Below are 115,343 nucleotides of genomic sequence, written 5' to 3'. Positions count from 1 at the left end.
ATCGGAGGTTACCTGCGGGAACTCGAGTTCCACGAGATGGCCCGCGTCGCGCACGCGCACCAGCTCGGCGCGCGGGAGCGCGGCGGCCAGCGCCTTCGAGCTCGTGAACGGGATGATCATGTCGGCATCGCCGCACAGCACCAGCGCCGGAACGTCGCCCAGCACGGGCAGCGCCTCCGACTCGTCGTGCAGTTCGAGCGATTCGAGGAAGTTGACGATCGTCACGACCGAGACGTCGCTGAGCATGCCGTCGGAGAACTCGACCAGTCGGGGGCTCACCTCGGTGCCGTACGACGCCGCCCGCAGGATCGGCGAAATGATCGCGCGGGCCGCGCCGCGCGCCTGCTGCACCACGCCGGGCGCGGTGCGCACCGCGAGGCGGAACGCGTCGATCACCGGGTTGTTCAGGTTCCGGCCGAGCCCCGACTTGTTCAGGCCGGCCGCCGTGGTCGCGAGGAATCCGACGCCGATCACCCTGTCGTCGAACAACTCCGGGAACTGGCGGGCCATCGCGAGGATGGTCATGCCGCCCATCGAATGCCCTACCAGCACCACCGGCCCCGACGGTGCCGTCGCCTCGACCACGGCCGCCAGATCGCGACCCAACTGCGCGATGGTGCAGCTCTCCGCGGTCGCCGACCCGGACTCGCCGTGCCCACGCTGGTCGTAGAACACCAGGCGGGCCGTATCGCTCCACCTCTCCGCGAGCTGGGTGCGCTGGAAGTGCCACGACTCCATCCGCAGGCAGTAGCCGTGCACGAAGATCACCGTCAGCGGCGCGTCGTCCGGGCCCACCTCGCGAACCAGCAGCGGCACGTCGTCCTCGGTCGTGACGACGCGACTGCGGTCGCGGGAGAGAACCGTGAAGTCCTCGGACGCGTAGATCTCCGGGCCCCGGCGGGTCGTCGCGGCCTTGACCGCGTTGAGCCCCGCGAGCGTGCCGATCGCCGCGACACCCGCCACTCCCCCGAACAGGCCCAGCCTGTTCAGGATGTTCATGGCCGGCCGCCCGGGCCTCCGACATAGGTGCGGACGGTCCGGCCCCGCACCGACGTCACCACCTCGTAGTGGATGGTGTCGAGGGCATCCGCCCAGTCCTGCGCGTGCGGTACGCCGCCCCGCTCACCGTCTCCGAAGAACACCGCGGTGTCGCCCTCCCGTACCCCGGCGCCGTCCGGACCGAGGTCGACCACGAGCTGGTCCATGCAGACCCGGCCGATGCCCGGGCGCCGATCGTCGCCGAGCCACACCTCGAGCCGTCCTCCCAGCGCGCGCGGAATGCCGTCGGCGTAACCGACCGGCAGCAACGCCACCGTCGTGTCGCGCGGTGCCACCCACGTGTGCCCGTAGGACACGCCTTCTCCTGCCGCCACCTTCTTCACCAGCGCCACCCTCGATCGGAACGTCATGACCGGCCGCAGGCCGAACGTCCCCAGATCCGGAACCGGGGACAGTCCGTATATCGCAATTCCCGGGCGAACCATGTCGAAGCGCAGGTCGGGACGGGTGAGGGTGGCCGCAGAGTTCGACAGGTGGGCTGCCTCCGGGGCCAGTCCGATGCGCTTGGCATCCGCGAGCGCGCTCGTGAAACGCTCACGCTGGTCGTCGATCACCGGGTGGTGCGGCTCGTCGGCGTGCGCGAGGTGCGAGAACACACCCTTGAACCGGACGGCGCCCTCCGCCTCGACGCGCGCGAGATCCTTCAGGAAGTCGGTCCACTCCTCGCGGGAGACACCGTTGCGGTTGAGACCGGTGTCGACCTTGACCGTCACGGTGGCGGCGGCCCCGACCTGACGGGCGGCCGCGGCGACCGCGGCCAGGTGCCGCGGCGACGACAGGCCCAGTTCCACCCCTGCGGCGACCGCCGGGGCGTAATCGGAATCCGCGGTGTGCAGCCAGGAGAGCACCGGCGCGGTGATGCCCGCCTTCTTGAGTTCGAGGCCCTCCGCGAGCGTCGTGACCCCGAGCTCGCCGGCGCCGGCCGCGAGCGCGGCGCGAGCGACCGGGACCGCACCGTGGTTGTAGGCGTCGGCCTTGACGACCGCCATGACCGTCGCGCTGCCCGCGTGCTCGCGCAGGATGCCGATGTTGTGGGCCACCGCATCGAGATCGATCACCGCTTCCGCCTGAGGCGCCGCCGCAGGTGGAGGCGTGTCCGCCGCCATGGGGGCGGACGTCGAGGTCGGGTCGGTGTCAGGCTCCTGCGCGGTAGTGGTCACGAACTTCGATCCTGCCACTCGTCGGGAGGAAACTCCTGCACGGGTACAACCCGACCAGTCACGATTCGGGCACGTGTGAGCTCGGAAACACCCGCAGGATCCGAATCGCCGACCGGAGATGCGCGAGCAACGTCGACGCCGAGATCGGTGCGAGACCGTCGTCACCCGTCTCGTCCGAGCCCTCGCGCGCCCCCAGGTTGGCCGCGAGCGAATGCGCTCGCGCGCCGGCGGCAGCGGCCGGAGCCGGTTCGAGCCCGGTCGCCAGCAGCGCACCGATGATCCCGGACAGGACATCGCCCGAACCCGCCGTGGCCGCCCACGAGCTTCCCGCGTCGTTGACGTACGCCCTGCCGGTCGGATCCGCGATCACGGTCGCTCGCCCCTTGAGCAGGACCGTCACCCCCCACTCCGCGGCCAGCGCGCGCGTCGCCGCGACCCGGTCGGGTGTCGGCGCGACACTGGTGATGCGTTCGAACTCGCCGGCGTGCGGGGTCAAGAGAGTGGGGGCGGCACGGTGCCTGACGAGGTCGGGGTGCTCGGCCAGCAGGTTCAGGCCGTCGGCGTCGACCAGCACGGGGACGTCCGAGGCGAGAACGGTCCGCAGTTCCTCCAATGCAGCATCGTCGGTGCCGATGCCCGGGCCCACGACCCATGCCTGCACCCGACCGGCTTCGGCGGGCGACGGCGCCGCCACCACCTCGGGCCAGTGGTTCAGTACCTCCGCCGCCCCGCGCCCCGCATACCGCACCATTCCGGCCGTCGCCGTGACTGCCGCGCCCGCCGACAGCACCGCCGCCCCCGGGTAGCGGCCGCTGCCCGCGACGACGCCGACGACGCCCTGCGAGTACTTGTCGTCCGCCGCGTGCGGCACCGGCCACAGCCGGCCCACCTCCCACGGGTCGAGCGCCTGCAGGTCGGCTTCGGGGAGGGTGAGACCGATGGGCACCAGTTCGACGCGGCCGCACCGCGCGGCGGCGAGCGCATGCACGGGCTTGAGCGCACCGAATGCGACCGTCACCGCCGCAGTCACCGCGGGACCGTCCACCGCACCAGTGTCGGGATCCACCCCACTCGGCAGATCCACCGCGACGATCGGGGCATCCAGTTCCGCGACGATCGCCGCGGCGGTCGGCCGCAGCGGCCCCTTCCCGGAGATGCCGACGATGCCGTCGAGCACCAGGTCGGCACTGCCCGGGTCGGCCGACACCCGCCCGCCCGCGGCACGCAGCGCCGCCAACCCTGCGGCGTGTGCACGCGCCGGATCGAGGAGCATCGCGGTGACCGCGACGCCGCGCCGCCGCAGGAGCGCTCCCGCCCACAGCGCGTCGCCGCCGTTGTCACCGGAGCCGACGAGCAACGTGACCCGACGTCCCGCGACGCCCCCGGTCCGCGCCCGCAACTCGTCCGCCGCGACGCGTGCCAGGCCGTAGGCCGCGCGGCCCATCAGCGTGCCGTCCGGCAGGCTCGCCAGCAACGGCGCTTCGGCGGCCTTGATCTGCTGTGCCGTGTAGTAGTGCCGCATCCGTCAGGCCGCCACCGGACCGGAGATCATGAACCGCGCACCGTTCGGATCGGCCACCTGCGCCATCCGGCCGTACTCGGTGTCCCACGGTGGGGTGAGGACCTCACCACCCAGGTCGACGACCCGGGCGATCGCGACGTCGGTGTCGTCGACCTGGACGAACATCTGCCAGTGCGAGGGCACCTCGGCCGGCAGCGCCTTGCTCGCGTCGTAGATCCCCGCCAGGTCCTCGCCGTCGAACCTGCCTGTGGAGTAACGGAATTCGTCGGTGTCGCTCAGGGTGGCGAGATCCCAGCCGAACGCGTCCCGATAGAAGGGCAGGGCCGCGTCGTAGTCCTTGCTGACCAGTTCGAACCACGCGGGCGTACCCGGCTCGCCGATCACCCCGAACCCCCGGTGCTCGGCCGGCTGCCATGCGCCCACCACCCCACCCGACGCGTCCAGGAACATCGCCATCCGACCCTGCTGCGGGACCGTCATCGGCTCCATCATCACCTGACCCCCGGCCTTCGCGACGGCCTGCGCGGTCGCGTCCACATCCGCGGTCGCCAGGTAGGTCGTCCACACGTTCGCATACGGATTCCCGAGCTCCCCCGGCATCGCGCCGGCCACCGGCTTGCCGCCCGCGAAGAACATCACGTAGCCGCCGTACTCGTCGGAGGAACCCTCGTGGGTCCACCCGAACAGCGCGTCGTAGAACGCGGTGGCGCGGTCGATGTCGGACGACTGCAGGTCGATCCAGCAAGGGGCGCCGAGCGGCGCGGTTTCACGGGCAGGCATGTCAACTCCTCGTGCGATTCGAGGTCACGGAGGTGTCGGAGGACACACTCGCCGTCAGACTACGCTGAATTGCATGAAAGCACGGGCAACCGCGATGGCCATCGGAATCGCTTTGGCTGCAACCCTTTCCGGGTGCAGCTCGGACTCGGGAGGCGGCGCTCCGACGGACCTTCCGGGTGACGCGGACAAAGCGCTCACCGTCGAGGTGAAGAACATGGCCTACTCGCCGTCGTCGATCACGATCCAGGCCGGGCAGACCGTGACGTGGGTGTTCGACGACCGCGGTGTCCCCCACGACGTCGTCGGACTGGGCGATGCCGAATCCGTGCTGCGCAGCCCACTGCTCAAGACCGGCACGTGGCAGTACACGTTCACCGAACCCGGCACCTACGACTACACGTGCTCACTGCACCCGGACATGCTCGGTGTGGTCGTGGTGGTCTGACGACCACGACCACACCGAGCAGGTCGTCGGGCTATTCGACGGTGACGGACTTCGCGAGGTTGCGCGGCTTGTCCACGTCCAGTCCACGCGCGACCGCGACCTCGGCGGCGAACACCTGCAGCGGTACCGTGGACAGCAGCGGTTGCAGCAGCGTCGGCGCGGCCGGGATCTCGATGAGGTGGTCGGCATGCGCCCGCACCGCCTCGTCGCCCTCCTCCGCGATGACGATCGTCGTCGCGCCACGCGCCTTGATCTCCTGGATGTTGGAGACCAGCTTCGAGTGCAGCACCGCGCGCCCCTTCGGCGACGGCATCACCACGATGACCGGCAGGCCCTCCTCGATCAGCGCGATCGGGCCGTGCTTGAGCTCACCGGCCGCGAAGCCCTCCGCATGCATGTACGCCAGCTCCTTGAGCTTGAGCGCACCCTCGAGCGCGACCGGGTACCCCACGTGGCGGCCGAGGAACAGCACCGCCGACGAATCGGCGAACTGGCGGGCCAGCGCACGCACGGGCTCGACGGTCTCGAGGACACGGGACACCAGGCCCGGCATCGCCGCGAGATCGGCGTACTCGCGGGCCACCTCGTCCGGGTACTTCGTGCCGCGCGCCTGCGCCAAGGCCAGCCCCACCAGGTAATTCGCCGTCACCTGGGCGAGGAAGGCCTTGGTGGAGGCCACGGCGATCTCCGGACCGGCGCGCGTGTAGAGGACGGCGTCGGCCTCGCGGGGAATCTGCGCGCCGTTGGTGTTGCAGACCGCCAGCACCCGGGCCTTCTGATCCTTCGCGTGCTTGACGGCCTCGAGGGTGTCCGCGGTCTCACCCGACTGCGAGATCGCCACGACGAGCGTGGAACGATCCAGCACCGGGTCGCGGTAGCGGAACTCGCTGGCCAGCTCGACCTCGACGGGCAGCCGGGTCCAGTGCTCGATCGCGTACTTCGCGAGCAGGCCCGAGTGGTACGCGCTGCCGCACGCCACGACGAAGACCTTGTCGACGTCGCGCAGTTCCTGATCGGACAGCCGCTGCTCGTCGAGCACGATCGTCCGGTCCACGAAGTGGCCGCGCAGGGTGTCGGCGACCGCCTGCGGCTGCTCCTGGATCTCCTTGAGCATGAAGTAGTCGTGGCCGCCCTTCTCGGCAGCCTGCAGGTCCCAGTCGATTCGGAAAGCGCGGGTATGCGCGGACGCATCGTTGCCGAAGAAATCGGTGACCGAGTAACCGTCCGCGGTGATCACCACCACCTGGTCCTGACCGAGCTCCACCGCATCCCGGGTGTGCTCGATGAACGCCGCGACGTCGGAGCCGACGAACGTCTCGCCCTCACCGACACCGATGACGAGCGGCGTGGACCGGCGCGCGGCGATGATCATGTCGGGATGGTCGGCGTGCGTGAACACCAGCGTGAACGCGCCCTCGAGACGGCGCAGCACCGCCAGGGCGCTCTGCAGGAAGTCGCCCGCGGTGGGACCGGACTCGTACGCCTTCGCGACGAGGTGAACCGTCACCTCGGAGTCGGTGTCGCTGAGCAGGTCCACTCCGGCGGCCTCGAGTTCGCCGCGCAGTGGCGCGAAGTTCTCGATGATGCCGTTGTGCACCACGGCGAACCTGCCGCTCGCATCCCGATGCGGGTGTGCGTTGCGGTCGGTGGGCTTGCCGTGCGTCGCCCACCGCGTGTGCCCCATGCCGGTGGTACCGGCGAAGTTGTCCCGCCCGATCTCGTCGAGTTCGGCCTTCAGATTCTCGAGACGTCCCGCCTTACGCTCGGTCGCCAAGCCACCCTTGCCGTCCAGGACCGCGACGCCGGCGGAGTCGTAGCCGCGGTATTCCATCCGCTGCAACGCCTTCTCCACGACATCCAGAGCCTGGCGGTGGCCTACGTACCCCACGATTCCGCACATGGTTCACCAGGGTACTTGGGTGACCGTGTGGAGCGAACTCGGTCCACGATCGGATAACGTCACACCCGTGGCGCAGACACCGAAGTCCCTGGTATCCAAGCTGTCCAAGCGCGGCCCGCACAAGGTGCTGCGCGGCGATCTCGCGCTCGCGGGACAGCCCGGCGTCGTCTACACGCCCGCCGAGGGCTTCAACCTGCCCGCAGTCGCCTTCGCCCACGACTGGATGGTCGGCGTCGACAACTACGCCGGCACCTTCGAACACCTCGCCTCGTGGGGCATCGTCGTCGCCGCGCCCGGCACCGAACGCGGCCCGGTTCCGTCACACCTCGGTCTGGCCGCCGATCTCGTCACAGCCCTCGACATCTGCTCCGGAGTCCGCCTGGGGCCCGGCCGGATCAGTGTGCAACCGGAACGCATCGCGGTCGCCGGCCACGGCATGGGGGCCGGCGCCGCCGTCCTCGCGGCCTCGCAGCACACGACGATCAAGGCCGTCGCGGCACTGTTCCCCTCGCCCACGTCCCCGTCCTCCGCGGTCGCGGCCGCCCGGGTCTCGGCGGCGGGACTGATCCTCGCGGGCGCGAAGGACGTCGACTCGCTGAACAGCGACGCCCTCGCCCTCGACGACGCATGGCGGGGTTCGTCCCTGCTGCGTGTCGTCGACAAGGCGTCCGACTCCGGGCTCGCCGAGGGACGACGGCGGCTCGGTTTCCTCGGTATCGGTGGATCGGAGCATCGGACCCAGCGCGTGACGCGCGCGATGACGACCGGCTTCCTGCTGCACCGCCTCACCGGCGACAAGGCGTACGCCGCCTTCGCCGACGTCGACGCACACTTCCCCGGCACGCATCCCGCCGTGCGGGAGGACGCCGAGCACGACGGTCACCCGCTCGACCCTCACGAGCTCGCCGCGCACCGCGCCGGCACCCGGGCCGGCCGACTGCTCGGCAGCTGATCCCGCCTCACATCCCGCCGGCCTCGGCGAGCGCGACCTCCCGATCGTCGGCGCCCGGTTCCTGAGGACCGGCCTCCGCAAGTGTGGGGTCGACGGTTCCCGCACCCACGGGCGACGCGGCGTCGGCCGGTGTCCGGGTACCGCGGACCGGATTGGACCCCGCCCCCGGTCCGATCGCACCCGGCGAGGCCGACGGGGTGTGCTCGGCGGGCGGTTGCGCTGCCGGCGCTTCCTCCGGCCGCGCGTCCTCTGGCGGCGCACAGTAGTCGGCGGGCGCGGGCGAGTCGGCGGGCGCGGGGGGCTCGGACACGGAAGCCTCCGGGGGCTCGACCGGGGCCGCGGGTTCGGGGAACTCGGGTGCGGGGCACTCGGGTTCCGCCTCCGGTTCCGGCTCCGGCTCCGGGACCACCGCCACGGGTTCGGGTTCGGGTTCGGGGTCGGGGTCCGGCTCGGTGTCCGGCGCCGCCGGTTGCGGTTCGGGCTGGGGTTCAGGTTCGGGTCGAGGCTCGGATGGCGCTGCAGCACAACTGCACTCGCAATCGCTTGCGCATCCCGTATCCGGTCCCGGCTCCATGTTGAGGCTACCGGTTTCGCGCACCGCCTCCGTCACCTCCACGACGATGTCACCGACGATTCCGAGCGCGACCTCGGCCGCCGCACCGACAATTGCACCCGCGGCACGCACCGCGCCCTCGATCGCGAGCGAGCCGCTCGTCCCTGCCGATGCGCCCGACCCGACCGACCCGACCGTGACGCCGGAAGTCGGCGCCGGCGGCAGTAGCGGCGCGGGCGGTGCGGTACCGCTCGCCTGAGCCGCACTCGTCCCCACGTTCGTACACGTCAGCCCGGCGAGGCTGCCGGTGGGTGGCGGTGCCGCGGCAGCTCCCGTGCAGGCCGGGGCAGTGGCGGGCGCCGACGGCGGTTGCGGGCACGGCGATGTCGGCATCGCTGCACGGCCGTCGGAACAGACCTCCACCGCCTCGATCCGCGCCGGGGGCCGGAAGTCGCTGTCGTCGACCGCGCAGAACGCGGCGTCGAGGTTCCGGAACACGTCGTCGACCGACGATTCCGCCCTGTCGCACAGCTCGGCGAACTGCGTGGTGGTTTCCCGGACCCGGGCGAGGAACACGTCGACCGCCCAGTTCGCGGCATCGTCGGCCGCGGAACCGAAGTTCACGGCGGTCGCGACGATCTCGTCGACCTCGGCCACGGTGCGGCCGCAGACACGAGCCGGATCCAGGCTCGCGACCCAGTCCGCCTTACGCGCAGCGACGTCCCGTAGGACCCGATCCGCCTCCACCAGTGCGCACCGCACGTCGCCGAGATCCTGCTTCGATCTGGCGGCTCGCTTCAGGTGCTCCGCGAAATGGGCGTCGGCAGAGTCGACAGCCGGACCCTGCCACGATCGCGCCACGGCCGACCGAATCCGCTCGTGGTCGCTGCACCGTCCGTCGATGTCCTCCACTGCGCGGGTGACGACGTCGATGTCGGCAGCGAGCGCGTCGAGTCGGATATCGCCCTGCTCGAAGTAGCGCGCCTCGATCTCGTCGTAGGTCGGAAACGTGTCGCCGGTACCCGCCCGCTCGGCCACGAACGCCGCGCGGGGAACGAACGTCGCGAAGAACCGCAGCCCGTCCGCGGCAGTCCTCAGCACGGCATCCATCACCGCGTCCCGAGCGACACGACGTCGTCGGCGTTGGCGGCGTCCCGCGCTTCGTAGGCATCGACCGTCTCGACCAGCCCGCGGGCAACAGCCGCCGACCCGGTCGCGAACGCTCCGATCGCCCGCGCGAGCCTCAGGTAACCCTCGCGGATCGCGCGTTCCCGACCCGGATCGTCGAGGCCGTTGCCGAACTGGCACTGCCCCACCCGCCAGGCGAGGCCGCCGGCCCCGTCCGCACTCTCCTGCAGCGACCGAGCCGCCGCCCGTACCCCCGCGACGTCGATCGAGACCACGTCTGCCATCGGTTCCGCCTTTCGCGCTGTCGATCCGGACTCTTATGCCCAGTTCGACGCAGCAGGCGTCCGTCCGGTTCCGTCAGGCCGACGCGACGTGCCCGGCGAGCGTTTCGGCGATCCTCTGCGCCACATCGAGATCGGCGGCCTCGACCATCACGCGCACCAACTGCTCGGTGCCGGACGGGCGCAGCAGCACCCGGCCCGTGTCGCCGAGTTCGGCCTCGGCGGCCTCGATCGCCGACTGCACCCGGGGCGCTCCGGCGACGGTGGCCTTGTCGGCGACCTCGACGTTGATCAGAACCTGCGGCAGCGAGGTCATCGCCCCCGCGAGGGTCGCCAGGGACGCTCCTGTCTGCGCCATCCGGCCCATCAGACGCAGACCCGTGAGCACGCCGTCGCCCGTCGTTCCGTGTCCCGGGAGCACGACGTGGCCGGACTGCTCGCCACCGAGGCTGAAGCCGCCGGCACGCAACTCCTCGAGCACGTAGCGGTCGCCGACCGCGGTGGTGCGTAGTTCGATGCCGGCCTCGCGCATCGCGATGTGCAGACCGAGGTTGCTCATGACGGTGGCGACCAGGGTGTCGTCGACGAGCTCACCGGCTTCGTGCATGCCGATCGCGAGGACGGTCATGATCGCGTCCCCGTCGACGACGGCGCCGGACGCGTCCACCGCGAGGCAGCGGTCGGCGTCGCCGTCGTGCGCCAGTCCGAGGTCGGCGCCGTGTTCGACAACCGCACGCTGCAGCCCTTCGAGGTGCGTCGAACCGCAACCGTCGTTGATGTTCAGGCCGTCGGGATCGCTGTTGATCGCGATCACCGTCGCGCCGGCGGCGCGGTACGCCTCGGGAGCGACCGTGGACGCGGCGCCGTGCGCGCAGTCGACCACGACGGTGAGTCCGTCGAGGCGGGAGTCGAGGGCGTTCGCGAGATGGGCGAGGTATCGACCGGTGGCGTCGAGAGCGACGTCGACACGGCCGATGCCGGCGCCGGTGGGCCGGCGACTGGGGCCGGCCGCGATGGCGGTCTCGATCCGGTCCTCGATCTCGTCGTCGAGTTTGTGGCCACCGGCCGCGAAGATCTTGATGCCGTTGTCGGGCATCGGGTTGTGCGACGCCGAGATCATCACTCCGAGCGCGGCGCCGTATTCGCCGGTCAGGTACGCGACGGCCGGCGTCGGGAGGATGCCGACCAGCACGACGTCGACACCCGCCGCCGTGAGTCCGGCGGTGACGGCGGCCTCGAGCATCTCACCGCTGGCCCGCGGGTCGCGGCCGACGACCGCGACAGGCCGCTCCGGCCCGGGCCCGGGGGGCGCGAGTACCTCCGCTGCCGCGGCGGCGACCTTCAGCGCCAGCTCGGCGGTCAACTCGGCGTTCGCCAAGCCCCGCACTCCGTCCGTGCCGAACATACGACCCATAGATTCCGACCCCTCCAGATCCGGGTGAGCAATCAGGTGAAACACGAAAGCAGGCGTCCGGAAGCGAATGAGCTCTTCGAACGCCTGCTCTCGTGGAAGAACAGGTGCCGGAGCCGGCACGAATGCCGACTCCGGCGACACATCAGCGCTTGGAGTACTGAGATGCCTTGCGGGCCTTCTTCAGGCCGTACTTCTTGCGCTCGACGGCGCGAGCGTCACGCGTCAGGAAGCCGGCGCGCTTGAGCGCGGGGCGATCCTCGGCAGTGACCTCGATGAGCGCACGGGAGATGGCGAGACGCAGCGCGCCGGCCTGTCCCGAGGGGCCGCCACCGGTCAGCAGAGCGGTGATGTCGAACGACTCGGTGCGCTCGACCAGGACCAGCGGAGCCTTGATCAGCTGCTGGTGCACCTTGTTCGGGAAGTAATCCTCGAGGGTGCGGCCGTTCAGCTTGAACTCACCGGTGCCGGGGGTCAGGCGGACGCGGACGATCGCCTCCTTGCGACGACCGACGGTCTGAACCGGGCGGTCGATCACGATGGGAGCCTGCGGAGCAGCCTCGTCGACCTCGACAGCCTCGGACTCCGAGGTGTACTCGGTGATCTCGTCGGCCGCGACCTCGACGGCCTCGTTGAAGTCTTCGTTGCTCACTGGGCGACCTGCTTGATCTCGAACGGAACCGGCTGCTGCGCGGCGTGGGGGTGGGTCGGGCCTGCGTAGACCTTCAGCTTGCCCGCGATGGCGCGGCCCAGCTTGTTCTTGGGGAGCATGCCGGTGACGGCCTTCTCCACGAGACGATCCGGGTTCTTCTCGAGAACCTCGCCGACCGAACGGGACTTGAGGCCACCCGGATGTCCGGAGTGGTGGTACAGGAACTTGTCCGTACGCTTGTTGCCGCTGATGGCAACCTTGTCAGCGTTGATGATGACGACGAAGTCGCCGCCGTCAACATGCGGTGCAAAGGTGGGCTTGTGCTTGCCGCGGAGCAGGTTGGCTGCCTGCACGGCAAGGCGGCCGAGCACCACGTCGGTGGCGTCGATGACGTGCCACGTACGGGTGACGTCACCGGCCTTCGGGGAATAGGTAGACACAGAACTTCCTCGTCTGTTCGTTTCCGCTGCTGGCCCGGCGTGCCTCGTGCAAATGCACCGCTGGTTCCCGGCGGCCAGTTGAGACCCGAGAACCATTTCCCTCCGCGCACGAATGCGCAGCGAGAGATGACACGCCGACGTAGAAGACTACCGGCTCGTGTCAGGCAGGGTCAAAGCGCCCTGGTTGCCCACGAGCGCTTCGGCCAACTGTTCCACCGCCCAGGCGAGATCCGCCCGCGAGATCACCAGCGGGGGCGCGATCCTGATCGTGCCCTCGTGCGCGTCCTTGGCGAGCACCCGCCGGGCCAGTAGACGCTCGCAGATCACCCGCGCGGCCGGCTGCCCCGGGGCCAACTGCACACCCGCCCACAGCCCCCGTCCACGCACCTCGGACACCCGGTCGGCGGGCAACGCCGACAGCAACCCGTGCAGGTACTCCCCCAGCTCACGGCTGCGCTGCTGATACTCCCCCGTCTCGAGCAGTCGCACCACCGCACTACCGACCGCACACGCGAGCGGATTGCCACCGAACGTGCTGCCGTGCTGCCCCGGGTGGAGGACCCCCATGACGTCCCAGTTCGCGACCACCGCCGACACCGGCACGATCCCTCCGCCGAGCGCCTTGCCGAGGACGTACACGTCGGGGACGACCGCCTCGTGATCGCACGCGAACGTGTCCCCGGTCCGCCCCAGACCGCTCTGGATCTCGTCGGCGATCATCAACAGTCCGTGCTCGTCGCACAACCTCCGCACCGCTGCGAGGTAGCCGTCGGGCGGCACCAGCACTCCGGCCTCGCCCTGGATCGGCTCGACGAGGACCGCGACGGTGTTCTCGGTGATCGCGTCCGCCAGTGCCACGCTGCTGCCGTAGTCGACCGAGGGGAACCCGGGCGGGAACGGCCCGAAACCGTCGCGTGCGTCGGGGTCGGTCGAGAAGCCGACGATCCCGATGGTGCGCCCGTGGAAGTTGCCCCCGAACGTGATGATCTCCGCGCGGTCGCGCTCGACACCCTTGACGTCGTAGCCCCACTTGCGCGCAAGTTTGAGGGCCGTCTCGACAGCCTCGGCACCCGTGTTCATCGGCAGGACGGCGTCCTTCTTGCACAGCCGCGCGAGGTCGGAACAGAAGTCGGCGAACCGGTCGTGCTGAAAGGCCCGGCTGGTGAGCGTGAGCCGGCCGAGTTGCTCCCGAGCCACCGAGACCAGCGCGGGGTGCGCGTGCCCGAAGTTCAACGCGGAGTAGCCCGCGAGCACGTCGAGGTACTCGACACCGTCGACGCCCCGGACCCAGGCACCCGAACCCGATTCGATCACCACCGGCAGCGGGCTGTAGTTGTGGGCGCTGTGTGCGTCGGCCCGCGCGAGCGCCGCGCGCGTCTCCTCCGTCACCGGCACGAGCCCTGCTTCGGGCTGTCGTCCTACCGTCATGATCCGCCTCCCGGTCCGGCACGAGGCACCACCGCATTCGGATCACGTCAGTATCCGCCGACCGGTGCACGGCGGCAATGGTTCTCGACCGGAAAATCACTGCGGACACACGTGTGCCCCGACGTCTCTCCATCGTCGGGGCACACGTTTCAGGCGTAGTGCGGAGGCTACGCCCAGCTGTTGGCAGCGGCGGTGTTCACCTGCTGCATGTCCGCGTTGCCCTGGCCGACGACACGGCCCACGGCGTCGAGGATCTGGTTCAGCTCGTCGGCGGCCGCATCCCACTTGGCCTGGTGCTCCTGGTACGCGGCGGACGCTGCGCCGTCCCACTCCGCGACCATCGGGGCGATCGAGCTCTTCAGATCACCCAGCTTCCCGTTCATCTCCTTCTGGAGGGCGTCGATGCGAAGCTGGAGTGCCTCGATCTGGCCGAACGAATAACGCATCATGTGCTGCTGCTCCTCTGTGTCTGTGGTCCGGGGATCGAAATCAGATGTTCAGGCTGCTTGCGACGTTGTTGAGCGACGACGTGTGGTCCTGCTGCGTGGTATCGAACGTCACGCTGTTGGACTTGATGTTCTCGCTGATCGACTGGAGCGCGTCGTTGAGCTTCTTGGCGCTGCCGTCCCAACGCTCCATGAGACTATGGAACGCGATCGCTGCCGATCCCTCCCACGACCCACGAATCCCGTCCACCTCGGACCGGAGGTTCCCGAGCAGTCCCGCGATCTCCTCGCGGACGTCGCTGACGCGACGCGACGTGTCCTCCATGGTCGAGACTGTGGTCTTCATCTGATCGCTCACTCTGACTCCTTCGGAATCGTTTTCGCGTTTCCGCGCCCCGGCCCGGGTCGGCCCCCCGTGAAACAACCACAGCCGGCCTCGGCCTCTACCAGTTCGCGCCTACATATGGTTCGACGCAGCGACAGGTGAATTCGGTTCCATTCGTCCCGAGACTTTTTCGGACGACTTCGTCGGACGCGGATTCACCGCGTCGGAGCGACCGCCACGGCGCGGACCGCCTGCTCGCAGTCGGCGGCGATCGCCTCCCATCCGACGTCGCGGTACTGGCAGCCGACACTCACCTGCACGCCGTCCTCCACGAGCACGAACCACCGCACCCGCGACCCGTCCGCGGGTGACTCGACGTACCCGACAGCGTGCCTCCCCCCGAACTCGACATCGGCGGTGAAGCCGGAGAACGGTCCCGCGGACCCCCGCTCACCGATCTTGCGTTCGAGCCCGCGCACCACCGCGTCCCGCCCGGAGCCTGCCGCGAGTTCGGTGGGCAGGAGCAGGATCCGTCCGCCACGTCCGTCGTCCGGAGCCAGGTCCAGCCGAACGGATCGGTCAGCACGCGCCTGCCACGCCTCGGGCAGTTCGGTGCTCACCCTGCCGATCTCGACACGATGCAGCGCTGCCACCGCGGCGGGTGATCGATCCGATTCGCGTGCGTACCGGACGGCGATCACCGACCCGACGGCGACGAGCAGCGCCACCACCGTGAGCGTCACCGCGAGCGCGACCGTGGGCCGCGCGGTCGTGCGCGACGGTTCCGGATCCGGAAGCCGATCGACCCACGACGTCCGGGCAGGCTCGGACAGGGCGGCAGCGGGGTCCGTTTCGGGAATCCTCGTGTCGCTGCCGACGAGTGCCGCTTCCGGCACCACGCGCACGTCCCGGGCGCCGCTCGCCGACAGGAGATCGGCGACCGCGTCGGCGGATGTGCCGACCACGGTGACGGCCGCAGCGGACTCTCCCGCGCTCACTTCCTCGATCAACCGCTCGATCACCGAGATTCGTCCGGAATCGGCTTCCAGATCGAGGGTTCCGATACGCGGCGCGAGTGTGCAGGCCGCGATCGTCGGCAGCCCCTGCGGGCCCCGGTGAACGGCCGCGACCGAGATCGACGTCTCGGCGCACTCGACGACGATCCAGCCGCCCGCCCCCGTCGGCGCCGGAACCGCGAGTGCGATCGGCACGGTCGCCACGTCGTTCGCGGAACGTCGTGCAGCCTTCTCGAGCACCGCACGTCGCGCACTCCCCCACAGCGTCGGATGCAGGACAGTCATCGAATCGACGAAACCACCCTGCCCCGACACGCTTCCGGCTGCACCCCCGATCACAGCGGCGAGCACCTCCGCAGTCGGCCGAACGTGCCGCCCCGAGTCGACGAGCTCGTCGTCGATCGCGTCCAGGCAGTCGCGCAGTTCCGCGGCCGGGGACGCGACGACCCCGGACGCCGACCCCACCCACACGGCGTCGACCGCGAGGTGGATCACGACGGACGTCGATGTCACAACGGGGGCAACCATGCGACCTGGACGAGCGCGGTACCGGCCCGCGTCACGAACGTCCCCCGACCGGGCGGCATCTCGGACGGGCGGATCGCACCGACGAGATTGCCCTCGTCGCGGCTTCCACTCATGACGATGCCCGCCGGCACCAGGTCCCGGATTCGGGCGATGACCGGTTCGTACAGTGCCCGGGATGCGCCACCGGACCGTCGCGCGACGATCACATGCAACCCGAGGTCCTTCGCATGAGCGAGGTAGTCGAGCAACGGCGTGAGGGGGTTTCCGCTCGACGTCGCGACGAGGTCGTAGTCGTCGACCACGACATAGATCTCCGGCCCCGACCACCACGACCGTTCACGCAACTGCTGCTGGGTGGTGTCCGGACCGGGCATCCGGCTCGCGAGAATTCCCGCCAGGTCGCTCATCATCGTGGCGAAAGTCGTTGCGGAAGCTGCATATCCCGCCAGGTGGTCGCCTTCCACGACACCGAGCAGGGTGCGGCGGTAGTCGCCGATGATCAGCTTCGCCTGCTGCGGGGTGTTCGACTCCATCAAACCGAGGCAGATACCCCGGAGCAGAGTCGTCTTGCCGCACGCAGTGTCACCGAATATCAGGAAGTGCGGCTGGTCCGCGAGGTCGAGACGGACCGGGGCCAGTTCGGCCTCGTCGATGCCGATCGGCACCGACAGACACGGCCCCTCCTCTGGCCACCGCCCGGCGAGCCCGGAGAGCAGGTCGGTACGCGGAACCCGCTCCGGCAGCATGCGGACCGGCGGCGCCGACTCGCCGGGGTGCGATTCCCGGATCCGTGCCACCGCCTCCGCCACACCCCCGCCGAGATCGTCGCTGCGGCCGACTCCGTCCAGTCGCGGCAGCGCCGACAGGAGATGCAGGCCGTCCCGCGTCATGCCACGGCCCGGTCGCCCGGCGGGAACCAGCATCGCCTTGGCTCTGCCGATGTCGGAGTCCGTCGGGTCACCCAGGCGCAGTTCGATTCTCGTTCCCAGCTGATCCTTGAGCGCGGGCCTGATGTCGGCCCACCGCGGGGTCGCCAGGACGACGTGGACGCCGAAGGAGAGTCCCTGCCCGGCGAGTGCGGCGATCTGCGCCTCGAGCGCCTCGAAGTCCTGGCGGATGCTCGGCCAACCGTCCACCACGAGGAAGACGTCCCCGAACGGGTCCTGCGACACCGCGTCCGTGCCGTCAGCCCCTTCCCGGCGCCGACGACGGAAGTCGGCCATCGACTCGATGCCCAGTTCACGGAACCGACGCTCGCGTCGGCGGACCACGGTCGCGATCTCGGCGACGGTCCGCCGCACCAGGTCGACATCGAGACGGTTCGCCACGGATCCCACGTGCGGCAGCCCGGACAGGCCGGCCAGGGTGCCACCACCGAAATCGAGGCAGTAGAACTGCACCTCGCGCGGCGAATGCGTCGCGGCCATCGACAGGATCAGCGTCCTCAGCACGGTGGACTTGCCCGATTGCGGACCACCGACGACGGCGACGTTGCCCGTCGATCCGGCCAGGTCGGCGATCAACACGTCCCGGCGCTGGTCGAAGGGACGGTCGATCACGCCGATCGGTGCGCGCAGCGGCTCCCGAGCGGGCGACGGATACCCCGACGCGGAGTACGGCAGTAATCGGTCCAGCGTGGGCGACGTGTCGAGCGGTGGCAGCCACACCTCGTGCGCGGCGGGCCCACAGTCCCGGATCCGATCGACGAGTACCTCGAGCAGCGATCGAGCGTCGACCTCCGCCTCGGGTAGCTCGTCCAGGACGCTCGGGACGATCGGCTCGTCGTGGACGGGCAGCGCGACCGGATCCGCGGTGAACAGTCGCGGCCGCAGATCGGCGGTCGGTGCCACCGCGCTCGTCGCGCCGCTCGCCCGCTCCTTCTCGTACGGCCCGGACACGTACGAGGCCTGGAACCGCACGATCTCCGCGGAGTCGCACTTGAGGTAGCCTGCGCCCGGTGACGCGGGTAGATGGTATGCGTCCGGCACGCCCAGCACGGTTCGGGACTCGTTGGCCGAGAACGTCTTCAGGCCGATGCGGTACGACAGGTGGCTGTCCAGACCGCGGAGCTTGCCCTCCTCCAGACGCTGACTCGCGAGCAGCAGATGCATCTGCAGGGACCGCCCGAGTCGACCGATGGCGACGAAGAGATCGGCGAACTCCGGTTGCTGGCTCAGCAACTCGGAGAACTCGTCGACGACGATGAAGAGCGCCGGCAGCGGCGCCAGGTCGGCACCGGCGGCGCGCGCCTTCTCGTAGTCGGTGACGTTCGCGAAATTGCCGGCGGCCCGCAACAGTTCCTGCCGCCGGTTCATCTCGCCGGCGAGGGCGTCCCTCATCCGGTCGACCATCGCGATCTCCTCGGAGAGATTCGTGATGACCGCCGCGACGTGCGGGGCCCGGTCCAGTCCCAGGAAGGTCGCACCGCCCTTGAAGTCGACGAGAACCAGGTTCAGTGCCTCCGGCGAGTGCGTCGCGAGCAGGCCCAGCACGAGGGTGCGCAGGAACTCGGACTTGCCCGACCCCGTCGCGCCGATGCACAGGCCGTGCGGACCCATCCCGTTCTGGGCGGCCTCCTTGAGATCGAGTTCGACGGCGCTGCCGTCGACTCCGACACCGATCGGCACCCGGAGACGGTCCCGCCCCTGACGGGGGACCCAGGCCCGCGCGGGATCGAACTGCCCCACGTCGCCGAGCCCGAGCAGTCGACTCCAGCCGGCAGCGACCGGGCCGTCGCCGCCCGTGCTCGTGTCCGCGGTGGCTGCGGCCGCGATCCGGTAGGGCGCGATCCGGCGCGCCGCGGACAGTGCCTCGCGCACGGTGAGTGCGTCTGCGACCGCGAACGTCTCCACGCCGGCGGCGCTGCGGGCGCCGAGCCCGCCGTCCTGCACGACCAACTGCAGTCCGCGCGTCGCGGTCAGTCGCGGGCAGTAACCGCTGAGGTCGAGGAGGGTCACCGAGTCGAGCCCGCCGTCGGCGACCATCGCGATGTCGCCGTCGAGGATGCCGCCGTCGACCACGACCACCACCTGTGGAACCCCCTGGACCGGGCCAGCCGTCCGGGAGAACCGTCCGCGCATCGCCAACTGGCCACCGAGCGCGGCGTCGAGTTCCAGGACCGAGCCGTAGATCATGCGGGTCTGCCCCAGCCCGTCGACGATGTCGGTGTGCTGCGCGTGCGGGAGCCATTTCACCCAGTCCCACTCGCTGCGGGTGTCGGGTCCGCACACGACTGCGACCTGGAGTAGGTCCGGACCGTGAAACGTGCACAGCTGCAACAGCATCGCGCGCGCCAGATCCCGCGCCGCAGCACGGTCGCCGTCGATCCCGATCGCCGCGAAGCCGCGCAGGGACACCGCGGTCGGCAACTCGGACACGACCGAGTGGGCCCGCACGAAACGCCGGAGGGCGACCGCGGACACCGGTTCGAGGTCCTCGACGGGCCCCGTCTCCGGAGGGATGAGACGCGTCGCCAACCGCTGGCTGCCACGCCCCACCCTCACGTGGCAGAAGTCCGTGTCGGCGATCCTGCGCTCCCACATCCGAGCGGCGCCCGGCAACGTCCAGAGTGTGTCGGGGTCGGGATGGCTCCATTCGAGCGCCGCACGCTGCTGCCTACCGGTGTCGAGCGCCTCGCGCCGCAGCTGGTCGAGATAGCGCAGATAGTCCTTGCGGTCCTCGTTCGTCTCACCGGCCTTGGCTCCCCCGCCCCGGCCGGATCCGGCGAGCATGCCGAGCGTCGACACCAGCATCATCACCGGGAACAGCAGCGACATAGGGCTCGCCGCCATGCCCGAGGTGAACATCAGGGCCACCATCCCGACCATCGCCGCGACCATCACGAGCGGAAGCAACTTGGTCATCAGGTTTCCGGGGGTCGCCCGGGGGATCTCGGGAGGCGTCTGCAGGCTCACCTCGCCGCCGGGTGCGCGCGGCGCCTCCCGTCGCGCCTTGCGCACGAAACGTGCAGTGCCCATGCTTCCACCCCTAGAAGACGGCGAATCCCCCGCCCGGTGCGGCGCCTCCACCGCACCGAGTCACCCCCCACGGGCTCCGGACTCGCGAACAGGAAACTACCGCACGCTCCCGACAGATGCCGCAGAGGTGTCGTCGAGCCGGGCCTGGATACCCGGTACAGTGCCGGTGTTTACGAAAAGAGCTGTTCGGATGGGGATCCGGACCGCAGATTCCGGGGGGAACGATCGTGACAGTGCTGCGCGCCGACCAGTCGACCGGCGGTACGACAGGCGCCCGACCACGCGGCGTGACCGACCTGTGCCGGCTGACGATCCTGACGCCGCACAGTCAGATCGACCTTGCACTACCGAGCTCGGTACCGGTCGAACTACTCATCCCGGGGATCGCCGATCTGGTCGAGAAGCACAGTGCCGCCAACGACTTCGACGTCACCGGCGATCGACTCCAGCCGACACGGTGGGCGCTGTCCCGGGTGGGCCGCCCGGCGCTGTCGCCGGCGTCGAGCCTGCAGGAGCACGGCGTCCTCGACGGCGAGCTCCTCGTCTTCGACAGCGTGGAGGCGAGCCCACCCCCTCCCCTGTTCGACGACGTCATGTACAACGTCGCGGTCGCCGACACCGGCCACGCGCACCCCTGGACGCCGCGGGTCGCGCGCGTGACGGGTTCCGCGATCGCGGTGGCCGCGGCCACGGCCGGCGCGGCAGTGCTGCTCCGCACCGAGGGCGCCACCGCATCTGTCGTCGGCGCCGTCGCGGCCTTCGCCGTGGTCGTGGCCCTCCTCGTCGCGGGGGCGGTGGCCAACCGGGTGTACGACGACGCAGGCGCGGCACTCACCCTGGGCGCCGCGGCGCTGCCGATCTCGTTCGCGTCGGGTGCGCTCCTCGTCCCCGGCGACAGCCTGCCCCCGGACACGTTGCTCGGCCTCGTCATGATCGGAGCCTGCGCGGTGCTGGCCCTCCGCGCGGGCGGAGTCGGGCACGCCGTCTTCACGGCGGCCGCGTCGGTCTCGGTCCTCGGATCGCTCGCCGCACTCGTCGCAGTCCTCACCGAGCAGTCGACGCGCTCGGTCGGAGCAATGCTCGTCGGCGGCGCCCTGGCCGGACTCGTCTTCGCACCCCGGCTCGCGATGATGCTCGCGAAGCTTCCGCTACCACCGGTGCCCGCGCCCGGCACGTCGCTCGATCCCACCGAGGACGATCCCGACGACGCCCGGACCATGCCGTCGTTCGCGACGGTCGAGTTGCGCGCGGAGCACGCGCGCCGCCATCTCACCGGACTCGTCGCCGGCTCCGCCCTGCTGACCACGACGGGCGCACTTCTCGCGGCTGCGCCCACATCGGCCAGCGGAATCTATTGGCCCGGTACGGCTCTGGCCATCGTCGCAGCGGCGGTACTGATGTTTCGCGGCCGGACGTACACGTCCGCCGAGCAGGCCGTGCCGCTCATCGTCGGGGGCAGCGCAGTACCGATTCTGCTGTCGATCGTGACAGCCGTGGTGGTTCCGGGCACTGCGCTCGCGCTGTTCGCGGTCACGGCACTGCTCGTCATCGCGGCCGTCGTCCTGGGGACCGTCGTCCCGCGACGAACATTCTCACCCGTGCAGCGCCGGACCGCCGAGATCGTCGACTACGCGGCCATCGCCGCCGTCGTGCCACTCGCGTGCTGGGTCTCCGGACTGTTCCTCGCCGTGCGCGGGCTGTGATGCGGGTGCGCCCCACCGTCCGGTCCGCAACGATCGCCTCGCTCCTCGCCGTCGCGACGACGCTGTCCCTCGGCGGTGTCGGTTCGGCCGTCGTCCCGGCGCCGATCGACCCCGGCCGGCTGCCGGGGCCCGCGCGCCCGGCCCCGCTCGCGCCCACCGAGCAGCGCAATGCGTGTGCGGTGGCGCTGCCCTCGACCGTCGAGCCGAATGGCCCTCTGCCACAGCGTGCGATGGACTTCGAGTCGGTGTGGCCGCTCACCCGCGGCGCCGGTCAGACCGTCGCCGTGATCGACACCGGCGTGGCACGTCACCCTCGCCTACCCGGCCTGATTCCGGGCGGGGACTACGTGTCGACGGGCGACGGTACCGGGGACTGCGATGCACACGGAACCATCGTCGCAGGCCTCGTCGCCGCGTCGACCGATCCCGCATCCGGGTTCGCCGGCGGCGCTCCCGACGCGCGGATCATGACGATTCGTCAGTCCAGTGCGAACTTCTCGGAGGCCCGTCGGCGGGACGATCCGAACGACGTCCAGAACACGTCCGGCTACGGCAACACCCAGACGATGGCGATGGCGATCCGCCAGGCCGTCGACAACGGCGCAACGATCGTCAACATCTCAGAGGTGGCGTGCCGGCCGGCTGCCGACGGTATCGCCGACCAGTCGCTCGGCGCCGCGGTGCACTACGCCGCCACAGTGAAGAACGCGGTGATCGTCGCCGCCGCAGGTAACTTCCGGTCCGGCGGTTGCATGGCCCAGAACCCCGGTATCGACCCCCTGCACCCCGCGGCGGATCCGTGGGACTCGGTGGCCACGATCGCAACTCCCGCGTGGTACGACGACTACGTGCTCACCGTCGGATCCGTCGATCCGGACGGGGCGGCTTCGGAGTTCAGTCTCGGAGGCCCGTGGGTGGACGTAGCAGCACCGGGCACCGGCATCGTCTCGCTCTCTCCCGACGGCACGGGCGAAACACGCAGCTGGCTCAGCGGGCAAGGACAGCAGATGCCGTTCGTCGGAACGAGTTTCGCAGCTCCGCTGGTGTCCGCGACGGTGGCGCTGGTGCGTGCCAGGTTCCCGCAACTGAGCGCGCAGCAGGTGATCGCCCGGATCGAGGCCACCGCGCACGCGCCGGCCGAGGGATGGAACCCGTTCGTCGGCCGCGGTGTCGTCGATCCCACGGCCGCCGTGACCGCGGATCTGCCCGACGGCGCTGTCGCGGAGCAGGTTTTCGCGTCGGCACAGCTCCCGAACCCGGAGCCGCCTCCGTCGCCGGACGGCAGGCCTCGCACGGTGGCGCTGGCCGCGACCGCGGGGATCGTCACGCTCGTGATCCTCGGCGTGCTGGCGTCGCTGCCGCTGCGCCGGCGATCGTCACGACGCGACTAGTTACCCGCAGCGACCGGTGCCGGATCCGCGTCGGGGGACACACCGTCGTGCGCGACCAACGCCTCCTCCTTGCCGAGAGTCGGCCCGGGGGCGAGTAGTTCGACGAACCGCCACGGCGCCGGCGCACCCGGCACCTCGAATCCCAGGGCTTTCGCCGCATCGGCGTTCTTGACCCCGTATCGGACACCGGTGTCGGCGACGAAGAACAGGCCGCCCTTGCGGACACTGCCCGATTCCAGACCCGTCGCCTGCACGAAACCCCCGGCGGCCGGACGCACGTAGGCGAGATCCGCGTGGTCACCGGAACCGTCGGCCTGCGCCAACCGGACCGCGCGAGCATCATCCGGGATCGGCAGCGAACGCCCCGCCGCAACCGTGAGCGCCGCGTCCACCCGTCCGGAATCGTCTCCGGGCACCACAGCCTGCGGAGTCCAGGTCAGACAGCCGACCGGCTCCTCCGAGGGATCCGCGAGCCGCGGCGGTACGGACGGGAACGCCGACACGTCGAGCGCGTCCGCCAACGGCGCCTCTGCGAGCGCATCGGGGCTGATCGTCGCTATCTCCGATTGCCCCTGCGAATCGGCGAACTGGATGAGAAGCGCCGTGGCGGCACTGATCTCCTGCACTCCGTCGCGGAGAACCACGTAGTACCGCGTGTCGTCGCCACGCAGCAGCTTGACGACCGAGCCGACGGTGCGCCCGGCGATCCGATACGACGGGGCGGAACCTCGGGACTCTATCCGCGGCGGCGTGATCGGGAGCGTCTCGGGGATCGCGTTGAGCAACCCGCGCCCGATCGGACGCGGCTGCGCACCTTCGAGTCCCAGCGCACGGGTCACCGCGCGGTCACCGAGATCGATCGACGCCCGGTGGCCGTCGTACACGAGATATGCGTCGTCACCGTGCGACACCAGCAGCGCACGATCGGTGTCGAGCGGTCGAACGCGATCACTCCACGACGGTGCACCGACCACCACCGCAGTTGTGACAGAGCCGGTTCCGTCGGCAGCGACCGTGTCACACACCGTCCACGGCTGCCCGTCCGGCGAACCGGCCGGAAGCGCCGACGGGGCGCCCGGGATGCCGACGAGCGCACCCCGTGGCCGCGACTCGATCTCGGACGTCGACACCGTCACCGGCTGCACCGACTCGCCGACGATGAGTCGCGCGGAGGCAAGGTTGAGCACGGGATGCAGCGCATCGTTCATCGCGACGAACATTGCGCCCGAGTCTTTTCCGACGACGATCGTCGCGTCGCCGATCTTGTCCTGCGGGCGGAACAGCGCCAGGGCGGCGCAACCGGCAAGCACCAGACACGCCGCGACGATCCCTACGCCGAGGGCGCGCGACTGCGACCGCATCGGATCGCTCAACATGCGCACGTCCTTACGGACGAGCGCATGTTCCATACGACGGACCAGGAATCTGTATCCGCTGACCTGCCATCGAGTAGTCGGCTGTGCAGCCATGTTCCCTCCCCCACGAGGCGCACGCTTCGGGTCCACACAGTACAGTTCGCTCGAAAGCACTCTTCGGCGGACGACTTCTCGCTCCGTCTGGTTCAGGTATCGGGGAGGAACCGTGGACCATTTCCGTGCCGGACGCCGTCCGAACACGACTGCCGCAGCACTGGTGACGACCGTCGTGGTCGCGCAGTCGGTCGGCGCTGTCGTGGGTCTGCTCGCACTGCTCGCCGGACTGCCGCTGTGGGCGGCGGTCGCCGTCGGTGCGGTGTCAGGCGGAGCGCTGTTCACCCGGGTCGGAGGTCGGTTCGCGGTGGAGTGGGCCGACACCGCTCTGCGCCGACTCGGCAACCGTCGACCGGGCATCGGGTACAGCTCCGACTTCCATGCCTCCGGCGACACCGTCGGCCTGCACTGGATCGACGGCCAGGTCATCGCGGTCGTCGAACTCCTTCCGGCGTCCGGCCTCTGGACCCGGGTGACCCGCGACGGTGTCGACACTCCCGACCACGTGCCCGTTGCGGCGCTCGCCGCGTGCCTGAACCAGCACGACGTCACCCTCGGCGGTATCGATGTCGTGGCCCACGGCAGTCGCGCCGTCACCGGCAGCCCCGCCGCCGACGTCTACGACAACCTGGTCGGGCCCCTGCCCGCCGTCGCCCGGCGCACCGTGTGGGTCGCGCTCCGCTTCGACGCCGCCGCGAACGGTGCGTCCGTCGCACGCCGTGGCGGCGGCGAAGAGGGCGCGGCTCGCACCGTCGCGGTCGCAGCGCGGCGAGTCGTCCGTGCCCTCTCCGACGCGGGCTGTCGCTCACGGATTCTGCAGGCGTCCGAAGTGGAGTCTGCGGCCGCCCTCGTCTGCCGCGGCATCCACCCCGACACGATGGACCAGAACTGGTCGCACGTCCCGCTCCAGAGCCTGCGCAACACCGGCAACGCGATCGATCCGCGACACCTGAGCCGCGAGCTCCTCTCCTCCGTGTGGGCCCTACCCAGCGTGGGGACCACCGTCTCGGTACGCCTACGCCCCAGCGCGGACAAGGACTCGGTACTCGTGGGTGCCGCGTACCGCACCACCACCCGAGCCGCGCCGTCCCAGGGCTTACGGAGCCGAGGCCTGATCTCGATGGACGGCCGGCACCGCGACGCTCTGGTCGCGCAGTTACCGGTCTCGTCGCCCGAGCTCGACGACCTCACGCCGCTGCGGGCGGCCGCTCCGGGTCTTCTCGATGCCCTGCGCCTCCCGGTTGCCGGTTGCGGGCAACTCGTCGGATCGGACGCCCAGGGCCACGCCGTCACGGCCCGGCTCTTCGGCCCGGGAGTGCGCGACGTGCTGGTCACCGGGGAGTTGTATGTCGCGCAACAGATTGTCTTCCGGTCCGTGGGGACCGGGGCGCGGGTACTGATCCACACCGACCGGCCGCATGCGTGGACGACGCTGGTGAAATCGGTCGGAGCGCCGTCGCGACTCCGAATCGCCCGCGAATCATCCTTGACCGAAACGGGATTCGACACTCTCGTCGTCGACGGTCCGCCGGCCCCGCCGGCTCGTCCAGGCATGACGACCGTCCACGTGCAGCCCACCACGACGCCCGCGACAGCGACGGTCGCCGTCGCGATCGTCCAGCCCGGGTCGTCGGGTGACCGCGTGATCCTGACGACGGAAGGGCACAGCATCGAACTGGCACTGGTGACGATCCCGTCCGAGACGGCCTTCGTCGGACGTCCGCGCCCGTCGAGGCTCGTCGGCGCGCATTGAGTCTCAACCCGGATACGGCACGTGCGCGCGCTGCGTCCGCAAGGCGTCGCCCCACCACGCCAACTGCGTGAGCATCCGCTCGGCGGCGTCGTTCGCAGCGCCGTCCGCCGGGTCGAAGTGCTTGCGGGCCTGGTGGAAACTGACGGCCTCACGGAGCGAGACCATGTGCAGCTCCGCCACCACCTGACGCAGTTGCTCGACCGACCGCAGGCCGCCCGACATCCCTCCGTACGCGACGAAACCGATGGGCTTGGCGCGCCACTCGTACTTGACGGTGTCGAGTGCCGTCTTCAGCGCCGCCGGATAGCCGTGGTTGTACTCGCTCGTCACGACGACGAAGGCATCCGCGCGCCCGATGCGTTCGGCGAAGGCGTCGGCCTCGGGGCCGGCAGAAAGATCCTGCGGCAGAGAGGTATCGGCGAGGTCGAGAACCGTGGTGTCGAACTCGTCACGGGCACCGGCGCGTTCGACGAACCAGTCGGCGACGACGGGCGCGAACCGGTGAGTGCGGACGCTGCCGACGATCACCTCGAGACGTAGCGGTCGTTCCAGTTCCATCGGCACGCTCCCTTCCGATCCGATCCTAGAGCGCAGGATCAGAGTCCGCGGGTGAGCAGAATCGCCAGTTCTTCGTATGCGGCGGCGTCGTCGAGCCCGGTCGACGACGCCACCTGACGCTGCTGGATCCGAACCATCGCCGCGGCCGCGATGTCACCGACGAACGCCGCATGTGCGTCCCGTAGTTCCCCCGCCGCGACCCCGTCCGTGATGAGTTCCTGCACCCGCCGGGCCGCGAACCGCGTGTTGCGCTGGTACACCTCACGAGAGGCGGGTTCGGCAGCCAGATCCTCCATGAACTGCACCGAAGCCGGCCGCAGCTGCTCGCCTACGGCCTCGAGATACCTGCGGATACGGTCGCGGGCGTCCACCGCACCGGCCACGCTCGCCTCGACCTTCTCGGTCGCGCCGCGGAAGAAGTGCACCGTGGCCGCCCGGACCAGCTGCTCCTTGCTGTCCGCGAGGCGGTACAGCGTGGACTTCGAGCAGTGCAGCCGGGCGGCCAGGTCGTCCAACGTGAGATGCGCGAATCCCTCGTCGAGGATCAGGGCCACGAGTGCGTCGAACAGCGCGACGCGCCGGGCCGTCATCTTCACCGGGGTTGCCATACGCGAGACAGTACTGCAGTATCGCCATCAGTACTACTTTTCAATCTCGTCAACCCACGAGGAGAACGCCGTGCCCGTCGAACGTCTGCTGCCCACCCAGGAAGCTCACGACCTGATCGACCTCACCCGCGACGTCGCGGACAAGGTGCTGGCACCGATCGTCGACGAGCACGAGAAGACCGAGACGTTCCCCGACGGCGTGTTCCCGGCGCTCGGACGCGCCGGACTGCTGAGCCTGCCCTACCCGGAAGAGTTCGGAGGCGGCGAGCAGCCGTACGAGGTGTACCTGCAGGTGCTCGAGGAGATCGCGGCACGCTGGGCTGCCGTCGCGGTCGCCACGAGCGTCCACAGCCTGTCCTGCTTCGCGCTCGCGACCCACGGCACCGACGAGCAGAAGGCGAAGTGGCTGCCCGACATGCTCGGCGGCGAGACCATCGGCGCCTACAGCCTGTCCGAGCCGCAGGCCGGTTCCGACGCCGCGGCACTGATGTGCCGAGCCACCGAGGCGGACGGCGGGTTCCGCATCAACGGCAGCAAAGCGTGGATCACCAACGGTGGTCGCGCCGACTTCTACACCCTGTTCGCCCGCACGAGCGACGACGGCTCCCGCGGCATCTCGTGCTTCCTGGTCCCGAAGGACACCGAGGGACTGAGCTTCGGAAAGCCCGAGGAGAAGATGGGGCTGCGCGCCGTCCCGACGACGGCCGCGCACTACGACGACGCCTTCGTTCCCGCCGAGCGACTCATCGGCAAGACCGGACAGGGCCTGCCGATCGCGTTCAGCGCCCTCGATTCCGGGCGTCTGGGCATCGCGGCCGTCGCGGTGGGCCTGGCGCAGGGCGCACTCGACGACGCCGTCGCGTATGCCAAGGAGCGCAAGGCATTCGGCAAGCGCATCATCGACCATCAGGGTCTCGGATTCGTCCTCGCCGACATGGCTGCCGCGGTCGACTCGGCCCGCGCCACCTACATCGACGCCGCCCGGCGCCGCGACGCCGGACTCCCCTACTCGCGCAACGCCTCCGTCGCGAAGCTCGTCGCGACGGACGCCGCCATGAAGGTCACCACCGATGCGGTGCAGGTGTTCGGCGGCTACGGGTACACACAGGATTTCCCCGTCGAGCGGTACATGCGCGAAGCCAAGATCACCCAGATCTTCGAGGGCACCAACCAGATTCAGCGTCTCGTCATCGCCCGCCAGCTCGCGGGCTGACCCTCAACCGCCGCAGCAACCGGCGCCACCCGGATCGACCGCCGTGCGCATCTCCCGCGTGGCCTCGTTGCGCGCGGCGAGGTCCTCGTCGGCCGGATAGTCGACTCGAACCAACGACAACCCGTGTGCCGGCGCGACCGCCACGGCACTCGCGCGTTCGCGTTCGGCGAGCAGCCCCGCCATCCATTCGACGGTGCGGCGGCCCTCGCCGACCGCGAGCGCGGCACCGACCAGACTGCGCACCATCGACCAGCAGAAGGCGTCCGCGCTCACGAAGGCGGTGAGCCCGTGCCCCGACTCGGGAGCGGAGCCCGCGGAGCGCCCATCGGACACCGCCCAGTCGAATCGCTGCAACTCCCGGACCGTCGTCGCACCCTCGCGACGCTTGCAGAACGCCGCGAAGTCGTGCAGGCCCAGCAGTCGCGACGACGCCTCCCGCATCGCGTCGACGTCGACGTCCTTCGGCCACGCGACCGTGTCCCGGGCCCGCAGCGGCTCGGCACCGTACGGCGCCGTGGTCAACCGGTACTCGTAGTGTCGGCGAATCGCCGAGAACCGTGCATCGAAATGCTCCGGGGCGAAGGAAACGTCCTTGACCCGAACATCTCTGGGCAGGAACCGGGCGAGACGGCGAACGAGCCGCGAGGGCTCCTCCGGAATCATGTCGGCCGGCACGTCGACATGCGCCACCTGACCGCTCGCGTGGACACCGGCGTCGGTGCGCCCGGCGACGGTGAGCAGCACCGGGGTACGGACGATCGCGCTGAGCTTCTCCTCGATCTCGCCGCACACCGTGCGGCGGCCGGGCTGACGCGCCCAGCCGGAGAAGTCGGTGCCGTCGTAGGAGATGTCGAGGCGCAAGCGAACGAACCCGCCGTCCCCGGAGGGAGCGGCGGGTTCGTTCGATGCGGCAGATGCCGAAACCAAGTGGACTAGTCCTTCTTGGCCTCGTCGGCGTCGGCTGCGGTCGCGGTCTCGTCTTCGACGGCCTCGATCACGGCGTCAGCGTTCTCGACCTCGGCCTCGGTGGCGTCGGCCTCGACGGCCTCCACCACGTTCTCCTCAGCCGGGGCCTGCGAAGCCGCGACGCGACGAGCGCGATCGGCCTCGGAGGTGACCGTCTTCTCCTTGACGAGCTCGATGATCGCCATCGGAGCGTTGTCACCCTTGCGGGGGACAGTCTTGATGATGCGGGTGTAGCCACCATCGCGGTCGGCGTAGAACGGGCCGATCTCCGCGAACAGGCCGTGCACGACGTCCTTGTTGCGGATGACCTTGAGAACCTCGCGACGATCGGCAAGGGTTCCACCCTTGGCCTTGGTCACGAGCTTCTCGGCGTACGGACGCAGGGCCTTGGCCTTGGCCTCCGTGGTGGTGATTCGGCCGTGCTCGAAGAGAGCAGTCGCCAGGTTGGCGAAGATCGCCTTCTGGTGCGACGCCGACCCGCCGAAGCGGGCACCCTTCTTGGGCTTGGGCATTGGAGCTCCTCTGGGGCTCGCCCAGCACATTTGCCCATGTGCCGGGTGATACGGGTTACAGCTGTTCGGTCTCGGCGTAGTCCTGGTCGGTGCCGTCAGCGTCGCTGAAGGAACCGGTGTCCGTGTCACTCCACGTACCGGTGGCGGCGTCGTAGCCGGCAACGGTGGTGGGATCGAAGGACGCAGGGCTGTCCTTGAGGGCGAGGCCGAGCGAATGCAGCTTGACCTTCACCTCGTCGATGGACTTCTGTCCGAAATTGCGGATGTCCAGCAGATCGGACTCGGTACGGCCAACCAACTCGCCGACGGTGTGAACACCCTCGCGCTTGAGGCAGTTGTAGGAACGGACCGTCAGGTCCAGATCCTCGATGGGGAGTCCGAAGGAAGCGATGTGATCGGCCTCGGCAGGCGAGGGTCCGATCTCGATACCTTCTGCTTCGACGTTCAGCTCACGGGCCAGGCCGAAGAGCTCAACCAGGGTCTTGCCCGCCGAAGCGAGCGCGTCCCGAGCGGTGATGGAGTTCTTGGTCTCCACGTCGAGAATCAGCCGATCGAAGTCGGTGCGCTGCTCGACGCGAGTCGCCTCCACCTTGTAGGTGACCTTGAGCACCGGCGAGTAGATCGAGTCGACCGGGATACGGCCGATCTCGGCGCCGGACGCCTTGTTCTGGACGGCGGGGACATAGCCGCGACCGCGCTCGACGACGAGCTCGATCTCCAGCTTGCCCTTGTCGTTCAGGGTGGCGATGTGCAGATCCGGGTTGTTTACCGTGACGCCCGCCGGCGGAACGATGTCACCCGCAGTCACGACCCCGGGGCCCTGCTTGCGGACGTACATGGTGACCGGCTCGTCCTCTTCGGAGCTCACGACCAGGCCCTTGAGGTTCAGGATGATGTCGGTGACATCTTCCTTCACACCGGGGACGGTGGTGAACTCGTGCAGGACGCCGTCGATACGGATGCTGGTGACAGCAGCGCCGGGGATCGACGACAGCAGGGTGCGGCGCAGCGAATTGCCGAGGGTGTACCCGAAGCCTGGCTCGAGGGGCTCGATGACGAACTTCGAGCGGTCTTCAGCGATGACCTCTTCGGTCAGCGTGGGTCGCTGAGAAATGAGCATTGGATTTCCTCCTGTACGGGCGTCCGCCATATGACGCCCACGATGGGAAAGGCTTGGGACCCGGGGGCGGCCGTTACCGACCGCTCCCGGGTATCACGCCTTACTTCGAGTAGTACTCGACGATGAGCTGTTCCTGCAGCGGAACCTCGATCTGCGCACGCTCGGGGAGCTGGTGCACCAGGATGCGGAGGCGTCCACCGACGACCTGCAGCCAACCCGGGATCGGGCGATCGCCCTGGGTCTCGCGGGCAATCTGGAACGGCAGGGTCGCCAGCGACTTCTCGCGGACATCGATGATGTCGTACTGCGAGACGCGGTAGCTGGGGATGTCGACCTTCTTGTTGTTCACGAGAAGGTGGCCGTGCGTGACCAGCTGACGCGCCTGACGACGGGTGCGAGCGAGGCCTGCGCGGTACACGACGTTGTCGAGACGCGACTCCAGGATCTGGAGCAGGTTCTCGCCGGTCTTACCGGGGCGGTTGACCGCCTCCTGGTAGTAGCGACGGAACTGCTTCTCCATGACGCCGTAGGTGAAGCGAGCCTTCTGCTTCTCCTGCAGCTGGAGCAGGTACTCGCTCTCCTTGATGCGCGCGCGGCCGTGCTGGCCCGGCGGGTAAGGACGCCGCTCGAATGCCTGGTCGCCTCCGACGAGGTCGACGCGCAGACGACGCGACTTGCGGGTGATGGGTCCGGTATAACGTGCCATGTTCTTTTACCTATCCTTCCCGCTACTTAAACCCGACGCCGCTTGGGCGGACGGCAGCCGTTGTGCGGCTGGGGGGTGACATCGGAGATGGTGCCGACCTCGAGGCCTGCAGCCTGCAGCGAGCGGATCGCGGTCTCGCGGCCCGAGCCCGGGCCCTTCACGAAGACGTCGACCTTCTTGACACCGTGCTCCTGCGCCTTGCGGGCAGCGTTCTCAGCGGCGAGCTGAGCGGCGAACGGCGTCGACTTACGCGAGCCCTTGAAGCCCACGTGGCCCGACGACGCCCAGGAGATGACGTTGCCGGCCGGGTCGGTGATCGACACGATCGTGTTGTTGAAGGTGCTCTTGATGTGAGCGGCACCGTGCGGGACGTTCTTCTTGTCCCTGCGACGCGCCTTCTGGGTCTTCTTCGGACCGGTGCTACGTGACTTGGGAGGCATTACTTCTTCTTTCCTGCGACGGTGCGCTTCGGACCCTTACGGGTGCGCGCGTTGGTCTTGGTGCGCTGTCCACGCACGGGCAGACCACGGCGGTGGCGCAGGCCCTGGTAGCAGCCGATCTCGATCTTGCGGCGGATGTCCGCCTGCACCTCGCGGCGCAGGTCACCCTCGACCTTCACCGACTCCTCGATGTACTCGCGGAGCTTGGCGAGATCCTCGTCCGTGAGGTCCTTGCTGCGCAGGTCCGGGTTGACACCCGTGGCAGCCAAGATCTCCTTGGAGGTGGTACGGCCGATGCCGTAGATGTAGGTCAGTGCGATCTCCATGCGCTTTTCGCGAGGAAGATCAACACCTGCGAGACGTGCCATGTGGCATTCCTATTCGGTGTGCGGAGGTCTGCTCCCAGTCCGTCCCCTGCGCATAAGACTCTGCGTTCCGATCGCAGTGGGGCCCCGGCCTCCGTGCCGGGGGTGGACCGATACCTGCCCGTGAACGTGCTGAGCCCGGGTATCGGCTGGTGCTGAGAGGTCTTCTTTTGCTTGTTGCCAAGCAGATCTTCGAAGAAGCTGTGCTGCTGGGACTAGCCCTGACGCTGCTTGTGACGCAGGTTCTCGCAGATCACCATGACGCGCCCGTTACGGCGAATCACCTTGCACTTCTCGCAGATCTTCTTGACGCTAGGCTGAACCTTCACGTGCGTCTGATCTCCTGTTGTCTGTCCGCCCGAGGGCAGACATAGTTTTCCCCGGCCGGGTGTGGCCGGGGAAGCTTTTTACTTGTAGCGGTAAACGATGCGTCCACGCGACAGGTCGTAGGGCGACAGCTCCACGACGACGCGGTCCTCGGGAAGGATGCGAATGTAGTGCTGACGCATCTTGCCGCTGATGTGTGCGAGGACCTTGTGGCCGTTCTCCAACTCAATGCGGAACATCGCATTGGGCAGTGGCTCGACAACTCGTCCCTCGACCTCGATGGCCCCGTCCTTCTTAGCCATGTCCTCCGCGATCCGTTGAGTGGCGTATGGGTGCATCGGTTACCGTCACCGGTATCCGCTACAGCGGTGGCTCCAGTCGCCGGCCGAGAACGCCACTCCGACGCAAGGTCGGACACGCAAACAACCGATACGCAGGGCGCACCGTTTTTCCACTCTACCGGCATTTCCCAACCAGGCCAAATGGGGGCACACGGCTCCCCCGCCCCACCCGAAGGAGTGACCCAGTCACATGCGCGCCCTCGTCCAGCGAGTCACGACAGCGGCAGTCGAGGTCGACGGTGCCGAAGTCGCCCGGATCTCCCCGCCCGAGCACGGACAGGGTCTGCTCGTCCTTCTCGGCGTCGGCCACGACGACGACCCGATCGGCGCCGCGAACCTCGCGCGGCGTGTCTGGCGCCTGCGCATCCTCGACGACGAGAAGTCGGCGTCCGACGTCGACGCGCCGATCCTCGTCGTCAGCCAGTTCACCCTCATGGCCGACACCCGCAAGAGCCGGCGGCCGTCGTGGTCCGCCGCCGCGCCCCGCACCGTCGCCGAACCGCTCGTCGACGCGTTCGGCACCGCACTGCGGGAACTCGGCGCCACCGTCGAAGTGGGACGCTTCGGCGAACACATGCGGGTGAGCCTGATCAACGACGGGCCGGTCACCGTCCTCCTGGAGGGATGACCCACCGACGAAGCACCGAGCGGGCAGCGACTGGTCGCTGCCCGCTCGGTGCTTCGGGATAACTCTGCTCAGTTGTCGCCGGGGCGGAGCGTGAGGATCCGCGGGCCGTCCTCGGTGACGGCGACCGTGTGCTCCCAGTGGGCGGCGCGACTGCCGTCGGTGGTCACCACGGTCCAATCGTCGCCGAGCACCTCGGTCTCGTACGTGCCGAGCGTGAGCATCGGCTCGATCGCCAGGACCGATCCGATGACGAGGTGCGGGCCCTTGCCGGGCGCCCCCTCGTTCGGCAGGAACGGATCCATGTGCATCTCGCGACCGATCGCGTGACCGCCGTAGCCGTCGACGATCCCGTAGGACCTGCCGTGCAGCTTCTCGGCAGCATGCGTGCCCTGCTCGATGGCATACGACACGTCGGTGAGCCGGTTGCCGTCGACCATGGCGGCGATGCCCGCCTCCATCGACAGCCGCGTCGCCTCGCTCAGCTGAGCGTCCGCCTCGCTGAGCTCGCCGACGCCGAACGTCCATGCCGAGTCGCCGTGCCAGCCGTCGAGGATGGCACCGCAGTCGATCGACACGAGATCGCCCTCGACGAGGACGTCGTCCGCCGACGGGATGCCGTGCACGACGCGATCATTGACCGACGAGCAGATGGAGCCACTGAACCCGTGGTAGCCGAGGAAGGACGGCACTGCGCCGGCGTCCCGGATCACCGACTCGGCGACCCGATCCAGCTCGAGGGTGCTGACACCGGGCCGGGCCGCGTCCCGCACCGCCACGAGGGCGGCACCGACGATCGCGCCCGCCGCGGCCATGGCGTCGAGCTCACCCGCCGTGCGGAACGGAACGACCTTGCGCTTGCGGCCGAACGCCATTACTTCCCCAGCGCGGCCAGGGCGCGGGCGTTGACCTCTTCGACAGCGCCGACGGCGTCGACGGTGACGATCTGGCCGGCGTAGTAGTTCAGCAGCGGCGCGGTCTCCTCGCGGTAGACGCGCATGCGGTTGCGGATCACGTCCTCGGTGTCGTCGGCGCGGCCGCGGGCGAGCATCCGCTCGACCACGACGTCGTCGTCGACGTCGAACGCCAGCACGCCGTCGAGCTTGGCGCCCAGGCCCTCGAGGATGCCCTCGAGCGCCTTCGCCTGATCGACCGTGCGCGGGAACCCGTCGAGCAGGAAACCGTTCGCGGCGTCCGGCTCGGCCACGCGGGCCTTCACCATGTTGTTCGTGATCTCACTCGGGACGAGATCGCCCGCATCGAGGTACTTCTTGGCCTCGAGCCCCAGCGGCGTCTCCTGCCCGATGTTCGCGCGGAAGAGGTCTCCGGTGGAGATGTGCGGAACGCCCAACTTCTCCGACAGAATCGCGGCCTGGGTGCCCTTACCGGCACCGGGAGGACCAAGGAGGACAAGTCTCACTTGAGGAACCCTTCATAGTTTCGCTGCATAAGCTGGCTCTCGATCTGCTTCACAGTATCGAGGCCCACACTGACCATAATCAGCACCGCGGTACCGCCGAACGGCAGGTTCTGCACTCCGCCCGAATTGCCGATGTCGAGGAACAGATTCGGCAGGACAGCGATGGTGCCGAGGTAGATGGCGCCCGGCAGCGTGATACGGCTCAGTACATAGTTCAGGTAATCGGCGGTCGGCCGGCCCGGACGGATGCCCGGGATGAAGCCGCCGAACTTCTTCATCTCGTCGGCGCGCTCCTCCGGGTTGAACGTGATCGCGACGTAGAAGTACGTGAAGAACACGATCATGCCGAAGTAGATCAGGATGTAGACCGGGTTGGCCGGGTTCACCAGGTACTCGTTGATGAACCGCTGCCACCAGCTCGGATCGGTGCTCGTGTTGGAACCGGTGAGCTGCGCGATGAGGTTCGGCAGGTACAGCAGGGACGACGCGAAGATCACCGGGATGACGCCGGCCTGGTTGACCTTGAGCGGCAGGTACGTCGAGGATCCGCCGTACATGCGGCGACCTACCATGCGCTTGGCGTACTGCACCGGGATACGGCGCTGGCCCTGCTCGACGAACACGACACCCGCGATGATCGCCAACGCGGCGACGCACACGAGCGCGAAGGTCAGGCCACCACGGCTGTCGAGGATGGCCTTGCCCTCGGACGGGATGCGCGAGGCGATGCCCGCGAAGATGAGCAGCGACATACCGTTGCCGACGCCACGCTCGGTGATGAGCTCGCCGAACCACATGACGAGCGCTGCACCCGCCGTCATCACCATCACGATGATGATCAGGCCGAACACGCTCTCGTCGGCGATGATCGGCTGGCTACATCCCTGTAGCAGCTGGCCACGCGCAGCGAGTGCCACGATGCCGGTCGACTGCAGGATCGCGAGCGCGATCGAGAGATAACGCGTGTACTGCGTCATCTTCGCCTGACCCGACTGGCCCTCCTTGCGGAGTTCCTCGAACTTCGGGATGACGACGGTGAGGAGCTGAACGATGATGCTCGCCGTGATGTACGGCATGATGCCGATCGCGAAGACCGACAGCTGCAGCAGCGCGCCGCCGGAGAACAGGTTGATCAACGAGTAGATGCCGGCCGACTCACCGCCGGATACCTGGTCGATACAGGCACGGACGTTTCCGTAGTCGACACCCGGAGACGGCAGCGTCGCGCCGAGGCGATACAGGGCGACCAGACCGAGTGTGAAGAGGATCTTCCGCCTCAGGTCTACCGTCCTGAGGGCCGAGACAAAGGCGGAAAGCAAAGATCCTCCTGGGCGCACGACGGACAGGGAAGCGAACCAATTGGTCCGTCCGGTGGATTGCAGAACTCTAGAACTCTAACAGTGACACATGAAATTACAGCCCCGTCAGGGGCTGCCCGATCACCAGTATGCCCCGCTGCGAAGAGCGTCGAACGAAGAATGGCCGCAACATCACCCCGAGGGACGATGTTGCGGCCATTCTTGCGATCAGACGAGCGAGATCACAGCTCGGTGGTGGTACCACCGGCAGCGGCGATCTTCTCCTTCGCGGCGCCCGAGAACTTGTTCGCGGTGACCTGGACGGCAACCGCGATGTCGCCCTCGGCGAGCACCTTCACGAGCTGGTTCTTGCGAACCGCGCCCGCGGCGACGAGCTCGGCGACACCGATCTGTCCACCCTCGGGGAACAGACGGGCGATGTCACCGACATTGACGACCTGGTACTCGGTGCGGAACGCGTTCTTGAAGCCCTTGAGCTTGGGCAGACGCATGTGAAGCGGCATCTGTCCACCCTCGAAGGCGGCCGACACGTTCTTGCGGGCCTTGGTGCCCTTGGTACCGCGACCAGCGGTCTTGCCCTTGGAACCCTCACCGCGACCGACGCGAGTCTTGTCGGTCTTGGCGCCGGGAGCCGGACGCAAGTGGTGCAACTTGATGGTCATGGTTAGACCTCCTCAACCGTGACGAGGTGGCGCACCACGTTGATCAGACCGCGGTTCTGCGCGTTGTCCTCACGAACGACCGACTGGCGGATGCCCTTCAGTCCGAGGGTGCGCATGCTGTCCCGCTGGTTCTGCTTGGTGCCGATGGTGCTCTTGACCTGGGTGACCTTGAGCTGTGCCATTACTTCACGCTCCCAGCCTGTGCACGAGCGCGGAGCATGCCGGCCGGGGCAACGTCCTCGAGGGGCAGGCCACGACGGGCTGCAACCTCTTCCGGACGCTGCAGACCCTTGAGGGCGGCAACCGTCGCGTGCACAACATTGATGGCGTTGTCGCTACCGAGCGACTTGGCGAGGATGTCGGAGACACCCGCGCACTCCAGCACGGCACGCACCGCGCCACCGGCGATGACACCGGTACCGGGGCTGGCCGGACGCAGCATGACGACGCCGGCAGCCGCCTCACCCTGGACGGGGTGAGTGATGGTGCTGCCGATCAGCGGCACGCGGAAGAAGTTCTTGCGAGCTTCCTCGACGCCCTTCTGGATAGCCGCGGGAACTTCCTTGGCCTTGCCGTAACCGACACCGACGAGGCCGTTGCCGTCGCCGACGATCACGAGAGCGGTGAAGCTGAAGCGACGACCACCCTTGACGACCTTCGACACGCGGTTGATGGAGACGACGCGCTCGATGTGGTTCGACTTCTCGGCGGCGTTGTCGCGACGGTTGTCACGACGATCGCGGCCACCGCGGTTGTCGCCCTGGTTCGGACCATTCTGTCCGGCGGGTCCGCTTCCGCCGTCACGCCTTTGACGTCCCGGCATCAGGCATTCCTTCCGTTAGTAATGTCAGTCATCAGAACTTCAACCCGCCTTCGCGAGCGGCGTCGGCCAGGGCCGCGATGCGGCCGCTGTAGGTGTGGCCACCGCGGTCGAAGACCACGGCCTCCACGCCGGCAGCCTTGGCGCGCTCGGCGATCAGCTGACCGACCTTGGCACCGCGAGCCTTCTTGTCGCCGTCCAGCGCACGCACGTCGGCCTCGATGGTCGACGCAGACGCCAGGGTCTTGCCGGCCAGGTCGTCCACCAGCTGCACGTGAATGTGCCGCGACGAACGGTTCACCACGAGACGAGGACGCTCGGGGGTGCCGGAGACCTTCTTGCGGAGACGGAAGTGACGACGCGCCTTCGACAGACGACGCGCAGTGGACACGTCCTTGCCCAGCGGAATCCGCTTGGCTTTCTGGTTTGCAGTCTGGCTCATATCACTTACCCGTCTTTCCGACCTTGCGACGGACCTGCTCACCCTCGTAGCGGATGCCCTTGCCCTTGTACGGGTCGGACTTGCGCAGGCGGCGGATGTTGGCCGCGATCTGGCCGACCTTCTGCTTGTCGATGCCGGAGATCGAGAACTTGGTCGGCGACTCGACAGCGAAGGTGATGCCCTCCGGAGCCTCGATCGGGACCGGGTGGCTGTAGCCGAGGGCGAACTCGAGGTCCTGACCCTTCAGCGCCACACGGTAACCGACACCGTGGATCTCCATCTTGGTGGTGTAACCAGCGGTCACACCGGTGATCATGTTCTGCACCAGGGTGCGCGACAGACCGTGCAGCGCACGGCTGCGACGCTCGTCGTCGGGACGGGTGACCAGCAGGGCACCGTCCTCACCCTTGGCGACCGAAATCGGCTCGGACACGGTCAGCGACAGCGAACCCTTGGGTCCCTTGATCGCGACGTCCTGGCCGTCGATGGTCACGTCGACGCCCGCGGGGACGGCGACCGGAATCTTTCCAATACGCGACATAGTGGTGGCCTCTCTTACCAGACGTAGGCGAGGACTTCCCCGCCCACACCCTGATTGGCCGCCTGACGATCAGTGAGCAGACCGGACGACGTGGAGATGATCGCCACGCCGAGGCCGCCCAGGACCTTGGGCAGGTTGGTGGACTTCGCGTACACGCGCAGACCCGGCTTCGAGACACGACGCAGGCCGGCAAGGCTCCGCTCGCGGCTCGGGCCGTACTTGAGGTCGACGATCAGCGTCTTGCCGACCTCGGCATCCTCGGTGCGGTAGTCGGAGATGTAGCCCTCGCGCTTGAGGATCTCGGCGATGTTCGCCTTGATCTTCGAGTGCGGCAGCTTCACCTCGTCGTGGTACGCCGAGTTGGCATTACGCAGACGCGTCAAGAAGTCTGCGATCGGATCAGTCATGGTCATGAGTTGACCTGTGCACCTTTCTCGTTGGGGTTCCCATGCAGCACCGGAGTCCGGCCCCGCTCCCCCGATTGCTCGGAGGAGCGGGGCCGGCCCGATCGTGGGCCTACAACGAAGTGGTTCTTACCTTCACCGTTCCGCGGATGCGGGACGGAAGTCTTCGTTCGGGCTGCTTACCAGGAGCTCTTGTGAACGCCCGGCAGCTCGCCGGCGTGCGCCATCTCGCGAACGCAGATTCGGCACAGGCCGAACTTGCGGAACACGGAGTGCGGACGGCCGCACTTCTGGCAGCGGGTGTACGCGCGCACCGCGAACTTCGGCTTCTTGTTGGCCTTGTTGACCAGTGCCTTCTTAGCCATGGGCTCAGTTCTCCTTGAACGGGAAGCCGAGGTGCTTGAGCAGCGCACGGCCTTCTTCGTTGTTGGTGGCGGTGGTCACGACGGTGATGTCCATACCGCGCGGACGATCGATCTTGTCCACGTCGATCTCGTGGAACATCGACTGCTCGTTGAGGCCGAACGTGTAGTTGCCGTTGCCGTCGAACTGGTTGCCCGACAGGCCGCGGAAGTCGCGGATACGGGGCAGCGCGATGGACACCAGGCGGTCCAGGAACTCCCACATGCGGTCGCCGCGCAGCGTGACGCGCGCGCCGATCGGCATGCCCTCACGCAGCTTGAACTGCGCGATGGACTTGCGGGCCTTACGGATTTCCGGCTTCTGGCCGGTGATCAGGGTGAGGTCTGCGACCGCACCGTTGATCAGCTTGGCGTCACGGGCGGCGTCGCCGACACCCATGTTCACGACGACCTTCACCAGGCCGGGGATCTGCATGACGTTCGCGTAATCGAACTCAGCGTTCAGCGCGTCCTTGATCTCCGCACGGTAGCGGGCCTTCAGACGCGGCTGGGTCTTGTTCTCGGTGGAGGTCATGTCAGATGTCCTTCCCGTTCTTCCGGGAAATGCGAACGCGCTTGCCGGTCTCTTCATCCGTGCGGTAGCCGACGCGAGTCGGGTTTCCGTCGGAGTCGACGACCATGACGTTCGAGACGTTGATCGGAGCTTCCTGCGTCACGATGCCGCCCGAGGAGGCGCCACGCTCGTTCGCGGAGACCGCGGTGTGCTTCTTGATGCGGTTCACGCCCTCGACCAGGACCTTGTTGGTCGCGGGGTAGGCCTGAATGACCTTGCCCTTCGCGCCCTTGTCCTTGCCGGAGACGACCAGCACGGTGTCACCCTTGTGCACCTTCATCACAGCACCTCCGGGGCGAGCGAGACGATCTTCATGAAGCGCTTCTCGCGCAGCTCACGACCGACGGGTCCGAAGATACGAGTGCCGCGCGGATCGTTGTCCGCCTTGATGATGACAGCGGCGTTCTCGTCGAACTTGATGTACGAGCCGTCCGGACGGCGACGCTCCTTGGCGGTGCGGACGACGACGGCCTTGACCACGTCGCCCTTCTTCACGTTTCCACCCGGGGTTGCGTCCTTGACGGTGGCGACGATGATGTCGCCGATCCCGGCGTAGCGACGAGACGAGCCACCGAGAACGCGGATGCAGAGAATCTCCTTGGCACCCGTGTTGTCGGCGACGCGCAGTCGCGACTCCTGCTGAATCACTAACTTCTCCTTGACCTGGCTTGTTTCGACCAGTACGAACCGCAGTGGCTCGTGCTGATCGTGCGCGGCAGATTTCCGACCCGACGCGCGCGGTCCGTACCCGCCGATGGTGGGGCCACCACTGCTTTCGCAGGGCAACCCCACCATCGTACTGGATACATACTTCGGCTCTTACTTGGCCTTCTCGAGGACCTCGACCAGACGCCAGCGCTTGGTGGCCGACAACGGGCGGGTCTCCATCAGCTGCACGCGATCGCCGATGCCGGCGGTGCCGTTCTCGTCGTGCGCCTTGACCTTCGTGGTCCGACGGATGATCTTGCCGTAGAGCGGGTGCTTCACCCGGTCCTCCAGCTCGACCACGATGGTCTTCTCCATCTTGTCGGAGACCACGTAACCGGTGCGGACCTTGCGGCTACCGCGCTCTTCGGTGCTGTTGGTGCTCACTGCCTTATCCTCACTCATGCCGCGTCTCCTGCGTCCGGACCAGCGGCCAGGCCGAGCTCGCGCTCGCGCAGGACGGTGTAGATGCGCGCAATCTCGTGACGGACCGTGCGCAGCCGGCGGTTGTTGTCCAGCTGGCCGGTGGCCATCTGGAAACGAAGGTTGAACAGTTCTTCCTTCGCCTCGCGGAGCTTGGTGACCAGTTCTTCGTCGGTCAGCTCGCGGAGCTCTGCAGCAGGGCTGGTGGTTGCCATCAGAACTGCTCCTCCCTCGTCACGATCCGGCACTTGCACGGGAGCTTGTGCATCGCGCGGCGCAGGGCCTCGCGGGCGATCTCCTCGTTCGGGTAGCTCATCTCGAACATGACCCGTCCGGGCTTGATGTTCGCGACCCACCACTCCGGCGAACCCTTACCGGAACCCATGCGGGTCTCGGCAGGCTTCTTCGTGAGCGGACGATCCGGGAAGATGTTGATCCAGATCTTGCCGCCACGCTTGATGTGGCGAGTCATGGCGATACGAGCGGACTCGATCTGCCGGTTGGTGATGTAGGCCGGCTCGAGAGCCTGGATGCCGTACTCACCGAATGCCACCTGGGTGCCGCCCTTGGCGGCGCCCGAACGGCTCGGGTGGTGCTGCTTGCGGTGCTTGACCCGGCGCGGGATCAACATGCGTCAGCCCTCCTTCTGCTCGGTAGAAGCGGGAGCATCGGCGGTTGCGGTCGCAGCGCGACCGGCCTCGGTGCTGGTCGCCGTGGTGCCGGCAGCACCGGAGCGACGCGGACGGCTCGGACGCTCGCGACGCGGGCGCTCGGCCGGGGCCGCGGCGGACAGCTCACGCTTGCCGCCGACGATGTCGCCCTTGTAGATCCAGACCTTCACGCCGATGCGACCGAAGGTGGTCTTGGCCTCGTACAGGCCGTAGTCGATGTCCGCACGCAGCGTGTGCAGCGGAACGCGACCTTCGCGGTAGAACTCCGAGCGGCTCATCTCGGCGCCGCCGAGGCGGCCCGAGCACTGCACGCGGATGCCCTTGACGTTCGGCTGACGCATGGCCGACTGGATGGCCTTGCGCATCGCACGACGGAACGCCACACGGTTCGAGAGCTGCTCGGCGACACCCTGTGCCACGAGCTGGGCCTCGGCCTCGGCGTTCTTGACCTCGAGGATGTTCAGCTGGACCTGCTTGCCGGTCAGCTTCTCGAGCTCGGCGCGGATGCGATCGGCCTCGGCGCCACGGCGACCGATGACGATGCCCGGACGCGCGGTGTGGATGTCCACACGCACACGGTCACGGGTGCGCTCGATCTCGACCTTCGCGATGCCCGCGCGCTCCATGCCGGTGGCGAGGAGCTTACGGATCGCGACGTCTTCCTTGACGTACTCCGCGTACTGCTTGTCTGCGTACCAGCGCGACTTCCAGTCGGTCGTGATGCCGAGACGGAAGCCGTGCGGGTTGATCTTCTGGCCCACTACTGACCACTTCCCTTCCGGCGGTTACGACCCGCTGAAGCGGACACATTCGCCCGGCTCTCAACGATGACCGTGATGTGGCTCGAACGCTTGCGGATCCGGAAGGCCCGGCCCTGTGCGCGCGGCTGGAACCGCTTGAGGGTCGCACCCTCGTCCACGAACGCCGTCGCGACGACGAGCGTGGCGGGATCCAGGTTCAGGTTGTTCTGCGCGTTGGCAGCTGCGCTGGCGATCACCTTCGCGACCGGCTCGGCAGCGGCCTGCGGTGCGAACTTGAGGATCGCGAGAGCCTCGTCGACCGACTTGCCGCGGACGATGTCCACGACACGGCGCGCCTTCATGGGGGTCACGCGCACATGGCGCGCGACCGCCTTCGCGGTGGGGTTCTGGGTTTCAGTACTCATCGACGCTTGCTCTTCCGGTCGTCCTTGATGTGGCCCTTGAACGTCCTGGTCGGTGCAAACTCTCCGAGCTTGTGGCCAACCATCGAATCCGAAACGAACACCGGAACGTGCTTGCGTCCGTCATGGACGGCAAACGTGTGACCGATGAAGTCCGGAATGATCGTGGAACGACGGCTCCAGGTCTTGATGACCTGCTTGGTGCCCTTCTCGTTCTGCACGTCCACCTTCGCAAGGAGGTGGTCATCGACGAACGGGCCCTTCTTCAGGCTGCGTGGCATCCTTCACTCCCTCCTAGCGCTTGTTCTTGCCGGTACGGCGACGGCGGACGATGAGCTTGTCGCTCGCCTTGTTCTTGCGGGTGCGGCCCTCGGGCTTGCCCCACGGGCTGACCGGGTGGCGACCACCGGAGGTCTTACCCTCACCACCACCGTGCGGGTGGTCGACCGGGTTCATGACCACACCACGGACGGTCGGGCGAACGCCCTTCCACCGCATACGGCCGGCCTTGCCCCAGTTGATGTTCGACTGCTCGGCGTTGCCGACCTCGCCGACGGTGGCGCGGCAGCGCACGTCGACGCGACGGATCTCACCGGACGGCATACGCAGCGTGGCGTAGGTGCCTTCCTTGCCCAGCAGCTGGATGCTGGCGCCGGCGGAACGGGCCATCTTGGCGCCGCCGCCCGGACGCAGCTCCACCGCGTGGATGGTGGTACCGGTGGGGATGTTGCGCAGCGGCAGGTTGTTGCCCGGCTTGATGTCGGCGCCTGCGCCGGACTCGATCGGGGCGCCCTGCACCAGGCCCTTGGGGGCGATGATGTAGCGCTTCTCGCCGTCCGCGTAGTGCAGCAGCGCGATACGAGCGGTGCGGTTGGGGTCGTACTCGATGTGAGCGACCTTGGCCGGCACGCCGTCCTTGTCGTTGCGACGGAAATCGATCAGCCGGTAGGCGCGCTTGTGACCGCCACCCTTGTGGCGGGTGGTGATGCGACCGTGGGCGTTACGACCACCGCGACCGTGCAGCGGGCGAATGAGCGACTTCTCGGGCGTCGACCGAGTGATCTCGGCGAAGTCCGAGACGCTCGAGCCGCGGCGGCCCGGGGTAGTCGGCTTGTACTTACGGATTGCCATGAGTCTTCTCGTCCTCTATATCTCGTCAAGTCCCAGACGCTTACGCGACCGGGCCTCCGAAGATCTCGATGGGCTTGCTGTCGGCCGAGAGGGTCACGAGCGCACGCTTGGTGTCCTTGCGCTTGCCGTAACCGAAGCGGGTCCGCTTGCGCTTGCCCTGACGGTTGGCGGTGTTGACGCTCGTCACGGTGACACCGAAGACCTTCTCGACGGCGATCTTGATCTGCGTCTTGTTCGAGTCCGGGTGCACCAGGAAGGTGTAGGTGCCTTCCTCGATCAGTCCGTAGGACTTCTCGGAGATGACCGGGGCCAGCAAGATGTCGCGGGGGTCGGCGATGGTGGTCACTTGCTCTCCTCCTCGTTCTTGGCCGGGCCCGCGATGAAGGTGTTCAGAGCCTCGAGGCTGAACACGACGTCATCGCTGTTGAGCACGTCGTAGGTGTTGAGCTGGTCGGGTGCGATGGGGTGCACGCCTTCCAGGTTCTGGACGCTCTTCCACGCGGCGATGTCCTCGCGGCCGACGACCAGCAGGAACTTCTTGCGGTCGGACAGCTCGCCCAGGAACGACTTCGCCGTCTTGGTGGACGGGACCTGCCCGGCGACCAGTTCGGTGATGACGTGGATGCGCTCGCTGCGAGCCCGGTCGGAGAGGGCGCCACGGAGAGCGGCAGCCTTCATCTTCTTGGGGGTGCGCTGCGAGTAGTCGCGCGGCTGCGGGCCGTGGACGACGCCACCGCCGGCGAACTGCGGCGCACGGGTCGAGCCCTGACGTGCGCGGCCGGTGCCCTTCTGGCGGTACGGCTTCTTGCCACCGCCGCGGACCTCGCCGCGGGTCTTGGTGGAGTGCGTGCCCTGACGTGCCGCAGCGAGCTGCGCGACGACGACCTGGTGCATCAGAGCGATGTTCGCGGTCGCGTCGAAGATCTCGGCGGGGAGATCGACGGTGCCGTTGGTGTTGCCACCGGCAGCCTTGACGTCGAGGGTCAGCTTGGTTGCGGTCTCGGTCATGCCGAAGCACCACCCTTCACTGCGGTCTTGACGATCACGAGGCCGCCCTTGCGGCCGGGGATCGCACCCTTGATCAGCAGCAGGCCGTTCTCGGCATCCACCTTGTGGACCGAGAGGTTCTGCGTCGTGATGCGGTCGGAGCCCATGCGGCCCGACATGCGCATGCCCTTGAACACGCGACCGGGGGTGGCACAGCCACCGATGGAACCCGGGCGACGGTGAACGGCCTGTGCACCGTGCGAGGCGCCCTGGCCGGCGAAGCCGTGACGCTTCATGGTGCCGGCGAAGCCCTTGCCCTTGCTGGTGCCGGTGACGTCGACGTATGCGCCGTCCTCGAACACCTCGGCCGTCAGCTCCTGGCCCACCTCGTACTCGGAGGCGTCGGCAACGCGGAGCTCGACGATGTGGCGACGCGGGGTGACGCCGGCCTTGGCGAACTGGCCGGAAGTCGGCTTGTTCACCTTGCGGGGGTCGATGGCGCCGAACGCCAGCTGCACGGCGCTGTAGCCGTCACGCTCTTCGGTACGGATCTGGGTGACGACGTTCGGCCCAGCCTTGACGACGGTGACCGGGACGACCCGGTTGTTCTCGTCGAAGACCTGGGTCATGCCGAGCTTGGTGCCCAGGATTCCCTTGATCTGATTAGTCATTTGATATCTCCGCTGCGTCTTCCCAAGCTCACTGGATGTTCACGTCGACGCTGGCCGGAAGGTCGATGCGCATGAGCGCGTCGACCGTCTTCGGCGTCGGGTCGAGGATGTCGATCAGCCGCTTGTGAGTACGCATCTCGAAGTGCTCGCGCGAGTCCTTGTACTTGTGCGGCGAGCGGATGACGCAGTACACGTTCTTCTCGGTAGGCAACGGCACCGGGCCGACCACGCGGGCCCCGGTACGGGTCACCGTCTCGACGATCTTGCGCGCTGACGCGTCGATCGCCTCGTGGTCATAGGCCTTGAGCCTGATGCGGATCTTCTGTCCCGCCACGCTTGTGTCCTTTTCTTGCCGCGTTTCGTAGAACCCGAACGAGCCGGGGACTACCTCGTCTGCACAGCCCTCGGCTGAAACACGACACGAACAACACACACTCGCGATCGAGACATCACTCGATCCGCTGCCGCTGTTCATGTGTCATGGTTCTCCGGCCCACGCGGTCGGGCGTGTCGCCCAGCCACTCATTCCCGGGCCCCGGAAATCCCTTTCCAGGAGCCGCGAGAACCGCACCGGATGCGCCCGCGAGGGGCGCAAACGTTGGGTACTGCTTCCGTCTTGCATCGTCGTGACCAGGCACTTCGTCCCGATACTCGACTTTCATCCAGCCTGACTCAGGTCGCAACGGAGCGCGTCCCGGTCAAGGCAACCCGATCAGTATGCCGTAGCCGACCCCAGAGATCAAATCGCAGTTCCCCCGACATGCGAGGTCAGCGGGCAAATCGGACCCAATCAACTTACCGACAAGTAAGATCGGTCCATGACGACCGCTCCCACCGCCACCTACCGAAGCTGGCAGAAGTTGCCCGCCAACGGATTCGGGCGCGCACTGTTCTCGATCGGCATGTGTGCACGAGTGCCGTACTTCGCGACTGTGCTCCCCGCCGTCCGGCGTCTCGAGCCCGGACACTGCGAAGTGAGCGCCCCGAAATGGTGGGGCGTGCACAACCACATAGGAACGTTCCACGCGATCGCGGCGTGCAATCTCGCCGAGGCCGCGATGGGCATGCTCGCCGAAGCGACGGTGCCGGCGACCCATCGCTGGATCCCCAAGGCGATGAACGTGCGCTACGTCGCGAAGGCGCAGTCGCGGCTGCGGGCCACCGCACGGCTCGACCCGATCCCGGACTTCGAGGCCGTCACCGAGGGCACCGAGCTGACGATTCCGGTGTCGATCACCGACCGCACGGGCGCGGAGGTCGTCCACGCCGACATCACCGTCTGGGTGACTCGCGCCTGACGCGCGGGTCGGCCGCGACCTCGACCCCACCGGACCCGATATATTTGATCCGATCCGATGTGTTGCACGCGTCACACCAGCAGGTCCCGAGTCGGGTATCCGATCGGGCAGCCGCGAACGAGGCGGGCACACGCGTCCCGCCGAGGAGTAGTCATGGCCCCGCCCGCAGCCCGGTCGACCGGGAGTCTTCGACGCCGACCGCAGTTGTCCGACGACGTTGCCGTGCACGTGCGCAACGTGATCATGTCGGGCGGGGTCCGTCCGGGCGACTTCATCCGCCTCGACGAGACCGCCGCGGAACTGGGCGTGAGCGTGACCCCGGTGCGCGAGGCCCTGCTGACCCTGCGGGGTGAGGGACTCGTCGAGCTGGTCCCCCACCGCGGCTACGTCGTCGCGCCGCTGAGCCGGGACGACGTCAACGACGTCTTCTGGCTGCAGGGGCGCATCGCCGAGGAGCTGGCCGTCCGCGCCGTCGACCACGTCGACGACGACGCCCTGGCGGAACTGACCGCGATCAACGACCAGCTGCGGCGCGCGGTCGATCTCGCGGACGCGGTCCGGATCGAGGAGCTCGAGTTCGGCTTCCACCGGATCATCAATCGTCTGGCCGGGGCCCGGAAGCTGTCGTGGTTCCTCCTGGGAGCGACCCGGTACACGCCGGTGCACTTCTATTCGGCGGATCGCGAGTGGGGTGACGAGGCCGTGGCCAGCCACGGGCGCCTCGTCTCGGCACTGGCCGCTCGGGACCACGCGGGTGTCGCCGCCGAGACGCGGGCACATTTCGACGACGGCGCGAAGCGTCTGGTGCGGCATCTGGAAACGATCGGGATCTGGGACTGACTTCGAGGTCGTCCACCGCCCGGAACGGCCGCTATGTGTGGGGAATCGGGTGCCGCGTCCGTCCGCGAGGGCCGTGTGGCGTAGGCCACGCGGGTAACATTCCCCGGCAGCGGCGGGAATACACGTCGACGAAGGATGGACCCGTGGCCCCCGACTGGCGGTCAGCCATCCGACCCAGGTGAACTAGCGGAGTGTCGATGCCAATTTTCCAGGACGCAGCCGTGCTCGTCGACGACGTCCACAAGTCCTTCGGAGATGTGAAGGCCTTGCAGGGCGTCAGCTTCGAAGCCAAGCGCGGGACGGTTCTGGGCATTCTCGGCCCCAACGGCGCCGGCAAGACGACGACGGTCAAGGTTCTGTCCACGCTCCTGCGCCCCGACCGCGGGCGGGCGGTGGTCGCCGGCCACGACGTCGTCACGCACGCTGCCGACGTCCGCCGATCGATCATGATGACGGGTCAGTACGCCGCGCTCGACGAGACCCTGTCGGGTCGGGAGAACATCGAACTGTTCGGCCGGCTGATGGGCCTGGACCGCGCGTCGGCGAAGCAGCGTGCGCAGGACCTGCTCAGTGAGTTCGATCTCCTCGACACCGGCAAGCGGCCGGTCCGTGGCTATTCCGGCGGCATGCGCCGACGCATCGACATCGCGTGCGGGCTGGTCGTGCGCCCGGAGGTGGTGTTCCTGGACGAGCCGACGACGGGTCTCGACCCGCGCAGCCGCCAGGGTGTGTGGGCGCTCGTCGACACCCTCAAGGAGCAGGGCATCACGGTGCTGCTGACCACGCAGTATCTCGAGGAGGCGGACCTGCTCAGCGACAACATCATCGTCATCGACCGGGGCATGGTCATCGCGGAGGGCACCGCGGATCAGCTCAAGGAACGCACGGGTGGCAGCTACTGCGAGGTCGTTCCACTGGATCCGCAGAAGCTGCCGTGGGCGGTCCATGCGCTCGGCAATCTGGTCCCGCACGAGATTCGCACCGAGATCACCGAAGGCGCCGATCGCGTGTCCGTGCCGGCCCCCGACGGCGCCGCCACGCTGTCCGAGGCGCTGCGCCGCCTGGACGCTGCGGGCATCGAACTCGCCGACATCGCGCTGCGCCGGCCGTCCCTCGACGACGTCTTCCTGTCCCTGACCGGTCATTCCGCTCCGGGGGCCGAGCGATGACCTCCAGCACGAACAGCGCGGCGAACGGCCTGGCGGTGTCGGCGGCGTCCAAGCGTGCCGCGGTCACGGTGCCCGCGAGGCGCATCGGCTCGCACCGGCGCCCCGACCCCAACGGGTTCCAGCAGTGGCTCGCGCTCACGGGTCGCAGCCTCAAGACGATGGTGAAGACCGGAGAACTCGCGGTCGCCGTGATCGCGCCGCTGATCTTCACCGTCGGCTTCTATCTGCCGCTGCGCTTCGTGATGAAGCTCCAGGGCGTCGACTACGCGCAGTTCCTCATGCCGATCATCGTGTTGCAGGCGATGGCCTTCACGGCGATCTCGGCGTCGCAGGTCGCCTCGGTGGAGTCGCTGCTCGGCCTGACGACCAGACTCAAGACGATGCCCGTCGCGGGGCCGGTTCCGCTTCTCTCGCGCATGACCCGAGCCCTCATACGGTCCGTGATCACCCTCGTGGCGGCTTTGGCGTACGGCTACGCCATCGGCTTCCGTTTCAGCGCGGGCGCGGCGCAGGCAGCACTGTTCTGTGCGTTGGCGCTGTCGATCAGCGTGGCGCTGTCACTGGGTGCGGACGCGATCGGCACCCTGGCGAAATCCCCCGAGGCCACGTCCCAGGCGTTGGCGCTGCCGCAGCTCATCCTCGGCATGCTGTCGTGCGGGTTCGTGCCGGAGACCGGGTTCCCCGAATGGATCCGGCCGTTCGTGCGTAATCAGCCGATCTCGCAGTTCTCGTTCGCGATGCGGGACATGGCGGAGGGCGGGGTCACCTCGTCGTCGCTCTTTCCGGCAGTCGCGTGGTGTGTGGGTCTGGTCGTGGTCTTCGCGCCACTGGCCGTGTGGGCGAGTATGAGGCGCAAATGAGTGAGTCCCCGGAACGCACGATGACGTCGAGCCGAGCGGCGCGCGCGTCTGCTTCCTCCATCGATTTCCCGCCGCCCACCGAGGCCTGGCCGGAGAAGTCCCCCAAGGCGTTGTGGGTGCACAGCACGGTCCAGTGCAAGCGCCTCCTCACGCGCTGGTCGCGGGATCCCTCGACGATGATCCAGGCCCTGCTCTATCCGGCCCTGACCCTCGTGATGTTCCGGATCGTCATCGGCAACACCGTGACGGCAGCGACGGGCCAGCCCGCGGTCTACGGTCAGGTCCCGATGATCATCCTGATCGGTGCCATGTTCGGCTCGATCGTCAGCGCCGTCGGTTTGCGAGCCGAACGGAAGACCGGTCTGCTGTCGCGGTTCTGGACGCTTCCGATCCACCGGGCCGCCGGCCTCGTGGGCCGCATGATGGCGGAAGCGGTACGCGTGACGATCACCACCATCGTCATTCTCGTGGTGGGTCTCTTCCTCGGTTTCCGGCTGACCCAGGGATTCCTGCCGAGCGTGCTGCTCGTGATCCTGCCGGTGATCTTCGGCATGGGCTTCGCGATGATGGTGACGGCGCTGGCCACGGTGTCCGGCGACGCGCCTCTGGTGGAACTCGTCTCGATCGGCTGCACGCTGCTGATGTTCTTCAATTCGGGTTTCGTGCCGGTCATGGCGTACCCGACGTGGCTGCAGCCCATAGTGGCGGCGCAGCCGATGTCGTGCGCGATCGATGCGATGCGCGGGTTGGCGATGGGCGGGCCGATCCTCGAACCCGTGCTGCAGACCCTCGCGTGGTCGTTCGGCATGATGGCCGTGTTCGTGTACCCGGCGATCAAGGGCTACCGGCGCGCGGCCGCAACCGGCTGAGTCGCTCCGACGTACATATCTGGATCGGTACCGACCTCGGGCCGTCCGGAATCCACTCCACGTTCACCCGGTCCAGGGAGCGAATGTGTGTTTCGTCTGATATTTGTTTCTGTGAGTTCAGAGGGTTGGGTTTCCGTCCGCTGCGCTTCATCCCTCCCCTCTTCTGTTCCCAGGAGCATCCGCATGGTTCTTCGGCGGCGCCCGGCAGCGAGATTCCTCGCGGCCGCGACTGTGGTCTTCTTCGGCGTACTCGGTTCTCCGCCGCCCGCCGCAACTGCGAATCCCGGACCGGGCCGAGCCGACTTACCGTCGGCGGCCGCCGCGTCCATACCTCCCGCCGGCGCCAACGTCTGGAGCTGCCGCCCCACGGCACGACACCCACGACCGGTGATCCTCGTCCACGGCACCGGAATGGACATGCGCAGCTGGGGCAGGCTGTCCCCCGCGCTGCAACGCGAGGGCTACTGTGTCTTCGCCCTGGACTACGGCGGGTCCGCGGGCGTGTGGGGCCGCGGCGACATCCGCGCTTCGGCCCGTGAACTGGCGGGCTTCGTCGACGTGGTGCGGGCACGGACCGGCGCCGCGCAGGTCGACGTCGTCGGTCATTCGCAGGGCGGAACGATGACGCGGCAGTACCTTCGGTTCGAAGGTGGCGCGGATCCCGCTGATCCGTCACGCAACAAGATCCGCAGCCTGGTGATGCTCGGTCCCACGACGCACGGCACGACGTTCGGTGGCCTGCAGACCTTCGTCGACGCCTTCACCTCGCTGCGACTCACCGACGAGCCGACCAACGAATGGCTCGCCGATCTGGGCTTCGGGGTCGCCACGTACCAGCAGATGATCGGATCGAGGTTCCTGTCCGACCTCAACGCCGGACGCGAGACCATGCCCGGTGTCGACTACCGGGTCATCGCGTCCCGCAGCGACACCGTCGTCACCCCGCCCGAAGGGTCGTTCCTCGTCCCCGCCCCGGGATCGTCCGTCCTCAACCAGTGGATCCAGGACAGTTGCCCGGCGGCGAACGTCTCACACGTGGGTCTGCTCGACGATCCGCGCTCGATCTTCCTGGTGCGGCGAGCGCTCGACCCGGGTCTGCCCGGCGCAGTCCCCTGCTGACGGGCCCCGTCCACCACTGACGGTGTGAACCCACGGGTGGCCGGCTCTTCCCCCAGGAAGGGCCGGCCACCCGTGCGTCCTTCTCAGCGACGCAGGTATCGGTCGAGTTCCGGTCCGACCACCTCGAGCGCTCCCGGTGACAGCAGCTGCCGGTGTCCGGCAGCGACCGGGATCACGTCGACCGATCCGCGGACGGAATCGCGCCAGCCCGCCGCGCCGTCGGCCTCTCCCATGTCCGCGCCGAAGTAGAGCAGATCGCCGTCGAAGTCACCCGGACGGTAGCGGCCGAGGAGGTCGAACGAATGCGAGATGCTCTCGACGATGCGTTCCCAGTCCTCGCCTGTGATGCGGTCGAACGGTGCCGGCAGTCTGCGCAGGATGGCCTCGACGCGGTCGGCATCCAACTGTCGGAGCGCGACGTCTCCACCGGCGAGTTCGGCCGCGAAATCACCCAGGAGGTCGCCCAACGAGGGGTCCTCGTACTCGGCGACGCCTGTCGCCGGGTCCGCGACATGGCTGTCGAGCATGGCGAGGGTCTGCACCGTCTCGCCCATGTCACGTAGGTGTACCGCCATGGCATGGGCGATCGATCCACCGAGGGACCAACCGATGAGGTGGTAGGGGCCGCTCGGCTGGATCCGTCGGATCCGGTCGACGTACAGCGCAGCCCAGTCCTCGATGCTTGCGGGGAACTCGATGTGCTCGCTCAGGGCGGGCGACTGGATGCCGTAGATGGGGCGGTCCTCGTCGACGTACCCGGCCAGACCGGCGAAGCTCCACGACAGCCCGGTGACCGGGTGGATGCAGAACAGTGGCTCCGACGTGCCCGAGGCCCGCAACGGCAGCACCACACCGAGACCGGCGGCCTCGTGGTCGCCGCGGTCCGCGCCGGAGTGTGCACCGGCTTCGATCCGCGCCGCGATGCTCTCGACCGTGGGATCGACGAACATCCACTGCAGCGGCAACGTGACGTCGAGAGCGTCGCGCAGCGCGGCCACGACGGTCACCGCGACGAGTGAATTGCCGCCGAGGTCGAAGAACTCGTCGTCGAGACCGACCCGGTCGATCCCGAGCGCGTTCGCGAAGGCACGGGCCACCGCAGTCTCGACGGGCGTAGCCGGAGCACGGAACTGCCGTGGCGCGACGTCCGGGGCCGGCAGTGCCTTGCGGTCGATCTTGCCGTTCACGTTCAGCGGGAGAGCGTCGAGTTCGACGAAGACCGACGGCACCATGTAGGACGGCAGGCCGGTCGCGAGGCCTGCCGCAAGTTCGGCGGTGTCGATCGGCGCGGTGCCCGTCGACACGATGTATGCCACCAGCCGGTCGCCGGACCGGCCGTCGTTCCGCACGATGACGGCCGCCTCGGCGACGTCGCTGCGCGCCCGCAGCGCGGCCTCGATCTCGCCGAGCTCGATGCGGAAACCGCGCACCTTGACCTGGAAGTCGGCGCGCCCCACGTAGTCGAGGGTGCCGTCGGTGCGCCACGCGACGACGTCACCGGTGCGGTACATCCGCTCCCCCGCCGGACCGTACGGGTCGGCGACGAATCGGTCGGCGGTGAGCGCCGGACGACCGAAGTAGCCGCGCGCCAGCTGGGCGCCGGCGAGGTACAGCTCGCCGGGCACACCGACCGGGACGGGCCGCAGACGGTCGTCGAGGACGAGCAGTCGGGTGTTCCATTCGGGCCCGCCGATCGGCACTGCGGATCCGGTGGTGTCCTCGACGCGCTGCGCCGTGACCGACACCGCGGCCTCGGTGGGCCCGTAGAGGTTGAACAGGTCGGACGTACCCGCGGCAACGAAGCGCGCGGCGGTGTCGGCCGGCAGCACCTCGCCGATCGCGAGGACCCGGCGCAGCGACTCGGGCAGCCGGTCCCCCGACTCGACGAGCAGCGCCTGCAGCATCGACGGCACCGCGTGCAGGGTGGTCACCTTCTCGCGACGCATCAACGAGTCGAGGTAGCCGGGGTCGCGGTGGCCGTCCGCGGTGGCGACGACGAGTCGTCCGCCGGAGGTCAGCGCGGACCAGAACTCCCACACCGACAGGTCGAACGTCGCCGCGGTCTTGAGCAGCGCGGCATCCGAGGCGTCCAGGCCGTATTCGGCGCGCTTCCATTCCAATTGGTTGACGATCGCCGCATGGCTGACGGCCACGCCCTTGGGCCTGCCCGTCGAGCCCGACGTGAAGATCACGTAGGCGGTGTTCGCCGGCCGCAGCGGTGACGTGCGTTCGCGGTCGGTGACCGGGCGGGTGTCGATGTCCGTGGCCTCGAGCGTGTCGACGTGCACCACGGGAAGGTGCGCAGGCATCTCGACGTCCTCGCGGGTGGTGGCCAGCACGCAGACCGGTTGCGCCGTGTCGAGGATGTACGCGGTGCGGTCGGCGGGATGGTCCGGGTCGATCGGCACATAGGCGCCGCCGGCCTTCGCGACCGCGTACATGCCGACGAGCAGGTCCACCGAACGCCGCATTGCCAGCGCGACACGGGATTCCGGTCCGACGCCCATCCCGATCAGGCGACGGGCCAACCGGTTGACCCGCGCGTCGAACTCCGCGTAGGAGAGCCGTTCGCCCTCGGCCACGACGGCCAAGGCGTCGGGGGCGGCCACGACCTGAGCGTCGAACAGGTCGACCAGTGTGAGGTCGTCCCCGACCGGATGCCGGGTCGCATTCCACCGCCCGAGCACCTGATCGCGCTCGTCGGCGTCGATCATCTCGAGGTCGCCGACCGGTACCGACGCATCGGCGACCACACCGCGCAGGATGCGGGCGTACATCTGCGCGAATCGGCGGACCGTCGCCTCGGTGAACAGGTCGGTGGCGTACGTGAAATCGACGCTGAAGTCGGCGGGATCACCGTTCGCGTCGACGTTGTCGACGATGGTGGCGTGCAGGTCGAACTTGGCCAGTTCGAAGTCGATGTCGACCGGAGCGACCTCGAGTCCCGGAAGCTCGAGGACATCGTTCTTCATGTTCTGGAACGAGAAGCCCACCTGGAAGAGCGGATGCCGGGCGCGTGAGCGAACCGGGTTGAGGACCTCGACGAGACGTTCGAACGGCACATCGTCGTTGGCGAAAGCATCGAGGTCCGCGCTGCGCACGCGTTCGAGCAGATCGACGAAGGACTCCCCGGGATCGACCTCGATCCGCAGTGCGAGGGTGTTGACGAACATGCCGATCAGGTCGTCGAGCGCGGCCTCACCGCGGCCCGACACCGGGGTGCCCACGACGATGTCGCTGCTGCGCGACAGCCGTGCCAGCAACACCGCCAGCGCCGCGTGCATGACCATGAACGAGCTCGCACCGCGCTCGCGGCCCAATTCCACCAGGCCGCGGTGTGTTTCGGCGTCGACCGACGCACCGATGGTCGCGCCGGTGTACGACTGCACAGCCGGCCGCGGGAGATCGGTGGGCAGATCGAGCTGATCCGGGATGCCGGCCAGTTTCTCCTCCCAGAAGGCGATCTGCTTCGCGATCACCGAGTCCGGATCGTTCTCGGAACCGAGCGTCTCGCGCTGCCAGACCGCGTAGTCGGCATACTGCACGTCCAGGGGAGCCCACCCGGGCGCGGACTCGGCCGCCCGCGCGACGTACGCGGTCATGACGTCGCGAACCAGTGGTCCCATCGACACGCCGTCCGCGGAGATGTGGTGCACCACGAGCGTCAGCACGTACGACGACGGTGACAGTTGGAACAGACGCACCCGCAGCGGCACCTCGGCCGTCACGTCGAACGCGGTCAGCGCGATCGCGCTCAGCCGCTCGTTCACCGCGTCGGCGGCGACCTGTTCGGGCCCGAAGTCCCAGTCGGCCACAACATCCTGGACGGGGAGCACCGACTGGTACCCGACGCCGTCGTGCTCGGGATACCGGGTACGCAGTGCATCGTGCCTGGACACGACGTCGACGACCGCCTCGCGAAGCGCCTCGACGTCGAGGTCTCCGGTGAGGCGGACGGCGATCGGGATGTTGTTCACCGCCGACTCCGGCTCGAGGCGATTGAGGAACCACATCCGCTGCTGCGCGAGCGACAGCGGGATCCGGCTGTCGTGGCTGCGTGCCACGAGGGCGGGCCGCACTGCGCCTGTGAACGATTCCATTCGTGCCGCAAGGGCTTCCACGGTGGAAGCGTCGAACAGCTCGCGGACGGGGACTCGCGTGTCGAGGGCCGCACCGAGCCGCGCCACGAGCTTGGTCGCGACGAGCGAGTTGCCGCCGAGGTCGAAGAAGTCGTCGTCCAGGCCGGCCCGGTCGACTCCCAGTACGTCCACGAAGGCCTGCGCGACGAGCACCTCGGTCTCCGACGCGGGGGCGCGGAATTCACGTGCCTCGAAGCTGGGTACCGGCAACGCCTGACGATCGAGTTTGCCCACCGCGGTGAGGGGCACCTCGTCGAGGACGACGATCGACGCGGGAACCATGTACGACGGCAGCAACGACGCGACGTGCGCGGACATCGCGTCGGTGTCCACCCCGTCGGCGAGCACGTAGGAGACCAGCGCGGTCTGACCGGACGGCATGGGGTGGCCCACGGTCGTCGCGAACGACACTCCGGGGCAGTCCGTCAGTGCGGCGTCGATCTCGCCCAGTTCGATCCGGAAGCCCCGGACCTTGACCTGGAAGTCCGAGCGGCCGACGTACTCGATCGACATGTCGGTGGCGCCTGCCGCTTCTCCACTCGGCGACGCGGTCCATCGGACGACGTCACCGGTGCGGTACATCCGTTCTCCCGCAGCGCCGTACGGGTTGGCGACGAACCGGTCCGCCGTCAGCGCGGCACGGCCGTGGTAGCCGCGTGCCAGCGCGCCGCCCGACAGGTACAGCTCACCGGCGACGCCACGGGGCACCGGACGCAACCGGGTGTCGAGGACGAGGGCTCCCACGCCGGGAACGGGGCCGCCCACCGTGACGGGCTTGCCTGCGAACAACTCTCCTCGCGTCGAGATGATCGTGGTCTCGGTGGGACCGTACGCGTTGAAGAACTGACGGTCCGGCGCCCAGTTCCCCACGAGTTCGGTGGTCGAGGCGTCTCCGCCCACGGACAGCAGACGCAGATCGTCGAGGCCCTCGGGGTTCATCGATCCGAGAACGGCGGGCGTGATGATCGCGACGGTCACCTTGCGCTCGGCGAGCAGAGCATGCAGCTCCTCGCCGCCGAGGATGGTCGGGGGCACCACCACGAGTTCCGCACCCGCCGCGGCGGCGAGCGCCCACTCGAACACCGACGGGTCGAAACTCGGCGAACAGATGTGCAGCACACGATCCGACGCGGTCACTGAGTACAGGTCCACGGACTGGTCCACCAGGCCAGACAGACCTCGGTGCGTCACGACGACGCCCTTCGGTCTGCCCGTCGATCCCGACGTGTAGATCACGTAGGCGGCGTGGTCGAGCAGCAGGGGCTGCGTCCGGTCACCGTCGGCGACGGTCTCGGCGGAATGCCCGGCGTCGACCGCGGCACGTTCGAGATCGTCGAGCGACCACCACGAGACCGCACCCGGCAGCTTCGCGATCGAGTCGGCCACGGCGATACCCAGCGCCGCGGCGGAGTCCGTCACCATGTGTTCGATCCGGTCGCCCGGATACGTCGGGTCCACCGGCACGAAGGCGGCGCCGGTCTTCGCGACCGCCCACACGCACAGCACCATCTCCCAGGAACGCGGGAACGACAGTGCAACCACACTCTCCGGTCCGATGCCGCGCGAGATCAGTTCACGGGCGAGAACACTCGAACGCTCGTCGAGGTTCCCGTACGTCAGCGTGGTGTCGCCGCAGCCGAGTGCCGGAGCGTCCGGATTCGACGCCACGGTGCGGCCGAGAATCTCGGTCAGGGTCTCCGGTCGCGCCACCTCGGGTCCGGCGACGGTGGTGAGGGCCGCGAGTTCGGGATCCGAGAGCAGCACCGCATCACCCACGGGCACCGAGGCGTCGGAGACGAGGGAGTCGAGGAGCCGCACGAATCGCTCGCCGATCGAGACGACGGTCGACGCGTCGAACAGGTCGGTGGCGTAGGTCATGTCGACCGCCAGGGCCGCCCGACCGGAATCACCGTCGACGACGTCCGCGACGGTCACCTGCAGATCGAACTTGGCGAGCGCGATGTCGAAGTCGACACCCGACACGCTCAGCCCGGGCAGTTCCAGGGCCTGCCCCGCCACACCGCTCTGGAACGCGAGAGCCACCTGGAACAGCGGGTGCCGGGCCTGCGAGCGTTCGGGGTCGAGGATCTCGACGAGCCGCTCGAAGGGCAGGTCGGCGTGCTCGAAGGCAGCCAGGTCGGTGGACCGGACCTGTGCGAGCAGGTCGGCGAAGGACTGCCCGCCGTCGATCTCGGTGCGCAGAACCAACGTGTTGACGAACATGCCGATCAGGTCGTCGAGGGCAGCCTCGCCGCGGCCGCCGACCGGCGTGCCGATCGCGATGTCCGAGGTTCCACTGAGCCGCGCGAGCAGGACCGAGAGCGCGGCGTGTACGACCATGAACGGCGAGGCCGCATGGGTTCGAGCTACATCCTCGATGCGGGACCGGAGATCGGCGTCGATCGAGAACGTGTGCGTGGCACCGCCGTTGGAGGCGACCGCGGGACGCGGACGATCCGACGGCAGGTCCAGCTGGTCGGGCAGGCCCGCGAGCGCGGACGTCCAGTAGGCGACCTGTCGCGCGATCACCGAGTCCGGGTCGTCCTCACCGCCGAGGACCTCACGCTGCCACAGCGCGTAGTCGGCATACTGCACGTCGAGCGGCACCCAACCGGGCGCCTGACCCCGGCTGCGGGCCGCGTAGGCCGTCATCACGTCGCGTGCGAGCGGGCCCATCGAGACGCCGTCGGCTGCGATGTGGTGCAGCACCAGGACGAGCACCAGCTCGGTCGGCGACAGCACGAAAGCCCGTGCGCGGACCGGGAGTTCGGCGGTCAGGTCGAACCCTTCGAGCGCCCACTCCTCGATACGGCCGACCAACGCGCCCTCGGTGACCTGCTCGACCCCGAGATCGACGTCGAGGGCGTCCGCGCTCAGGATCTGCTGACTTCCGACTCCGTCGATGTCCGGGAACACCGTGCGCAGCGACTCGTGGCGGGCAAGGACATCTCGCACCGACATCGCCAGCGCCTCGGTATCCGCGTCGCCCGACAGCCGGATCGCGAGCGGAATGTTGTTCACTGCGGATTCGGGGTCGAGTCGGTTGAGGAACCACATCCGCTGCTGCGCCAACGACAACGGGATCCGATCCGGACGCGGCCCCGCCACCAAAGCCTTACGACCACCCACCCCCGCGAGCGACTCCACCCGCACAGCAAGCGCTTCCACCGTCGACGCATCGAACAACACCCGCACCGGCACCTGAGCGTCGAGCGCCCCGCCCAGACGCGCGGCGACCTGCGTCGCAACCAGCGAATTACCACCGAGCGCGAAGAAATCGTCGTCCAGACCCACCCGATCCACACCGAGCACATCCGCGAACACACCCGCAACGAGCACCTCGGTCGCCGTCACCGGCGCCCGGAACTCGCGAGCCTCGACCACCGGCTCCGGCAACGCCTTCCGATCCAACTTGCCCGACGCATTCACCGGGAACGCATCGAGCACCACGAACAGCTGCGGCACCATGTACGACGCCAGTCGCTCGGCCAGGGCAGCCTTCACCGCGCCCTCGTCGACCGCGACCCCGGACACCGGCACCACGTAGGCGACCAGCCGGTCGTTCCTCACCAGCACCACCGACTGCGCAATCGACTCCTGCACCAGCAGCGCCGACTCGATCTCCCCCAACTCGATCCGCAGACCACGCAACTTCACCTGGAAGTCCGTGCGACCGATGTACTCGAGCTCACCCGAGCTGGTCCACTGCACCAGGTCACCCGTGCGATACATGCGAGAACCATTCGCACCGAACGGATTCGCCACAAACCGATCCGCCGTCAAATCCGCGCGCGAAACATACCCGCGCGCCAACTGGGCGCCCGCCAGATACAACTCACCCGCAACACCCACCGGCACCGGGTTCAAACGCCCGTCCAGCACGAACAACTGCGTATTCCACACCGGCGCACCGATCGGCACACCAGCCTGATCCGCGACAGTGACCTCGTGGAACGTGACATCGACAGCGGCCTCCGTGGGCCCGTACAGGTTGTGCAGAACCGCACCCGAGACGTCCCGGAAACGGGCCGCGGTCTGCGGCGGCAACGCCTCACCCGACGCGAACACCAACCGCAACGACTCCACAGCCGGCTGCGTCGGATCCCCCGACACTCCGCCCGCCAGCGACGCCACGAACACCGACAGCATCGACGGCACGAAATGCGCGACGGTGACGCTCCGCTCGGCCATGACCCGCGCCAGGTAGGCCGGATCCCGGTGCCCGTCGGGCGCCGCAACCACCAACCGCGCACCCACCTGCAACGGCCAGAAGAACTCCCACACCGACACATCGAACGTGAACGGCGTCTTCTGCAACACGATGTCGTCAGCGGTCAGCCCGTACTCCGCCTGCATCCACACCAGACGATTCACAATCGCCCCATGCTCGACCGCCACACCCTTCGGCCGACCCGTCGAACCCGACGTGAAGATCACGTAGGCAGTGTTCGAACCACGCAGCGCCCCAAGCCGATCCACATCCGACACCGGAGCAGACGAGAAGCCGGACACATCCACCTCGTCGACAAGCACGACGGGGACAGACCTCTCCCCCGCGACCTCGACATGGTCTCGCGACGTCGACAACACCAACGCGGGCGCAGCCGTGTCCAGGATGTAGCCGTTGCGCTCGGCCGGCTGATCCGGGTCGATCGGCACATAGGCTCCACCGGCCGCGAGCACCGCATACATGCCCACCAGCAGATCCACCGACCGCCGCATCCCCAGACCCACCAACGAGTCCGGCCCCACACCCTCCGCGATCAGCAACCGCGCAGTGCGCCGCACCCGGCCCGCGAACTCCGCATAGGTGAGCGACTCACCCTCGAACACCACCGCCACCGCATCCGGCGTCCGCGCCACCTGCGCCTCGAACAGATCCACCAACGTCACGTCGTCGACCGGGCGAGCGGTGGCGTTCCACTCCTCGACCACCAGCGACCGCTCGACCTCGTCCAGCAACTCGACGGCACCGACGAGGGTCGCCGGGTCGCCGACGACCGTGTCGATGACCCGCGCGAGCCGGTCGCCGAAGGTGCGCATCGACGACTCGTCGAAGAGATCCGTCGCATACGTGAGCGCGATCGCGTACCCGGACTCGGCCGCGGACTCGAGAACCGTCACCTGCAGATCGAACTTTGCTGTGGCGGAGTCGAACTCGACCTCGGATACGGCAAGGTCGCCGAGCGCGAACTCGGCGCTCCCGAGGTTCTGGAACGTGAGCATCACCTGGAACAACGGATGCCGCGCCTGCGAGCGCGCCGGATCCAGAATCTCCACCAGCCGCTCGAACGGCACGTCCGCGTGCCCGAACGCGGCCAGATCCGACGACCGCACCTGCCCGAGCAGTTCCTCGAAAGTCGCACCCGGCTGCACATCCGCACGCAGCACCAGCGTGTTGACGAACATGCCGATCACATCATCGAGAACCGCCTCACCGCGACCGGCCACCGGCGTGCCGACCGCGATGTCCGACGTCCCGCTCAACCGCGCCAGCAACACCGACAGCGCCGCATGCACCACCATGAACGGCGTGACGGAGTGTTGACGAGCGAACTCGTCGACAGCTCGGGAGAGGTCGGCGTCGAGCGTGAACCGGTGCGTGGCACCGTGGTTGGTCGCGACTGCGGGGCGCGGGCGGTCGGTCGGCAGATCCAGCTGGTCCGGAAGCCCGGCGAGCGCCTGTGTCCAGAACGAGATCTGTTGCGCCAGAACGGAGGTGGCATCGTCCTCGGACCCGAGCACGTCCCGCTGCCACAACGTGAAGTCCGGGTACTGGACCGGGAGGGGCGCCCACGTAGGTGCGTCGCCCGCCGAGCGGGCGGCATAGGCCGCCATCACGTCGCGGGTCAGGGGGCCGATCGAGAAGCCGTCGGCAGCGATGTGGTGCACGACGAAGACCAGCGCATGCTCGGTCGGTGACACCGCGAACAGGGTTGCCCGGAGCGGGATGTCGGCGCCGAGGTCGAAGCCGGCGCCCAGCAGTGCAGCGACCCTGTCCAGGAGGTCGTCGGCCGACACGTTCTCGACGGGAAGCAGGTCGGCAAGTTCGGCCGTGGGCCGGACCGTCTGGTAGCCGACGCCGTCCGCATCGGGGAAGACGGTGCGCAGCGACTCGTGGCGCTCCACCACGTCCACGACGGCGGACCGCAGTGCCGATACGTCGAGCGCGCCGGTCAACCGGATCGCGACGGGAATGTTGTTCACCGTCGATTCGGGCTCGAACCGGTTCAGGAACCACATGCGCTGCTGCGCGAGCGACAACGGAATCCGGTCCGGTCGAGGCCCGGCCACGAGTTCCTTGCGTGCGGGGGCACCGGATTCGGTCGCGATCCGGGCTGCCAGCGATTCCACGGTCGGTGCCTCGAACACCGCGCGCACCGGAATCTGTGCACCGGCGGCCGCAGACAGTCGTGCGACGACCTGCGTCGCGATCAACGAGTTTCCGCCGAGTTCGAAGAAGTCGTCGTCCCGGCCCACCCGATCGACACCCAGCACGTCGGCGAACACCGACGCGACGAGTTCCTCGTCGGAGCCTTCCGGAGCGCGGAACTCGCGGGCCTCGAAGACCGGGGTGGGCAGGGCCTGACGGTCGAGCTTTCCGACCGGGGTCAGTGGAATCTCGTCGAGCAGCATCACCGTGGCCGGCACCATGTGCCGCGGGAGCGACCGAGCGACGAACTCCGGGAGCACGGCCGTGTCGACCGTGCGCCCCGGAACCGCGTGGACGTATGCGACGAGCACCTTGCTGCCGGCGCCGGATCCGTGTGCGACGACAGCCGCGAAGTCGACGTCGTCGTGGGCTGCCAGAGCCGACTCGATCTCGCCGAGTTCGATCCGGAAGCCGCGGATCTTCACCTGGAAGTCGGAGCGTCCGACGTATTCGATCTGCTGAGCGGCATTCCACCGCACCACATCGCCCGTCCGGTACATCCGGGCGCCGGGTTCACCGAACGGGCACGCGACGAAACGTTCGGCGGTGAGGGCAGACCTGGCGTGGTAGCCGCGGGCGACGCCCGGCCCCCATACGTACAGCTCGCCCGCAACCCCCACGGGAGTGGGGCGCAGGCGGTCGTCCAGCACTACCAGTGACATGCCCTGGGTCGGGCCACCGATCGTGATCGGTTGCCCGGCGACGAGCGGATCGGAGATCGCCGTCATGATCGTGGTCTCGGTCGGGCCGTACCCGTTGAAGAACCGTCGTCCAGGGGTGGCCCAGCGCGACACCAGGTCGGGAGGGCAGGCCTCGCCGCCGACGACGACGTCGAGGAAGGTGTCGAGTCCCGCGGGGTCCACCGATGCCAGCGCGGCGGGGGTCACGAACCCGTGGGTGACCCGCTGTCCGGCGATCAGCGCGGCCAGTTCCTCGCCGCCGTACACCGTGGGCGGTGCGATCACCATCGTCGAGCCCGCACCGACCGCGAGGAGCAGCTCGAGCACCGAGGCGTCGAAGCTGGGCGAGGCGAAATGAAGGGTGCGGGATCGCGGGGTGAGGTTGTACCGCTGAACCTGTTCGGCACAGAAGTCGCCCAGACCGGCCTGGGTGACCACGACGCCCTTGGGCTTGCCCGTCGAACCGGATGTGTAGATGACGTAGGCGGCGTCGGTATCGGTCAGTCCGCGAGTGCGGTCGGCGAACGAGATCGGCTCCGGCGAGTGCTCGGCCAGAGTCTTCTCGAAGGTGTCCCCCAACACCATCCACTCCACCGATTCGGGGAGCGAGTCGCGAGCCTCCGGGGTGGTCAGTCCCAGGACCACCCCCGAATCCGACACCATGTGGGCGACACGGTCGGCCGGATAGTTCGGGTCGATCGGCACGTACGCCGCACCGGACTTGGCGACGCCCCACACCGCGGACACCGACTCGATCGAGCGGGGCACGGCGACGGCGACCGCGTCGCCCGGGCCGATGCCGCGCTCGATGAGCACGCGGGCGAGCCGGGACGACCAGGCGTCGAGGTCCGCGTAGGTCCGGGAACGATCCTCGTACACGAGCGCCGTGGCCGACGGATCCCGCTCGACCGCGGCCGCCAGCAACTGCGGCAGAGTCCGCGACACGGGGCGAGTCCGGCGCGCCGGGCGTTCCCTGCGCGCCGGGCGGGGGCGCCGCGTCCGCTTGCCCTCGTTGCCTTCCGTTCCCTGCAGCTCCCGACTCTGCTCACTCATGCGTTCCGAACACCTCGTGTACCACTTGCCGGCATCTCACAACGCACCACGGTGACTCATTCCTTACATCGACTACGCCCAGAACAAACCTTCATTATCGCCTCACACCGACCATGCGTCCGCGTCGGTGACGACCCGGACGTCCGGGGCGCCGTCCGAGCTTCCACCGTCGGTGAGGACCAGCACCTCGAGATCTTCGAGTTCTTCCACGTCGAGCGACTGAGCGCAGGCGTTCGACAGGAAAGCGTGGGTCACCCATTCGTCGGCGCAGACGTCGGTGACGTTACCGACACCGGTCTCGGTGACCACCGTCACCGCGCCTGCCGTGGAGGCCAGCAGCAGCTCCATGACCGACCAGATACTCGTGACCGGATCGAGGCTGACCGTCCGCGATTCGTAGGTGATTCCGTATCGGGAACGGTCCCGCTCGGCCAGCGCCACCGCGTAGCCATGGCTCAGGACCACTGATCCGTCCGCCGCCGAGAACGCGGGGTCACCTGCCTCGAGCAGTCGAGTCCGCTCGGAGTACGAGACCGGCCGACCAGGCTGCTCGTCGATCCGCGCGCGGTCCGCGGTGTCGTCCAGCACGATCCACTCGACACCCTCGTACGCCGTCTCCCGGTGCCGGGAGTCGGTGACGCCTACCTTCGCCGGCAGCGCCGTATCGATCGATTCCCAGGTGACAGCCGTCACGTCGACCGGGGTGAACGCTGCGCCGGACTTGAGTACCGCCCACGCCGCGATCACGGCGTCGGCCGACCGTGCGAGTGCAACGGGAACCCGATGTCCCGGGCCCACGCCCGCCGCGATCAGCACACGGGCCAGCCTGGACGAGCGCTCGTCGAGTTCGCTGTAGGTGATCTCGGTGCCGTCGTCCGAGACAGCGGGCGCCTCCGGGTCCGATTCGACGACTGCCGCCAGCACCTGCGGCAGGGTGCCGGTGGCCGGTGCGATCGTGTCCGACGGATCTGCTGCCTCCGCACGCGCGGAGGCGATTCCGGGCAGGCGCCCGCGCTCGGCCTCCGACACGATCTCGATGTCTCCGACGACAGCGTCGGGGTCGGCGACGACCGCTTCGAGGATCCGCACGAACCGCTGGCCCAACGTCACCACGGTCGCCGCGTCGAACAGGTCGGTGGCGTAGGTGAGGATCGCCTCGAGGTTGCCCGAGTCCGCCGGAATCAGGGTGAGCTGCAGATCGAACTTCGCGGCGCGGTCGGCATCCGGGACGCTGCTGACGGTCAGACCCGGCAGCGCGAGGTTCGCCTGCTGTTGATTCTGGAACGAGAGCACCGTCTGGAACAGCGGATGCCTCGCCGACGAGCGATCGGCCGCGACGGCTTCGACCACCCGCTCGAACGGCAGATCCGCATTGCCGAACGCCGAGAGATCGGTCTCCTTGGCCCGTGCCAGCACCTCGGTGAACGTCATCGACGACGTCAATCCCGTGCGCAACGCGAGGGTGTTGACGAACATGCCGACGAGGTCGTCGAGCGCCGCGTCGCCGCGACCGGCGATCGGCGTGCCGACCGTGACATCCCATGTACCGCTCAGACGCGCGAGCAGTACCGCCAGGGCGCTGTGCGCGACCATGAACAGCGAGGCACCCTCGCCGCGTGCCAACGACTCGAGACCCGAGTGCAGTTCCGCGGGGATCGTGAACTCGGTCTCGGCGCCCCGCATCGACGCGACCGCCGGCCGGGGCCGGTCGGTGGGGAGCTCGATCAGGTCGGGCGCCCCGGCAAGCGTGCGGGTCCAGAACTCGAGTTGCGCGGCGGCCACGCTCCCGGGCTCGTCGGCCGAACCGAGCACCTCGCGCTGCCACAGCGCGTAGTCGGCGTACTGCACGTCGAGCGGCGCCCACTGCGGCGCCTCGCCCTGCGCTCGTGCCGCGTAGGCGGAGACGAGATCGCGCGCCATCGGCGCCATCGATACACCGTCGGCACTGATGTGGTGGACGACGAACGCGAAGACGTGCGTGGTGTCGTCGAGGCGGAACAGTCCCGCCCGCAACGGCACCTCGCTGCGTACGTCGAATCCCCGTCCCAGCAGTTCCACGACGCGACCGTGCAGGTCGGCAGCGTTCACGGTGACGGGCGCGAGATCGAACTCGACGTCGTCGGCCGCGACGATCTTCTGGTGCGGCCCCTCCGCATCCTCCGGGTAGAAGGTGCGCAGCGACTCGTGGCGCACCAACACGTCCCGCAGGGCCGTGCGCAGGGCGTCGACGTCGAGCGAGCCGGTCAACTTCATCGCGAGGGGGATGTTGTAGCTCGTCGATTCGGGGTCGAGTCGGTTGAGGAACCACATCCGCTGCTGCGCCAACGACAACGGGATCCGATCCGGACGCGGCCCCGCCACCAAAGCCTTACGACCACCCACCCCCGCGAGCGACTCCACCCGCACAGCAAGCGCTTCCACCGTCGACGCATCGAACAACACCCGCACCGGCACCTGAGCGTCGAGCGCCCCGCCCAGACGCGCGGCGACCTGCGTCGCAACCAGCGAATTACCACCGAGCGCGAAGAAATCGTCGTCCAGACCCACCCGATCCACACCGAGCACATCCGCGAACACACCCGCAACGAGCACCTCAGTCGCCGTCACCGGCGCCCGGAACTCGCGAGCCTCGACCACAGGCTCCGGCAACGCCTTCCGATCCAACTTGCCCGACGCATTCACCGGGAACGCATCGAGCACCACGAACAGCTGCGGCACCATGTACGACGCCAGCGACGTCGACAGCCGCGCCTTGACCTCGGTGACATCCAGATCCTGACTTGCCACCACGTAGGCGACCAGCTGATCCGACTTCACCAGCACCACCGACTGGGAGACCTCCGGCAACGCCAGCAGCGCCGACTCGATCTCCCCCAACTCGATCCGCAGACCACGCAACTTCACCTGGAAATCCGTGCGACCGATGTACTCGAGCTCACCCGAGCTGGTCCACTGCACCAGGTCACCCGTGCGATACATGCGAGAACCATTCGCACCGAACGGATTCGCCACAAACCGATCCGCCGTCAAATCACTTCGGCCCACGTACCCGCGCGCCAACTGGGCGCCCGCCAGATACAACTCACCCGCAACACCCACCGGCACCGGGTTCAAACGCCCGTCCAGCACGAACAACTGCGTATTCCACACCGGCGCACCGATCGGCACACCGGCCTGATCCGCGACAGTGACCTCGTGGAACGTGACATCGACAGCGGCCTCCGTGGGCCCGTACAGGTTGTGCAGAACCGCACCCGGCACCACATCCCGCAGGCGCACAGCCGTGGACACCGGCAACGCCTCACCCGACGCGAACACCAACCGCAACGACTCCACACCCGCCACAGCCGGCGCAGCCACGAACACCGCCAACATCGACGGCACGAAATGCGCCGTCGTTACACCACACTCGATGATCGTGCGCGCGAGATACTCCGGATCCCGATGACCATCCGGAGCAGCAACCACCAACCGCGCACCCACCTGCAACGGCCAGAAGAACTCCCACACCGACACATCGAACGTGAACGGCGTCTTCTGCAACACGATGTCGTCAGCGGTCAGCCCGTACTCCGCCTGCATCCACACCAGACGATTCACAATCGCCCCATGCTCGACCGCCACACCCTTCGGCCGACCCGTCGAACCCGACGTGAAAATCACGTAGGCGGTGTTGCCGGAGCGCAGCGGTGCTCGCCGCTCGGCGTCGGTGACCGGGCCGTCGGCGCAGTCCGACACGTCGACCGTGTCGATCTCCACGCTCCGCAGGCCCGGCATGTCACCCGCGTCACGCGACGTGGTGAGCAGCAGAACGGGATTCGCGGTCTCGAGGATGTAGCGGTTGCGCTCGGCCGGCTGATCCGGGTCGATCGGCACATACCCACCACCGGCCGCGAGCACCGCATACATGCCCACCAGCAGATCCACCGACCGCCGCATCCCCAGACCCACCAACGAGTCCGGCCCCACACCCTCCGCGATCAGCAACCGCGCAGTGCGCCGCACCCGGCCCGCGAACTCCGCATAGGTGAGCGACTCACCCTCGAACACCACCGCCACCGCATCCGGCGTCCGCGCCACCTGCGCCTCGAACAGATCCACCAACGTCACGTCGTCGACCGGGCGAGCGGTGGCGTTCCACTCCTCGACCACCAGCGACCGCTCGACCTCGTCCAGCAGGTCGATGTCGCCGACGAGCGCCGACGGTGCGGAGGTGACCGCGGACAGGATGCGCAGGTAGCGGTCGCCGAAAGTGCGCATCGTCGCGGCGTCGAACAGGTCCGTCGCATACGTCAGGTCGATCGTCAGGCCGCGGTCGTCCCCGGTCTCGGTGACCGTGACCTGAAGATCGAACTTTGCTGTGGCGGAATCGAACTCGACATCCGAGACCTCGAGCCCGCCGAGATCGACGCGGGTGAGTCCCAGGTTCTGGAACGTGAGCATCACCTGGAACAACGGATGCCGCGCCTGCGAGCGCGCCGGATCCAGAATCTCCACCAGCCGCTCGAACGGCACGTCCGCGTGCCCGAACGCGGCCAGATCGGTCTCCCGGGTCCGCGTCAACAGGTCCTCGAACGAGCGGGCGCCGTCGACGTCGGTCCGAAGCACGAGCGTGTTGACGAACATGCCGATCACATCATCGAGAACCGCCTCACCGCGACCGGCCACCGGCGTGCCGACCGCGATGTCCGACGTCCCGCTCAACCGCGCCAGCAACACCGACAGCGCCGCATGCACCACCATGAACGGCGTGACGCCGCGGGTCCGCGCAAGGTCGGCGATCGCGGACTGCAGGTGGGCCGGGACCTCGACGGTGTGCCGGGCGCCGCGGTAGCCGGCGACGGCGGGGCGTGGCCGGTCCGTCGGCAGGTCCAACTGGTCCGGCAGACCCGCGAGGGCCCGCTCCCAGTAGGCGACTTGCGCCGACATCGTCGACTTCGGATCGTCCTCCGAGCCGAGGACGTCGCGCTGCCACAGCGTGTAGTCGGCGTATTGCACCGCGAGTGGCGCCCACCCGGGCAGGGTGCCGGCGGAACGGGCGGCGTACGCGGTCATCACGTCGCGCGTCAGCGGCCCCATCGAGAAGCCGTCGGCCGCGATGTGATGCACGACGAGCACCAGCACGTGCTCGGTGGGCGACAGGGCGAACAGCCGCGCCCGGACGGGGATGTCGGTGGTGAGGTCGAAGCCTGCCACGACCATCTGCTCGACGAGCGCCGGCAGGTCGGCCTCCGCCACGATCTCCGCGGTGACGGCGTCCGCGACCTCGGACGTCGGGCGGATCGACTGGAAGCCGACACCGTCGACGTCGGGGAACACGGTGCGCAGCGACTCGTGCCGGTCCAGGACGTCACCGATTGCCGCGGAGAGGGATTCGACGTCGAGGTCTCCCGACAGCCGGATCGCGAGCGGGATGTTGTTCACCGCCGATTCGGGTTCGAACCGGTTGAGGAACCACATGCGCTGCTGCGCGAGCGACAGCGGAATCCGATCGGGCCGGGGGCCGGCGACGAGAGCCTTCGCTCGGCCGCCGGTGGACGCCGACACCCGGGCGGCGAGGGATTCGACGGTCGAGGCGTCGAACAGGACACGCACAGGGACCGTGGAGTCGAGCGCCGCACCGAGTCGGGCGGCGACCTGAGTGGCCAGCAGCGAGTTGCCGCCGAGCGCGAAGAAGTCGTCGTCCCGGCCTACCCGCTCGGCGCCGAGGACCTCGGCGAACACCGAGGCGACGGCTTCCTCGACGGGGGTGGTCGGGGCCTGGAACTCACGTGCCTCGAATTCCGGCTCGGGCAGTGCCGTGCGGTCCAGCTTGCCGCTGCCGGTCAGCGGCAGTCGGTCGAGAATCACGAACGCGGCGGGCACCATGTACGCCGTGAGCGAGCGGGCCGCGAACTCCTTCAATGCGGTCGCCTCGATCGACCGGTCCGCGGCCGCCACCACGTAGGCGACGAGCTGGTCGCGCAGCACGACGACGGCGGTCTGGGCCACCGCGTCGTGCCGGGCCAGAACGGATTCGATCTCGCCGAGTTCGATCCGGAAGCCGCGCAGCTTCACCTGGTCGTCGGCGCGGCCGACGTACTCGAGCACCCGCGCATCGGTCGTGCGCACCATGTCGCCCGTGCGGTACAGGCGTGATCCCGGGGCACCGAACGGGTTGGCCACGAACCGTTCCGCGGTGAGCGCGGGGCGGCCGAGGTAGCCGCGGGCCACGCCTGCGCCGGCGAGGTACAGCTCACCGGGGACGCCCGCGGGCACGGGCCGCAGACGGCCGTCGAGCACGTATGCGTCGGCGCCGCGGATCGCCCGCCCGATCGTGACGGGCTCGCCGGGAACGAGGGCGTCGGAGATGTTGGACGCGACGGTCGCCTCGGTGGGTCCGTACGCGTTGAACATCCGGCGGCCCGGCGCCCATCGTGCGACAAGTTCGGCCGAGCAGGCCTCGCCGCCGACGACCACGGTGCGCAGGGCCTCGAGGCATGTCGGGTCCACCGAGGCCAGGGCGGCCGGCGTGACGAACGCGTGCGTGACGTGGTGCGTGCGCAGCAGTTCGGCCAGCTCGTGCCCGCCGTAGACGGTGGTCGGGGCGATCACCATGGTGGCGCCGGCACCGAACGCCATGAGCAGTTCGAGGATCGACGCATCGAAGCTGGGTGACGCGAAATGTAGTGTGCGGGAACCGGCCTCGATGCCGTACCGCTCCACCTGCTCGGCAGCGAAGGCGGCCAGACCGGTGTGCGTGACCACCACGCCCTTCGGCACACCGGTCGATCCGGACGTGTAGATGACGTAGGCGGCGTCGGTGACGCGCAGCGGCCCGGTGCGGTCCGCTGCGGTCACGGGGGCGGCGGATCGCGCGGCAACGTCGTCCACCGTCGCGGCGTCGTCGAGGACGATCCACGGCAGAGCGGCGGGCAGGACGCCGACGTGCTCGGTGCGGGTGATGCCCAGCAGCGCAGACGAATCCGACACCATGTGCGCGACGCGGTCGGCCGGGTAGTTCGGGTCCACCGGGACGAAGGCGGCGCCGCTCTTGGCGACGGCCCACACGGCGACGACGGACTCGATCGAGCGGGTGAGCGCGACGGCGACCACCGACTCCGGGCGGGCTCCGCGCGCGATCAGCGTGCGTGCGAGACGCGACGACCGCTCGTCGAGGTCGCGGTAGCTCACGGTCTCGTCACCCGAGACGAGCGCGGCCCGTGCCGGATCCGCGCTCGCGGCGGCGGACAGGATCTGCGGCAGCAGCACCGGGTCCGGCCCGAGGCTCCCGGTCACCGCGGTGAGAGTGGACATCTCGGCGGTGTCGAGGAGATCGATGTCGCCGACCACGACGGACGCGTCGGCGGCGACGGCCTCGAGCACGCGGACGAATCGATCGGCGAAGGTGCGCATGGTCGCTGCGTCGAACAGGTCGGTCGCGTACGTGAGGTCCACGTCCAGAGCGCCGGTCGCCGAATCGCTCGCAGCGACTGTGACGGCCAGGTCGAACTTCGCGACGGCGGCGTCGAAGTCCACTCCCGACACTGTGAGGTCGCCGAGCGCGAGTTCGGTGCGGTCCATGTTCTGGAAGGACAGGGCCACCTGGAACAGCGGGTGCCGGGCCTGCGACCGAGCCGGGCTCAGCACCTCGACCAGTCGCTCGAACGGCACGTCGGCATTGCCGAAAGCCTCGAGATCCGTGGCGCGCACATCGGCGAGCAGGTCCGTGAACCGGCGGTCGCCGCGGACGTCGGCCCGCAGCACGAGGGTGTTGACGAACATGCCGACGAGGTCGTCGAGCGCGGCCTCGCCACGGCCCGCGACCGGGGTGCCGATCGCGATGTCCGACGTTCCGCTCAACCGGGCCAGGAGCACCGACAGGGCCGCGTGCACCACCATGAACGTCGAGGCGCCGTGGTCGCGGGCGACCGCGTCGAGACGTGCCGACGTCCCGGAATCGATCGAGAAACGGTGTGAGGCACCGTTGTTCGACGCAACCGTGGGACGCGGGCGGTCGGCGGGCAGGTCCAGGCGGTCGGGCAGTTCCGCGAGCGCGCCCCGCCAGAACTCCACCTGCCGCGAGATGACCGACTCCGGATCGTCCTCGCTGCCCAGCACCTCGCGCTGCCACAGCGCGTAGTCGGCGTACTGCACCGCGAGCGGCGCCCAGTCCGGAGCCGCACCGGCCGACCGCGCGCCGTACGCGGCGACGATGTCACGCGTGAGCGGGCCCATCGAGAAGCCGTCTGCACTGATGTGGTGCACGACCACCACCAACACGTGGTCGGCGGGCGCCACCTCGAACAGCCGCACCCGGAACGGGACGGCGGCCGTGACGTCGAAGCCCTGCGAGATCGTCCGGGTCACGACGGCGGCGATATCCGACTCGGGCACCGACTCGGCGACGAGGTCGACCGGTACGCGGTCGGCGGGCAGGACCACCTGGCTCGCGGAGCCGTCGGTCTCCGGGAACACGGTGCGCAGCGACTCGTGCCGGGCGATCACGTCGGACACCGCCTCGCGGAGGGCGCCGACGTCCAGTGCGCCGGTCAACCGGATCGCGACGACGATGTTGTTCGCCGCGGATGCCGTGTCGAAGCGGTTGAGAAACCACATCCGCTGCTGCGCCATCGACAGCGGGACGGTGTCGGGGCGCTCCCGCGCCACGAGCGGGGCCCGGGTGTCGCCGCCGGCGGCCACCGCCGCATCGACGAGCGCCGCGAGTCGCGCGACGGTGGGGGCGTCGAAGAAGTCGCGCACGTCGATGCGGATGCCGAGGTCGGCGTTGATGCGCGCGACGACGCGGGTGGCGCTCAGCGAGTTGCCGCCGAGCGCGAAGTAGTCGTCGTCGACTCCGATCCGCTCGGCGCCCAGCACCTCCGCGAAAGTCGCCGCGAGCGTTTCCTCGGTGGGTGTGCTCGGCGCCCGGTACTCGCTCGCCAGTGACGAGAAGTCCGGCGCCGGCAGGGCCTTGCGGTCCAACTTGCCGCTGGCGTTCAGCGGGAACTCGGCCAGCGCGACGAACAGTGACGGCACCATGTACTCGGGCAGACGCGCACTCACCGCGGCGGCCAACTCGTGCCGATCCACGTCGGCGCCGCCGTCGGTGACGACGTACGCGACGAGGTGGTCCCCCAGGTCGGCGTCGGCGTGCACCACGACGACGGACTGCGAGACAGCCGGGTGGTCCAGCAGGGCCGACTCGATCTCGCCGAGCTCGATGCGCAGACCGCGCAGCTTCACCTGGAAGTCGGTGCGGCCGATGTACTCCAGCTCGCCGGAGCGACCCAGCTTGACCAGGTCACCGGTCCGGTACATGCGCTCGCCCGGAGCGCCGTACGGGTCGGCGACGAATCGGTCGGCGGTCAGGTCGGGGCGCTGCAGGTAGCCGCGGGCCAGCTGCACTCCCGCGAGGTACAGCTCACCCTCGGTGCCGGCCGGGACCCGCCGCAGGCCCTCGTCGAGGACGTACAGGTCGGTGTCGGCGACCGCCGCGCCGATCGGGACCGTCGACTCGTCGTCCGCGGTGACCTCGTGGAACGTGACGTCGACGGCGGCCTCGGTGGGCCCGTACAGGTTGTGCAGCGCCGCACCCGAGACGTCCCGGAAACGGGCCGCGGTCTGCGGCGGCAACGCCTCACCCGACGCGAACACATTCCGCAGCGTCGTGACGTCCTTCGCGCTCGGCTGTGACGGATCCCCCGTCGCTCCGCCCGCCAGCGACGCCACGAACACCGACAGCATCGAGGGCACGAAGTGCGCGACGGTGACGCCCCGCTCGGCCATGATCCGCGCCAGGTAGGCCGGGTCCCGGTGCCCGTCGGGCGCCGCGATCACCAGGCGTGCACCGGCCTGCAAGGGCCAGAAGAACTCCCACACCGACACGTCGAACGTGAACGGCGTCTTCTGCAGCACGACGTCGGCGTCGGACATGGGGTACCTGTGCTGGCGCCAGCGCAGATTGGCCACGATCGCGCCGTGTCCGACCGCGACGCCCTTGGGCCGGCCGGTGGAGCCGGACGTGAAGATGACGTACGCGAGGTTCTCGGCCGACAGCGGCGCCGACCGGTCGGCGTCGGTGACCGGCGCGTCCGAGCGGTCCTGAAGATTCAGCGTGTCGATCGCGAGGATCGGGGTGTCGGTGTCGAGGGTCAGCCCGTCCCGGGTGGTCGTGAGGATCACGACGGGACGCGCGATGTCGAGGACGTAGCCGAGGCGATCGGCCGGGTGGTCGGGGTCGAGCGGCACGTAGGCGCCGCCCGCCTTGACGATCGCGTACATGCCGACGAGCAGATCGAGTGAGCGGCGGATCCCGAGACCGACGAGGCTGTCCGGTCCCACGCCGAGCGAGATCAAGTGGCGTGCGAGACGATTCGCGCGCGCGTCCAGCTCCGCGTAGGTGAGGGTCGCGTCGTCGAACTCCAGCGCGATCGCGTCGGGCGTGCGGGCCACCTGATCGTCGAACAGCGAGGCCAGAGTGGTAGCAGGTCCGGCGTCGGGGGCAGCGGTGGCCGCGTCGCCGAGCACTTCGGTGGCGTCCGCGAACAGGGCGCTCAGGAGTCCGGGCAGTCCTCCGGTCTCGGGTGCCTCGAGCAGACCCGGCGCCACAGTGGACAGCACGACCGGGACGAGCGCGTCGATACCGAGCACGCCGCCCATCGCGGCATCGAGATTCTCGATCTCCTGCTTCAGCCGGGCATACGTGACGGTGGTGCCGCCGGCGGTCAGAGCGATCCGCTCGGGATCGACCTCGACCACGCCCGCGAGGAGCCTGGGCAGATCCTCGATCGTCAACGCGTCGACTCCGGGCTGCTGGGCCGCCATGTACTTGTCCTTCCCGACATCTGAAATCTTCGATCGCTCGATTCGGGGGAGCCGACGGGTCGGCTCCCCCGAATCATCCGACTGCGATCACTCGTGTCCGCCCTCGATGATCGCCGATGCGGTGACGATCATCTCGGCAACCGCCGACCGATACCCGTCCGGGCCCAGCGCGGGCAGGATGCCCGGCAGCAGACCCGTCAGGGCGACGGTCATCAGCGCCTCGCCCTTCAACGCGGCACCCATCAGCGTGACGGTCGCGTCCAACTTCGCGTGCAGCTGCCCGAACGTGACGTCGGTGCCGTCGTGCGCGATGGCCACCGTCTCGGGCGCGACCTGCGCGGCGCCCGCGACCAGCTCGGGGAGGTCGTCCACCGTGAACTGCTTCTTCGGCTCGAGTGCCGCCCGTTCGGTGTCGGTCGTGACGTCGATGGCGCGCAGCACCACGGCGGGATTCTCGGTGACGGCGCCCAGGATCCGCACGAACCGGTCGGCGAAGACCTCGACGGTCTCCCGGTCGAACAGGTCGGTGGCGTACGTGAACGATCCGTCGATGCCGGTGAGGGCGCCGGACTGATCGAACTGCTCCACCGCGGTGACCTGGACGTCGAACTTCGACTGGTCGGCGCCGAGATCGACAGCCGACACCTCCAGTCCGGGCAGCGCGAACGTGCCCGTCTGCATGTTCTGGAACGTGAGCATCACCTGGAACAGCGGTGTGTAGGCGCTCGAACGGCGGACGCCGGCCGCCTCGACCACCTGCTCGAACGGCACGTCGGCGTTGGCGAACGCGGCCAGATCCCGGGTCCGCGCGTGTGCGAGCAGATCCGCGAACGACGCGCTCGGCTCGACGCGGGTGCGCAGCGCGAGCGTGCCCACGAACATGCCGATCAGGTCGTCGAGGGCGGCGTCACCGCGGCCCGCGACCGGGGTGCCGATCGTGACATCGTTCGACCCGCCGAGCCGCGACAGCAGGATCGCGAGCGCCGCATGGAAGACCATGAACGTCGTCGCGCCCTGCTCGCGGGCCGTCTTCTCGACGCGCGCAGCGAGGTCCGCATCGACCGTGAACGGAACCGCGGCACCCGCGAGCGAGGGACGGGCCGGCCGCGGACGATCAGTCGGCAGCGCCGACAGTTCCGGTGCCCCCGCCAGCTCGTCCACCCAGTACGCGATCTGCCGGGCGACGGCCGATTCCGGATCGGACTCGTCGCCGAGGACCTCACGCTGCCACAGCGTGAAGTCGGCGTACTGCACGCCGAGCGGCTCCCACTGCGGCACACCGCCGTCGATCCGCGCGACGTACGCGAGCATGACGTCGCGGATGAGCGGCCCCATCGAGAACCCGTCGGCCGCGATGTGGTGCGCGACGAACGCGAGCACGTGCTCGGTCTCCCCGAGCGCGAACAGCGCCGCCCGGACGGGCACCTCGGTGGTGACGTCGAATCCACGTCCCAGGAACTCGATCAACCGGTCGGTGACGTCCGTCTCGGACACCGCGATCGGCCGTAGCCGCGGCACGGCCCGATCGACCGGGACCAGCACCTGCGCCGGGCCGTCGGCGGTGTCCGGGTACGTCGTGTGCAGCACCTCGTGCCGCGCGATCACGTCGGCCACGGCACCCGCCAGGATCTCGGCGTCCAACGCGCCCGACAGTCGCACGGCGACCGGGATGTTGTAGGCCGCCGACGCGGTATCGACCTGGTTGAGGGTCCACATCCGCTGCTGCGCGAGCGAGAGCGGGACGTGCGCCGGACGCGTCCGCGCGGTGAGCGCGGGGCGTCCGCCCTGGCCGACGAGCGGGGTGACCGCAGCCGAGACACCCGCGACTGTCGAGTCCTCGAACACCACACGCACCGGCACCTGCGTGTCGAGCGCCGCACCGAGGCGGGCCACCAGCTGTGTGGCCACCAGCGAGTTGCCACCGAGTTCGAAGAAGTCGTCGTCCAGACCGACCCGCTCGATCCCGAGGACGTCGGCGAAAGCACCGGCGACGATCTCCTCGATCGGCGTGGTCGCGGCCCGGAAGTCGCGGGCCTCGAACACCGGCTCCGGGAGAGCCTTCCGATCGAGCTTGCCGTTCGTGTTGAGCGGCAACGCATCCAGCACCACGTACGCCGACGGCACCATGTACGACGGCAGCGTCCGCGCCAGCGCGGCGTTCACCGTCGCGGTGTCGGTGTCGGCGTCGGCCATCAGGTACGCGACCAGGCGCGTGCCGGTGTGAGCGTCGGTGTGCGCCGTGACCGCGGCCTCGCGGATCCCGGGCAGTTCCCGCAGCGCCGCCTCGATCTCGCCGAGTTCGATGCGGAAACCGCGGACCTTGACCTGGAAGTCGGCCCGCTCGACGTACTCGAGTTCGCCCGCGGCGACATCCCCCGTTGCTTCGCTCGCCCCGACCTTCCAGCGCACCACGTCACCGGTGCGGTACATCCGCTCACCGGTAGCCCACGGGTCGGCGACGAAACGGTCGGCCGTGAGGTCCGCCCTGCCGTGGTACCCGCGGGCCAACTGCACGCCCGCGAGGTACAGCTCGCCCGTCACACCGGCCGGAACCGGATTGAGCCGCGAATCCAGCACGTACACCCGAGTGTTCCACTCCGGCACACCGATCGGGACGACGACGGTGTCCGCGTCGGTCACCTCGTGGTGGGTCACCGACACCGCAGCCTCGGTGGGTCCGTACAGGTTGTGCAGCACCGCGGTGTTGTCGGCACGGAATGCCTGCGCGGTCGCGGCCGGCAGCGCCTCGCCGATCGCGAAGATGCGGCGCAGCGACGCCGGTAGCGTCCCACCTGCGGTCGTGGTGAGCATCGACAGCATCGACGGGACCACGTGCAGCGTGGTGACCTGCTCGTCGCGGAGCAGGTCCAGCAGGTAGCCCGGATCGCGATGACCGTCCGGCGACGCGATCACGAGCCGGCCGCCGCACGTGGTCATCGACCAGAACTCCCACACCGACAGGTCGAACGTCGCAGCCGTCTTGAGCAGCGCGGCGTCCGTGGAGTCCAGCGCGTATTCGTCACGCATCCAGAGCAACTGGTTGACGATCGCCCCGTGCGGCACGGCGACGCCCTTGGGTCGGCCCGTCGAGCCCGACGTGAAGATCACGTACGCGGTGTTGCGGGAATCGAGCGGCCGCAGTCGATCGGCGTCGACGACCGGGGTGGCCGCGAACGCGTCGAGGTCGACGGTGTCGATCTCGACTACCGGCCACCGCGCAGCAGCGGCACGGTCGCTCGACGTGGTGAGCACGCACACCGGCTGCGCCGCCTCGAGGATGTAGCCGGTCCGCTCCGCGGGCTGGTCCGGGTCGACGGGAACGTAGGCACCGCCGGCCTTGGCGACCGCGTACATGCCGACCAGCAGATCGACCGAACGGCGAATCGACAGGGCCACGAGCGACTCCGGTCCCACGCCGTCCGCGATCAACCTCCGCGCGAGGCGGTTCACACGGGCGTCGAACTCGGCGTACGTGACCCGCTCGGCGCCGCTGACGAGGGCGATCCCGTCGGGGGTGGCCTCCACCTGCGCGTCGAACAGGTCGACGAGGGTCGCCGGCTCGGTCGGCGTCGCGGTGGCGTTGCACTCCACCAGCAACCGGGCCCGCTCGTCGAGGCCCAGCAGATCGACGTCGCCGACGGACAGCGTGGGCTTGACCACGACGGTGCCGAGCAGGCGCGCGAAGCGGTCCGCGAACGAGCGGACGGTCGACTCGTCGAACAGGTCGAGGGCGTACGTCATCGACGCCTTCATGCCCGCCGGGTCGCCGCCGTCGTCGTAGCGGTCCTCGACGATGAGGTGCAGATCGAACTGCGCCACACCCGATTCGATCTCGGCCGCCTCGACGGTGAGGCCGGGCAGCTCGAGCGTGCCGGTGTCGTGGTTCTGGAACGAGAAGCCCACCTGGAACAGCGGGTGCCGCGCCGTCGACCGCGTCGGGTTGAGGTGCTCGACCAGCCGCTCGAACGGCACGTCCGCGTGCGCGAACGCCTCGAGATCGGTGTCGCGCACCCCCGACACCAGGTCGGCGAACGACTGCGCACCGTCCACGCGGGTGCGGAACACGAGCGTGTTGACGAACATGCCGACCAGCGCGTCGAGTTCGGCCTCGCCACGACCCGCGATCGGGGTACCGACCGCGATGTCGTCGCTGCCCGACAGCCGCGACAGCAACACCGCGAACGCCGAATGCACCGCCATGAACAGCGTCGCGTTCTGCTCGCGGGCGAGATCACGCAGCGCCCGGTGGGTCGGGGCGTCGATCTCGAACTCCACGAGGCCGCCGCGGAACGACTGCACCGCGGGACGCGGATGGTCGGTCGGCAGATTCAACTGGTCCGGCAACTCGGCGAGCGTCTCGCTCCAGTATCCGAGCTGCTGCGCGGCGAGCGACTGCGGATCGCCCTCGTCGCCGAGGATCTCGCGCTGCCACAACGAGTAGTCCGCGTACTGCACCGCGAGCGGCGCCCACCCCGGGGCGAGTCCGGCAGTGCGTGCGGCGTACGCGGTCATGACGTCGCGGGTGAGCGGCGCGAGGGAGACGCCGTCCGCGCTGATGTGATGGACGACCATGGCGAGGACGAACTCGTCTGCGCCCGTGCGGTACAGCTCCACCCGGATCGGGACGTCGGAGGTGACGTCGAACCGGGTCTCGGCGAGCGCACGCAGCCGGCCGGGTAGGTCGACCGGAGCCACGTCGACGACCTGGAGCGGCGTACGCGCGTCCGCGGCGGACAGGATGACCTGCGCGGGACCGTCGTCGGTCGCCGGGAACACCGTGCGCAGCGACTCGTGCCGCTCCGTCACGTCGGCGAGGGCCCGCTCGAGTGCCTCGATATCGAGGTTCCCGGACATCCGCAGTGCCAGCGGGATGTTGTACGCGGTCGACTCGGTGTCGAACCGGTTGAGGAACCACATGCGCTGCTGCGCGAGCGAGAGCGGGATCCGCTCGGGACGCGGGCGGGCCGCGAGGGCCTTGCGAGTACCGCCGGCCTGCTGCGTCAGCCGCGCCGCGAGGGCCTCGACCGTCGACGCCTCGAACAGTTCCCGCACCGGCACCCGTGTGTCGAGGGCCCGACCCAAGCGGGAGACCACCTGCGTCGCGACCAGCGAGTTGCCGCCCAGTGCGAAGAAGTCGTCGTCCAGCCCCACCCGGTCGACACCCAGGACCTCGGCGAAGACACCGGCCACGATCTCCTGGGTCGACGTCGCCGGAGCCCGGAAGGCCTTCGTCTCGAAGACCGGTTCCGGCAAGGCCTTCCGATCCAACTTGCCGGACGCGTTCAGCGGGAAGGCGTCGAGCACGACGAACGTCTGCGGCACCATGTACGACGCGAGCGAGGCGGCCAGTTCGGCCTTGACCCGGTCGACGTCGAGTCCACCCGGCGCGGCCACGTAGGCCACCAGCTGATCGGACTTGACGAGCACCACCGACTGTGTGACCTCGGGTCGCGCCAGCAGTGCCGTCTCGATCTCGCCGAGTTCGATCCGCAGGCCACGCAGCTTCACCTGGAAGTCCGTGCGCCCCAGGTACTCCAGCTCACCCGCAGGAAGATCCCCCGTCGCTTCGCTCGCCCCGACCGTCCACTTCACCAGGTCACCGGTGCGGTACATCCGCTCGCCGGTGGTGGCGAACGGGTTCGCCACGAAGCGGTCCGCCGTCAGGTCGGCCCGACCGAAGTAGCCGCGCGCCAGCTGGGCTCCCGCGAGATACAGCTCGCCCGCGACACCCGCCGGGACCGGGCGAAGGCGCCCGTCGAGCACGTATGCCCGGCTGTTCCACACCGGCGACCCCATCGGGACGCTCGCACCGACGGTGCCGGCGACCGGGCGAGCCGTCGCGTGCACCGCGAACTCCGTCGGTCCGTACAGGTTGTGCAGTTCCGCACGGTTCACCGCGGTGAACCGTGCTGCGGCCGAGGTCGGGAAGGCCTCACCGGCCACCTGCACCAGCCGCAGCGAATCGCAGTCACCGGACGCCAGCTCCGCCGTGAACGCCGTCAGCATCGACGGCACGAACGACGTCGCCGTCACCGACTGCTCCTCGATCACCCGCGCGAGATACGCCGGATCTCGATGCCCGTCCGGGGCCGCGATCACCAGGCGGGCACCGACCGCCAACGTGCCGAACAGTTCCCAGAGCGAGACGTCGAACGTGAACGGGGTCTTCTGCAGCACGACGTCGTCGGCCGACAGGGCGTACTCCGCGCACAGCCACTCGATCTGGTTGACGATCGCGGTGTGGCCGACGGCCACGCCCTTCGGCCGGCCCGTGGAGCCGGACGTGAAGATCACGTACGCGGCGTTGTCCGGACGCAGCGGCGCACGGCGCTCCGCATCGGTGACCGGGGCGTCCGAGAACCGCGAGACGTCCACGCCGTCGAGAGCCACGGCGCGTTGCACTGCGGGAAGGTCGCCGCTGTCCCGCGAGGTGGTCAGCAGCAGAACCGGATTCGCCGTCTCCAGGATGTAGGCGTTGCGTTCGGCGGGCTGGTCCGGGTCGATCGGAACGTATCCGCCGCCCGCGGTGAGCACCGCGTACATCCCCACCAGCAGGTCCGGCGACCGGCGCACGCCGAGCCCGACGAGCGAGTCGGGGCCGACGCCCTCCGCGATCAGCAGCCGCGCGGTGCGGCGTACCCGCGCCGCGAACTCCGCGTACGACAACGACTCGCCCTCGTACACCAGTGCCGTGGCATCGGGAGTGCGCGCCGCCTGTGCGTCGAAGAGATCCACCAGCGTGGACCCCGTGACCGCATGATCGGTCGCGTTCCAGTCGCCCAGAACCAGGGACCGCTCACGCTCGTCGAGCAGATCGATGTCGCCGACCACCGCAGTCGGATCCGCGACGACGGTCTCGAGTACCCGGACGAAGCGGGCGGCGAACACGCGCATCGACGCTTCGTCGAACAGATCGGTGGCATACGTGAGATCGACCGTGTACCCGGATTCCACCGGCTCGACCGTGACCTGGAGGTCGAATTTCGCGACGGCCGCGTCGAAGTCGACCGCGGACACGCTCAGTCCGGCGAGCTCGAGCGAGGCACGATCGAGGTTCTGGAACGCCAGCATCACCTGGAACAGTGGGTGCCGGGCCTGCGAGCGCTCCGGGTCCAGGATCTCGACGAGACGCTCGAACGGGAGGTCGGCGTGCTCGAACGCGGCCAGATCGGTCGACCTGATCCGTGCGAGCAGGTCGGCGAACGGCTGACCACCGTCCACCTCCGTCCGCAGGACCAGCGTGCCGACGAACATGCCGATCACGTCGTCGAGCGCAGCCTCGCCGCGACCGGCGACCGGGGTGCCGATCGCGATGTCGGAAGTGCCGCTCAACCGCGCCAGGAGAACCGACAACGCCCCGTGCACCACCATGAACGGCGTGGCACCGCAGGCGCGTGCCACCGAATCGATCGCGGCATGCAGCTCGGGACCGATCGAGAAGCGGTACGACGCACCGTGGTTGGACGCCACCACCGGCCGAGGCCGGTCCGAGGGCAGATCCAACTGCTCGGGCAGGTCGGCGAGCTGCCCGGTCCAGTACTCCACCTGACGCGAGATGACGGACTCGGAATCGTCCTCGCTCCCGAGGACTTCCCGCTGCCACAGCGAGTAGTCGGCGTACTGCACCGCGAGCGGGGCCCACGACGGGGCCTCCCCCGCCGAGCGCGCGGCGTAGGCGACCATCACGTCGCGGCTCAGCGGAGCCATCGAGAAGCCGTCGGACGCAATGTGGTGGACCACGATCGCGAGCACGTGATCGTCGTCGGCGAGTCGGAACAGCGCCGCGCGCACGGGGATGTCGGTCGACAGGTCGAAGCCGGCAGCGGCCAGCGACTCGATCCGGGCGGTCAGGTCGCCACCGTGCACCGTCTCGGGCTCGAGATCGATCGCGACCCGTTCGACCGGCAGGACGGCCTGCGTTCCGACGCCGTCGACGTCGGGGAAGACGGTCCGCAGCGATTCGTGCCGGGCGATCACGTCCCGCACGGCGAGGCGTAGGGCGTCGACGTCCAGGCCGCCGGACAGCCGGATGGCGAGCGGAATGTTGTTCACGGCCGACTCGGGCTCGAACCGGCTGAGGAACCACATGCGCTGCTGGGCGAGCGACAACGGGATCCGCGCCGGTCGCTCCCGTGCGGTCAACGGAGGCCGGGAGCCGGAACCTGCCAGCACCTGCGCCCGCGCCGCCAGGGATTCGACCGTCGACGCCTCGAACAGCACCCGCACCGGCACCTGGGTGTCGAGTGCGACGCCCAGACGCGAGACCACCTGCGTCGCCACGAGCGAATTGCCGCCCAGGGCGAAGAAGTCGTCGTCCAGCCCGACGCGATCGAGGTCCAGGACGTCGGCGAACACACCGGCGACGATCTCCTGGGTCGGAGTCGTCGGCGCGCGGAAGCTCCTGGTCTCGAACACCGGCTCCGGCAGAGCCTTCCGGTCCAGCTTGCCGGAGGCATTGAGCGGGAACGCGTCGAGCGCGACGAACACCTGCGGAACCATGTACGACGCCAGCGACGTGGCCAGCGCGGCCTTGACCGTGTCGGCATCGAAGTGGTCGCCCGCGACCACGTACGCGACCAGCTGATCGTTCTTGACCACGACGACTGCTCGCGTGATCTCCGCCATCGCGAGCAGCGAGGTCTCGATCTCCTCGAGCTCGATCCGCAGACCACGCAACTTCACCTGGAAGTCCGTGCGGCCGAGATACTCCAGCGTGCCGTCGGCTGTCCGGCGGACCAGGTCACCCGTGCGGTACATCCGCTCCCCGTTGTCGGAGAACGGGTTCGCCACGAAACGATCCGCTGTCAGATCCGCCCGCGAGGCGTATCCCCGTGCCAGCTGCACGCCCGCCAGATACAGCTCTCCCGGAACTCCCACCGGCACCGGGTTCAGTCGCGCGTCCAACACGAACGCCCGCGTGTTCCACACCGGCGCACCGATCGGCACCACACCGGTGCCGGCGCCGGTCGCCTCGTGCCGGGTGGCCTGCACGGTCGCTTCCGTCGGACCGTACAGGTTGTGTACGGACGCCCCCGTGACCCGTCGGAGCCGTGCCACCAGTGCACCGGTGAGCGCCTCGCCGCCGCTGAACACCCGGGTCAGGGACGCCGCTCCGTGAGCGTCGAGATGGTCGATCGTTGCCTCGAGAACCGACGGTACGAACTGCGCGACGGTGACCGACCGCTCTCCGATCACCCGGGCCAGCGCGGCCGGGTCGCGATGCGCGTCGCGCGGGGCGACGACGATGGCGGCGCCGACCTGCAAGGGCCAGAACAACTCCCACACCGATGCATCGAAGGTGAAGACCGTCTTCAGCAGAACGCGGTCGGCCACGCCGAGGGTGTACTCGTCCTGCATCCACGCGAGCTGATTGACGACGGAACGATGCGAGACCGTCACGCCCTTCGGCCGGCCCGTCGAACCCGACGTGAACACGACGTACGCGGCGTTGTCCGGACGCAGCGGCGCCGGACGCTCCGCCGCCGTGACCGGGGCGTCGGAGAAGCCGGACACGTCGGCGGTGTCGAGGTGAACGGTGCGACGCACCTCGGGCAGGCCCTCGCCCTCGCGCGAGGTGGTCAGCAACAGAACCGGATTCGCCGTCCCGAGAATGTAGGCGTTCCGCTCGGCGGGCTGATCGGGGTCCACCGGAACGTAGCCGCCACCGGCGGCCGCCACGGCGTAGAGCGCCACGAGCTGATCCAGCGATCGACCCATCGCCACTGCGACCAGCGACTCGGGCCCCACGCCCTCCGCGATCAGGAACCGCGCCACGCGGCGCACGCGCGCCGCGAACTCCGCGTACGACAGTGCTTCGCCCTCGCACACGACCGCCGTCGCGTCCGGGGTCCGGGACACCTGCGCCTCGAACGACTCCGGCAGCGTCGTGCCGTCGACCACACGATCGGTCGCGTTCCAGTCCCCGACGACCCGTGCCCGCTCGACGTCGTCCAACAGCGCGACATCGCCCACGGCAACCGTGGGGTCCGCCAGTACCGCGGACAGTGTCCGGACCAGACGTGTCCCGAAGTCCGCCATCGTCGATGCGTCGAACAGGTCTGTCGCATAGGTCAGTTCGACGGTGAGACCGGCAGCGGCCCCGGCGTCGTCGATCGACTCCATGACGCTGACCTGGACGTCGAACTTCGAGAAGACCTCGTCGACGTCGACCTCCGAGACCGTCACGCCGGGGAGTTCGAAGCTCGTCCGACCGAGGTTCTGGAAGGCGAGCATCACCTGGAAGAGGGGGTTGCGGGCCTGGGAGCGCGTCGGTGCGAGGACCTCGACCAACCGCTCGAACGGCACGTCCGAGTGCGCGAACGCGCCCAGGTCCGTCTCCCGCACCGACTCGACGAGAGCCTCGAACGACCGATCGCCGTCCACCTCGGTACGGAGGACCAGAGTGTTGACGAACATTCCCACCAGGTCGTCGATCGCGGATTCGCCACGTCCTGCGACAGGGGTACCGATCGCGATGTCCGACGTGCCGCTCAGCCGCGCCGCCAACACCGACAGCGCCGCGTGGAAGACCATGAACGGTGTCGTGTTGGTGCGCTTCGCGAACGCGACGATCGCCCGATGGATCGACGCGGAGACGGGGAACCGGTGGGTGGCGCCGCGACCGGACGCCACCGCGGGCCGGGGCCGGTCGGCAGGCAGGTCGAGCTGGTCCGGCACGCCCGCGAGACGGTCGCTCCAGTAGGCGACCTGCTGCGCGAACACGGATTCCGGGTCGTCCTCGGCGCCGAGCGCCTCGCGCTGCCACAGCGCGTAGTCGGCGTACTGGACGGGCAGCGGTTGCCACGTCGGCAGGCCGCCCTCGCAACGAGCGGTGTAGGCCACCATGATGTCTCGGGTCAACGGCCCCATCGAGAAGCCGTCGGCCGCGATGTGGTGCACCACGAGAGCGAGAACGTGCTCGGTGGGGCTCAGTTCGTACAGCTCCGCCCGCAGCGGGACCTCCCGCGTGACGTCGAACGCCGCGCGGGCCAGGTCCCCGAGCGCAGTCGGTAGTTCGTCGGCGCCGATCGCGATCGGCTCGAGCGCGATCCGCACGTGCGACGCCGGACGGATCACCTGGGTCCCGACACCGTCGATCTCGGGGTACACCGTCCGCAGCGATTCGTGGCGGACGATCACGTCACCGACCGCCGCGCGCAACGCGGTGCGGTCGAGCAGCCCGGACAGCCGGACGGCGACAGGGATGTTGTTGCCGGCGGACGAGACGTCGAATCGGTTCAGGAACCACATCCGCTGTTGCGCGTACGACAGCGGAATCCTCTCGGGCCGCGACCTCGCGACGAGCGGGCGGCGTCCGCTGCCGACCGACTGCTCGATTCGAGCCGCCAACGCTTGCACGGTCGAGGCTTCGAACAGCTCCCGCACCGGAACCCGCGTGTCGAGACTCTCGCCGATCCGAGCCACGACCCGCGTCGCGACGAGCGAGTTGCCGCCGAGATCGAAGAAGTCGTCGTCGCGGCCGACCCGTGGCGTGTCGAGCAGTTCCGCGAACACCCCGGCGACGATCTCCTCGATCGGAGTCTCCGGTGCCCGGAACACGCGCGCCTCGAACTCGGGCTCCGGCAACGCTTTCCGGTCCAGCTTGCCACTGCCGCTGATCGGCAGCTCGTCGAGCACGACGACGGCCGCGGGGACCATGTACGCCGGCAGGGCCCGCCCCACCGAGTCCTTCACCTCGGCCGGGTCGATCGAAGCCCCCGGAGCGGCCACGAGGTACGCGACGAGCTGCTGATGCTTGACCACGACCACGGCCTGCGCGACGGCGCCCAGGCGATGCAGCACGGCCTCGATCTCACCGAGCTCGATGCGGAAGCCGCGCAGCTTCACCTGGTCGTCGGCGCGGCCGACGTACTCGAGCACCCGGTCGGCGGTCGTGCGCACGACGTCGCCGGTGCGGTACAGACGCGAGCCCGGCGCGCCGAACGGATTGGCCACGAACCGCTCCGCGGTGAGTCCGGCACGCTCGTGGTAGCCGCGGGCCAGTCCCACTCCCTCGAGGTACAGCTCACCCACGACGCCGGCCGGTACCGGGCGCAGGCGCGCGTCGAGCACGTAGGTGCCGGCCCCGCGGATCGCGCGGCCGATCGTCACCGGCTCGCCCGGCACGAGCGGGTCCGAGATGTTGGAGGCGACCGTCGCCTCGGTCGGCCCGTACGCGTTGAACATCTTCCGGCCACCGGTCGCCCAGCGGGCCACCAGGTCCGCCGAGCACGCCTCGCCGCCGACGACGACGACGCCGAGGGCGTCGAGCGCGGACGGATCGACCGACGCCAACGCCGCCGGCGTCACGAAGGCGTGGGTGACGCGACGGTCCGCCAGCAGTTCCGTGAGCTCCTGACCGCCGTAGATCGAGGTCGGTGCGATCACCATCGTCGCAGCCGCGCCGAAGGCCATCAGCAACTCGAGGATCGACGCGTCGAAGCTCGGTGACGCGAAATGCAGGGTCCGCGAATCGGAATCGATGCCGTACCGCTCCACCTGCTCGGCCGCGAACGCCGCCAGGCCGGTGTGCGTGACCACGACGCCCTTCGGCACGCCGGTGGAGCCGGACGTGTAGATGACGTACGCGGGGTGCCCCGGAGCGAGAGGCCGTACCCGATCGGTGTTCGAGAGCCGCTCCACCGACTGTTCCGCGAGGCCTGCCGACACCGCCGCATCGTCGAGCACCAGCCAGGGAAGGCCGTCCGGGAGGACGTCGGCGTGCTCGGACGTCGTCACACCGAGCACGGCGCCCGAGTCCGAAACCATGTGTGCCACCCGGTCGCGCGGGTAGTTCGGATCGACGGGCACGAACGCGGCACCCGATTTCGCGACCGCCCATACAGCGGTCACCGATTCGACGGACCGCGTCAGTGCCACCGCGATGACGTCCTCGGGGCCCGCGCCGCGCGAGCCCAGCAGCCGCGCCAGTCGAGTGGACCGCTCGTCGAGTTCGCGATAGGTGATCTCCTCGGCACCGGCGATCAGCGCGAGTGCGTCGGGATCGGCGTCCACCGCCGCTGCCAGCAGATCGGGCAACAGCGTCGGCTCGGGCGCGTCGAGCCCGGCGGGGCCGGTGAGCTGGGCGATCTCGTCGGCGCCGAGAAGCTCGATGTCGCCGACGACGGTGTCCGGGGAAGCGACCACGGCCGCGAGCACACGGAGGAATCGGTCCGCGAGCGCCTGCACCGTCGACTCGTCGAACAAGTCTGTCGCGTAGGTGAACTCGCCTGCCATCCCGCCCGCGAGACCACCCTCGCCGATCGATTCCCGGAAGGTGAACTGCAGATCGAACTTCGCGACCGCGGCGTCCAGCTCGACCTTGTCGATGGTGAGGTCGGGCAACTCGAGATGAGTCGCGCCCAGGTTCTCGAACGACAGCATCACCTGGATCAGCGGGTGCCGGGCCGTCGACCGCGCGGGGTTGAGGATCTCGACGAGCCGCTCGAACGGGATGTCGGAGTTCGCGAACGCCCCCAGCGCCACGTCCCGTGCGTGCGAGAGCAGATCCGCGAATCGCGTACCGGAGTCGACGTGCGTGCGCAGCACGAGCGTGTTGACGAACATGCCGACCAGATCGTCGAGCGCCTGCTCGCCGCGCCCGGCCACCGGAGTGCCGATCGCGACGTCGTCGGTGGCGGCGGAACGGGACAGCAGAACCGACAGCGCCGCGTGCACCACCATGAACAGAGACGCGTTGCGTTCGTGCGCGATGGCGATCAGCGCACGGTGCACGTCCGCCGGCACTGTGAAGTCGATCGTCGCGCCGCGATAGGACTGCCGCGCCGGGCGCGGACGGTCCGTCGGCAGGTCGAGCTGGTCGGGCAGGCCGTCGAGGTGCGCCGACCAGTAGCGAGCCTGCTTCGAGACGATCGAGTCGTCGTCGTCCTCCGAGCCGAGGATCTGCCGCTGCCACAGCGCGTAGTCGGCGTACTGGACGGGCAGGGCCTCCCACACGGGCTGTCCCCAGCGCACCCGCGCGTCGTACGACGCCATGACGTCGCGGGCCAGCGGACCCATGGACCAGCCGTCGGCGCTGATGTGGTGGACGACGATCGCGAGGACGTGGTCGAACGGGTCGATCCGGAACAGTCTGGCGCGAACCGGAGTCTCCGTCGTCACGTCGAACCCGGTCGACGCGAAAGTCACCATCTCACGGTGCAATTCGTCGACCCCGACGTGCACCGGAGTGAGGTTCGGAACGACGCGCACGGCGTCCACCACCGCCTGGTGCGGCCCCTCGGGCGAATCGGGGAACACCGTGCGCAGGGACTCGTGGCGGTCGAGCACGTCCACCAGCGCGACCTGCAGGGCCACGACGTCCAGATCACCCGTCAGTCGGAGACCGAACGCGAGGTTGTAGGTCGCGGATCGGGGGTCGAGTCGGTTGAGGAACCACATGCGCTGCTGCGCCAACGACAACGGGACCCGGGCCGGGCGTTCCTGGGCGACGAGCGGGGCGCGGTTCCCCGCGCCTGCGTGCTGTTCCACCCGCACCGCGAGCTGCTCGACGGTGGACGACTCGAACAGCACCCGCACCGGCACGGACGTGTCCAGCGCCGCCCCGAGGCGGGCAACCACCTGCGTAGCGATCAGCGAGTTGCCGCCGAGCGCGAAGAACTCGTCGTCCAGTCCGACCGTCTCGACTCCGAGGACGTCCGCGAGAACGTCCGCCACGATCTCCTCGACCGGGGTCCGCGGAACCCGGAACGACTTCGCCTCGAACACCGGGACGGGCAGCGCGCGCCGGTCGATCTTGCCCGACGTCGTCCGCGGCAGCGCGTCGATCGGCAGGAACAGGGTGGGCACCATGTACGACGGCAGTCGCAACGAGAGGTGGGCCCGCAGATCCGCCGGATCGAACGGGACGACGCTCTCGGCCGACGCGACGACGTACGCGACCAGCTGGTCACCGGCCCGCGGGTCGTGGTGCAGTGCCACCACGGCCTGGGACACCGAACCGTGCTCGCGGACAGCCGTCTCCACTTCGCCGAGCTCGATACGCAGACCGCGCACCTTCACCTGGAAGTCGCTGCGCCCCACGTACTCCAGCTCGCCCGTGCCGTCGGGCTCGACGATCCAGCGCACGAGGTCACCGGTCCGGTACATCCGCTCACCCGGCTCCCACGGGTCGGCGACGAACCGTTCCGACGTCAGATCGGACCGGCCGCGGTATCCGCGCGCCAACTGGGAACCGGACACGTACAGTTCCCCGACCACCCCGGCGGGAACCGGGTTCAACCGGGCATCGAGGACGCGAACCCTGCTGTTCCAGACCGGGGCGCCGATCGGCACGGCTGCCGACTCGGTTCCGGTGACGGTGCGCCGGGTGACCTGGACCGCGGTCTCGGTGGGGCCGTACAGATTGTGGATCGCGGCATCGCAGATGCTCCGGACCCGGGAAACGACTGCCGAGGTGAGCGGTTCACCGCCACAGAACACGTGCGCCAACGACACACAGCCCTGCCGCTCGAGGTGGTCCGCGACGGCGTCGAGCACGGTCGGAACGAACTGCACCACCGTGATCGACTGCTCCGCCAGGATCCTGGCCAGGTACGCGGGGTCGCGGTGGCCGTCCGGCGCGGCGACGACGATGCGGGCCCCGGATTCCAACGGCCAGAACAGCTCCCACACCGACGCGTCGAACGTGACGGGAGTCTTGAACAGCACCGAATCGTCGGCGCCGAGGCGGTACTCGTCCTGCATCGACAGCAACTGGTTGACGACGGCCGAATGCGAGATCGTCACGCCCTTGGGGCGACCGGTCGATCCGGACGTGAACAGCACGTAGGCCGCGTTCGCGGGGCGCAGGGGGGCACGCCGGGCCGCGTCCGTCAGCGGCGCCGACGACATCGCGGACAGATCCAGGGTGTCGACGTCGACACGCAGCACGTGGGCCGGCAGGTCGACGGCGTCACCGGACGTCGTCAGGACGCACGAGGGACCCGCGGTGCCGAGGATGTGAGCGTTCCGCTCGACGGGCTGCTGCGGATCGAGCGGCACGTAGGCGCCACCGGCAGCGAGGACGGCGTACACGGCCGTGAGCAGTTCGGGTGAACGTTCCATCGCGACGGCGACCACGCTCTCGGGCCCGACACCCACCCCGACCAGATACCGCGCGAGGCGGTTGACGCGGGACGCGAACTCGTCGTAGGTCCACGATCCCGTCGCGAACACCACCGCCGGCGCCGACGGCGTCGCCGCCGCCTGACGTTCGAACAGTTCGGGCAGCGTCACGGCGGGGAGATCGTGGCCGGTCCGGTTCCACTCGTGGACGACCTGGTGCTCCTCGGTGTCGTCCAGGAGGCAGACGTCACCCACGGTCAGCGTGGTGTCGGAGACGATCGCATCCAGGATGCGCACGAACCGCTCCGCGAACGTCGCGACGGTCGACTCGTCGAACAGGTCCGTCGCGTACTCGAGGACGGCCCCGATCGAAGCGGGTGCGCCCGACTCGTCGAATCCCTCGGAGATCTGCAGCTGGAGGTCGAACTTGGAGACGGGAACGTCGAGTTCGGCGGCTGCCGCGCGCACCCCGGCGAAACTCAGGTCGCGCACCCCGGCCACCTCGGCGGACAGCATCGCCTGGAACAGCGGATGGCGGGCCGGCGACCGGGTCGGCTCGAGTGCCTCGACCAGCCACTCGAAGGGGACGTCCGCGTTGCCGTACGCCTCGAGATCGGTGGTCTTGACGGCGTCGATCAATTCGGCGAACGTGACGTCCGGATCCACCTGGGCGCGGAGCACGAGCGTGTTGACGAACATGCCGATCAGCCCGTCGAGCGCCTGGTCGCCGCGTCCCGCGACGGGTGTACCCACGGCGATGTCCGACGTCCCGCTCAGGCGCGCCAGCAGCACCGCGTACGCCGCGTGCACGACCATGAACAACGTCGCGCCGTGCTCACGGGCGACATCCAGCAGCCGCGCGTGCGTTTCGGCGGAGACGTCGAAACGCAGCTTGGCGCCGGCGCCCGACGCCACGGCCGGGCGGGGGCGGTCGGCCGGGAGATCCAGCTGGTCCGGCAGCCCCGCGAGCGCTCCGGTCCAGTACTCGATCTGCTGTCCGGCAATCGAATTCGGGTCCGTCTCGGAGCCGAGCATCTCGTGCTGCCACACCGCGTAGTCGGCATACTGCACGGGCAACGGCGCCCATGCCGGGGCGGCGCCCTCGGATCGGGCGGCGTACGCGATCATCAGATCGCGGGCGAGCGGTCCGAACGACGAGCCGTCCGCCGCGATGTGGTGCAGCACCATGGCGACCACGTACTCGGTCTCGGACAGCCGCAGCAGCTCGATCCGGAACGGGGCTTCCGTCGTCACGTCGAAGCCGCGGGACGCGAGGCGCAGCAGGGTCGGCTCGAGATCGCCGGGTGCGGTCGCGACCGGTTCGAGGTCGCGCACGACGTCGCGGACGGGAAGAACGACCTGCTGGGCGACGCCGTCGACCTCGGGGTAGACCGTGCGCAGCGACTCGTGCCGCTCGACCACGTCCGCGAAGGCGGCGGAGAATGCCTGCGGGTTCACCGCACCGGACAACCGGACCGCGAACGGGAGGTTGTAGACCGCCGTCGTGGCGTCGAAGCGGTTGAGGAACCACATCCGCTGCTGGGCGAGCGACAGCGGGATGCGTGCGGGGCGGGCGACCGAGCCGAGGGCGGGCGCACCGGTGCCGCGATGGACGGTGGCCCCCGCGCGCGCGGCCAGCGCCGCGACGGTCGAAGCCTCGAACAACTCGCGCACGCCCAGCCGGACGTCGAGAGCGGCGCCGACCCGGGTCACGACCTGCGTCGCGACGAGCGAGTTGCCACCGAGTTCGAAGAAGTCGTCGTCGAGGCCCACCCGCTCGATGCCGAGCACCTCCGAGTACACCGCCGCAACCGTCTTCTCGGCATCGCTGCGAGGAGCGCGGAACTCCTTGTTGCTCAGGAACATCGGTTCGGGCAGCGCTTTACGGTCGAGCTTGCCGCTGGTGTTGAGCGGGAAAGCGTCGAGCACGGTCACCGACGCCGGGACCATGTAGGCCGGCAGCGACCGGCCCGCGAACTCGGCGAGATCCGCCGGGACGATCGTGCGACCGGGTCCGGGCACCACGTAGGCGACCAACTGGTCGCCGGTCGCGGTCGACACCACGAGCACGACGGTCTGCGACACATCGTCGTGCGCGAGCAGGACCGTCTCGATCTCGCCCAGCTCGATGCGCTGGCCGCGGAACTTCACCTGGAAGTCGGTGCGCCCGATGTAGTCGAGGTTGCCGTCCGCCCGCCAGCGGACGAGGTCACCGGTGCGGTACATCCGCTCCCCCGCGGTGCCGACACCGTCGATTCCGCCGAACGGGTTGGCGACGAACCGATCCGACGTGATGTCGGGCCGGCCGACGTAGCCCCGGGCCAGCTGGTCGCCCGCGAGATAGAGCTCTCCCGGCTGACCGATGGGGGCGGGTCGCAGTCGGTGGTCGAGCACGTAGGCGCGAGTGTTCCACTCGGCGACACCGATCGGGACCGTCGCGGTGTCCTGCGGGCCCGACTCGTAGTAGGTCACCGACACCGCGGCCTCGGTGGGGCCGTACAGGTTGTGCAGACCCGCGTCGCACAACTCCCGGAACTCGGCGGCGGTCTCGGGCGGCAGTGCCTCACCGATGACGAAGCAGTCTCGCAGCGAATCACACGATCCGGCAGGGGCATTCGCGACGAACACCGTCAGCATCGACGGCACGAAGTCGGTGACGGTCACCGAGTGCTCGGCGATCTTGTTGGCCACGTACACCGGGTCACGGTGACCGTCCGGAGTGGCGATCACCATCGATGCACCGACCCGCAGGGGCATGAAGAAGCCCCACAGCGACACGTCGAACGTGGTCGCCGTCTTCTGCAGGTAGGCGTCCGACTCGGTCATCGGATACTCGTGCAGCATCCACTCGAGCTGGTTGTCGATCGCGGCGTGCGAGACCGCGACGCCCTTGGGCCGGCCCGTCGAACCCGACGTGTAGATCACGTACGCGGTGTTCTCCGGGCGCAGCGGCGCGAGCCGGTCGGTATCCGTGACCGGCCGGCTGTCCAGCACCGCGAGATCGAGCGTGTCGATCTCGAGCGACACGACGCCCTCCGGCAGATCCACGGCGTCGCGCGCGGTGGTGAGCACGCAGGCCGGGCCGGCGGATTCGAGGATGTACGCGGTGCGGTCGGCAGGGTGGTCCGGGTCGATCGGAACCCACGCACCGCCGGACTTCACGATCGCGTACAGGCCGATGATCAGGTCGAGGGAACGCCGGATAGACAGTCCGACAAGCGATTCGGGACCGACACCCATCTCGATGAGCGTGCGGGCGAGCGCATTGGCGCGGGCGTCGAGCTCTGCGTACGTCAGCGTCGCGCCCTCGAACACCAGCGCTGTCGCGTCGGGCGTGCGCGCCACCTGCTCGTCGAAAGCCTCGGCAAGGTTGCGCGGCCGGAAGTCGTGGCCCGTACGGACCCACTCACCCAGCACCGTGCGGCACTCGAGTTCGGTGCCGAGCGGAATCCCCCACACCGGCTGGTCCGACGCCGCGGCCACGTAGCGGTCGAGGAATTCGACGAAGCGCTCGTGGTTGCGGCGGGCCTCGTCGTCGCCGTACAGGTTGGGGTTCGACTCGAAGTCGACGTGCGTCGTAGCGCCCGCGATGCCCTGGTAGACGTTGACACCGAGATCCTCGATGAGGCCCGTCGAGAGGATGTGCTGCTCGCCGACGGTGTCGCCGAACCGCAGTTCCGTGTGGAACATCATGATGTTCACCCACGGTCCGAAGAACGACGCCTGCCCGGCCGCGCCCGTGACGTCACGGCGGATGTCCTCGTGGCGGTACCGCTGATGACGCAGCGCGCCGGACACCTCGGTCGCGACTCGGCCCAGCATCTGCGACACGGTGGTGTCGGCGGGCACCGTCAGGCGCAGCGGGACCACGTTGGACGTCATGCCGCCGGAGCGCCGCAGGACCGCGTTCGTGCGCGCGGTGACGGGCAGGCTCAGGACGACGTCCTCGCGGCCCGTCATCTGGGCCAGGTAGGCCGCGAACGCCGCGATGACGACCGTGGCGATCGTCGTGTCCTCACGGTCGAGGAAGGCGTCCATCCGGGCGGACGTCCCTTCGGACAGCGCGGCGCTGTCGATCCGGCTCAGCGGCGCGGGCGGCGCGGCACGGCCGGCGAGACTCGTCGGCTCCGCCACGTCGGCGACGCGCTCGAGCCAGTAGTCACGGTCCGATGCGAAACGCGTCGAGGAGCGATAGGTGCGGTCGGCGTCGTAGACCTTCTCCAGCGGCGACGCCAGGCTCGGCGAGGGCTCCACACCGTCCACGTCGGCCGAGTAGAGTTCGGCCACGCGGTTCACGAACGTGGTCGCACCGAATCCGTCCAGCACGACGTGGTGGGCACGGTTGTACCAGTAGTAGAGACCGTCCTCGACGTGCAGGACGGCGGCCACGACCAGCCGGTCGCGCAGGAGATCGACGGGCGCGCTGTAGTCGGCGCGCATCCACGCGAGAGCCGCCGCGCGCGGATCGGCTTCCGCCCGGAGGTCGACGTACTCGGGAGCGTCGTCGAGCGAGGTGTCGACCAGCTGTCGCGGCTCGGCGTCGACCTCGAGCAGACGCACGTACCCGGACCCGGTCTCACCCGCGGCCCGAGCGCTGGCCCGGTGCAGCCGGGCGACGTCGAGTTCGCCACGAAGTTCGACGTACTGGGCGATGTTGGCGGGCACGGACGGGTCCACGTGTTGCGCGAACCACATACCGAGCTGTGCCTGAGACAGCGGGAACGGACGTGCCTCCCCGCCGATAGAGCTGTCACCCTCTAGTCCACCGACGCCTAGCGAGTCCAAACCCAGAGCCTCTCTTCTCACCATCACGCGCCCCCGCCCACGTGTCGCCGAGCGACCCGAGGCGGACACCGAAACACATGACCCTTCTCAGCCGTGCCCGACACAGGTTCGAACGGTCGGCCGACAAGGCACACACTCGGGATATATCTGCTGATCGGACCTGTTTCGTTACAGCAGCGGGCGCCGGCGGACGCCGGTCACAGAGTTCAGGGAGAGACGGCCGACCACGTGGATCGTGATCGCGCAGACTCGCCGAACCCCGGTCTTTCCGAGGGGTCACCTATGGCGGTCTGTCACCGATTCACCTGGGTCGAACACACCCGCATCAATCTACAGGGTCGGCCCGTCAGAACCCATTTCCGACCAGTTCATCGCACGTTCACTCCGTCACGTCGAGCGCGGCGATCACCTTGGTCGGGCGGACGCGGACCACGAGTTCCCCCGGCACGCCGTTGCGGCGCCCGAACTCCTCCGCCCGCGCGTCACCCATGTACCGCCGGCCGATCTCGGTCGCGACCCGCACCAATTCATCCGGATCCGTCGAGATCACGGCAGCGCCCTGGATCTGCACGAACGCATACGGTGGCTGCTCGAGGTCGACACACAGGGTCACGCGCGGATCCCTGGCGAGATACCGCCCCTTGGCCGTCGACGCCCCCGTGTTGAACACCACATCGTCCCCCTCGAGGACGAACCAGACCGGGGCGACGAGCGGACGGCCGTCTCCGGAGAGGTACCCGAGCTTGCCGGTCCTGGTCCCCCGGGTGAGGAACTCGCGGACCTGCGGGTCCTGCAAACTGTCTCGCAGACTGCTCACGAACCGAACAGTACGCGTGTCGGCGCAGGTGCGCCGGGTTCGCGTGCGGTCCGCGTCAGGACAGGACTTCGACCAGCGTGGTCGCCGAGTCTCCCACCATGTACTTCTCGATCCCGTCGAGGTGCTTGCGCCAGAAGTCCTGTGCCGCAATGGCGTCGCCGCTCCGCAGATGGGCAAGCAACTTGGTGTACGCGCGATGCGCCGCGCGGGCAGCCGGTTTGTCCTGATTGTCCCCGTGCGAGGCGATGAACAGGTCGTTGTGCGCCTCGATGATGTGCACGAGCATTCCGGCCAGCACCGCGAGGGTCTCGTTCCCGGCCAGATCGACCAGGCTCTGGTGCAGCTGGACGTCGTGGTGCGCGAACGCGGCCGCGTCGTCCACGAGACCGGCGCCCTCGTCGATCAGTGCGGCGAGGCGATCGAGTTGATCGGCATGGCCCGGACCCGCCAGGACTCCCACCGCGGACACCTCGAGCGAGGCGCGGGCGCGATAGACGTCGACCAGCGGCGTCCCCTTGTACTGCAGCAGCAGACCGGTGTACCGAGCGGCGACGGAGGCGTCCGGCGCCATGACCCGGGCACCGCCGCGGGCACCGCGGAGCACCGTGATGATCGACTCGGATTCGAGGATCCGAAAAGCCTCCCGCAGGGTGGGACGCGAGACGCCGAACTGCTCCATGAGCACCGATTCGTTCGGCAGCGGATCGCCCGCGCCGAGCTCGCCGGTGATGATTCGTCGGCGCAGGTTCGCGGCGACGAGCTCACCCGCCTTGGGCACCCGCACCACAGTCGACTTCGATCCGACCGCCACGTTGTCCATCTCCTCGGCTCCCGTCCCGGCAGACGCCCGGACTCGGTACCGATGAAGAGTACAAGGCTTTAGTTGTTTCTTCCCCTCCCGACGGCGCGATCGGTCGGTGTCGGGGGCACGTCGTGGTCAACCACGAGCAGAAGCGATGCTACTCATGGGTAATCTCACACCGTCACCGAGCCCCGAATCGGGCAAACCAGTCGAGGAGGTCGGCATCGTCGACCGCGCTGCGATCGACCACCCGGGCCGCTTCGTCACCCTGGAACAGTCGTTTGATCGGTACCTCGAGCTTCTTGCCGGTACGGGTGTGCGGAATGCCCGGAGCTGCGACGATCTCGTCCGGCACGTGCCGCGGCGACGCCTTCTCCCGAATCACCGCCCGGATGCGCTCGCGCAGCGAGTCGTCGAGTACGCACCCGTCGGCGAGGACCACGAACAGCGGCATCCAGTAACCGCCGTCACTCCGCTCGGCACCTATGACGAGCGCCTCGACGATCTCCGGAAGCCGTTCGACGGCCTGGTAGATGTCGGCGCTGCCCATCCGGATGCCGTTGCGGTTGAGCGTCGAGTCCGAACGCCCGTGCATGACGACTCCACCGTGCTCGGTGATGGATATCCAGTCGCCGTGCCGCCAGACCCCGGGAAACGAGTCGAAGTAGCTCGCGCGGTACCGGGCGCCGTCCGGGTCGTCCCAGAACCGCACGGGCATCGACGGGAGTGGTCGGATGATCACGAGCTCGCCGACGTCGCCGCGGACCGGCCGACCGGACTCGTCGAACGCGTCGAGTGCCACCCCGAGGTACGGCACCGACAACTCCCCGGGCCACACCGCGGTGGTGCGCGTCCCGCCGACGAACGCCGAGACGACGTCGGTGCCGCCGCTGATGGACATGACCGGCACGTGCGCGCCCACGTTCTCGGACAGCCACCACGACGAGGACGCCGGCAACGTGGATCCGGTGATCCCGACCGCGCGCAACGCACCCAGGTCGTGATCCGCCGCCGGGACGATCCCGGCCTTCTGGCAGGCCAGGACGTAGCCGGGGCTGGTACCGACCACGGTGACCCCGAGATCGGCCGTCGACTCCCACAATCGGCCCTGCGCCGGGTACGCGGGGCTGCCGTCGTAACAGACGACGGTGGCACCCACCAGCAGACCCGCGACCTGGAAGTTCCACATCATCCAGCTCGGACTCGTGTACCAGAAGAAGGTGTCGTCGCGTCCGATGTCGCTCTGCAGCGCGATCGCCTTCAGGTGCTCGAGGAGGACGCCGCCGTGGCCGTGCACGATCCCCTTCGGCAGACCCGTCGTGCCCGACGAGAAGACGATCCACAAGGGGTGGTCGAACGGCACCGGAACGGGCTCGAGCACGGCGTCGCCGTCGGTGGCCTGCTCCCATGCGAGGGCGCCGGGCACCGCTCCGGTACCGAGGCGCGACACCGCGACGGTCGCCGCGAGCGTGGGCATGCCGGCCCGCAGCTGCTCGACTTCGTCGGTCCGCGAGTGTTCCTTGCCGCCGAAGCGGTAGCCGTCTGCGGCGACGAGCACCGTCGGTTCCAGCTGTCCCAGGCGGTCGAGCGCGGCCGGGGCCGAGTAGTCCTGGCCGCACGCCGACCACACGGCCCCGAGGCTCACGGTCGCGAGGAACGCGACGATCGCCTCGGGCACGTTGGGTAGGTAACCGACGACCCGGTCGCCCGGCCCGACGCCGAGCGAACGCAGGGTCGCGGCGAGCGCGCCGGTCTGCCGGGTGAGCTCGGCCCACGACAGCGTCTCGCGGTCGCCGGCCTCGTTCTCGTACACGACGGCGGGACGGTCGGTGCGCGCATTCCGCACGACATGGTCGACGTAGTTGAGCCGGGCCTGCGGGAACCACACGGCGCCGGGCATCGTATCGACGGCGAGGGCCGGACCGGGATCGACTGCCGACTCGACCGCGAAGTAGTCCCACACCGACTGCCAGAAGGCACCGAGGTCGTCCACCGACCACTGCCACAGGGCCCGGTAGTCCGGCAACGTCAGCTCGGTGCGCCGTTCGACCCACCGGGCGAAGTCGGTGATCCGGGCGCCGGCGACGTCCCCGTCGGTCGGCACCCACTGCGGCCGGGTACCGGTGGTTCCTTCACTCGTCACGCGCTCACGTCTCCCTTCCCTGCGCGACACCGGAGCGTCGCACGATCTCTTCCGCGTGCCGCAGCACCGGCGCGTCCACCATCCGGCCCTCGAACGCGAACACCCCGCGCTCGCGCGAGGCTGCCCCGAGAATCCGCTCCGCCCAACCCAATTGCTCCGCGGTGGGCGCGTAGGCGGTGCGGATGACGTCGATCTGACTCGGGTGGATCGCCACCTTCGCATCGAATCCGACCGCGACGGCGTCCTCGCACTCGGCGCCGAGCCCCTCGCGGTCCGGGATGTCGAGGTACACCGAGTCGAGGGCGAACCTGCCGTGGGCCTTCGCTGCCAGCAATGCGGTCGACCGGACGTGCCGGGCGACGTCCCGGTAGGCGCCGTCCGGCTTCCGGCTCGACGCGCCGCCGAGGGCAGCGACGAGATCCTCGGCGCCCCACATCACGCCGACGGCGTTCTCGGCCTGCACCGCCTGCTCGATCGCGAGCGCCCCGAGCGGCGACTCGACGAGCGCGATCACCGACAGCGGTGCGAGATCGAGGACCTGTTCCACGGATTCGCACTTGGGCAGCATCACGGCGGTGTACGGCGTTCGGTCCAGTGCGGCGCAGTCGAGCGCGTGATCGTCGGTGCCGTGTGCGTTGACCCGCACGACCGTACGGTCCGGGTCGAGCGGGACGTCGACCAGTGCGCGACGTGCGGCCTCCTTGTCGGCGGGCGCGACCCCGTCCTCGAGGTCGAGGATGACGACGTCCGCGGTGGCCGCCGCCTTGGCGAACCGCTCCGGACGGTCGGCGGGGCAGAACAACCAGGCCGGGCCGGGAAGCGTTCCCGTCCAGAGTCTCTCGGCGGTGGGTTCGCTCATGCGGGCCTCTTGCGGACGAGGGTCTTGCGGACCGCCGTCGCGACGACGTCGCCGTGCTGGTTGCGACCGGTGTGCTCGAACGTCACGATGCCCTCCCCCGGCCTGCTGCGGGACTCGCGCAGGTCGGTCACGACGGTCTCCGCGTACAGCGTGTCGCCGTGGAACAGCGGCTTGGGGAACGCGATCTCCGAGAAACCGAGGTTCGCGACGATGGTTCCCTGGGTCAGTTGCGCCACCGACAGACCGACCAGCGTCGACAGCGTGAACATCGAATTGACCAGTCGCTCACCGAACTGCGTCTCGGCGGCGAACGCGGCATCGAGGTGCAGCGCCTGCGTGTTCATCGTGAGCGTCGTGAACAGGACGTTGTCGGCCTCGGTGATGGTGCGCCCCGGCCGGTGCGCGTAGACGACCCCGGTCTCGTACTCCTCGAACCACAGCCCACGCTGGACGATCTTGCGTGCCGTCACTCGTCAGACCCCCAGTTCCCGCGCGATGAGCATCAACTGGACCTCGGTGGTGCCCTCCCCGATCTCGAGGATCTTGCTGTCGCGGTAGTGCCGGGCCACCGGGTACTCGTTCATGAAACCGTATCCACCGAAGATCTGGGTGGCATCGCGCGCATTGTCCATCGCGGCCTCGCTCGCGATCAGCTTCGCGATCGACGCCTGCTTCTTGAACGGCTTGCCGGACAGCATGAGTGCGGCGGCGTCGTAATACGCGGTCCGGGCCACGTGGGCCCGCACCTCCATGCGCGCGATCTTGAACTCGATGGCCTGGTTCGCACCGATCGGGCGACCGAACGCCTCGCGCTCCTTCGCGTAGCGCACCGACTCGTCGACGCAACCCTGCGCGGCACCGACCGACAGGGCCGCGATCGCGATGCGGCCCTCGTCGAGGATGCGCAGGAAGTTCGCGTAGCCGCGGCCGCGCTCACCGAGCAGATTCGCCTCGGGCACCCGCACGTCCTGGAACGTCAGCGGATGGGTGTCGGAGGCGTTCCAGCCGACCTTGTCGTACGCCGGTTCGGCGGTGAAACCGGGCGTGGAGGTCGGCACGAGGATCGTCGAAATCTCCTTCCGCCCGTTGTCCTTCACGCCCGTCACCGCGGTCACCGTGACGAGCTTGGTGATGTCGGTGCCGGAGTTGGTGATGAACTGCTTGTTGCCGTTGATCGTCCATTCGCCGCCGGCGAGCTCGGCCTTGGTGCGGGTGCCGCCGGCATCACTGCCGGCGCCGGGTTCGGTGAGACCGAACGCGGCCAACGCCTTTCCGCTCGTGAGTTGCGGCAGCCACTCCGCCTTCTGCTCCTCGTTGCCGAAGCGGTAGACCGGCATCGCGCCGAGGGAGACGCCGGCCTCGAGAGTGATTGCGACGGACTGGTCGACCTTGCCGAGTTCCTCGAGCGCGAGGCACAGCGCGAAGTAGTCGCCGCCCATGCCGCCGTACTCCTCGGGGAACGGCAGACCGAACAGGCCCATGTCGGCCATGCCGTCGACCACGGCGTACGGGAAGGTGTGGTTCGCATCGTGTTCCGCGGACACCGGCGCGACCACGTTCTGCGCGAAGTCCCGGACGGTCTTCGCGAGCTGCTGGTACTCGTCGGGCAGCGATCCGGTGGACAGGTACTCGGTCATGACGCGACATCCTTCGGTGCGAGTTCGGGAGACAGCTCGGATTCGGTGGCGGGACTGACCCGCGCGAGTAGTTGATCGACCCTGACCTGGTCGCCGACCCCGACGAGGACCTCGACGACGCCGCCGATGGGCGCGGACAGGGTGTGCTCCATCTTCATGGCCTCGACGACCACGACGGCGGTCCCGGCGTCGACGGTCTCGCCGGACGCCGCGGCCACCGCGATGACCGTGCCGGGCATCGGACTGGTCAGCTCGGCGTCGCCGGCGTGGGCGTCGCCGCCGCGGACACTGGCCTCGCGCAGTTGCGAGACCGTCCACGTACCGGTCGCGCCGGCCAGCCACAGGGTGCCGTCGGCTTCCCCGACACGGTAGGTGTCGCGGCGACCGTCGAGCACGACGGTCAGGACGCCGTCGTCGAGTCGCGCTGTGAGCGTGTGGTTCTCGCCGCCCTCGATGTGCGCAGAGCCGTCCTCGGGAGTGCCGGTGACGAGCACGTGCTCGGTGCGGTCACCGGCGCGCAGGCGCAGCGAGATCGGATGCGTCCCACCGACGCGCCAACCGCTCGGAGCGTCCCACGGATCCGAGGTGTCACGGGGCCAGAGGCCGAGCCAGTGGTACGCGGCCGCGGCGACGAGGACATCGTCGTCGACCGGCGGGGCGTGGAAGTCGGCGACCCGGCGGTCCAGCAGACCGGTGTCGAGCCGTCCGGCGCGCACGTCCTCGTCGGCGAGCAGGAATCTCGCGAAGGCGATGTTGGTGACCACGCCGAGGACCGCGGTGTCCGCGAGCGCCCGGTCGAGCCGTCGCAGCGCCTCGGCCCGGTCGTCACCGTGCGCGATCACCTTGGCGAGCATCGGGTCGTAGTCGCTGCCGACGACGGTCCCGTCCTGCAGTCCCGAGTCGACACGCACGCCGGCACCGGCCGCCTCCGCGAGACCGAGGACCGTGCCGCCGGTGGGCAGGAAGCCGCGGACCGGATCCTCCGCGTACACGCGCGCCTCGATCGCGTGACCGGTGAGCGTCACGTCGTCCTGCACGAAGCCGAGGGGCTCGCCGGCGGCGATGCGCACCTGCCACTCGACCAGGTCCAGGCCCGTCACCATCTCGGTGACCGGGTGTTCCACCTGCAGGCGGGTGTTCATCTCCATGAAGAAGAACTCGTCGGGCCGGTCGGCGGACACGATGAACTCGACGGTGCCCGCTCCGGTGTAGTCGACGCTGCGGGCCGTGTCGCATGCCGCGGCGCCGATCCGGGCGCGGGTCTGCGCGTCGAGCAGCGGCGACGGGGCCTCCTCGATCACCTTCTGGTGCCGACGCTGCAGACTGCACTCGCGCTCACCGAGATGCACGACGTTGCCGTGTTCGTCGGCGAGGACCTGGACCTCGATGTGCCGGGGCCGCAGCACGAACCGCTCGAGGAACAGGGTGTCGTCGCCGAAGGCCGACGCCGCCTCCCGCCGCGCGCTCACCAGCGCGCCGGGCAGATCCCCCGGCTCCTCGACCAGTCGCATGCCCTTGCCGCCGCCGCCCGCGGACGGCTTGACCAGCACCGGATAGCCGATGTCCTCGGCCGCGGTGATCAGGTCTGCGTCGGACAGTCCCGGCCTCGCGATACCCGGCACCACCGGGACGTCGAACGCGGCCACCGCGTTCTTGGCGGTGATCTTGTCGCCCATCACCTCGATGGCCCGCGCCGACGGGCCGAGGAAGGCGATCCCGGCGGCCGCGCACGCGGCGGCGAACGCTGTGTTCTCGGAAAGGAACCCGTATCCGGGGTGGATGGCCTGCGCGCCGGTGCGCTTGGCCGCGTCGAGCACCTTGTCGATGTCGAGATAGCTCTCGCGGGCCGCCGCCGGCCCGATCAGCACGGCGGTGTCGGCCTCACGGACGTGCCGCGCACCGGCGTCGGCCTCGCTGTAGACGGCGACCGACCGGATACCCATTTCACGGAGGGTGCGGATGACCCGTACCGCGATCTCGCCGCGGTTGGCCACCAGGATCGTCTGGAACTGTGCAGTCATGTGTCCCTCACATCCGGAAGACGCCGTAGGAGACCGGCTCGAGCGGCGCGTTCGCACACGCCGACAGCGCCAGTCCGACAACGGTTCTGGTATCGACGGGATCGATCACGCCGTCGTCCCACAGCCGGGCCGTCGAGTAGTACGGATTGCCCTGCGCCTCGTACTGCGACCGAATGGCGTCGGGGTCCTTGCCGGAGCCGACGGCGCCGAGAACGGACGCGGCCTGCTCGCCGCCCATCACCGAGATTCGGGCGTTGGGCCACATCCACAGGAAGCGCGGCGAGTACGCCCGCCCGCACATCGAGTAGTTGCCCGCGCCGTACGAGCCGCCGATCACGACGGTGAGCTTCGGCACCCGGGCGCATGCCACCGCCGTGACCATCTTGGCGCCGTGCTTGGCGATGCCACCGGCCTCGTACTCGCGGCCGACCATGAAGCCCGTGATGTTCTGCAGGAACAGCAGCGGGATGCTGCGCTTGTCGCACAGTTCGATGAAGTGCGCGCCCTTCATCGCCGACTCGGCGAACAGCACGCCGTTGTTGGCGACGATGCCCACCGGGTGCCCGTGGATCCGGGCGAAACCGGTGACGAGCGTCTTGCCGTACTCGGCCTTGAACTCCTGGAAGCTGGCGCCGTTACCGGTGGCCCCGTCCACGATCCGGCCGATCACTTCGCGGACGTCGTACGGGATGCGCGGGTCGGTCGGGACCACGTCGTACAGCTCGTCCTGGTCCGCGACGGGCGCGACCGTCTCGGCCACGTCCCACGGTCGCGGTGCACGCGGGCCGAACGTCGCGACGATGTTCCGGACGATGCGCAGCGCATCGCGATCATCCTCGGCGAGGTGGTCGGTGACGCCCGAGACCTTCGAATGCAGGTCGCCGCCGCCCAGCTCCTCGGCCGTGACGACCTCACCGGTCGCCGCCTTCACGAGCGGCGGGCCGCCGAGGAAGATGGTGCCCTGGTTGCGGACGATCACGGCCTCGTCACTCATCGCCGGGACGTACGCGCCGCCGGCTGTACACGAGCCGAGGACCGCAGCGATCTGTGGAATTCCCTTGGCGCTCATGGTCGCCTGGTTGTAGAAGATGCGCCCGAAGTGTTCGCGGTCGGGGAACACCTCGTCCTGCATCGGCAGGAACGCGCCTCCGGAGTCGACGAGGTAGAGGCACGGCAGGTTGTTCTGCAGCGCGATCTCCTGCGCCCGCAGGTGCTTCTTGACCGTCATCGGGTAATAGGTGCCGCCCTTGACGGTGGCGTCGTTCGCGACGATCACACACTCGCGTCCGGAGACCCGGCCGACGCCGCCGATGACGCCGGCGCCGGGGCACTCGTCGTCGTACATGCCGTTCGCGGCGAGCGGAGCCAACTCCAGGAACGGGCTGCCCGGGTCGAGCAGGGCGTCGACGCGGTCGCGGGGCAGGAGCTTGCCGCGAGCGACGTGGCGCTCACGGGACTTCGCGCTGCCGCCGAGCGCTGCCGCGGCCAGCTTGTCGCGCAACTCGGCCACGAGGGCCAGGTGCTGCTCCCGATGGGAGGTGGTTGAAGCGGTTCGAGCGGTTGTCACGTCACCGTCCTCGCAGTTGATGGATACGATGAGACTCGGTTAATCCCGACTAACTGAAATTAGGTTATCCGTGATTAACTGAGTTGTCCAGATCACACGAACGGGAAAATGTGACCGATGACCGACGTCGAAGGTGAAGTGGCGGCGGCCCCCGGCCGGCGCAGCCGGGCCAAGGCCGACCGGCGCCGAGAACTCCTCCGCGCCGCAGCGCGGCTGATCGCCGAACGCGGCTTCCCCGGGGTCCGGCTCGAGGACCTCGGGTCCGCGGTGGGCATCAGCGGCCCCGCGGTGTACCGGCACTTCCCCAACAAGGACGCACTGCTCGTCGAGTTGCTCACCGATATCAGCGAGCGACTGCTCGCGGGCGGAACGGACGTCGTCGAGCGCGTACCGGACCCGCGCCGGGCACTCGAGGAACTGGTGGACTTCCACCTCGACTTCGCGCTGGGCGAGCCCGACCTCATCCGGGTGCAGGACCGCGATCTGCACTCGCTGCCCGACGACGCCCGCCACCGGGTGCGCCAGACGCAGCGTCGCTACGTGGAGATCTGGGTGGGTGTGCTGCGGAGGATCGATCCGGGTCTCGACAGCACGCATGCGCGCATCGCCGCGCACGCGACGTTCGGCCTGATCAACTCGACCCCGTACAGCGCGGTGTCCCCGTCCGTCGATGCGACGAACGGGAACACGACACGGCGCGTGCTGCGCCGGATGGCCCTGACCGCGCTCGCAACCCGGTCCGGGTGAGCCCTCAGGACCGTTTGGCCGTGATCGACGTGTACGCGAGCGTGAGGACCGCAGCGACCGCGATACTGATGATCCAACGCCACCAGTCGATGCCGGGTGTGTCTCCCTTGTCGCTGATCAGTCCCCAGATCCAGTAACCGATCAGTGCACCGACGATGCCGATCACGATGGTGATGATCCAGCCCATCGCCTGCTTGCCCGGAACGACCAGCCTGGCGATGACGCCGATGACCGCGCCGAAGATGATCGTGCCGATGATCTCGCCCATGACGGGCTCCTTCCGTCCGCCCCCGGCATGCGCGGAACACGCTCCCACCCTGGCTCGACGGTACGTTCTCCGACGAGCCAGGGCGGAAGATCAACGAGATCGTTGTGCGAGCGAGTCCGTTACGGCTCGTGGATGACGACTCCGCGAATGTTCTTGCCGTTGCGCAGGTCCTCGTAACCCTGATTGACGTCCTCGAGCGAGTACCGGGTCGTGACCAGTTCGTCGAGCTTCAACTCACCCTGGTCGTACATGCGCAGCAGGCGGACGATGTCGTACTGCGGGTTGGCCGAGCCGAACAGCGTCCCCTTGATGGTCTTCTCGTTGAGCGTCAGATCGGCGCCCGAGACGTGCACGGTCAGCTTCGTCGGATCGGCCAGGCCGGTGATGACGACGGTGCCGCCCTTGCCGATCACGGCGGTCGCGGCTGCCACCACCTCCTCGTCCACGGTGCCCACCAGGATCAGAGCCTGGTCGGCGCCCTGTCCCCAGCTGAGTTCGTTCACCTTCACCGCCGCTTCCTCCGCTGTCGCGAAGGCGTGCGTGGCCCCGAACTTCAGTGCGGTCTCACGCTTGAACGCGAGCGGGTCGACGACCACCACGTACCGTGCGCCGGCCTGCACCGCACCCTGCACGGCGTTGATCCCGAGACCGCCGATGCCGTAGATGACGACGATGTCACCGGCGCGGACGCCGCCCGCGTAGACCGCGGTCCCCCACCCGGAGGGGACACCACACCCGACGAGAACGGCCGTCTCCAGTGGCAGCCATTCGTCGACCTTGACCACCGAGTGCTGGGAGATCGTCGCCCGCTCGGAGAACGTGCCGAGCATGCACATCGCGCCGAACTCCTTGCCGTCGGCGCGGAATCGGAACGTGCCGTCGGGCATCGAGCCTTCGAGGATCGTGGCGCCCATGTCGCACAGGTTCTGCCGCCCGGTGGCGCAGTAGCGGCACGTCCCGCAGTTGGGGATGAAGCTGCACACGACGTGATCGCCCGGCTTGACCTTGGTGACGCCGGGACCGACCTCCTCGATGATCCCCGAGCCCTCGTGCCCGCCGACGATGGGATAGCGCGGCGGCAGGTCGCCGTCGGTGAGATGCAGGTCCGAATGGCACAGTCCCGCAGCGGTGTACTTGATCAGGACCTCACCGGGACCGGGCCCGTCCAGGTCCAGTTCCATGATCTCGAACGGCTTCCCGGCCTCGAGCAGCACGGCGGCCTTGGTCTTCATGGGTTCTCCTTCGAAGTGTTCTGTCGGGGGTGTCGAAATCAGAGCGCGACGTTGACGGCCTTGGTCTGGGTGTAGAGGTCGATCGCGGAGGCACCGAGTTCGCGGCCCCAGCCGGACTGCTTGTAGCCACCGAACGGCATCGCGGTGTCGAAGCCGTTGTACTGGTTGATCCAGACCGAGCCGGCCTTCAGTCGGCGCGCGGTGCGATGCGCCTTCGAGATGTCCCGGGTCCAGATACCGGCCGCCAGTCCGTAGATCGAGTCGTTGGCGGCGGTGACGATGCCCTCGTCCGCGTCGAACGGCATCGCGGCGACGACGGGGCCGAAGATCTCCTCCCGGACGACGCTGAACTCGGGCTTCACATCGACCAGGACGGTGGGCTCGACGAAGTAGCCGGCGTCGCCCCAGCGCTTGCCGCCGGTGAGCGCGCGGGCGCCGTCGGCGAGTCCGTCGCGCAGGTATCCGGTGACCCGGTCGAGTTGCTCCTGCGACACGAGCGGACCGAGTTCGGTGGTGGGGTCGAGCCCGGGACCGATCCGGACCCGGCTCGCCGCCTCGGCGACGGCCTCGGTGAAGCGTTCGAAGATGCTGTCCTCGACGTACAGCCGGGTGCCGGCGACGCAGCACTGACCATGGTTGAACAGCCAGGCGTTGAGCGAACCCTGCACCGCCGCATCGAAATCGGCATCGGCGAACACGATGTTGGGACTCTTGCCGCCGAGTTCGAGGGTGACCTTCTTCAGGTTGCCCCTGGCGGCGTCGACGATCTTCTTGCCCACCTCGGTCGAACCGGTGAAGGCCACCTTGTCGACGTCGTCGTGGGCCGACAGGGCAGCGCCGGCGTCACCGAAGCCCGGGACGATGTTGACGACACCCGGCGGGAAGCCGGCCTCCTCGAAGACCTCCGCGAGCATGAGCGCGGTGAGCGGGGTCTGTTCGGCGGGCTTGAGGATCACGGTGTTGCCGGCCGCGAGGGCGGGCGCGAGCTTCCAGGACGCCATGAGCAGTGGGAAGTTCCACGGCACGATCAGTCCGCACACTCCGACCGGCTCGCGGAGGGTGTATGCGTGGAACTCGCCACCGGGCGAGAACGGCATCGACACGTTGACGGTGCTGCCCTCGATCTTGGTGGCCCAGCCCGCGTAGTAGCGGAAGACGTCGGCGGCCCACGCCGTGTCCACCGCCGACGCGATCGCGGCGGACTTGCCGTTGTCGAGCGCCTCCAACTGGCCGAACTCGGCCGCACGCTCGGTGAGCAGATCGCCGACCCGCCAGATCAGACGCTCCCGCTCGTTGGGCTTCATCGCGGCCCACGGCTCGAAGGCACGTCGCGCCGCACGCACCGCGCGGTCGACGTCCTCGGCCTCACCGTGCGCGACGTCGGCGAGGTGGCCGCCCGTCGCGGGGTCGTACGTGACGAACGTGCGCCCCGACGCCGCATCGACGAATTCACCGTCGATGTACAACTGCTTGGTGCCGGCGAGAAACTCGCGAACTCGCGGCGAAACGGCCTGCTCGGCAACGACTGTCATGCCCGAACCTCCTGCAGTTCTGTCTGTGATGTGCAACACAGACATCGTGCTTCGGGAGGTGGGTCGTCAACTGTTCAAGCTTTGGACAGCTCCGCGCAGCGTCCGGTCACACGGTGATGTCGAGCGCGCGGATACGGCTGTAGAGCGTCGTCCGGCTGATCCCGAGTCGAGCGGCGGCGTGCACCTTGTTGCCGCCGCTCTCGCTGAGCGCCTCGACGATCGCGTCGCGCTCGGCCCGCTCGCGACCACCCAGGCGTGCCACCCGGCCCGGCGCGCGGTAGTCCTCGGGCAGATCCTCGACCCGGATCACACCGCCGTCCGGCCGGTCCGGGAGCCCGGCGAGCACGGCCCGCAGTTCGACGAGGTTCCCCGGCCACGCGTGTTCGGACAGGGCGGCCGACGCGCTCGGGCCGATTCCGAGATCCGCGCGGCCGAGTTCCCTCGCGAGCGCGGTCACCAGTCCGTCGAGTTCGCGGATCCGATGCCGCAGGGCGGGGACGGCCACCTGGTTCCCGCAGCGCGCGAGCAGATCCCGAGCGGCGGGCGGGACGGTGTCCACCGGATCGCTCGTCACCACGATCCGCGGTCCTGCGGGATTCGCGACGAGTGACGCGACGAGCGCCAGCACCGATTCGGGGGCCAGGTGCACGTGCTCGATCAGCACGTAGGAGGGCCCGCGCGCGACGACGTCGAGCAGGTCGGCGGACCACTCGCGCTCCCCCTGCCCCACGATCTGGGCGGCGTCCAGCGCCTCGACGGATCCGTCGGCGAACTGCCGGGCCGCCCACGTCCGTCCGCTGCCCGGTTCGCCGACGAGCGCGAGCGAGCCCGTACCGGATCGCAACTCGTGCAACCGGCGTCGTAGTCGCGACGTCGCGTCCTGCGGTACGGCAGTGCGGCGCACCGGCGCCCGCGTCCGCCCGGCATCGAGCAGGAAGAGGGCGCCGCTTTCGGCGCCGGCGACCCGATCGATCTGCAGGGCGGCACTGCCGCCGGCGGACAGGAGGAAGTCCAGCCGACGCGATTCCCCGGCGGGGACGTCGGCGGCGAGTGCTCGCAACGCGGCGTGATCGCTCGGCGCGAGCATCTCGACCGCGGCCTTGTTGGTGAGCATGATGTCCTGCCCCATCGCGGCGACCGCCAGCCCACGTTGCCGGGCGGCCCGCTGGAACGCGTCCACGACGCGGCGATCCGACTCACGCGCACCCTCGAGCAGTCGCGCCTCGATGTCGCCGACCGCACGCGCGACGAACGGCGCGAACAGCGGATTGGCGGTCTTCTCGGTCGCGGTGATGTCCAGGATGCCCTCGATCCGACGGGTCACCGGATGGACGATCGGTTGCCCGTAGCAACTGAACTGGCGGAACGACTCGAGGAAGTGCTCGTGGCCGTGGACGACGATGCCCTGCCGGACCTCGAGCGGTGTCCCGAGCGCGTTGGTGCCGTAGTTCTCCTCACTGAGTACGACGCCGGGCAGCAGACCGACACCCTCCATCGCGCCTCGCAGCGCGTCCGAATCGAACACGCGGGCCACGACGCGGCAGTCCCGATCGACCAGGAGGATGCCGCAGCCCGTCCCCGCCAGCTGCACACCGAGTTCGTCGAGGACCGGACGGGCCGCCCGCAGCAGACGCTCGGACGAATCCGACGGGTCGAACAGTGTCGGCTCGGGCACCCGGGCGGGATCGATGCCGCTGAGCTGCGAACGCTTCCAGGACAGTTCGATCTCCGGCCGTAGACCGTGTACCACCACCGACTCCTCCGCTCAGCCGCGGTCGATCAGTTCGAGCGACAGCTCCCGCATCTCGACCTTGCGGATCTTCCCGGTCACCGTCATGGGGAACTCGTCGACGAGGTGCACGTACCGCGGGATCTTGTAGTGCGCCAGGCGCCCCGAGCAGAACGCGCGGACCTTGTCGGCGTCGAGCGGCTGAGCGCCCTCCCGCATGCGGATCCACACCATGAGTTCCTCACCGTACTTCGCGTCGGGCACCCCGATCACCTGGGCGTCGAGGATATCGGGATGCGTGTAGAGGAACTCCTCGATCTCCCGCGGGTACACGTTCTCACCGCCCCGGATCACCATGTCCTTGATCCGGCCGGTGATCGCGACGTAGCCGTCGGCGTCCATCACTCCGATATCGCCGGTGTGCATCCATCGCGCGGAATCGATTGCCTCGGACGTCTTCTCCGCGTTGTCCCAGTACCCGAGCATCACCGAGTACCCCCGCGTACACAGCTCCCCCGCTTCGCCGCGCGGCACCGTCAGACCCGTCGCCGGGTCGACGATCTTGACCTCGAGGTGCGGGCCCACACGCCCCACCGTGGACACCCGCTGATCGATGGAGTCGTCACGGCGGGTCTGCAGCGACACCGGCGACGTCTCGGTCATGCCGTAGCAGATCGACACCTCCGCCATGCCCATGTGCTCGATGACCTGCTTCATCACCTCGACCGGGCACGGCGATCCGGCCATGATGCCGGTGCGCAGGCTCGACAGGTCGTAGGTGTCGAAGCCGGGGTCGGCCAGCTCGGCGATGAACATCGTCGGCACCCCGTACAGCGACGTGCACCGCTCGGCCTGCACCGCCGCCAGCGTCGCGGCCGGTTCGAACGCCGGTCCGGGAATCACCATCGCCGCGCCGTGGCTGGTGCAGGCGAGGTTTCCCATCACCATTCCGAAGCAGTGGTAGAAGGGCACCGGGATGCAGACGCGGTCCTGTTCGGTGTACCCGCACAGCTCGCCGACGAAGTAGCCGTTGTTGAGGATGTTGTGGTGACTGAGCGTTGCACCCTTCGGGAATCCGGTTGTCCCCGAGGTGTACTGGATGTTGATGGGGTCGTCGGCCGAGAGCGCACGCTGCGCGCGGGCCAGGACGCCGCGGTCGTCGTCGAGCGCAGCGCGGCCGGCCCCGAGCAGCCCGTCCCACTCCGCCGAACCCAGCAGCAGCACGTGCTCCAGGGCAGCGCACGCCGGGCGGACCTGCTCGATCATCGCCGCGTAGTCGGACGTCTTGAAGGCCGGTGCCGCGATCAGCATCCGGATGGCCGCCTGGTTCAGCACGTACTGCAGCTCGTGGGAGCGGTACGCGGGATTGATGTTGACCAGGATCGCGCCGATCTTCGCCGTCGCGTACTGCACCATCACCCACTCGGCGCAGTTGGGCGCCCAGATGCCGACCCGGTCACCCTTCGTGATGCCGGCGCCGAGGAGTCCCGTCGCGAGTGCGTCGACGTCGCCGGCAAGTTCGCGGTAGGTCCAGCGGCGGCCCGAACCGCGATCGATCAGCGCGTCCCGCTCGCCGTGCGCGGCGACGGTGCGGTCGAAGTTGTCGCCGATGGTGTCGCCCAGCATGGGCGCATCCCACGTGCCCGAGGCATAGCTCGGCAGGGATTCCGACAGCGAAGTCGTGGTCATCGCGTTCCTCTCCGGGTGCCTACCGGCACCCACTGGGGAGGCCCGGCAATGCGGGCTCCCCCAACGTACTCGCTCGAGTGTGATCCAGGACATAGTCGACGGTCGAGGGTGCCGACAACTGTTCAGAGTTCGAACACCCTCGACCCGTCACGCGTTCAGATCGCGCGGTCCTTCGTCTCGACCAGCGCCTTGGTGCACACGAAGCTGACGATGCCGAGCACCGCGAGCATCAGGCCGATCGCGAAGCTTCCGAACGACGAGGCCAGCGGCGCCGCGATCAGCGGCGGGATCGCGCCACCGAGCACGCCGGCGAGGTTGTAGCCGAGCCCGGCGCCCGTGTAGCGGTAGCGGGCCGGGAACATCTCCGGCAGGAGCGCCCCGCACGGCCCGTAGGCCATGCCGAAGATCGCGAGCGTGACGCACATGCCGACCACGAATGCGGCAGAGGATCCGGTGTCGAGGAGCGGGAAGAGCACGAGCGCCCAGACCACGGCGAGCACACAGGAGATCATGATGACCCGGCGGCGCCCGATGCGGTCCGAGTAGAGCGCCGACACGACGATCGCCGCACCGAAGACGACGGCCGCGACGATGCCGACCGCCAGCACGAACGGGCGACTGAAGCCGAGGGTCTTGGTGCCGTAGCTGGTGAGGAACGCGGTGCCCATGTAGAAGAGCGCGAACAACGTCGCGAGGGCGCCGGCCGAGAGCAGGATCTCCTTGGTCTGGAATCGCCACGCGTCCAGGAACGGCAGCGTCCGCGGAGCCGACGTGTCGTCGGAGGCCTGCTGGGCCCGGAACACCGGGGTCTCCTCGATGGCCAGACGCATGTACAGGCCGATGCCGACGAGAACGATCGAGAAGACGAACGGCACCCGCCAGCCCCAGTCGAGGAACGCCTCGTTGGTGTCACCGAAGATCGCGCCAGTGAGGATGAACGTGCTGCTGGAGAGCACGAAGGCGATCGCCGGCCCCAACTGCGGGAACATCGCGTACAGGCCACGTTTGCCGGGCGGGGCGTACTCCGCGGTGAGCAGGGTCGCACCGGCCCATTCGCCGCCGACGGCGAAGCCCTGACCGAACCGGAGCAACACGAGGATGATCGGCGCCGCGACCCCGATGGTCTCCGCTCCCGGCAGGAGTCCGATGAGCAGCGTCGAGATCCCCATCAGCAGCAGGGTGGAGACGAGGGTCTTCTTGCGCCCGATGCGGTCGCCGTAGTGCCCGAACAACATTGCGCCCACGGGCCGGGCGATGAACGCCACCGCGAACGTCGCGAACGACGCGACGGTGCCGGCGGTGGATCCGAGCGCCGGGAAGAACACGGTCGGGAAGACCAGTGCGGCGGCGGTTCCGTAGATGAAGAAGTCGTAGAACTCGATCGTCGTGCCGATGCAACTCGCGACAGCCACTCTGCGCACTCCGGTGCGTGGGGTGATCGTCGAGTCGACCGATGGCGACACAGTCGTCATGGATCCCTCTTCTCGAGCCGTGTGTGACGCCCCGATTGGCGTCAGCGACTGCGAGGAAAGGTAGTGATCCAGCTCACTTGGCAGCCACCCCCGAAAAGGGGTGGAGTGACTCAGGTCACCGCCGCGTGGCAAGCGGTGGGGGCATCCGGGCGAGGACGGCGGCGAGTATCGCGGCCCACAGGGCAGCCACCCACAGCGCGTTCAATCCGAGGAAACGATGTGCGAGCGCCCCGAGAGCGGCTCCGAGCACCATCGCCGACCACAGCAGGAAGTGCCGGA

Annotated in this window: 82 protein-coding genes (2 of these 82 cut by a window edge); 14 read left to right on the top strand and 68 right to left on the bottom strand. The window is 68.9% G+C overall.

The features are described from left to right. The 4 genes from ABEU20_RS15580 to ABEU20_RS15565 all read right to left on the bottom strand — a co-directional run. Window positions 1-999: the 5' portion of an alpha/beta fold hydrolase gene (locus ABEU20_RS15580; RefSeq protein ID WP_420165292.1), read on the bottom strand. 96 nt of this gene lie to the left of the window's left edge; only the first 999 of its 1,095 coding nucleotides appear in the window; its start codon is at window positions 997-999; the stop codon falls past the left edge of the window. Continuing rightward, window positions 996-2,165, bottom strand: coding sequence for an alanine racemase (gene alr / locus ABEU20_RS15575; RefSeq protein ID WP_420165559.1), 1,170 nt, complete (start codon window positions 2,163-2,165; stop codon window positions 996-998). The genes ABEU20_RS15580 and alr overlap by 4 nt, the downstream gene beginning before the upstream one ends. 112 nt (window positions 2,166-2,277) lie before the next feature. Further along, on the bottom strand, window positions 2,278-3,741 hold the full coding sequence (locus ABEU20_RS15570; RefSeq protein ID WP_420165291.1) for an NAD(P)H-hydrate dehydratase: 1,464 nt from the start codon (window positions 3,739-3,741) through the stop codon (window positions 2,278-2,280). A 3-nt stretch (window positions 3,742-3,744) separates the two neighbouring features. After that, window positions 3,745-4,521 carry a VOC family protein gene (locus tag ABEU20_RS15565; protein ID WP_420165290.1) on the bottom strand — a complete coding sequence of 259 codons (777 nt, stop codon included), beginning with the start codon at window positions 4,519-4,521 and terminating at the stop codon, window positions 3,745-3,747. Window positions 4,522-4,594: 73 nt separating this feature from the next. Here ABEU20_RS15565 and ABEU20_RS15560 point away from each other — a divergent pair, with 73 nt between their 5' ends. After that, window positions 4,595-4,966: a cupredoxin domain-containing protein gene (locus tag ABEU20_RS15560; protein WP_420165289.1), complete on the top strand. Its 372-nt coding sequence runs from the start codon at window positions 4,595-4,597 to the stop codon at window positions 4,964-4,966. A 31-nt stretch (window positions 4,967-4,997) separates the two neighbouring features. On the opposite strand, the gene glmS is transcribed toward ABEU20_RS15560, so the two are convergent. Continuing rightward, entirely contained in the window at window positions 4,998-6,866 is a 1,869-nt protein-coding gene (gene glmS, locus ABEU20_RS15555; RefSeq protein ID WP_420165288.1) for a glutamine--fructose-6-phosphate transaminase (isomerizing), read from the bottom strand. Between the two features lie 67 nt (window positions 6,867-6,933). Between glmS and ABEU20_RS15550 the strand changes: the two genes are divergently transcribed. Further along, the gene (locus ABEU20_RS15550) at window positions 6,934-7,818 is read left to right on the top strand and encodes a poly(ethylene terephthalate) hydrolase family protein (RefSeq protein WP_420165287.1); all 885 of its coding nucleotides are present in this window, start codon (window positions 6,934-6,936) and stop codon (window positions 7,816-7,818) included. A 7-nt stretch (window positions 7,819-7,825) separates the two neighbouring features. On the opposite strand, the gene ABEU20_RS15545 is transcribed toward ABEU20_RS15550, so the two are convergent. From ABEU20_RS15545 to eccCa, 10 genes are all read right to left on the bottom strand, one after another. Further along, complete coding sequence (locus ABEU20_RS15545) at window positions 7,826-9,481, bottom strand: hypothetical protein (RefSeq protein WP_420165286.1); 1,656 nt, start codon at window positions 9,479-9,481, stop codon at window positions 7,826-7,828. Continuing rightward, a complete protein-coding gene (locus ABEU20_RS15540) occupies window positions 9,481-9,783 on the bottom strand; it encodes an N-acyl-D-amino-acid deacylase (RefSeq protein ID WP_420165285.1) in 303 nt (100 codons plus the stop codon). The genes ABEU20_RS15545 and ABEU20_RS15540 overlap by 1 nt, the downstream gene beginning before the upstream one ends. A 73-nt stretch (window positions 9,784-9,856) precedes the next feature. Then, a complete protein-coding gene (gene glmM / locus ABEU20_RS15535) occupies window positions 9,857-11,194 on the bottom strand; it encodes a phosphoglucosamine mutase (RefSeq protein ID WP_420165284.1) in 1,338 nt (445 codons plus the stop codon). A 142-nt stretch (window positions 11,195-11,336) separates the two neighbouring features. Further along, the gene (gene rpsI, locus ABEU20_RS15530) at window positions 11,337-11,843 is read right to left on the bottom strand and encodes a 30S ribosomal protein S9 (protein ID WP_420165283.1); all 507 of its coding nucleotides are present in this window, start codon (window positions 11,841-11,843) and stop codon (window positions 11,337-11,339) included. Next, window positions 11,840-12,283: a 50S ribosomal protein L13 gene (rplM, locus tag ABEU20_RS15525; RefSeq protein ID WP_420165282.1), complete on the bottom strand. Its 444-nt coding sequence runs from the start codon at window positions 12,281-12,283 to the stop codon at window positions 11,840-11,842. The genes rpsI and rplM overlap by 4 nt, the downstream gene beginning before the upstream one ends. A gap of 147 nt (window positions 12,284-12,430) precedes the next feature. After that, the gene (gene rocD, locus ABEU20_RS15520) at window positions 12,431-13,711 is read right to left on the bottom strand and encodes an ornithine--oxo-acid transaminase (RefSeq protein ID WP_420165281.1); all 1,281 of its coding nucleotides are present in this window, start codon (window positions 13,709-13,711) and stop codon (window positions 12,431-12,433) included. Window positions 13,712-13,878: 167 nt separating this feature from the next. Beyond that, window positions 13,879-14,160 (bottom strand): WXG100 family type VII secretion target, encoded by a 282-nt coding sequence (locus ABEU20_RS15515; protein WP_005518421.1) that lies wholly within the window; start codon window positions 14,158-14,160, stop codon window positions 13,879-13,881. A 40-nt stretch (window positions 14,161-14,200) separates the two neighbouring features. Next, entirely contained in the window at window positions 14,201-14,515 is a 315-nt protein-coding gene (locus ABEU20_RS15510) for a WXG100 family type VII secretion target (protein WP_420165280.1), read from the bottom strand. A 182-nt stretch (window positions 14,516-14,697) separates the two neighbouring features. After that, complete coding sequence (locus tag ABEU20_RS15505; RefSeq protein WP_420165279.1) at window positions 14,698-16,026, bottom strand: type VII secretion-associated protein; 1,329 nt, start codon at window positions 16,024-16,026, stop codon at window positions 14,698-14,700. Continuing rightward, window positions 16,008-20,003 carry a type VII secretion protein EccCa gene (eccCa, locus tag ABEU20_RS15500; RefSeq protein WP_420165278.1) on the bottom strand — a complete coding sequence of 1,332 codons (3,996 nt, stop codon included), beginning with the start codon at window positions 20,001-20,003 and terminating at the stop codon, window positions 16,008-16,010. The genes ABEU20_RS15505 and eccCa overlap by 19 nt, the downstream gene beginning before the upstream one ends. Window positions 20,004-20,230: 227 nt before the next feature. On the opposite strand from eccCa, the gene eccD reads away from it, so the two are divergent. Together eccD and mycP are read left to right on the top strand one after the other, a co-directional pair. Then, window positions 20,231-21,706, top strand: a complete 1,476-nt coding sequence (gene eccD, locus ABEU20_RS15495; protein ID WP_420165277.1) for a type VII secretion integral membrane protein EccD — start codon at window positions 20,231-20,233, stop codon at window positions 21,704-21,706. Then, entirely contained in the window at window positions 21,706-23,097 is a 1,392-nt protein-coding gene (gene mycP, locus ABEU20_RS15490; RefSeq protein ID WP_420165276.1) for a type VII secretion-associated serine protease mycosin, read from the top strand. Before eccD ends, mycP begins: the two co-directional genes overlap by 1 nt. Here the strand turns inward: mycP and eccB are convergent. After that, window positions 23,094-24,566 carry a type VII secretion protein EccB gene (gene eccB / locus ABEU20_RS15485; RefSeq protein ID WP_420165275.1) on the bottom strand — a complete coding sequence of 491 codons (1,473 nt, stop codon included), beginning with the start codon at window positions 24,564-24,566 and terminating at the stop codon, window positions 23,094-23,096. The genes mycP and eccB overlap by 4 nt on opposite strands. A 112-nt stretch (window positions 24,567-24,678) precedes the next feature. On the opposite strand from eccB, the gene eccE reads away from it, so the two are divergent. Then, a complete protein-coding gene (gene eccE, locus ABEU20_RS15480; RefSeq protein ID WP_420165274.1) occupies window positions 24,679-26,319 on the top strand; it encodes a type VII secretion protein EccE in 1,641 nt (546 codons plus the stop codon). Between the two features lie 3 nt (window positions 26,320-26,322). On the opposite strand, the gene ABEU20_RS15475 is transcribed toward eccE, so the two are convergent. Continuing rightward, complete coding sequence (locus ABEU20_RS15475; RefSeq protein WP_420165273.1) at window positions 26,323-26,877, bottom strand: NADPH-dependent FMN reductase; 555 nt, start codon at window positions 26,875-26,877, stop codon at window positions 26,323-26,325. Between the two features lie 38 nt (window positions 26,878-26,915). Then, on the bottom strand, window positions 26,916-27,485 hold the full coding sequence (locus ABEU20_RS15470; protein ID WP_420165272.1) for a TetR/AcrR family transcriptional regulator: 570 nt from the start codon (window positions 27,483-27,485) through the stop codon (window positions 26,916-26,918). A gap of 70 nt (window positions 27,486-27,555) precedes the next feature. Between ABEU20_RS15470 and ABEU20_RS15465 the strand changes: the two genes are divergently transcribed. Further along, a complete protein-coding gene (locus tag ABEU20_RS15465) occupies window positions 27,556-28,698 on the top strand; it encodes an acyl-CoA dehydrogenase family protein (protein ID WP_420165271.1) in 1,143 nt (380 codons plus the stop codon). A gap of 3 nt (window positions 28,699-28,701) precedes the next feature. Here ABEU20_RS15465 and truA read toward each other — a convergent pair whose 3' ends face one another. The 8 genes from truA to infA all read right to left on the bottom strand — a co-directional run bounded on the left by truA (window position 28,702) and on the right by infA (window position 33,436). Continuing rightward, complete coding sequence (truA, locus tag ABEU20_RS15460; RefSeq protein ID WP_420165270.1) at window positions 28,702-29,625, bottom strand: tRNA pseudouridine(38-40) synthase TruA; 924 nt, start codon at window positions 29,623-29,625, stop codon at window positions 28,702-28,704. A 5-nt stretch (window positions 29,626-29,630) separates the two neighbouring features. Then, window positions 29,631-30,176 (bottom strand): 50S ribosomal protein L17, encoded by a 546-nt coding sequence (gene rplQ, locus ABEU20_RS15455; protein WP_420165269.1) that lies wholly within the window; start codon window positions 30,174-30,176, stop codon window positions 29,631-29,633. Window positions 30,177-30,231: 55 nt separating this feature from the next. Continuing rightward, a complete protein-coding gene (locus ABEU20_RS15450) occupies window positions 30,232-31,296 on the bottom strand; it encodes a DNA-directed RNA polymerase subunit alpha (RefSeq protein ID WP_420165268.1) in 1,065 nt (354 codons plus the stop codon). A 100-nt stretch (window positions 31,297-31,396) separates the two neighbouring features. Continuing rightward, window positions 31,397-32,002, bottom strand: a complete 606-nt coding sequence (gene rpsD / locus ABEU20_RS15445; protein ID WP_114718865.1) for a 30S ribosomal protein S4 — start codon at window positions 32,000-32,002, stop codon at window positions 31,397-31,399. 26 nt (window positions 32,003-32,028) lie between these two features. After that, window positions 32,029-32,442 (bottom strand): 30S ribosomal protein S11, encoded by a 414-nt coding sequence (gene rpsK, locus ABEU20_RS15440; protein ID WP_005239680.1) that lies wholly within the window; start codon window positions 32,440-32,442, stop codon window positions 32,029-32,031. Beyond that, window positions 32,442-32,810 carry a 30S ribosomal protein S13 gene (gene rpsM / locus ABEU20_RS15435; protein ID WP_005518403.1) on the bottom strand — a complete coding sequence of 123 codons (369 nt, stop codon included), beginning with the start codon at window positions 32,808-32,810 and terminating at the stop codon, window positions 32,442-32,444. The genes rpsK and rpsM overlap by 1 nt, the downstream gene beginning before the upstream one ends. Before the next feature lie 212 nt (window positions 32,811-33,022). Next, window positions 33,023-33,136, bottom strand: a complete 114-nt coding sequence (gene rpmJ / locus ABEU20_RS15430; protein WP_003938068.1) for a 50S ribosomal protein L36 — start codon at window positions 33,134-33,136, stop codon at window positions 33,023-33,025. Between the two features lie 78 nt (window positions 33,137-33,214). Next, window positions 33,215-33,436 (bottom strand): translation initiation factor IF-1, encoded by a 222-nt coding sequence (gene infA, locus ABEU20_RS15425; RefSeq protein WP_003418601.1) that lies wholly within the window; start codon window positions 33,434-33,436, stop codon window positions 33,215-33,217. A gap of 229 nt (window positions 33,437-33,665) precedes the next feature. Here infA and dtd point away from each other — a divergent pair, with 229 nt between their 5' ends. Continuing rightward, window positions 33,666-34,103, top strand: a complete 438-nt coding sequence (gene dtd, locus ABEU20_RS15420) for a D-aminoacyl-tRNA deacylase (protein ID WP_420165267.1) — start codon at window positions 33,666-33,668, stop codon at window positions 34,101-34,103. A gap of 68 nt (window positions 34,104-34,171) precedes the next feature. Here dtd and map read toward each other — a convergent pair whose 3' ends face one another. The 24 genes from map to rpsJ all read right to left on the bottom strand — a co-directional run bounded on the left by map (window position 34,172) and on the right by rpsJ (window position 46,767). Continuing rightward, the gene (gene map / locus ABEU20_RS15415; RefSeq protein WP_420165266.1) at window positions 34,172-34,975 is read right to left on the bottom strand and encodes a type I methionyl aminopeptidase; all 804 of its coding nucleotides are present in this window, start codon (window positions 34,973-34,975) and stop codon (window positions 34,172-34,174) included. Beyond that, window positions 34,975-35,520 (bottom strand): adenylate kinase, encoded by a 546-nt coding sequence (locus ABEU20_RS15410; protein WP_420165265.1) that lies wholly within the window; start codon window positions 35,518-35,520, stop codon window positions 34,975-34,977. The genes map and ABEU20_RS15410 overlap by 1 nt, the downstream gene beginning before the upstream one ends. Then, on the bottom strand, window positions 35,517-36,839 hold the full coding sequence (secY, locus tag ABEU20_RS15405) for a preprotein translocase subunit SecY (RefSeq protein WP_420165264.1): 1,323 nt from the start codon (window positions 36,837-36,839) through the stop codon (window positions 35,517-35,519). The genes ABEU20_RS15410 and secY overlap by 4 nt, the downstream gene beginning before the upstream one ends. Window positions 36,840-37,060: 221 nt before the next feature. Then, window positions 37,061-37,501 carry a 50S ribosomal protein L15 gene (gene rplO / locus ABEU20_RS15400; protein ID WP_348604256.1) on the bottom strand — a complete coding sequence of 147 codons (441 nt, stop codon included), beginning with the start codon at window positions 37,499-37,501 and terminating at the stop codon, window positions 37,061-37,063. A gap of 2 nt (window positions 37,502-37,503) precedes the next feature. After that, window positions 37,504-37,683 carry a 50S ribosomal protein L30 gene (gene rpmD / locus ABEU20_RS15395; RefSeq protein ID WP_005518394.1) on the bottom strand — a complete coding sequence of 60 codons (180 nt, stop codon included), beginning with the start codon at window positions 37,681-37,683 and terminating at the stop codon, window positions 37,504-37,506. Continuing rightward, on the bottom strand, window positions 37,683-38,324 hold the full coding sequence (gene rpsE, locus ABEU20_RS15390; protein ID WP_005518393.1) for a 30S ribosomal protein S5: 642 nt from the start codon (window positions 38,322-38,324) through the stop codon (window positions 37,683-37,685). The genes rpmD and rpsE overlap by 1 nt, the downstream gene beginning before the upstream one ends. Window positions 38,325-38,355: 31 nt before the next feature. Continuing rightward, window positions 38,356-38,763: a 50S ribosomal protein L18 gene (gene rplR / locus ABEU20_RS15385; protein WP_420165263.1), complete on the bottom strand. Its 408-nt coding sequence runs from the start codon at window positions 38,761-38,763 to the stop codon at window positions 38,356-38,358. 1 nt (window position 38,764) lies between these two features. Beyond that, a complete protein-coding gene (gene rplF, locus ABEU20_RS15380; RefSeq protein WP_005518391.1) occupies window positions 38,765-39,304 on the bottom strand; it encodes a 50S ribosomal protein L6 in 540 nt (179 codons plus the stop codon). A 14-nt stretch (window positions 39,305-39,318) separates the two neighbouring features. Further along, on the bottom strand, window positions 39,319-39,717 hold the full coding sequence (gene rpsH, locus ABEU20_RS15375; protein ID WP_420165262.1) for a 30S ribosomal protein S8: 399 nt from the start codon (window positions 39,715-39,717) through the stop codon (window positions 39,319-39,321). Between the two features lie 170 nt (window positions 39,718-39,887). Further along, window positions 39,888-40,073: a type Z 30S ribosomal protein S14 gene (locus ABEU20_RS15370; protein ID WP_005518383.1), complete on the bottom strand. Its 186-nt coding sequence runs from the start codon at window positions 40,071-40,073 to the stop codon at window positions 39,888-39,890. Between the two features lie 4 nt (window positions 40,074-40,077). After that, window positions 40,078-40,644 (bottom strand): 50S ribosomal protein L5, encoded by a 567-nt coding sequence (gene rplE / locus ABEU20_RS15365; protein WP_005518382.1) that lies wholly within the window; start codon window positions 40,642-40,644, stop codon window positions 40,078-40,080. 1 nt (window position 40,645) lies between these two features. Continuing rightward, on the bottom strand, window positions 40,646-40,963 hold the full coding sequence (gene rplX / locus ABEU20_RS15360) for a 50S ribosomal protein L24 (protein WP_420165261.1): 318 nt from the start codon (window positions 40,961-40,963) through the stop codon (window positions 40,646-40,648). Then, window positions 40,963-41,331 (bottom strand): 50S ribosomal protein L14, encoded by a 369-nt coding sequence (rplN, locus tag ABEU20_RS15355; protein ID WP_420165260.1) that lies wholly within the window; start codon window positions 41,329-41,331, stop codon window positions 40,963-40,965. Before rplN ends, rplX begins: the two co-directional genes overlap by 1 nt. Before the next feature lie 171 nt (window positions 41,332-41,502). Next, complete coding sequence (gene rpsQ, locus ABEU20_RS15350; RefSeq protein WP_225019446.1) at window positions 41,503-41,793, bottom strand: 30S ribosomal protein S17; 291 nt, start codon at window positions 41,791-41,793, stop codon at window positions 41,503-41,505. Next, window positions 41,790-42,026, bottom strand: a complete 237-nt coding sequence (rpmC, locus tag ABEU20_RS15345) for a 50S ribosomal protein L29 (protein ID WP_005518377.1) — start codon at window positions 42,024-42,026, stop codon at window positions 41,790-41,792. Before rpmC ends, rpsQ begins: the two co-directional genes overlap by 4 nt. Next, the gene (gene rplP / locus ABEU20_RS15340; protein WP_005518375.1) at window positions 42,026-42,442 is read right to left on the bottom strand and encodes a 50S ribosomal protein L16; all 417 of its coding nucleotides are present in this window, start codon (window positions 42,440-42,442) and stop codon (window positions 42,026-42,028) included. The genes rpmC and rplP overlap by 1 nt, the downstream gene beginning before the upstream one ends. Window positions 42,443-42,445: 3 nt before the next feature. Further along, complete coding sequence (rpsC, locus tag ABEU20_RS15335; RefSeq protein ID WP_005518374.1) at window positions 42,446-43,243, bottom strand: 30S ribosomal protein S3; 798 nt, start codon at window positions 43,241-43,243, stop codon at window positions 42,446-42,448. Further along, on the bottom strand, window positions 43,243-43,647 hold the full coding sequence (gene rplV, locus ABEU20_RS15330; protein ID WP_420165259.1) for a 50S ribosomal protein L22: 405 nt from the start codon (window positions 43,645-43,647) through the stop codon (window positions 43,243-43,245). Before rplV ends, rpsC begins: the two co-directional genes overlap by 1 nt. Then, window positions 43,644-43,925, bottom strand: a complete 282-nt coding sequence (rpsS, locus tag ABEU20_RS15325) for a 30S ribosomal protein S19 (protein ID WP_005518370.1) — start codon at window positions 43,923-43,925, stop codon at window positions 43,644-43,646. The genes rplV and rpsS overlap by 4 nt, the downstream gene beginning before the upstream one ends. A 13-nt stretch (window positions 43,926-43,938) precedes the next feature. Next, the gene (gene rplB / locus ABEU20_RS15320) at window positions 43,939-44,775 is read right to left on the bottom strand and encodes a 50S ribosomal protein L2 (protein ID WP_420165258.1); all 837 of its coding nucleotides are present in this window, start codon (window positions 44,773-44,775) and stop codon (window positions 43,939-43,941) included. A 40-nt stretch (window positions 44,776-44,815) separates the two neighbouring features. Next, the gene (gene rplW / locus ABEU20_RS15315) at window positions 44,816-45,121 is read right to left on the bottom strand and encodes a 50S ribosomal protein L23 (RefSeq protein WP_005518367.1); all 306 of its coding nucleotides are present in this window, start codon (window positions 45,119-45,121) and stop codon (window positions 44,816-44,818) included. Then, window positions 45,118-45,783, bottom strand: coding sequence for a 50S ribosomal protein L4 (gene rplD, locus ABEU20_RS15310; RefSeq protein ID WP_420165257.1), 666 nt, complete (start codon window positions 45,781-45,783; stop codon window positions 45,118-45,120). The genes rplW and rplD overlap by 4 nt, the downstream gene beginning before the upstream one ends. Further along, the gene (gene rplC / locus ABEU20_RS15305; protein WP_420165256.1) at window positions 45,780-46,433 is read right to left on the bottom strand and encodes a 50S ribosomal protein L3; all 654 of its coding nucleotides are present in this window, start codon (window positions 46,431-46,433) and stop codon (window positions 45,780-45,782) included. The genes rplD and rplC overlap by 4 nt, the downstream gene beginning before the upstream one ends. Before the next feature lie 28 nt (window positions 46,434-46,461). Then, the gene (rpsJ, locus tag ABEU20_RS15300; RefSeq protein ID WP_003938093.1) at window positions 46,462-46,767 is read right to left on the bottom strand and encodes a 30S ribosomal protein S10; all 306 of its coding nucleotides are present in this window, start codon (window positions 46,765-46,767) and stop codon (window positions 46,462-46,464) included. 484 nt (window positions 46,768-47,251) lie between these two features. Here rpsJ and ABEU20_RS15295 point away from each other — a divergent pair, with 484 nt between their 5' ends. The 6 genes from ABEU20_RS15295 to ABEU20_RS15270 all read left to right on the top strand — a co-directional run bounded on the left by ABEU20_RS15295 (window position 47,252) and on the right by ABEU20_RS15270 (window position 52,588). Continuing rightward, window positions 47,252-47,731: a hotdog fold domain-containing protein gene (locus ABEU20_RS15295; RefSeq protein ID WP_420165255.1), complete on the top strand. Its 480-nt coding sequence runs from the start codon at window positions 47,252-47,254 to the stop codon at window positions 47,729-47,731. Between the two features lie 153 nt (window positions 47,732-47,884). Beyond that, window positions 47,885-48,571, top strand: coding sequence for a GntR family transcriptional regulator (locus ABEU20_RS15290; RefSeq protein WP_420165254.1), 687 nt, complete (start codon window positions 47,885-47,887; stop codon window positions 48,569-48,571). Between the two features lie 197 nt (window positions 48,572-48,768). Further along, window positions 48,769-49,740, top strand: a complete 972-nt coding sequence (locus ABEU20_RS15285; RefSeq protein ID WP_420165253.1) for an ATP-binding cassette domain-containing protein — start codon at window positions 48,769-48,771, stop codon at window positions 49,738-49,740. Further along, complete coding sequence (locus ABEU20_RS15280) at window positions 49,737-50,600, top strand: ABC transporter permease (RefSeq protein WP_420165252.1); 864 nt, start codon at window positions 49,737-49,739, stop codon at window positions 50,598-50,600. Before ABEU20_RS15285 ends, ABEU20_RS15280 begins: the two co-directional genes overlap by 4 nt. Continuing rightward, window positions 50,597-51,469: an ABC transporter permease gene (locus ABEU20_RS15275; protein ID WP_420165251.1), complete on the top strand. Its 873-nt coding sequence runs from the start codon at window positions 50,597-50,599 to the stop codon at window positions 51,467-51,469. The genes ABEU20_RS15280 and ABEU20_RS15275 overlap by 4 nt, the downstream gene beginning before the upstream one ends. Before the next feature lie 183 nt (window positions 51,470-51,652). After that, window positions 51,653-52,588, top strand: coding sequence for an esterase/lipase family protein (locus ABEU20_RS15270; RefSeq protein WP_420165250.1), 936 nt, complete (start codon window positions 51,653-51,655; stop codon window positions 52,586-52,588). 83 nt (window positions 52,589-52,671) lie between these two features. Here ABEU20_RS15270 and ABEU20_RS15265 read toward each other — a convergent pair whose 3' ends face one another. The 11 genes from ABEU20_RS15265 to ABEU20_RS15215 all read right to left on the bottom strand — a co-directional run bounded on the left by ABEU20_RS15265 (window position 52,672) and on the right by ABEU20_RS15215 (window position 106,395). After that, entirely contained in the window at window positions 52,672-64,893 is a 12,222-nt protein-coding gene (locus tag ABEU20_RS15265; protein WP_420165249.1) for a non-ribosomal peptide synthetase, read from the bottom strand. A 102-nt stretch (window positions 64,894-64,995) separates the two neighbouring features. Further along, the gene (locus tag ABEU20_RS15260) at window positions 64,996-75,699 is read right to left on the bottom strand and encodes an amino acid adenylation domain-containing protein (RefSeq protein WP_420165248.1); all 10,704 of its coding nucleotides are present in this window, start codon (window positions 75,697-75,699) and stop codon (window positions 64,996-64,998) included. A gap of 87 nt (window positions 75,700-75,786) precedes the next feature. Further along, entirely contained in the window at window positions 75,787-96,573 is a 20,787-nt protein-coding gene (locus ABEU20_RS15255) for a non-ribosomal peptide synthase/polyketide synthase (RefSeq protein WP_420165247.1), read from the bottom strand. A 355-nt stretch (window positions 96,574-96,928) separates the two neighbouring features. Next, entirely contained in the window at window positions 96,929-97,345 is a 417-nt protein-coding gene (locus ABEU20_RS15250; protein ID WP_420165558.1) for a PPOX class F420-dependent oxidoreductase, read from the bottom strand. Between the two features lie 76 nt (window positions 97,346-97,421). Continuing rightward, window positions 97,422-98,177 (bottom strand): FadR/GntR family transcriptional regulator, encoded by a 756-nt coding sequence (locus tag ABEU20_RS15245; protein ID WP_420165246.1) that lies wholly within the window; start codon window positions 98,175-98,177, stop codon window positions 97,422-97,424. A 172-nt stretch (window positions 98,178-98,349) separates the two neighbouring features. After that, the gene (locus ABEU20_RS15240) at window positions 98,350-100,311 is read right to left on the bottom strand and encodes an acetoacetate--CoA ligase (RefSeq protein ID WP_420165245.1); all 1,962 of its coding nucleotides are present in this window, start codon (window positions 100,309-100,311) and stop codon (window positions 98,350-98,352) included. 4 nt (window positions 100,312-100,315) lie between these two features. Then, a complete protein-coding gene (locus ABEU20_RS15235; RefSeq protein WP_420165244.1) occupies window positions 100,316-101,170 on the bottom strand; it encodes an HpcH/HpaI aldolase/citrate lyase family protein in 855 nt (284 codons plus the stop codon). After that, window positions 101,167-101,640: a MaoC family dehydratase gene (locus ABEU20_RS15230; protein WP_420165243.1), complete on the bottom strand. Its 474-nt coding sequence runs from the start codon at window positions 101,638-101,640 to the stop codon at window positions 101,167-101,169. Before ABEU20_RS15230 ends, ABEU20_RS15235 begins: the two co-directional genes overlap by 4 nt. A 3-nt stretch (window positions 101,641-101,643) precedes the next feature. Next, complete coding sequence (locus ABEU20_RS15225; RefSeq protein WP_420165242.1) at window positions 101,644-102,807, bottom strand: acyl-CoA dehydrogenase family protein; 1,164 nt, start codon at window positions 102,805-102,807, stop codon at window positions 101,644-101,646. Next, a complete protein-coding gene (locus tag ABEU20_RS15220) occupies window positions 102,804-104,828 on the bottom strand; it encodes an acetyl-CoA carboxylase biotin carboxylase subunit (protein ID WP_420165241.1) in 2,025 nt (674 codons plus the stop codon). Before ABEU20_RS15220 ends, ABEU20_RS15225 begins: the two co-directional genes overlap by 4 nt. Before the next feature lie 7 nt (window positions 104,829-104,835). Next, complete coding sequence (locus ABEU20_RS15215; protein WP_420165240.1) at window positions 104,836-106,395, bottom strand: carboxyl transferase domain-containing protein; 1,560 nt, start codon at window positions 106,393-106,395, stop codon at window positions 104,836-104,838. Window positions 106,396-106,512: 117 nt separating this feature from the next. Between ABEU20_RS15215 and ABEU20_RS15210 the strand changes: the two genes are divergently transcribed. Beyond that, the gene (locus ABEU20_RS15210; protein WP_420165239.1) at window positions 106,513-107,142 is read left to right on the top strand and encodes an SACE_7040 family transcriptional regulator; all 630 of its coding nucleotides are present in this window, start codon (window positions 106,513-106,515) and stop codon (window positions 107,140-107,142) included. Between the two features lie 4 nt (window positions 107,143-107,146). Here the strand turns inward: ABEU20_RS15210 and ABEU20_RS15205 are convergent, their stop codons facing one another. From ABEU20_RS15205 to ABEU20_RS15175, 7 genes are all read right to left on the bottom strand, one after another. Further along, window positions 107,147-107,410 (bottom strand): GlsB/YeaQ/YmgE family stress response membrane protein, encoded by a 264-nt coding sequence (locus ABEU20_RS15205; protein WP_420165238.1) that lies wholly within the window; start codon window positions 107,408-107,410, stop codon window positions 107,147-107,149. Window positions 107,411-107,529: 119 nt separating this feature from the next. Then, window positions 107,530-108,642, bottom strand: a complete 1,113-nt coding sequence (locus ABEU20_RS15200; RefSeq protein ID WP_420165237.1) for an NDMA-dependent alcohol dehydrogenase — start codon at window positions 108,640-108,642, stop codon at window positions 107,530-107,532. Window positions 108,643-108,680: 38 nt separating this feature from the next. Continuing rightward, entirely contained in the window at window positions 108,681-110,174 is a 1,494-nt protein-coding gene (locus ABEU20_RS15195) for an aldehyde dehydrogenase family protein (RefSeq protein ID WP_420165236.1), read from the bottom strand. Window positions 110,175-110,280: 106 nt separating this feature from the next. Continuing rightward, window positions 110,281-111,924, bottom strand: coding sequence for a sigma-54-dependent Fis family transcriptional regulator (locus ABEU20_RS15190; protein ID WP_420165557.1), 1,644 nt, complete (start codon window positions 111,922-111,924; stop codon window positions 110,281-110,283). A 15-nt stretch (window positions 111,925-111,939) separates the two neighbouring features. Continuing rightward, window positions 111,940-113,592 (bottom strand): AMP-binding protein, encoded by a 1,653-nt coding sequence (locus tag ABEU20_RS15185; RefSeq protein WP_420165235.1) that lies wholly within the window; start codon window positions 113,590-113,592, stop codon window positions 111,940-111,942. Between the two features lie 155 nt (window positions 113,593-113,747). Next, entirely contained in the window at window positions 113,748-115,064 is a 1,317-nt protein-coding gene (locus ABEU20_RS15180; RefSeq protein WP_420165234.1) for an MFS transporter, read from the bottom strand. A gap of 115 nt (window positions 115,065-115,179) precedes the next feature. Continuing rightward, a protein-coding gene (locus tag ABEU20_RS15175; protein ID WP_420165233.1) for a YoaK family protein crosses the window boundary here: on the bottom strand, window positions 115,180-115,343 show its end. 493 nt of this gene lie beyond the right edge of the window; the window shows 164 of its 657 coding nt (coding positions 494-657); its start codon lies off the right edge, out of view; the stop codon is at window positions 115,180-115,182.

This window comes from Rhodococcus parequi (assembly GCF_046042785.1).
GTDB lineage: Bacteria > Actinomycetota > Actinomycetes > Mycobacteriales > Mycobacteriaceae > Prescottella > Prescottella parequi.
This window is presented reverse-complemented; position numbering and strand designations above follow the sequence as displayed.

Bases quoted from the DNA above. Each gene is read 5' to 3' on its own strand.
- alr (WP_420165559.1), bottom strand. From the start codon at position 2,165: ATGGCGGCGGACACGCCTCCACCTGCGGCGGCGCCTCAGGCGGAAGCG.
- ABEU20_RS15570 (WP_420165291.1), bottom strand. From the start codon at position 3,741: ATGCGGCACTACTACACGGCACAGCAGATCAAGGCCGCCGAAGCGCCG.
- ABEU20_RS15565 (WP_420165290.1), bottom strand. From the start codon at position 4,521: ATGCCTGCCCGTGAAACCGCGCCGCTCGGCGCCCCTTGCTGGATCGAC.
- ABEU20_RS15560 (WP_420165289.1), top strand. From the start codon at position 4,595: ATGAAAGCACGGGCAACCGCGATGGCCATCGGAATCGCTTTGGCTGCA.
- glmS (WP_420165288.1), bottom strand. From the start codon at position 6,866: ATGTGCGGAATCGTGGGGTACGTAGGCCACCGCCAGGCTCTGGATGTC.
- ABEU20_RS15545 (WP_420165286.1), bottom strand. From the start codon at position 9,481: ATGGATGCCGTGCTGAGGACTGCCGCGGACGGGCTGCGGTTCTTCGCG.
- ABEU20_RS15540 (WP_420165285.1), bottom strand. From the start codon at position 9,783: ATGGCAGACGTGGTCTCGATCGACGTCGCGGGGGTACGGGCGGCGGCT.
- glmM (WP_420165284.1), bottom strand. From the start codon at position 11,194: ATGGGTCGTATGTTCGGCACGGACGGAGTGCGGGGCTTGGCGAACGCC.
- rocD (WP_420165281.1), bottom strand. From the start codon at position 13,711: ATGACGGTAGGACGACAGCCCGAAGCAGGGCTCGTGCCGGTGACGGAG.
- ABEU20_RS15515 (WP_005518421.1), bottom strand. From the start codon at position 14,160: ATGATGCGTTATTCGTTCGGCCAGATCGAGGCACTCCAGCTTCGCATC.
- ABEU20_RS15505 (WP_420165279.1), bottom strand. From the start codon at position 16,026: ATGGTTGCCCCCGTTGTGACATCGACGTCCGTCGTGATCCACCTCGCG.
- eccCa (WP_420165278.1), bottom strand. From the start codon at position 20,003: ATGGGCACTGCACGTTTCGTGCGCAAGGCGCGACGGGAGGCGCCGCGC.
- mycP (WP_420165276.1), top strand. From the start codon at position 21,706: ATGCGGGTGCGCCCCACCGTCCGGTCCGCAACGATCGCCTCGCTCCTC.
- eccB (WP_420165275.1), bottom strand. From the start codon at position 24,566: ATGGCTGCACAGCCGACTACTCGATGGCAGGTCAGCGGATACAGATTC.
- ABEU20_RS15475 (WP_420165273.1), bottom strand. From the start codon at position 26,877: ATGGAACTGGAACGACCGCTACGTCTCGAGGTGATCGTCGGCAGCGTC.
- ABEU20_RS15470 (WP_420165272.1), bottom strand. From the start codon at position 27,485: ATGGCAACCCCGGTGAAGATGACGGCCCGGCGCGTCGCGCTGTTCGAC.
- rplQ (WP_420165269.1), bottom strand. From the start codon at position 30,176: ATGCCCAAGCCCAAGAAGGGTGCCCGCTTCGGCGGGTCGGCGTCGCAC.
- ABEU20_RS15450 (WP_420165268.1), bottom strand. From the start codon at position 31,296: ATGCTCATTTCTCAGCGACCCACGCTGACCGAAGAGGTCATCGCTGAA.
- rpsD (WP_114718865.1), bottom strand. From the start codon at position 32,002: ATGGCACGTTATACCGGACCCATCACCCGCAAGTCGCGTCGTCTGCGC.
- rpsK (WP_005239680.1), bottom strand. From the start codon at position 32,442: ATGCCTCCCAAGTCACGTAGCACCGGTCCGAAGAAGACCCAGAAGGCG.
- rpsM (WP_005518403.1), bottom strand. From the start codon at position 32,810: ATGGCACGTCTCGCAGGTGTTGATCTTCCTCGCGAAAAGCGCATGGAG.
- infA (WP_003418601.1), bottom strand. From the start codon at position 33,436: ATGGCTAAGAAGGACGGGGCCATCGAGGTCGAGGGACGAGTTGTCGAG.
- dtd (WP_420165267.1), top strand. From the start codon at position 33,666: ATGCGCGCCCTCGTCCAGCGAGTCACGACAGCGGCAGTCGAGGTCGAC.
- map (WP_420165266.1), bottom strand. From the start codon at position 34,975: ATGGCGTTCGGCCGCAAGCGCAAGGTCGTTCCGTTCCGCACGGCGGGT.
- rplO (WP_348604256.1), bottom strand. From the start codon at position 37,501: ATGACCATCAAGTTGCACCACTTGCGTCCGGCTCCCGGCGCCAAGACC.
- rpmD (WP_005518394.1), bottom strand. From the start codon at position 37,683: ATGGCACAGCTCAAGGTCACCCAGGTCAAGAGCACCATCGGCACCAAG.
- rpsE (WP_005518393.1), bottom strand. From the start codon at position 38,324: ATGCCGGGACGTCAAAGGCGTGACGGCGGAAGCGGACCCGCCGGACAG.
- rplR (WP_420165263.1), bottom strand. From the start codon at position 38,763: ATGAGCCAGACTGCAAACCAGAAAGCCAAGCGGATTCCGCTGGGCAAG.
- rplF (WP_005518391.1), bottom strand. From the start codon at position 39,304: ATGTCGCGTATTGGAAAGATTCCGGTCGCCGTCCCCGCGGGCGTCGAC.
- rpsH (WP_420165262.1), bottom strand. From the start codon at position 39,717: ATGACCATGACTGATCCGATCGCAGACTTCTTGACGCGTCTGCGTAAT.
- ABEU20_RS15370 (WP_005518383.1), bottom strand. From the start codon at position 40,073: ATGGCTAAGAAGGCACTGGTCAACAAGGCCAACAAGAAGCCGAAGTTC.
- rplE (WP_005518382.1), bottom strand. From the start codon at position 40,644: ATGACCTCCACCGAGAACAAGACCCAGCCGCGTCTGAAGGCCCGCTAC.
- rplX (WP_420165261.1), bottom strand. From the start codon at position 40,963: ATGAAGGTGCACAAGGGTGACACCGTGCTGGTCGTCTCCGGCAAGGAC.
- rpsQ (WP_225019446.1), bottom strand. From the start codon at position 41,793: ATGAGTGAGGATAAGGCAGTGAGCACCAACAGCACCGAAGAGCGCGGT.
- rpmC (WP_005518377.1), bottom strand. From the start codon at position 42,026: ATGGCAACCACCAGCCCTGCTGCAGAGCTCCGCGAGCTGACCGACGAA.
- rplP (WP_005518375.1), bottom strand. From the start codon at position 42,442: ATGTTGATCCCGCGCCGGGTCAAGCACCGCAAGCAGCACCACCCGAGC.
- rplV (WP_420165259.1), bottom strand. From the start codon at position 43,647: ATGAGTACTGAAACCCAGAACCCCACCGCGAAGGCGGTCGCGCGCCAT.
- rpsS (WP_005518370.1), bottom strand. From the start codon at position 43,925: ATGCCACGCAGCCTGAAGAAGGGCCCGTTCGTCGATGACCACCTCCTT.
- rplB (WP_420165258.1), bottom strand. From the start codon at position 44,775: ATGGCAATCCGTAAGTACAAGCCGACTACCCCGGGCCGCCGCGGCTCG.
- rplD (WP_420165257.1), bottom strand. From the start codon at position 45,783: ATGACCGAGACCGCAACCAAGCTGACCCTCGACGTCAAGGCTGCCGGT.
- rplC (WP_420165256.1), bottom strand. From the start codon at position 46,433: ATGACTAATCAGATCAAGGGAATCCTGGGCACCAAGCTCGGCATGACC.
- ABEU20_RS15295 (WP_420165255.1), top strand. From the start codon at position 47,252: ATGACGACCGCTCCCACCGCCACCTACCGAAGCTGGCAGAAGTTGCCC.
- ABEU20_RS15290 (WP_420165254.1), top strand. From the start codon at position 47,885: ATGGCCCCGCCCGCAGCCCGGTCGACCGGGAGTCTTCGACGCCGACCG.
- ABEU20_RS15285 (WP_420165253.1), top strand. From the start codon at position 48,769: ATGCCAATTTTCCAGGACGCAGCCGTGCTCGTCGACGACGTCCACAAG.
- ABEU20_RS15280 (WP_420165252.1), top strand. From the start codon at position 49,737: ATGACCTCCAGCACGAACAGCGCGGCGAACGGCCTGGCGGTGTCGGCG.
- ABEU20_RS15275 (WP_420165251.1), top strand. From the start codon at position 50,597: ATGAGTGAGTCCCCGGAACGCACGATGACGTCGAGCCGAGCGGCGCGC.
- ABEU20_RS15270 (WP_420165250.1), top strand. From the start codon at position 51,653: ATGGTTCTTCGGCGGCGCCCGGCAGCGAGATTCCTCGCGGCCGCGACT.
- ABEU20_RS15265 (WP_420165249.1), bottom strand. From the start codon at position 64,893: ATGAGTGAGCAGAGTCGGGAGCTGCAGGGAACGGAAGGCAACGAGGGC.
- ABEU20_RS15260 (WP_420165248.1), bottom strand. From the start codon at position 75,699: ATGGCGGCCCAGCAGCCCGGAGTCGACGCGTTGACGATCGAGGATCTG.
- ABEU20_RS15255 (WP_420165247.1), bottom strand. From the start codon at position 96,573: ATGGTGAGAAGAGAGGCTCTGGGTTTGGACTCGCTAGGCGTCGGTGGA.
- ABEU20_RS15235 (WP_420165244.1), bottom strand. From the start codon at position 101,170: ATGAGCGAACCCACCGCCGAGAGACTCTGGACGGGAACGCTTCCCGGC.
- ABEU20_RS15225 (WP_420165242.1), bottom strand. From the start codon at position 102,807: ATGACCGAGTACCTGTCCACCGGATCGCTGCCCGACGAGTACCAGCAG.
- ABEU20_RS15220 (WP_420165241.1), bottom strand. From the start codon at position 104,828: ATGACTGCACAGTTCCAGACGATCCTGGTGGCCAACCGCGGCGAGATC.
- ABEU20_RS15210 (WP_420165239.1), top strand. From the start codon at position 106,513: ATGACCGACGTCGAAGGTGAAGTGGCGGCGGCCCCCGGCCGGCGCAGC.
- ABEU20_RS15205 (WP_420165238.1), bottom strand. From the start codon at position 107,410: ATGGGCGAGATCATCGGCACGATCATCTTCGGCGCGGTCATCGGCGTC.
- ABEU20_RS15200 (WP_420165237.1), bottom strand. From the start codon at position 108,642: ATGAAGACCAAGGCCGCCGTGCTGCTCGAGGCCGGGAAGCCGTTCGAG.
- ABEU20_RS15195 (WP_420165236.1), bottom strand. From the start codon at position 110,174: ATGACAGTCGTTGCCGAGCAGGCCGTTTCGCCGCGAGTTCGCGAGTTT.
- ABEU20_RS15185 (WP_420165235.1), bottom strand. From the start codon at position 113,592: ATGACCACGACTTCGCTGTCGGAATCCCTGCCGAGCTATGCCTCGGGC.
- ABEU20_RS15180 (WP_420165234.1), bottom strand. From the start codon at position 115,064: ATGACGACTGTGTCGCCATCGGTCGACTCGACGATCACCCCACGCACC.